Origin of the sequence: Bradyrhizobium icense, from assembly GCF_001693385.1 — a bacterium.
Classification (GTDB): Bacteria; Pseudomonadota; Alphaproteobacteria; order Rhizobiales; family Xanthobacteraceae; genus Bradyrhizobium; species Bradyrhizobium icense.
Window position 1 is genome coordinate 7,597,775 of the sequence record NZ_CP016428.1, and the last position, 115,343, is coordinate 7,713,117.

102 protein-coding genes (2 of these 102 running past the window's edge) are annotated in these 115,343 nt (G+C 62.9%); 47 read left to right on the top strand and 55 right to left on the bottom strand.

Annotated elements, in window-relative coordinates; genetic code table 11:
• The 4 genes in view from LMTR13_RS35285 to LMTR13_RS35300 are tightly spaced (at most 22 nt apart) and all read left to right on the top strand, a layout consistent with a single transcriptional unit that may run on beyond the window.
• On the top strand, window positions 1-1,227 hold the 3' portion of the coding sequence (locus LMTR13_RS35285) for a CpaE/TadZ family protein (RefSeq protein ID WP_065731756.1). Its footprint begins 45 nt before the window's first position; only the last 1,227 of its 1,272 coding nucleotides appear in the window; its start codon lies off the left edge, out of view; the stop codon is at window positions 1,225-1,227.
• A gap of 22 nt (window positions 1,228-1,249) precedes the next feature.
• Complete coding sequence (locus LMTR13_RS35290) at window positions 1,250-2,716, top strand: CpaF family protein (RefSeq protein WP_083219361.1); 1,467 nt, start codon at window positions 1,250-1,252, stop codon at window positions 2,714-2,716.
• A gap of 7 nt (window positions 2,717-2,723) precedes the next feature.
• Window positions 2,724-3,701 carry a type II secretion system F family protein gene (locus LMTR13_RS35295; protein ID WP_065731758.1) on the top strand — a complete coding sequence of 326 codons (978 nt, stop codon included), beginning with the start codon at window positions 2,724-2,726 and terminating at the stop codon, window positions 3,699-3,701.
• Window positions 3,702-3,711: 10 nt separating this feature from the next.
• Complete coding sequence (locus LMTR13_RS35300; RefSeq protein ID WP_065731759.1) at window positions 3,712-4,686, top strand: type II secretion system F family protein; 975 nt, start codon at window positions 3,712-3,714, stop codon at window positions 4,684-4,686.
• 129 nt (window positions 4,687-4,815) lie between these two features.
• Here LMTR13_RS35300 and LMTR13_RS35305 read toward each other — a convergent pair whose 3' ends face one another.
• Complete coding sequence (locus tag LMTR13_RS35305; RefSeq protein WP_065731760.1) at window positions 4,816-5,631, bottom strand: tetratricopeptide repeat protein; 816 nt, start codon at window positions 5,629-5,631, stop codon at window positions 4,816-4,818.
• 131 nt (window positions 5,632-5,762) lie between these two features.
• Here LMTR13_RS35305 and LMTR13_RS35310 point away from each other — a divergent pair, with 131 nt between their 5' ends.
• Both LMTR13_RS35310 and LMTR13_RS35315 read left to right on the top strand, forming a co-directional pair.
• The gene (locus tag LMTR13_RS35310; RefSeq protein WP_065731761.1) at window positions 5,763-7,145 is read left to right on the top strand and encodes a leucyl aminopeptidase family protein; all 1,383 of its coding nucleotides are present in this window, start codon (window positions 5,763-5,765) and stop codon (window positions 7,143-7,145) included.
• Window positions 7,138-7,980, top strand: coding sequence for a C40 family peptidase (locus LMTR13_RS35315; RefSeq protein ID WP_065731762.1), 843 nt, complete (start codon window positions 7,138-7,140; stop codon window positions 7,978-7,980). The genes LMTR13_RS35310 and LMTR13_RS35315 overlap by 8 nt, the downstream gene beginning before the upstream one ends.
• 120 nt (window positions 7,981-8,100) lie before the next feature.
• On the opposite strand, the gene LMTR13_RS35320 is transcribed toward LMTR13_RS35315, so the two are convergent.
• The 6 genes from LMTR13_RS35320 to LMTR13_RS35345 all read right to left on the bottom strand — a co-directional run bounded on the left by LMTR13_RS35320 (window position 8,101) and on the right by LMTR13_RS35345 (window position 16,687).
• Entirely contained in the window at window positions 8,101-9,726 is a 1,626-nt protein-coding gene (locus tag LMTR13_RS35320; protein ID WP_065731763.1) for an ABC transporter ATP-binding protein, read from the bottom strand.
• A gap of 10 nt (window positions 9,727-9,736) precedes the next feature.
• Entirely contained in the window at window positions 9,737-10,915 is a 1,179-nt protein-coding gene (locus LMTR13_RS35325; RefSeq protein ID WP_065731764.1) for an ABC transporter permease, read from the bottom strand.
• Window positions 10,915-12,027, bottom strand: coding sequence for a microcin C ABC transporter permease YejB (locus LMTR13_RS35330; RefSeq protein WP_065731765.1), 1,113 nt, complete (start codon window positions 12,025-12,027; stop codon window positions 10,915-10,917). The genes LMTR13_RS35325 and LMTR13_RS35330 overlap by 1 nt, the downstream gene beginning before the upstream one ends.
• Window positions 12,024-13,910, bottom strand: coding sequence for an extracellular solute-binding protein (locus LMTR13_RS35335; protein WP_065731766.1), 1,887 nt, complete (start codon window positions 13,908-13,910; stop codon window positions 12,024-12,026). The genes LMTR13_RS35330 and LMTR13_RS35335 overlap by 4 nt, the downstream gene beginning before the upstream one ends.
• A 14-nt stretch (window positions 13,911-13,924) precedes the next feature.
• Window positions 13,925-15,838: an extracellular solute-binding protein gene (locus LMTR13_RS35340; protein ID WP_065731767.1), complete on the bottom strand. Its 1,914-nt coding sequence runs from the start codon at window positions 15,836-15,838 to the stop codon at window positions 13,925-13,927.
• A 297-nt stretch (window positions 15,839-16,135) separates the two neighbouring features.
• On the bottom strand, window positions 16,136-16,687 hold the full coding sequence (locus LMTR13_RS35345; protein ID WP_065731768.1) for a c-type cytochrome: 552 nt from the start codon (window positions 16,685-16,687) through the stop codon (window positions 16,136-16,138).
• A 199-nt stretch (window positions 16,688-16,886) separates the two neighbouring features.
• Between LMTR13_RS35345 and LMTR13_RS35350 the strand changes: the two genes are divergently transcribed.
• Together LMTR13_RS35350 and LMTR13_RS35355 are read left to right on the top strand one after the other, a co-directional pair.
• Window positions 16,887-17,627, top strand: a complete 741-nt coding sequence (locus LMTR13_RS35350; RefSeq protein WP_065731769.1) for a 3-deoxy-manno-octulosonate cytidylyltransferase — start codon at window positions 16,887-16,889, stop codon at window positions 17,625-17,627.
• 34 nt (window positions 17,628-17,661) lie between these two features.
• Complete coding sequence (locus LMTR13_RS35355; protein ID WP_065731770.1) at window positions 17,662-18,522, top strand: prephenate dehydratase; 861 nt, start codon at window positions 17,662-17,664, stop codon at window positions 18,520-18,522.
• 134 nt (window positions 18,523-18,656) lie between these two features.
• On the opposite strand, the gene LMTR13_RS35360 is transcribed toward LMTR13_RS35355, so the two are convergent.
• On the bottom strand, window positions 18,657-19,676 hold the full coding sequence (locus LMTR13_RS35360; protein ID WP_065731771.1) for an LLM class flavin-dependent oxidoreductase: 1,020 nt from the start codon (window positions 19,674-19,676) through the stop codon (window positions 18,657-18,659).
• A 383-nt stretch (window positions 19,677-20,059) separates the two neighbouring features.
• Between LMTR13_RS35360 and metF the strand changes: the two genes are divergently transcribed.
• The 3 genes from metF to maiA all read left to right on the top strand — a co-directional run bounded on the left by metF (window position 20,060) and on the right by maiA (window position 25,594).
• Window positions 20,060-20,974, top strand: a complete 915-nt coding sequence (gene metF, locus LMTR13_RS35365) for a methylenetetrahydrofolate reductase [NAD(P)H] (RefSeq protein WP_065731772.1) — start codon at window positions 20,060-20,062, stop codon at window positions 20,972-20,974.
• A gap of 4 nt (window positions 20,975-20,978) precedes the next feature.
• The gene (gene metH / locus LMTR13_RS35370; RefSeq protein ID WP_065733240.1) at window positions 20,979-24,830 is read left to right on the top strand and encodes a methionine synthase; all 3,852 of its coding nucleotides are present in this window, start codon (window positions 20,979-20,981) and stop codon (window positions 24,828-24,830) included.
• Window positions 24,831-24,931: 101 nt separating this feature from the next.
• Window positions 24,932-25,594, top strand: coding sequence for a maleylacetoacetate isomerase (gene maiA, locus LMTR13_RS35375; RefSeq protein WP_065731773.1), 663 nt, complete (start codon window positions 24,932-24,934; stop codon window positions 25,592-25,594).
• A 287-nt stretch (window positions 25,595-25,881) separates the two neighbouring features.
• Here the strand turns inward: maiA and LMTR13_RS35380 are convergent, their stop codons facing one another.
• From LMTR13_RS35380 to LMTR13_RS35420, 9 genes are all read right to left on the bottom strand, one after another.
• A complete protein-coding gene (locus tag LMTR13_RS35380) occupies window positions 25,882-26,511 on the bottom strand; it encodes a glutathione S-transferase family protein (protein ID WP_065731774.1) in 630 nt (209 codons plus the stop codon).
• Between the two features lie 174 nt (window positions 26,512-26,685).
• Entirely contained in the window at window positions 26,686-27,279 is a 594-nt protein-coding gene (locus LMTR13_RS35385; RefSeq protein WP_065731775.1) for a GNAT family N-acetyltransferase, read from the bottom strand.
• Between the two features lie 36 nt (window positions 27,280-27,315).
• Entirely contained in the window at window positions 27,316-29,505 is a 2,190-nt protein-coding gene (locus tag LMTR13_RS35390) for a DnaB-like helicase C-terminal domain-containing protein (RefSeq protein WP_156795914.1), read from the bottom strand.
• 322 nt (window positions 29,506-29,827) lie between these two features.
• A complete protein-coding gene (gene glpK, locus LMTR13_RS35395) occupies window positions 29,828-31,333 on the bottom strand; it encodes a glycerol kinase GlpK (protein ID WP_065731777.1) in 1,506 nt (501 codons plus the stop codon).
• A 253-nt stretch (window positions 31,334-31,586) separates the two neighbouring features.
• Entirely contained in the window at window positions 31,587-32,360 is a 774-nt protein-coding gene (locus LMTR13_RS35400) for an SDR family NAD(P)-dependent oxidoreductase (RefSeq protein ID WP_065733241.1), read from the bottom strand.
• Window positions 32,361-32,510: 150 nt separating this feature from the next.
• Window positions 32,511-33,653, bottom strand: a complete 1,143-nt coding sequence (pimD, locus tag LMTR13_RS35405) for a pimeloyl-CoA dehydrogenase small subunit (protein ID WP_065731778.1) — start codon at window positions 33,651-33,653, stop codon at window positions 32,511-32,513.
• A 183-nt stretch (window positions 33,654-33,836) separates the two neighbouring features.
• A complete protein-coding gene (gene pimC, locus LMTR13_RS35410; RefSeq protein WP_065731779.1) occupies window positions 33,837-35,027 on the bottom strand; it encodes a pimeloyl-CoA dehydrogenase large subunit in 1,191 nt (396 codons plus the stop codon).
• Between the two features lie 177 nt (window positions 35,028-35,204).
• Complete coding sequence (gene pimA, locus LMTR13_RS35415; RefSeq protein WP_065731780.1) at window positions 35,205-36,896, bottom strand: dicarboxylate--CoA ligase PimA; 1,692 nt, start codon at window positions 36,894-36,896, stop codon at window positions 35,205-35,207.
• 128 nt (window positions 36,897-37,024) lie between these two features.
• Window positions 37,025-39,121, bottom strand: coding sequence for a 3-hydroxyacyl-CoA dehydrogenase NAD-binding domain-containing protein (locus LMTR13_RS35420; RefSeq protein ID WP_065731781.1), 2,097 nt, complete (start codon window positions 39,119-39,121; stop codon window positions 37,025-37,027).
• A gap of 161 nt (window positions 39,122-39,282) precedes the next feature.
• Between LMTR13_RS35420 and LMTR13_RS35425 the strand changes: the two genes are divergently transcribed.
• The 9 genes from LMTR13_RS35425 (at window position 39,283) to LMTR13_RS35465 (ending at window position 50,223) form a co-directional block, all read left to right on the top strand.
• Window positions 39,283-40,146, top strand: coding sequence for an IclR family transcriptional regulator (locus LMTR13_RS35425; RefSeq protein WP_065731782.1), 864 nt, complete (start codon window positions 39,283-39,285; stop codon window positions 40,144-40,146).
• 69 nt (window positions 40,147-40,215) lie between these two features.
• Window positions 40,216-41,013: an ABC transporter ATP-binding protein gene (locus LMTR13_RS35430; RefSeq protein ID WP_065731783.1), complete on the top strand. Its 798-nt coding sequence runs from the start codon at window positions 40,216-40,218 to the stop codon at window positions 41,011-41,013.
• Window positions 41,010-41,723 carry an ABC transporter ATP-binding protein gene (locus LMTR13_RS35435; RefSeq protein ID WP_065731784.1) on the top strand — a complete coding sequence of 238 codons (714 nt, stop codon included), beginning with the start codon at window positions 41,010-41,012 and terminating at the stop codon, window positions 41,721-41,723. The genes LMTR13_RS35430 and LMTR13_RS35435 overlap by 4 nt, the downstream gene beginning before the upstream one ends.
• Window positions 41,724-41,734: 11 nt before the next feature.
• Window positions 41,735-42,613, top strand: coding sequence for a branched-chain amino acid ABC transporter permease (locus LMTR13_RS35440; protein WP_065731785.1), 879 nt, complete (start codon window positions 41,735-41,737; stop codon window positions 42,611-42,613).
• A gap of 2 nt (window positions 42,614-42,615) precedes the next feature.
• Window positions 42,616-43,629 carry a branched-chain amino acid ABC transporter permease gene (locus tag LMTR13_RS35445; RefSeq protein ID WP_065731786.1) on the top strand — a complete coding sequence of 338 codons (1,014 nt, stop codon included), beginning with the start codon at window positions 42,616-42,618 and terminating at the stop codon, window positions 43,627-43,629.
• A gap of 236 nt (window positions 43,630-43,865) precedes the next feature.
• Window positions 43,866-45,095, top strand: a complete 1,230-nt coding sequence (locus LMTR13_RS35450) for an ABC transporter substrate-binding protein (protein ID WP_065731787.1) — start codon at window positions 43,866-43,868, stop codon at window positions 45,093-45,095.
• 161 nt (window positions 45,096-45,256) lie between these two features.
• Window positions 45,257-46,483 (top strand): ABC transporter substrate-binding protein, encoded by a 1,227-nt coding sequence (locus LMTR13_RS35455; protein WP_065731788.1) that lies wholly within the window; start codon window positions 45,257-45,259, stop codon window positions 46,481-46,483.
• A gap of 127 nt (window positions 46,484-46,610) precedes the next feature.
• Window positions 46,611-47,900, top strand: a complete 1,290-nt coding sequence (locus LMTR13_RS35460; protein ID WP_065731789.1) for a glycerate kinase type-2 family protein — start codon at window positions 46,611-46,613, stop codon at window positions 47,898-47,900.
• Window positions 47,901-48,075: 175 nt separating this feature from the next.
• The gene (locus tag LMTR13_RS35465) at window positions 48,076-50,223 is read left to right on the top strand and encodes a sensor domain-containing protein (RefSeq protein WP_065731790.1); all 2,148 of its coding nucleotides are present in this window, start codon (window positions 48,076-48,078) and stop codon (window positions 50,221-50,223) included.
• A 57-nt stretch (window positions 50,224-50,280) separates the two neighbouring features.
• On the opposite strand, the gene LMTR13_RS35470 is transcribed toward LMTR13_RS35465, so the two are convergent.
• Window positions 50,281-50,799: a MarR family winged helix-turn-helix transcriptional regulator gene (locus tag LMTR13_RS35470; RefSeq protein ID WP_065731791.1), complete on the bottom strand. Its 519-nt coding sequence runs from the start codon at window positions 50,797-50,799 to the stop codon at window positions 50,281-50,283.
• A gap of 175 nt (window positions 50,800-50,974) precedes the next feature.
• Between LMTR13_RS35470 and LMTR13_RS35475 the strand changes: the two genes are divergently transcribed.
• From LMTR13_RS35475 to LMTR13_RS35485, 3 genes are read left to right on the top strand one after another with little or no spacing between them, the layout of a single operon-like run.
• A complete protein-coding gene (locus LMTR13_RS35475; RefSeq protein ID WP_065731792.1) occupies window positions 50,975-52,015 on the top strand; it encodes a branched-chain amino acid ABC transporter permease in 1,041 nt (346 codons plus the stop codon).
• Between the two features lie 4 nt (window positions 52,016-52,019).
• A complete protein-coding gene (locus tag LMTR13_RS35480; protein WP_065731793.1) occupies window positions 52,020-53,789 on the top strand; it encodes a branched-chain amino acid ABC transporter ATP-binding protein/permease in 1,770 nt (589 codons plus the stop codon).
• Window positions 53,786-54,517, top strand: a complete 732-nt coding sequence (locus LMTR13_RS35485; protein ID WP_065731794.1) for an ABC transporter ATP-binding protein — start codon at window positions 53,786-53,788, stop codon at window positions 54,515-54,517. The genes LMTR13_RS35480 and LMTR13_RS35485 overlap by 4 nt, the downstream gene beginning before the upstream one ends.
• Window positions 54,518-54,644: 127 nt before the next feature.
• Here LMTR13_RS35485 and LMTR13_RS35490 read toward each other — a convergent pair whose 3' ends face one another.
• From LMTR13_RS35490 to LMTR13_RS35530, 9 genes are all read right to left on the bottom strand, one after another.
• The gene (locus LMTR13_RS35490; RefSeq protein WP_065731795.1) at window positions 54,645-55,796 is read right to left on the bottom strand and encodes an ABC transporter substrate-binding protein; all 1,152 of its coding nucleotides are present in this window, start codon (window positions 55,794-55,796) and stop codon (window positions 54,645-54,647) included.
• An 88-nt stretch (window positions 55,797-55,884) separates the two neighbouring features.
• On the bottom strand, window positions 55,885-56,304 hold the full coding sequence (locus LMTR13_RS35495; protein WP_065731796.1) for an acyl-CoA thioesterase: 420 nt from the start codon (window positions 56,302-56,304) through the stop codon (window positions 55,885-55,887).
• Window positions 56,305-56,313: 9 nt separating this feature from the next.
• Entirely contained in the window at window positions 56,314-57,075 is a 762-nt protein-coding gene (locus tag LMTR13_RS35500) for an SDR family NAD(P)-dependent oxidoreductase (RefSeq protein ID WP_065731797.1), read from the bottom strand.
• A gap of 35 nt (window positions 57,076-57,110) precedes the next feature.
• Entirely contained in the window at window positions 57,111-59,000 is a 1,890-nt protein-coding gene (locus LMTR13_RS35505) for a feruloyl-CoA synthase (RefSeq protein ID WP_065731798.1), read from the bottom strand.
• Between the two features lies 1 nt (window position 59,001).
• Window positions 59,002-59,802 (bottom strand): crotonase/enoyl-CoA hydratase family protein, encoded by an 801-nt coding sequence (locus LMTR13_RS35510; protein ID WP_065731799.1) that lies wholly within the window; start codon window positions 59,800-59,802, stop codon window positions 59,002-59,004.
• 253 nt (window positions 59,803-60,055) lie between these two features.
• The gene (locus LMTR13_RS35515) at window positions 60,056-60,517 is read right to left on the bottom strand and encodes a DUF3237 domain-containing protein (protein WP_065731800.1); all 462 of its coding nucleotides are present in this window, start codon (window positions 60,515-60,517) and stop codon (window positions 60,056-60,058) included.
• Window positions 60,518-60,526: 9 nt separating this feature from the next.
• On the bottom strand, window positions 60,527-61,843 hold the full coding sequence (locus LMTR13_RS35520; protein WP_065731801.1) for a TRAP transporter large permease: 1,317 nt from the start codon (window positions 61,841-61,843) through the stop codon (window positions 60,527-60,529).
• Window positions 61,844-61,849: 6 nt separating this feature from the next.
• Window positions 61,850-62,359: a TRAP transporter small permease gene (locus tag LMTR13_RS35525; RefSeq protein ID WP_065731802.1), complete on the bottom strand. Its 510-nt coding sequence runs from the start codon at window positions 62,357-62,359 to the stop codon at window positions 61,850-61,852.
• Window positions 62,360-62,438: 79 nt separating this feature from the next.
• Window positions 62,439-63,455, bottom strand: coding sequence for a TRAP transporter substrate-binding protein (locus LMTR13_RS35530; protein ID WP_065731803.1), 1,017 nt, complete (start codon window positions 63,453-63,455; stop codon window positions 62,439-62,441).
• A gap of 262 nt (window positions 63,456-63,717) precedes the next feature.
• Between LMTR13_RS35530 and pobA the strand changes: the two genes are divergently transcribed.
• Both pobA and LMTR13_RS35540 read left to right on the top strand, forming a co-directional pair.
• Window positions 63,718-64,887, top strand: a complete 1,170-nt coding sequence (pobA, locus tag LMTR13_RS35535) for a 4-hydroxybenzoate 3-monooxygenase (RefSeq protein WP_065731804.1) — start codon at window positions 63,718-63,720, stop codon at window positions 64,885-64,887.
• A gap of 272 nt (window positions 64,888-65,159) precedes the next feature.
• A complete protein-coding gene (locus tag LMTR13_RS35540; RefSeq protein WP_065731805.1) occupies window positions 65,160-65,588 on the top strand; it encodes a PaaI family thioesterase in 429 nt (142 codons plus the stop codon).
• Between the two features lie 69 nt (window positions 65,589-65,657).
• Here the strand turns inward: LMTR13_RS35540 and LMTR13_RS35545 are convergent, their stop codons facing one another.
• Window positions 65,658-66,551, bottom strand: a complete 894-nt coding sequence (locus LMTR13_RS35545; RefSeq protein WP_065731806.1) for a LysR family transcriptional regulator — start codon at window positions 66,549-66,551, stop codon at window positions 65,658-65,660.
• Window positions 66,552-66,670: 119 nt separating this feature from the next.
• Here LMTR13_RS35545 and LMTR13_RS35550 point away from each other — a divergent pair, with 119 nt between their 5' ends.
• Window positions 66,671-67,300, top strand: coding sequence for a pyridoxamine 5'-phosphate oxidase family protein (locus LMTR13_RS35550; RefSeq protein WP_065731807.1), 630 nt, complete (start codon window positions 66,671-66,673; stop codon window positions 67,298-67,300).
• 64 nt (window positions 67,301-67,364) lie between these two features.
• Here the strand turns inward: LMTR13_RS35550 and LMTR13_RS35555 are convergent, their stop codons facing one another.
• Window positions 67,365-68,096, bottom strand: a complete 732-nt coding sequence (locus LMTR13_RS35555) for a glutathione S-transferase family protein (protein WP_065731808.1) — start codon at window positions 68,094-68,096, stop codon at window positions 67,365-67,367.
• 59 nt (window positions 68,097-68,155) lie between these two features.
• Window positions 68,156-68,404, bottom strand: a complete 249-nt coding sequence (locus LMTR13_RS35560; RefSeq protein ID WP_065731809.1) for a hypothetical protein — start codon at window positions 68,402-68,404, stop codon at window positions 68,156-68,158.
• Between the two features lie 103 nt (window positions 68,405-68,507).
• Here LMTR13_RS35560 and LMTR13_RS35565 point away from each other — a divergent pair, with 103 nt between their 5' ends.
• From LMTR13_RS35565 to LMTR13_RS35575, 3 genes are read left to right on the top strand one after another with little or no spacing between them, the layout of a single operon-like run.
• On the top strand, window positions 68,508-69,206 hold the full coding sequence (locus LMTR13_RS35565; RefSeq protein ID WP_065731810.1) for a helix-turn-helix transcriptional regulator: 699 nt from the start codon (window positions 68,508-68,510) through the stop codon (window positions 69,204-69,206).
• Between the two features lie 46 nt (window positions 69,207-69,252).
• A complete protein-coding gene (locus LMTR13_RS35570) occupies window positions 69,253-69,597 on the top strand; it encodes a YkgJ family cysteine cluster protein (RefSeq protein ID WP_065731811.1) in 345 nt (114 codons plus the stop codon).
• Between the two features lie 52 nt (window positions 69,598-69,649).
• Entirely contained in the window at window positions 69,650-70,951 is a 1,302-nt protein-coding gene (locus LMTR13_RS35575; protein WP_065729675.1) for an IS1182 family transposase, read from the top strand.
• 236 nt (window positions 70,952-71,187) lie between these two features.
• On the opposite strand, the gene LMTR13_RS35580 is transcribed toward LMTR13_RS35575, so the two are convergent.
• From LMTR13_RS35580 to LMTR13_RS35595, 4 genes are all read right to left on the bottom strand, one after another.
• Window positions 71,188-71,592 carry a hypothetical protein gene (locus tag LMTR13_RS35580; RefSeq protein WP_065731812.1) on the bottom strand — a complete coding sequence of 135 codons (405 nt, stop codon included), beginning with the start codon at window positions 71,590-71,592 and terminating at the stop codon, window positions 71,188-71,190.
• Between the two features lie 184 nt (window positions 71,593-71,776).
• Entirely contained in the window at window positions 71,777-72,130 is a 354-nt protein-coding gene (locus LMTR13_RS35585) for a DUF3307 domain-containing protein (protein WP_197521190.1), read from the bottom strand.
• A gap of 684 nt (window positions 72,131-72,814) precedes the next feature.
• Complete coding sequence (locus LMTR13_RS35590) at window positions 72,815-73,681, bottom strand: DUF6537 domain-containing protein (RefSeq protein WP_065731814.1); 867 nt, start codon at window positions 73,679-73,681, stop codon at window positions 72,815-72,817.
• An 18-nt stretch (window positions 73,682-73,699) separates the two neighbouring features.
• The gene (locus LMTR13_RS35595; protein WP_065731815.1) at window positions 73,700-74,365 is read right to left on the bottom strand and encodes a Crp/Fnr family transcriptional regulator; all 666 of its coding nucleotides are present in this window, start codon (window positions 74,363-74,365) and stop codon (window positions 73,700-73,702) included.
• 271 nt (window positions 74,366-74,636) lie between these two features.
• On the opposite strand from LMTR13_RS35595, the gene LMTR13_RS35600 reads away from it, so the two are divergent.
• The 3 genes from LMTR13_RS35600 to LMTR13_RS35610 all read left to right on the top strand — a co-directional run bounded on the left by LMTR13_RS35600 (window position 74,637) and on the right by LMTR13_RS35610 (window position 77,708).
• The gene (locus LMTR13_RS35600; protein WP_065731816.1) at window positions 74,637-75,422 is read left to right on the top strand and encodes an enoyl-CoA hydratase/isomerase family protein; all 786 of its coding nucleotides are present in this window, start codon (window positions 74,637-74,639) and stop codon (window positions 75,420-75,422) included.
• A gap of 165 nt (window positions 75,423-75,587) precedes the next feature.
• Window positions 75,588-75,842, top strand: a complete 255-nt coding sequence (locus LMTR13_RS35605; protein ID WP_065731817.1) for a hypothetical protein — start codon at window positions 75,588-75,590, stop codon at window positions 75,840-75,842.
• A gap of 231 nt (window positions 75,843-76,073) precedes the next feature.
• On the top strand, window positions 76,074-77,708 hold the full coding sequence (locus tag LMTR13_RS35610; protein WP_065731818.1) for an ankyrin repeat domain-containing protein: 1,635 nt from the start codon (window positions 76,074-76,076) through the stop codon (window positions 77,706-77,708).
• 34 nt (window positions 77,709-77,742) lie between these two features.
• Here the strand turns inward: LMTR13_RS35610 and LMTR13_RS35615 are convergent, their stop codons facing one another.
• From LMTR13_RS35615 to LMTR13_RS35650, 8 genes are all read right to left on the bottom strand, one after another.
• Entirely contained in the window at window positions 77,743-78,441 is a 699-nt protein-coding gene (locus LMTR13_RS35615; RefSeq protein ID WP_065731819.1) for a nitroreductase, read from the bottom strand.
• A 132-nt stretch (window positions 78,442-78,573) separates the two neighbouring features.
• Complete coding sequence (locus LMTR13_RS35620) at window positions 78,574-79,818, bottom strand: acyl-CoA dehydrogenase (protein WP_065733242.1); 1,245 nt, start codon at window positions 79,816-79,818, stop codon at window positions 78,574-78,576.
• Between the two features lie 135 nt (window positions 79,819-79,953).
• Entirely contained in the window at window positions 79,954-81,201 is a 1,248-nt protein-coding gene (locus tag LMTR13_RS35625; RefSeq protein WP_065731820.1) for an acyl-CoA dehydrogenase, read from the bottom strand.
• A 146-nt stretch (window positions 81,202-81,347) separates the two neighbouring features.
• Window positions 81,348-82,475: an acyl-CoA dehydrogenase family protein gene (locus tag LMTR13_RS35630; RefSeq protein ID WP_065731821.1), complete on the bottom strand. Its 1,128-nt coding sequence runs from the start codon at window positions 82,473-82,475 to the stop codon at window positions 81,348-81,350.
• 173 nt (window positions 82,476-82,648) lie between these two features.
• Window positions 82,649-84,520, bottom strand: a complete 1,872-nt coding sequence (locus LMTR13_RS35635) for an AMP-binding protein (RefSeq protein ID WP_065731822.1) — start codon at window positions 84,518-84,520, stop codon at window positions 82,649-82,651.
• Window positions 84,521-84,571: 51 nt separating this feature from the next.
• Window positions 84,572-85,378, bottom strand: a complete 807-nt coding sequence (locus LMTR13_RS35640) for an enoyl-CoA hydratase/isomerase family protein (protein WP_065731823.1) — start codon at window positions 85,376-85,378, stop codon at window positions 84,572-84,574.
• A gap of 157 nt (window positions 85,379-85,535) precedes the next feature.
• A complete protein-coding gene (locus LMTR13_RS35645; protein WP_065731824.1) occupies window positions 85,536-86,294 on the bottom strand; it encodes an SDR family NAD(P)-dependent oxidoreductase in 759 nt (252 codons plus the stop codon).
• Window positions 86,295-86,363: 69 nt separating this feature from the next.
• Window positions 86,364-87,029 carry a TetR family transcriptional regulator gene (locus tag LMTR13_RS35650; protein WP_156795915.1) on the bottom strand — a complete coding sequence of 222 codons (666 nt, stop codon included), beginning with the start codon at window positions 87,027-87,029 and terminating at the stop codon, window positions 86,364-86,366.
• A gap of 146 nt (window positions 87,030-87,175) precedes the next feature.
• On the opposite strand from LMTR13_RS35650, the gene LMTR13_RS35655 reads away from it, so the two are divergent.
• The 7 genes from LMTR13_RS35655 to LMTR13_RS35685 all read left to right on the top strand — a co-directional run bounded on the left by LMTR13_RS35655 (window position 87,176) and on the right by LMTR13_RS35685 (window position 95,090).
• Complete coding sequence (locus tag LMTR13_RS35655; RefSeq protein WP_065731826.1) at window positions 87,176-88,348, top strand: acetyl-CoA C-acetyltransferase; 1,173 nt, start codon at window positions 87,176-87,178, stop codon at window positions 88,346-88,348.
• A gap of 178 nt (window positions 88,349-88,526) precedes the next feature.
• A complete protein-coding gene (locus tag LMTR13_RS35660) occupies window positions 88,527-90,071 on the top strand; it encodes an acyl-CoA synthetase (RefSeq protein WP_065731827.1) in 1,545 nt (514 codons plus the stop codon).
• Window positions 90,072-90,222: 151 nt separating this feature from the next.
• Complete coding sequence (locus tag LMTR13_RS35665) at window positions 90,223-91,371, top strand: alpha/beta fold hydrolase (protein ID WP_065731828.1); 1,149 nt, start codon at window positions 90,223-90,225, stop codon at window positions 91,369-91,371.
• 88 nt (window positions 91,372-91,459) lie between these two features.
• Window positions 91,460-92,431 carry an iron exporter MbfA gene (mbfA, locus tag LMTR13_RS35670; RefSeq protein ID WP_065731829.1) on the top strand — a complete coding sequence of 324 codons (972 nt, stop codon included), beginning with the start codon at window positions 91,460-91,462 and terminating at the stop codon, window positions 92,429-92,431.
• A 166-nt stretch (window positions 92,432-92,597) separates the two neighbouring features.
• Entirely contained in the window at window positions 92,598-94,070 is a 1,473-nt protein-coding gene (locus LMTR13_RS35675) for an amidase (RefSeq protein WP_065731830.1), read from the top strand.
• Window positions 94,071-94,196: 126 nt separating this feature from the next.
• A complete protein-coding gene (locus LMTR13_RS35680; RefSeq protein ID WP_156795916.1) occupies window positions 94,197-94,715 on the top strand; it encodes a hypothetical protein in 519 nt (172 codons plus the stop codon).
• Window positions 94,716-94,736: 21 nt separating this feature from the next.
• The gene (locus LMTR13_RS35685) at window positions 94,737-95,090 is read left to right on the top strand and encodes a nuclear transport factor 2 family protein (protein ID WP_065731832.1); all 354 of its coding nucleotides are present in this window, start codon (window positions 94,737-94,739) and stop codon (window positions 95,088-95,090) included.
• Between the two features lie 157 nt (window positions 95,091-95,247).
• Here the strand turns inward: LMTR13_RS35685 and LMTR13_RS35690 are convergent, their stop codons facing one another.
• Complete coding sequence (locus LMTR13_RS35690) at window positions 95,248-96,336, bottom strand: Zn-dependent alcohol dehydrogenase (RefSeq protein WP_065731833.1); 1,089 nt, start codon at window positions 96,334-96,336, stop codon at window positions 95,248-95,250.
• Window positions 96,337-96,383: 47 nt separating this feature from the next.
• Window positions 96,384-98,165 carry an acyl-CoA dehydrogenase family protein gene (locus tag LMTR13_RS35695; RefSeq protein WP_065731834.1) on the bottom strand — a complete coding sequence of 594 codons (1,782 nt, stop codon included), beginning with the start codon at window positions 98,163-98,165 and terminating at the stop codon, window positions 96,384-96,386.
• 157 nt (window positions 98,166-98,322) lie between these two features.
• Between LMTR13_RS35695 and LMTR13_RS35700 the strand changes: the two genes are divergently transcribed.
• Both LMTR13_RS35700 and LMTR13_RS35705 read left to right on the top strand, forming a co-directional pair.
• Entirely contained in the window at window positions 98,323-99,024 is a 702-nt protein-coding gene (locus LMTR13_RS35700) for an SDR family NAD(P)-dependent oxidoreductase (RefSeq protein ID WP_065731835.1), read from the top strand.
• A 69-nt stretch (window positions 99,025-99,093) separates the two neighbouring features.
• On the top strand, window positions 99,094-99,924 hold the full coding sequence (locus tag LMTR13_RS35705; protein WP_065733243.1) for an enoyl-CoA hydratase: 831 nt from the start codon (window positions 99,094-99,096) through the stop codon (window positions 99,922-99,924).
• A 64-nt stretch (window positions 99,925-99,988) separates the two neighbouring features.
• Here LMTR13_RS35705 and LMTR13_RS35710 read toward each other — a convergent pair whose 3' ends face one another.
• Both LMTR13_RS35710 and LMTR13_RS35715 read right to left on the bottom strand, forming a co-directional pair.
• Window positions 99,989-100,609, bottom strand: coding sequence for a GNAT family N-acetyltransferase (locus tag LMTR13_RS35710; RefSeq protein ID WP_065731836.1), 621 nt, complete (start codon window positions 100,607-100,609; stop codon window positions 99,989-99,991).
• Between the two features lie 71 nt (window positions 100,610-100,680).
• On the bottom strand, window positions 100,681-100,884 hold the full coding sequence (locus LMTR13_RS35715) for a DUF1127 domain-containing protein (protein WP_065731837.1): 204 nt from the start codon (window positions 100,882-100,884) through the stop codon (window positions 100,681-100,683).
• A gap of 114 nt (window positions 100,885-100,998) precedes the next feature.
• On the opposite strand from LMTR13_RS35715, the gene LMTR13_RS35720 reads away from it, so the two are divergent.
• The 4 genes from LMTR13_RS35720 to LMTR13_RS35735 all read left to right on the top strand — a co-directional run bounded on the left by LMTR13_RS35720 (window position 100,999) and on the right by LMTR13_RS35735 (window position 105,106).
• Complete coding sequence (locus tag LMTR13_RS35720; RefSeq protein ID WP_065731838.1) at window positions 100,999-101,898, top strand: transcriptional regulator GcvA; 900 nt, start codon at window positions 100,999-101,001, stop codon at window positions 101,896-101,898.
• 196 nt (window positions 101,899-102,094) lie between these two features.
• A complete protein-coding gene (gene tcuA, locus LMTR13_RS35725; protein ID WP_065733244.1) occupies window positions 102,095-103,486 on the top strand; it encodes an FAD-dependent tricarballylate dehydrogenase TcuA in 1,392 nt (463 codons plus the stop codon).
• A 27-nt stretch (window positions 103,487-103,513) separates the two neighbouring features.
• The gene (gene tcuB / locus LMTR13_RS35730; protein WP_065731839.1) at window positions 103,514-104,629 is read left to right on the top strand and encodes a tricarballylate utilization 4Fe-4S protein TcuB; all 1,116 of its coding nucleotides are present in this window, start codon (window positions 103,514-103,516) and stop codon (window positions 104,627-104,629) included.
• Between the two features lie 204 nt (window positions 104,630-104,833).
• A complete protein-coding gene (locus LMTR13_RS35735) occupies window positions 104,834-105,106 on the top strand; it encodes a hypothetical protein (RefSeq protein WP_236843233.1) in 273 nt (90 codons plus the stop codon).
• 607 nt (window positions 105,107-105,713) lie between these two features.
• On the opposite strand, the gene LMTR13_RS35740 is transcribed toward LMTR13_RS35735, so the two are convergent.
• The 4 genes from LMTR13_RS35740 to LMTR13_RS35755 all read right to left on the bottom strand — a co-directional run bounded on the left by LMTR13_RS35740 (window position 105,714) and on the right by LMTR13_RS35755 (window position 109,148).
• Window positions 105,714-106,304: a DedA family protein gene (locus tag LMTR13_RS35740; protein ID WP_065731840.1), complete on the bottom strand. Its 591-nt coding sequence runs from the start codon at window positions 106,302-106,304 to the stop codon at window positions 105,714-105,716.
• A gap of 113 nt (window positions 106,305-106,417) precedes the next feature.
• Entirely contained in the window at window positions 106,418-106,831 is a 414-nt protein-coding gene (locus LMTR13_RS35745) for a Rieske (2Fe-2S) protein (RefSeq protein ID WP_065731841.1), read from the bottom strand.
• Window positions 106,832-106,912: 81 nt separating this feature from the next.
• Window positions 106,913-108,016 carry an amidohydrolase family protein gene (locus tag LMTR13_RS35750; protein WP_065731842.1) on the bottom strand — a complete coding sequence of 368 codons (1,104 nt, stop codon included), beginning with the start codon at window positions 108,014-108,016 and terminating at the stop codon, window positions 106,913-106,915.
• 61 nt (window positions 108,017-108,077) lie between these two features.
• Entirely contained in the window at window positions 108,078-109,148 is a 1,071-nt protein-coding gene (locus LMTR13_RS35755; protein ID WP_065731843.1) for an amidohydrolase family protein, read from the bottom strand.
• Between the two features lie 141 nt (window positions 109,149-109,289).
• Between LMTR13_RS35755 and LMTR13_RS35760 the strand changes: the two genes are divergently transcribed.
• Window positions 109,290-109,772: a CinA family protein gene (locus tag LMTR13_RS35760; RefSeq protein ID WP_065731844.1), complete on the top strand. Its 483-nt coding sequence runs from the start codon at window positions 109,290-109,292 to the stop codon at window positions 109,770-109,772.
• 138 nt (window positions 109,773-109,910) lie between these two features.
• Here LMTR13_RS35760 and LMTR13_RS35765 read toward each other — a convergent pair whose 3' ends face one another.
• The 4 genes from LMTR13_RS35765 to LMTR13_RS35780 form a co-directional block, all read right to left on the bottom strand.
• Window positions 109,911-111,218 (bottom strand): HlyD family type I secretion periplasmic adaptor subunit, encoded by a 1,308-nt coding sequence (locus LMTR13_RS35765; protein WP_065731845.1) that lies wholly within the window; start codon window positions 111,216-111,218, stop codon window positions 109,911-109,913.
• Window positions 111,215-112,963, bottom strand: coding sequence for a type I secretion system permease/ATPase (locus LMTR13_RS35770; RefSeq protein ID WP_065731846.1), 1,749 nt, complete (start codon window positions 112,961-112,963; stop codon window positions 111,215-111,217). Before LMTR13_RS35770 ends, LMTR13_RS35765 begins: the two co-directional genes overlap by 4 nt.
• A gap of 174 nt (window positions 112,964-113,137) precedes the next feature.
• Window positions 113,138-113,338 carry a hypothetical protein gene (locus LMTR13_RS35775; protein WP_236843234.1) on the bottom strand — a complete coding sequence of 67 codons (201 nt, stop codon included), beginning with the start codon at window positions 113,336-113,338 and terminating at the stop codon, window positions 113,138-113,140.
• Window positions 113,339-113,719: 381 nt separating this feature from the next.
• Entirely contained in the window at window positions 113,720-113,989 is a 270-nt protein-coding gene (locus tag LMTR13_RS35780) for a GlsB/YeaQ/YmgE family stress response membrane protein (RefSeq protein ID WP_065731848.1), read from the bottom strand.
• Between the two features lie 136 nt (window positions 113,990-114,125).
• Here LMTR13_RS35780 and LMTR13_RS35785 point away from each other — a divergent pair, with 136 nt between their 5' ends.
• The gene (locus LMTR13_RS35785) at window positions 114,126-114,365 is read left to right on the top strand and encodes a Sec-independent protein translocase family protein (protein WP_065731849.1); all 240 of its coding nucleotides are present in this window, start codon (window positions 114,126-114,128) and stop codon (window positions 114,363-114,365) included.
• Window positions 114,366-114,436: 71 nt separating this feature from the next.
• On the opposite strand, the gene LMTR13_RS35790 is transcribed toward LMTR13_RS35785, so the two are convergent.
• Window positions 114,437-115,343: the 3' portion of an ABC transporter ATP-binding protein gene (locus tag LMTR13_RS35790; protein ID WP_065731850.1), read on the bottom strand. 77 nt of this gene lie beyond the right edge of the window; only the last 907 of its 984 coding nucleotides appear in the window; its start codon lies beyond the right edge, outside the window; it ends in the stop codon at window positions 114,437-114,439.

Here is a 115,343-nt window from a genome sequence, read left to right on the forward strand (position 1 = left end):
ACGGCGCCGTCGACCGAGGACCACATCGCGCCGGCGCCGCGGGTGTCGGTGCAAGCGTTCTGCGAGACGGTGGAAACCGCCGCCGCCGTGCAGTCGGCGGGCGAAGACCGCCGCCTCGGCAAGGCTCATCTCAAGATCCAGATGGGCGGCATGGCCGCTGCGATCGAGGCCTATCGCTCGGCCCCGACCCCGAACGTCATCATCCTGGAGACCGAGGGCCGCAACGACATTCTCGCCGGCCTCGACCAGCTCGCCACCGTCTGCGACGCCGGAACCCGCGTGATCGTGATCGGGCGCATCAACGACGTTATGCTCTATCGCGAATTGGTTCGCCGCGGCGTCAGCGACTACGTCATCGCCCCGGTCGGCGCCATCGACGTCGTGCGCTCGGTCTGTAACCTGTTCTCGTCGCCGGAAGCCAAGGCCGTCGGCCGCATCATCGCCATCGTCGGCGCCAAGGGCGGCGTCGGTGCGTCCACCGTCGCCCACAACGTCGCCTGGGCGATCGCGCGCGATCTGGCGCTTGATTCCGTGGTCGCCGACCTCGACCTCGCTTTCGGCACTGCAGGTCTCGACTACAACCAGGACCCGCCACAGGGCATCGCGGATGCGGTGTTCTCGCCTGACCGGGTCGATACCGCGTTTCTCGATCGCCTGCTGTCGAAATGCACCGACCATCTCAGCCTGCTGGCGGCGCCGGCCACACTCGACCGGGTCTACGATTTCGGCGCGGAGGCCTTCGATTCGATCTTCGATACGCTTCGCACCACGATGCCCTGCATCGTGCTCGACGTTCCCCATCAATGGTCGGGATGGACCAAGCGCGCCTTGATCGCGGCCGACGACATCCTGATCGTCGCAGCGCCCGATCTCGCCAACCTGCGCAACACCAAGAATATCTTCGACCTCCTGAAGGCATCGCGGCCGAACGACCGCGCGCCGCTCTATTGCCTGAACCAGGTCGGCATCCCGAAGCGGCCGGAGATCCCCGCCGCCGAGTTTGCCAAGGCGATCGAAAGCCACCCGATCGCCACCATCCCGTTCGAGCCGCAGATTTTCGGCTCGGCCGCCAATAACGGCCAGATGATTGCGGAAATCTCCGCGACCCATCGCACCACCGAGATGTTCCTGCAGATCGCGCAACGGCTCACCGGCCGCGGCGAGACCAAGAAGCCGAAGAGTTCGTTGCTGTCGCCTTTGATCGAGAAGTTGCGGGCCAAGAAGTAGACAGCCCGCGTGGAGTGCCATCGTGTTCGGTAAGCGTAGCGGAAATGATAGCGAGATGCGGGTACTCAAGCCCGCCATTCAGGCGCCGGAGCCGGTCTCCAGCGCCGCAACCGCGCCGCGCGAGATCGCGGCGCCGACGGTGGCTTCGCCGCCGATCGCCCCCGCAAAGCAGCAGCCCGCGCCCACCATGGAGGCGCGGCGATCCGACAATTACTACCAGGTCAAGGCGACCATCTTCGGCGCCCTGATCGAGGCGATCGACCTTGCCCAACTCGCCAAGCTCGACGGCGAGTCCGCACGCGAGGAAATCCGCGACATCGTCAACGAGATCATCGCGATCAAGAACATCGTGATGTCGATCGCCGAGCAGGAAGAGCTGCTCGACGATATCTGCAACGACGTGCTCGGCTATGGTCCGCTCGAGCCGCTGTTGTCGCGCGACGACATCGCCGACATCATGGTCAACGGCGCCGGTACGGTGTTCATCGAAGTCGCCGGCAAGATTCAGAAAACCGGCATCCGCTTCCGCGACAACCAGCAGCTCCTCAACATCTGCCAGCGCATCGTCAGCCAGGTCGGCCGGCGCGTCGACGAGTCCTCGCCGATCTGCGACGCCCGCCTCGCCGACGGCTCCCGCGTCAACGCCATCGTTCCGCCGCTGGCGATCGACGGGCCTGCCCTCACCATTCGTAAGTTCAAGAAGGACAAGCTGACGCTCGACCAGTTGGTCAAGTTCGGCGCGATCTCACCGGAAGGCGCGACGATCCTGCAGATCATCGGCCGCGTCCGCTGCAACGTGCTGATTTCCGGCGGTACCGGCTCCGGCAAGACCACGCTGCTGAACTGCCTGACCCAGTTCATCGAGCATGACGAACGCGTCATCACCTGCGAGGACGCCGCCGAACTTCAGTTGCAACAGCCTCACGTGGTGCGGCTGGAAACCCGCCCGCCCAACATCGAGGGCGAAGGCCAGGTCACCATGCGCGAACTGGTCCGCAACTGCCTGCGTATGCGTCCCGAACGCATCATCGTCGGCGAAGTCCGCGGACCCGAGGCGTTCGACCTTCTGCAGGCGATGAACACCGGCCACGACGGCTCGATGGGAACGCTGCACGCCAACAACCCCCGCGAAGCCATGTCGCGCTGCGAATCTATGATCACGATGGGCGGCTTCTCGCTGCCCTCGCGCACCATCCGCGAGATGATCTGCGCCTCGATCGACGTCATCGTGCAGGCCGCGCGTCTTCGCGACGGCTCGCGCCGCATCACCCACATCACCGAGGTGATGGGCATGGAAGGCGACACCATCATCACCCAGGATCTGTTCGTCTACGAATTGCTCGGTGAAGACGCGAACGGCAAGATCATCGGGCGCCACCGCTCGACCGGCATCGGCCGTCCGAAGTTCTGGGAACGCGCGCGATACTACAACGAAGAGAAGCGGCTTGCGGCGGCGCTCGATGCTGCCGAAGTCACCGACAAGACGTGAGGGAGCGATGAGCATGCAAGCGCTCGCACTGGCATTTCTGGCCGCCACCGCCATCGGCGGCCTGGCATGGGTGTTCATCTATCCGGCGCTGTCGGGCGAGAAGAAGGCCGAATCCCGCCGCGCCTCGATCGCACGTAATGACGCGCCGGCGCGGCAGGCCGAGAAAAACCAGCGCTCGCGCCGCGAGCAGGTCGAGGGATCGCTGAAAGAACTCGACGCCCGGCGCAAGAAGGAGAAGTCCGTTCCGCTCTCTATGCGCCTGGCCCAGGCCGGTCTGGGATCCTGGACCACCCAGAAATTCTGGATCGTTTCCGGCGTCCTCGCGGCGGCGGGCTTCGTTGTCGCATTCCTCGTCGGCGGCTCGCCGTTGGGCGCCGTGGTGATGGCGTTCGGCACGGGCCTTGGCCTGCCGCGCTGGCTCCTGAGCTATCTGAAGAAACGCCGCGAGAAGGCGTTTCTGAGGGCGCTGCCCGACGCCGTCGACGTCATCGTGCGCGGCATCAAGGCTGGTCTGCCGCTGTTCGAATCGATCAAGGTGGTCGCGGCCGACTCACCGGAACCGCTCAAGAGCGAGTTCAACGCCATCATCGAAACCCAGACCATCGGCATGCCGCTCGGCGACGCCTGCGCGCGGCTGTATGAACGGATGCCGCTGCCGGAGGCGAACTTCTTCGGCATCGTGGTCGCGATCCAGCAGAAGTCCGGCGGCAATCTGTCCGAAGCGCTCGGCAACCTTTCCAAGGTGCTGCGCGATCGCAAGAAGATGGCGGAGAAGATTCAGGCGATGTCGACGGAAGCCAAGGCCTCCGCAGCCATCATCGGCTCGTTGCCGCCGGCCGTGATGATCATGGTGTGGATCTCGACGCCCGACTACATCTCGCTGCTTTGGACCACCCACCTCGGCCAGTTCATGCTGCTGTGCTGCGTCGGCTGGATGACGATCGGCGTGCTGGTGATGAGGAAAATGATCAACTTCGACTTCTGACGGTGCGCCTATGATTGAGTTTCTGATCGCCAAGATGCACGACGCGCGGTTCATGACCATGCTGCTTGCCGCCGTCGCGGCGAGTGCGACCGCCTATACGCTGATCATGCCGCTGTTCGCCGGCGAGGGCCTTGCCAAGCGCATGAAGGCGGTGGCCAGCGAGCGCGAACGGCTCCGCCAGCGCGAGCGCGAGCGCCTCAACAAATCGGAGAAGGTATCGCTGCGCCAGACCCCGAAGCAGCTCGTTTCCAAGGTCGTGGAAGACCTGAACCTGACCAAGTGGCTGGCGCAGGAAGCCGCGCGCGACAAGCTGATCATGGCCGGCTACCGCGGCCACGCGCCCTACGTCACGTTCCTGTTTGCCCGCGCGGTGACGCCAGTCGTGCTGTTTCTCGGCGCAGTCTTCTACGTGTTCGTGATCACGCAGATGGACAAGTCGCTGACGGTCAAGCTCGGCATCTGCATCGGCGCCGCCTATCTCGGGCTGCAGGCGCCGATGCTGTTCCTGAAGAACGCCATCAGCAAGCGCCAGCTCTCCATCAAGCGCGCCTTTCCCGACGCGCTCGACCTCCTGCTGATCTGCATCGAGTCCGGTATGTCGGTCGAAGTCGCCTTCCGCAAGGTCTCCACCGAGATCGCGTCGCAATCGATCGCGCTGTCGGAGGAATTCGCGCTGACCACGGCGGAATTGTCCTATCTGCAGGACCGCAAGGTGGCCTACGAGAACCTCGCCAAGCGTACGGGCCTGGAGGGCGTGAAATCGGTCTGTCTCGCGCTGATGCAGTCGGAACGCTACGGCACCCCGCTCGGCCAGAGCCTGCGCGTCATGGCGCAGGAAAACCGTGACATGCGCATGACCGAGGCCGAGAAGAAGGCGGCGGCGCTGCCGCCGAAACTGACCGTGCCGATGATCCTGTTCTTCCTGCCATGCCTGTTCATCGTCATTCTCGGACCGACCTACATCAAGATCCAGATGTTGCCGTAAGGACTCGGCGTGGCAGACGCCAACTATCGTCGCTGGGCCTGCCCTTTGCTCAAGCTTTGAGGTCGATCGCGGGAAGGCGATCCGGAACGCTAGCGACGATTGGCGAGGAAGCGGCGCCGGAATGCCGGATCACCCGCGCGCAGCGACGGGCACAGCCTTACCGCCGTTGCGCGGGCTGTCCTTGCGGTTCAGCATTTCCCGAAGGTAGGCCACGTTGGCAGTCGCCTCGTCGGCGGGCAGATCGCCCTTGGCGATGGTTTCGGCCTCCGCAAATCGGCCCTGAAGGCCGACGACGAGCGCGAGGTTCTGCCGCACCCTTCCGTCGGCGCGCGGATTGGAATAGGCGCGCCGCAGCGTTTCCTCGGCTTGCGGCAGTTCCCGCGTCAGCATGTAGGAGAGGCCGAGATTGGACAGCACCGACGGCTCTTCCGGCATGATCTTCAGCGCGCTCGCGTAGTAGCGGCGGGCCTCTTCGTGCTTGCCCATCTTGTCGAGCGTGGTGCCCTGCACCGACAAAATGCGCCAGTCGGGATTGGCGGGCGTATGGGCGCGGCTGAGCACGTCGAAGGCAGCCTGCGAATTGCCGTTGTCGGCGAGCGCGCGGCCGTAGGCGGCGAGCAGCGTCTTGTTGCCGGGATGAGCGATGGTGGCCTGTTCGAGCACGGCAGCGGCCTGCGCCCGCTGGCCGGTGGCGCGGAGCGCTTGGCCATATCCCAGCGCCGCCTCGGCATCCTTGGGATTGGCGCGATAGCGCTCGCCATAGATCTCGGCCGCGCGGCGTGGATCTTCGGGGGCGGCTTCGACCTTGGATGAGGACGAACCCAGCGATCCCGTGACGTCGGACATGGTCTTGCAGCCGCCGAGACCCGCGGCCAAAACCGCGGTTACCGCGGCTGAGGTCAGGAACCGGGCAAGAGACCCGGCGTGGCTGGAGGATCGACGCATGGCACTTCAACTCACGGGAATGGCGGAACAAATGGAGCCGTACGAGTCAGCAATAGACTGTTAACCCTAACGGCCGGTTAATTGGCCGTGCTATGCCAGCCAGACAGCCCCATCCCCCTCGCGAGACAAGCATGCCATCGCCGTTCGAGACCGCGCCCACCGCCTCCGCCATTCCGATTACGTTCGCCACCAAAACGACCTGGAGCGCGATCGCCGAAGACCTTCCCGAGCCGGCCCGGCGGTTTGCGCTCGCCAATGATTTCACCGCCAAGCCCGGCAAGTGCCTGACGCTGCCCGCACCCGACGGGCAGATTGCGCAGGTCGTGTTCGGGCTGGAGGACGAGAGCGCCAAATCCCGCGACCTGTTCCGGCCCGGCGCGCTGCCTGGCCTGCTGCCACCGGGCGTCTATCGCTTCGCCAATGCGCCGCACGACCTGCGGCTGGCAACGCTCGCCTTTGCGCTGGGAAGCTACCGCTTCGACCGCTACCGCAAGGCGGAGAAGCCCGAGGTCCGGTTGGTGCCGCCCGACGGCGTCGATATCGCCGACATCGCGCGGATGGCGGAAGCGGCGTCGCTGGCGCGCGACCTGATCAACACGCCGTCGAACGACATGGGACCGGAGCAACTGGCGGACGGCGCACAAGCGCTCGCGGCGCGCTTCGGCGCCAGCTTCGAGTGCATCGTCGGCGACGATCTCGTGAAACAGAATTTTCCCCTGATCCACGCTGTCGGCATGGCCTCAGCGCGGGCGCCGCGCCTGATCGACCTGAGCTGGGGCGATCCTGCCCACCCCAAAGTGACGCTGGTCGGCAAGGGTGTCTGTTTCGACACCGGCGGACTCGACATAAAGCCATCCAGCGGCATGCTGATCATGAAAAAGGACATGGGTGGCGCCGCCAACGTGCTGGCGCTGGCACAGATGGTGATGGATGCTAAGCTGAAGGTCCGCCTGCGCGTCCTGATCCCCGCGGTCGAGAACGCAGTCGCCGGCAACGCCTTCCGTCCGCTCGACATCTTCAAGTCGCGCAAGGGACTTAACGTGGAGATCGGCAACACCGACGCCGAGGGACGGCTGGTGCTGGCGGATGCGCTGGCGCTGGCGGACGAAGAGAAGCCGGATCTGCTGGTTGACCTCGGCACGTTGACGGGAGCGGCGCGGGTGGCACTGGGGCCGGATTTACCGCCCTTTTACACCCATGATGAGACGCTGGCCGAAAGCGTCGCAGAACATGCAAAGCGGGAGAACGATCCGTTGTGGCGAATGCCGCTGTGGCCGCCTTACGATTCGTGGCTGGATTCGAAGGTCGCCGACATCAACAACGCGCCGTCGGGCGGTTTTGCCGGCTCGATTACTTGCGCGCTATTCCTGCAGCGCTTCGTTACCGACGCCAGGAGCTGGCTGCATGTCGATATCTACGGCTGGACGCCTTCCGCAAAACCCGCACGTCCCGAAGGCGGCGAATGTCAGGCCGCGCGCGCGATCTACAAACTGTTGAGCGAACGCTATGCATGATCCGCGCCTGACGCCGGCACGGCCCGAAATCGCCGCGAAATATCTTGAAGGCAAGGTGAAGGCCGCGCGTTTTGTCGACGGCGAGGAATTTTGCGTGAGCGAGGCCATCGCGCCGCTGTGGGAGCATCCTGCTGCGGGCGCGATGATGCTGACGCAGGCGCTGAAGGGCGAACGCGTCACGATCTACGACCGCAACGGCGAAGGGTTTGCGTGGGGGCAACTCGCAAGCGACGGCTATGTCGGCTGGTTTCCGGAGGGCGCGCTGGCAAAGCCCGCGGCCGCCCCGACGCACAAGATCACGGTGTTGCGGACCTTCGCGTTTCCGGGCCCCTCGATCAAGCTGCCGCCGGTCGAGACGCTGACGACGGGAGCAAGGATGACGGTGATACGCGAAGACGGCGCGTTCGCCATCACAGGCGAAGGCTGGTATCTGCCGCGCCACCATGTCGGCAGCCTCGACGCGGTGGAAAAGGATTTCGTCGCGGTCGCCGAGCGCTTCGTCGGCACGCCCTACCTCTGGGGCGGCAAGAGCTCGCTGGGCATCGATTGCTCCGGCCTGGTGCAGGTGTCACTGATGGCGGCCGGCACCGGCTGCCCGCGCGACAGCGACATGCAGGAGGCGGGCCTCGGGCGGACGTTGGGTCCTGACGAGATGAAGAAACTGCAGCGCGGCGATTTGATCTTCTGGAAGGGACACGTCGCGATCGTGCGGGACGCCGACAGCATCGTGCACGCCAACGCGCATCACATGGCGACGGTGGTGGAGGACACGCAGGAAGCGATCGCGCGGATCAAGGCTGTCGGCAGCGAGGTTACGGCGATCAAGCGGCTATAGCGCCGCCCGGTCATTCCGAACGCGCGTGAACCCGGAAGCCAGGTGTTATATGCGGATCGAGATTCTCCGATGTGCAATTGCGCATCGTAGTTCGCGCTAACGCGCGCCCCGGAATGACAGTCACGTCGGCGACGGATCTGCGGGCACCGCCTCGATCCGGAACGCCGCAGCAAACAGCGCGCGGGTGTAGTCGCTCTTCGGGTTCTTGAAGAGCTCTGCGGCGGGCCCCTCCTCCACCACCTTGCCGTGACGCATCACGATCAGATGGCTGGCCAGCGAGGCCACGACGCGCAGGTCGTGCGAGATGAACATGTAGGTCAGGTCGCGCTTGCGCTGCAGCTCGCGCAACAGGTCGACCATCTGTGCCTGGAACAGCATGTCGAGCGCACTGGTCGGCTCGTCCAGCACGACAAAATTCGGCTCCAGCACCACCGCGCGCGCGATCGAGATACGCTGGCGCTGACCGCCGGAGAACTCATGCGGGTAGCGGAATCGCGTCGCCGGATCGAGACCGACGTCCGTGAGCGCCTTGACGACGCGCGCCTCGCGCTCTTCATATGACAGCGATTTCTGATGCACGCTGAGGCCTTCGGCGACGATATCGCCGACCGACATGCGCGGGCTCAGCGCGCCGAACGGATCCTGAAATACGATCTGCATGTCGCGACGATGCGGCAGCATGGCCTTGAAGCGCAGGCCCTGGATGTTGTTGCCGAGGAATACGATCGGACCGTCGGAGGAAATCAACCGGAGCAGTGCCAGGCCCAGCGTGGTCTTGCCCGAGCCGGATTCGCCGACGACGCCGAGCGTCTCGCCCTTGCGCACCGCGATGCTGACGCCGTCCACCGCCTTGATATGGCCGACGGTCGAGCGCAACAGCCCGCGCTTGATCGGAAACCAGACCTTGAGATTGTCGGCCGACATCACCACCGGCTCGTTGGGCCGCGGCGGCGCCGGATCCGGCTTGGGCTCGGCCGCGAGCAGCGCACGCGTATAGGCATGCTTCGGTGCCGTAAATACCTGTTCGACGGGGCCCTGCTCGACGATCTTGCCCGAATTCATCACGCAGACGACGTCGGCGATGCGGCGGACGATGCCGAGGTCATGGGTGATGAACAACATGCTCATGCCGAGCCGGGACCTGATCTCCGCGAGCAGCGCCAGGATCTGGGCCTGCACCGTGACGTCGAGCGCAGTGGTGGGCTCGTCCGCGATCAAAAGGTCCGGCTCGTTGGCGAGCGCCATCGCGATCATGACGCGCTGGCGCTGGCCGCCGGACAGTTGGTGCGGATAGCTCTTCAGCCTTGTTTCGGGATCGGGAATGCCGACCTGCGTCAAGAGCTCCAGCGTGCGCGCCCGCGCCATCTGCCCGCTGATGCCGCTATGCAGGGAAAGAATCTCGCCGATCTGCGCCTCGACCGTGTGCAGCGGATTGAGCGAGGTCATCGGCTCCTGGAAGATGATGGAGATGTCGTTGCCGCGGATCTCGCGCATCTCGCTTTCCGATGCAGTCAGCAATTCGCGGCCGCGGAAGTGGATTTGGCCTGAGGGATGCGAGGCGCTCGGATACGGCAGCAGTCTGAGGACCGACAATGCGCTGACGGATTTGCCCGAGCCGGATTCTCCAACCAGCGCCACGCATTTGCCGCGCTTGATGGAAAACGAGACACGATCGACCGCGAGCGTATCGCCGAACGCCACCGAGAGGTCGCGAACATCGAGCAGAGGCTGGTTGACAGCGTCCATGCGCGCCCCCTTACCGGAACGTCTTGCGCGGGTCGAAGGCGTCGCGCACGCCCTCGCCGATGAAGATCAGGAGCGACAGCATGATCGCGACCGAGAAGAAGCCGGTGAAGCCGAGCCACGGCGCCTGCACATTTGCCTTGCCTTGCGCCAGCAGTTCGCCGAGCGAGGGCGAGCCGGGCGGCAGGCCGAATCCTAAGAAATCCAGCGCCGTCAGCGTCATGACCGAGGACGACACGATGAACGGCAGGAACGTCATGGTCGCCACCATCGCGTTCGGCAGCAGATGGCGGAACATGATTACGCCATTGGAGACACCGAGCGCGCGCGCCGCCTGGATGTATTCGAAATTGCGTCCGCGCAAGAATTCTGCGCGCACGAGGCCGACGAGGGACGTCCAGGAGAACAGCAGCAGAATGCCAAGCAGCACGAAGAAGCCGGGCACCAGCACCGATGACAGGATCAGCAGCAGATAGAGCGAGGGAATCGCGCTCCAGATTTCGATGATGCGCTGGAAGATCAGATCGGTCCAGCCGCCGAAATAGCCCTGCACGCCGCCGGCGATGACGCCGATGATCGAGGACAGGATGGTCAGCGTCAAGCCGAACAGCACCGAGATGCGGAAACCATAGATCAGCCGCGCCACCACGTCCCGACCCTGATCGTCGGTGCCGAGCCAGTTGTACTCGAGGTCGCTGCAGCTCTTGAGGCCCTTCTTCTCGAGCACAGGCTTGCACTGCTCTTCCGTCAGCATCCAGGTCGGCTTCGACGGCGCCGGCGTCGGCAGGTCGAGGTTATGGGTGGCGTAGGAATAGCGGATCGGCGGCCAGATGATCCAGCCGCCCTTGTCCGCAATCAGCTTCTGCAGATAGGGATCGCGGTAATCGGCCGCGGTCTCGAAATCGCCTCCGTACGTCGTCTCCGAATAGCTGACGAAAGCCGGCCAGTAGAGCTTGCCGTCATATTTGATCATGAAGGGGCGGTCGTTGGCGATCAGCTCGGCGAACAGCGAGATCACGAACAGCGCGAGGAACAACCAGAGCGACCAGTAGCCGCGGCGATTGGCTTTAAAACTCTGCCAGCGTCGGCGGTTGAGCGGAGACATCGCAAGGGGATGAGGAGAGACCGGCACGGCGGCGCCGAGCGGCGACTTCGTCGAGGTTTCGATCGGCTGCGGGGCGAGTACCGTCATCAGACCTCCCGCGCCTCAAAATCGATCCTTGGATCGATCCACATATAGGCTAGATCGGAGATCAGACCCACCACAAGGCCCACAAGGGAGAAGATGAACAGCGTGCCGAACACCACCGGATAGTCGCGGTTGAGCACGCTCTCGAAGCCAAGCAGCCCGAGCCCGTCGAGCGAGAAAATGGTCTCGATCAGCAGCGAGCCGGAGAAGAATGCACCGATGAACGCGCCGGGAAAGCCTGCGATCACGATCAGCATCGCATTGCGGAAGATATGACCGTAGAGCACCTGCCCCTCGCTGCAGCCTTTTGCGCGCGCGGTCATCACATACTGCTTCCTGATCTCATCAAGGAACGAGTTCTTGGTCAGCAGCGTCATGGTGGCGAAGGCACCCAGGCCCATTGCGATCAGGGGCAGCGTGAGGTGCCAGAAGTAATCGATGATCTTCCAGTACCAGGGGAATTGCGACCAGCCGTCCGAGGTCAATCCGCGCAGCGGGAACCAATTGAAGAACGAGCCGCCGGCAAACAGAATGATCAGCAGGATCGCGAACAGGAAGCCGGGGATCGCAAAGCCGATGATGATCGCCGCGGAAGTCCAGGTATCGAATCGCGTTCCATCCGCGACCGCCTTGCGGATGCCGAGCGGGATCGAGATCAGATAGGTCAGCAGCGTCAACCAGAGCCCGAGCGATATCGAGACCGGCAGCTTCTCCTTGATCAGTTGCAACACGGTGGTGTCACGAAAGTAGCTTTTGCCGAAATCGAAGCGGGCGAAATTCCACACCATCAGCGCAAACCGCTCATGCGCGGGCTTGTCGAAGCCGAACTGCTTTTCGAGGTTCTTGATGAATTCCGGGTCAAGCCCCTGCGCACCGCGATATCTCGAATTGACGGCATCGGCCGAAGCGCCCGCCTGCGGCGTGCGGCCGGCGAAATCGCCGGTGGAAGAACCTGAGATGCGCGAGGAGCCGCCGGTATCGGCGCCGGACAGCTGCGCGATCACGCGCTCGACCGGGCCGCCCGGCGCGAACTGCACCACCACGAAGGAGATGAAGAGGATACCGAGCAAGGTCGGAAACATCAGGAGGATGCGGCGGGCGATATAGGCGGTCATTGTTGCTTCGCCTGCTCGAGTTTGCCCGCCTTGGCGGCGTCATACCACCAGATAACGCGCTCGCCAGACCCCGATGCATCGATCTGATAACGCGGCAAGCTCTTCGGGCGATCGAACATGTCCCAATAGGCCAGCCGGTGGGTCTTGTTGTACCACTGTGGCACCCAGTAGCGCCCGGCGCGGAAAACGCGATCGAAGGCGTGGCAGGCGACAGTTAGCTCGGCGCGGGTCTCGGCCGCAATGATCTTTTCGATCAGCGCGTCGATGGCGGGGCTCTCGATCCCCGCGAGATTGTACGAACCCTTGGTCTTGGCAGCATGCGAGGAGAAGAAGGCGCGCATCGCATCGCCCGGCGTCGTCGACATCGAGAAGCGCGTGATAGTCATGTCGAAATCGAAATCTTCCACCCTGGCGCGATACTGCACGGCATCGACCAAGCGCGGGCTTGCCTCGATTCCGAGCGTGCCCAGGTTCTTGATGTAAGGCGCGTGATGCGGATTCAGCGAAGGCTCGTCGTACAGGAATTCGATGCGGAATACTTCGCCGCTCGGCGTCATCCGCTTGCCGTCCTTGATGACGAAGCCGGCTTCGTTAAGCAATTGCTGCGCCTTGCGCAGCATGCTGCGGTCTTGCCCAGAGCCGTCCGAAACCGGGGGCACATAGGGCTGGCCGAACACTTCATCGGGCACCTGGCCGCGGAATGGCTCGAGCAGCTTCAGCTCGTCCGGCGAGGGCGGTCCCTTCGCCATCATATCTGAATTCTGGAACGGCGAATGCGTACGTGCATAGGCGTCGTACATGATGGTCTTGTTGGTCCACTCGAAATCGAAGGCATTGATCAGCGCCTCGCGCACGCGGGGATCCTTGAACTTGTCGCGGCGGATATTGATGAACCAGCCCTGCGCGCCCGACGGCCTTTCGTCCGGTACCTGCTCGCGCTTGACCCGGCCGTCCTTGATCGCGGGGAAATCGTAGCGCGTCGCCCAGATGCGCGCAGTGAACTCCTCGCGGAACAGATAGCTCTTGCCGGTAAAGCCCTCGAAGGCGACATCACGATCGCGATAGAATTCGTAGCGGATCACATCGTAGTTGTAGTAGCCGCGGCAGGCCGGGAGGTTCGCGCCCCACCAGTCCTTGACACGTTCGTACTCGATGAAGCGGTTGACCTCGAACCGGCCGACCTTGTATGGCCCGGATCCCAGAGGCGTATCGAGCATCGATTCATCGAAGGCCCGCGTCTCGTAATATTTCTTCGAGAAGATCGGCAGCCCGGCGACATAAAGTGGCACGTCGCGGGCGCGCCTTTCGGCGAAGGTGACGACAACAGTCGCATCGTCCACTGCTTCGGCGCCTTTCACATCGCGCATCTGTACCTGGATCAGCGGATGGCCTTTGGCCTTTAGCGTATTGATCGACCAGGCGACGTCATGCGCTGATATCTTCGAGCCATCGTGAAACCTGGCCTCCGGGCGCAGCGTGAAGTGGTAGATCAGCTTGTCCGACGAAATCCGCACCGATTTTGCGACGAGTCCGTACATCGCATCCGGCTCGTCGCCGGCGCGCACCATCAGCGCTGAGAAGGTCAGGTCCATGCCCTGCGCGCCCTCGCCCTTGAGGATGTAGGCGTTGAGCGAATTGAATGTCTGGTAGGACTGATTGTAAGAGCGTGTCGAGGGGATGGTCGAGAACATGCCGCCCTTGGGGGCAGAGACATTCACATAGTCGAAATTCTTGAAGTCGGCCGGATATTTCAGATCGCCGAACGCCGAGATGCCGTGCATCTCAGCGCCGTTTTCCTCTGTAGCGCGTACGGGGCCAAGCCGCAGAACGCTCAGCGCACCTGCGCCAAGGCCGAGGACGTGCCGGCGGGAAAATTGCGCCATGCGCGAAATATCCTTCAAGAGCGCTTGCTGATCCGGGTCGCCTTCTCCGCATCGTACCACCAGATATCGGGGAACGCCGACAAGCCATATTTTGGCATTTCCGCAGGACGGCTGAAGCGATCCCAACGCACCGTGCGCTGTTTCGGATAGGTCCACTGCGGCACGACGTAGTGGTTCCACAGCAGCACCCGGTCGAGCGCTTTGGTGGCCGCAATGAGGTCTTGACGATCCGTAGCGAAGATGACGCGGTCGATCAGCTTGTCGATTGCCGGATTCTTGATTCCAACGTAGTTATCCGATCCGGGCTGGTCAGCAGACTTCGAACTCCAGTGCTCACGCTGCTCGTTGCCCGGCGACAGCGACTGGCCCCACGACGAAATCGTCAACATGTCGTAATCCCAGTTGCGAAGCCTGTTCTGATATTGGATCGCATCGACACTACGAACAGAGACCGAAATGCCGATCCGCTCCAGAGAAGGTTTGTAAAACAACGCGACGCGTTCGAAAGCCGGATCATCGGCACGCGACAACAGCTCGATTGAGAACGGCTCACCGCTTGCAACGTTGACGAGCTTTCGCTCTCGAACCTCGAAGCCCGCCTCCTTCATCAGCCTTAGCGCTTGCTGCAGATTGCTGCGGACCGCTTCCGGACTTCCTCCAACCGGATTGGAGTAGGCGGTCGTGAAGACTTCCTTCGGAACCTCCGCCCGCACTGACTCGAGAATCTCCAGCTCCTTTCCGGTCGGAAGCCCGATTGCCATCAATTCGTCGATGCCGTGGAAATAGCTGCTGATCCGCGTGTATTGCCCGAAGAAGATCTGCTTGTTCATCTCTTCGAAGTCGAACGCGAAATTCAATGCCAGTCGCACCCGAGGATCGGCAAACTTGCTGCGGCGAGTGTTCGGTACAAACGCCTGCATCACCCCCGATCGACGGTTGGGGAATTCCTCCTTCAACACTCGCTTGTCGGTCACCGCAGGAAAATCATAGGCTGTCGCCCAGTTCTTCGCGCTGTTTTCGACACGAAAATCGACCTGATCGCCTTTGAAGGCCTCAAGCGCGACCGTTGCATCTCGAAAATAGTCGTACCGGAGCTCGTCGAAATTGGCACGGCCGACATTAACCGCAAGATGGCGGCCCCAATAGTCCTTCACACGCTCAAACGTGATTGACCTGCCAGCAACAAACTCCTTCACCCGGTATGGGCCAGACCCGAGCGGCACTTCCAGGGTAGTTGTGGAGATATCGCGCTTGCGTCCCTCGCCGTCAGTTCCTTCCCACCAATGCTTGGGTAGGACATACAGCTGGCCGACGATCAGCGGAAGCTCGCGGTTGCCCGGACCGTCGAAGAAAAATTTTACCTCTCGGTTGTTCAACTTCTCGGTCTGTACAACGTGTCGATAGTATTGCGAAAACTGCGGATGATGCTTCTTGAACGCTTCCAGCGAGAAGATGACGTCATCGGCGCTGACCGGCTTGCCGTCGTGCCATTTCGTCTCCGGCCGCAGGCGATAGATCACCCAAGAAAAATCGTCGGGATGGCAGACGGCCTCGGCGAGTTCGCCATACTCGGTCGAGGCCTCATCAAGCGACGCTGTCGTCAGAGTTTCATAGATGAGCGGGATCGCGCCGGCGAGCGCGCCCTTCACGCCTGCGACCACCATATTAAAATTGTCGAAGGTCCCGAAGGCTGCGTTGCGGACGGTGCCACCCTTGGGCGCGTCCGGATTAACATAGTCAAAGCGCTTGAAGTCGGCGGGGTACTTGATGTCGCCAAACAGCGAAAGGGCATGGCGAAAGACTGGCTCGCGCGCGCTCGATTGTGCGTGGGCCGGCGAAATTGCCGGGACGCCCGGGGCCAGTCCTAGCGCGGGCACCATCGCGGCTGCGGCGCTGCTTTGAAGGAGGTATCGTCTGGTAATTGCCAAATGCGGAATTCCTGTTGCTGACCCAGTATCCGTACCTTCGAAGTCGGTGATCTGCTCGCGGCCCCGGACACGAACTGAGCCAACTACGAGGCGGAGCTAGTGAGGACCTATTATAAGGCAAGGGTTCGACGAATTACGTTGCTTTTTCCTCATGATAGCAGCTTGGGAACACCGCCGCTGCGGCGAATAGTCCCGGTAACAACTCCGCTAGCAACGATGCGATCCCCCATAGCGAAACGGCCAGGCAAATGCCTGGCCGTCATGAAGTGGCGAAGTCCATGCGGGACTGTCGAAATCTTATTTCGCCGCCGTCGGCAGCGGGGCCGGGTTATCCGACAGGCTGCGCAGATAGGCGATCACGTCGGCGCGCTCGCTGTCCTTCGAAATGCCGGCAAAGCCCATCGCCGTGCCCGGAACGAAGGCCTTGGGATTGGCGAGAAACTTGTCGAGATCCTCATAGGTCCAGGTGCCGCCCTTGCCCTTCAAGGCGGCCGAGAAGTTGAACCCGCCGCGCCCCTGGCCCTTCGGCTCGTTCAAGACACCGTACAAATTGGGTCCGACGCGGTTGGGGCCGCCCTTTTCGAACGTATGGCAGGCGGCACACTTCTTGGCGGCGGCGGTGCCCTTCTCGACGGACGCGGTCTGCAACAGCTTCTCGATCGGCTCGGCCGGCGCGGCGGCTTCCTTGGCTGCACCGGGAGAGGTGTCTTCCTTTACGGCAATTTCGAAGCCCGGCTTTTCCGGCTTCACGGGCGCGAAAATCGCCTGGGCGGCAAAGCTCGTCACCAGAAGTACGAGGCAGGTACCGAGAACGGCACCGAGAATTTTGTTGAGTTCGAAGGAGTCCATAGTTGGATCAGGCTCCAGGCCGGGAAGGTCGACTGAAGGCCGGCAGACGGCCGCGGATGCGCGTCAGGAATCAGCCTTTCGCGCCGCACCCTCAGCAGGGTTGAGATATCGGTTTGCCCGGGCTCTGGCAACCCGTATAAACGCGCCGAATTTCGTCCCATCCCCATCAAATCCAGCAGTCCGGCCGGGCCTTCAGACGATGACCGATTCCCGTATTTTGGTGCTGATTCCCGCCCGGATGGCGGCGACCCGACTACCGGGCAAGCCGCTCCTTGATATCGCCGGCCTGCCCATGATCGTGCACGTGCTGCGGCGAGCGGAAGAAGCCGAAATCGGCCGGGTTGCGGTTGCGACCGACACCCCCGAGATCGCCGACGCGGTGAGGGCTGCCGGCGGCGAGGCGGTGATGACCCGCGCCTCCCACGCTTCCGGCTCAGACCGCATCCACGAGGCCATGCTGGCGCTCGATCCGTCCGGCCGGGCCGAGATCGTGGTCAATTTGCAGGGCGATTTCCCGACGATCATGCCGGACACCATCCGTGCTGCGCTGCCGCCGCTCGACGACCTCGCGGTCGACATCGCGACGCTGGCCTCGCAAATCCACACCGAGGAGGAGGACCAGGCGCCGAGCGTGGTGAAGGCGGTCGGCTCCCCGATCGGCCCAAACCGGCTGCGCGCGCTGTATTTCACCCGCGCCACCGCGCCTCACGGTGACGGACCGCGCTACCATCATATCGGCCTCTATGCCTACCGCCGCGCCGCGCTGGAGCGGTTCGTGACCTTGCCCCCCTCCCCGCTGGAGCGGCAGGAAAAGCTCGAACAGCTCCGCGCGCTGGAAGCCGGGATGCGAATCGATATCACCATCGTCGATAGCGTGCCGCGCGGCGTCGATACCCCGGCCGACCTCGAAACCGCCCGCTGCGTACTGGCAAATAGCTGAGCGGCTGGTAAAAGGCCCGCCAGAGAAACGAGACATGACCAAAAAGCTCAAAATCGCATTCCAGGGCGAGCCTGGCGCCAATTCCCATATCGCCATCGTCGAGGCCTATCCGGACGCCGAACCGTTGCCGTGCGCCACCTTCGAGGACGCGCTGTCGGCGATCGCCTCGGGCGAGGCCGATCTCGGCATGATCCCGATCGAGAATTCGGTGGCGGGGCGCGTCGCCGACATCCATCATTTGCTGCCGGCGTCCGGCCTGTTCATCGTCGGGGAATGGTTCTTGCCGATCCGCCATCAATTGATGGCGCCTAAAGGGACAAAACTCTCCGACATCAGGACGGTGGAGAGCCATGTCCATGCGCTCGGCCAGTGCCGGCGCATCATCCGCAAGCTCGGCATCAAGCCGATCGTCGCCGCCGACACCGCCGGCAGCGCGCGCGACGTTTCCGAGCGCAAGGACAAGAGCGTGGCCGCGATCGCGTCCCGCCTGGCGGCGCAAATCTACGGTCTCGATATCCTTGCCGAGGACGTCGAGGACGAGACCCACAACACCACGCGCTTCGTGGTGCTGGCGCGCGAGGCGGATTGGGCCAAGCAAGGCTCGGGGCCGCTGGTCACCACTTTTGTTTTCCGGGTGCGCAATTTGCCCGCCGCTCTCTACAAGGCGCTCGGCGGCTTCGCCACCAACGGCGTCAACATGACCAAGCTGGAAAGCTACATGGTCGACGGCAATTTCTTTGCCACGCAATTCTATGCCGATGTCGACGGCCATCCCGACGACAAGGGCCTCGCCTTTGCGCTGGAGGAATTGAAGTTCTTCTCGCGCGAGTTTCGTATCGTCGGCGTCTATCCGGCGCATCCGTTCCGCGCGACGTTCAGCGAGAAGCTGGATTGAGCATGGCTCTGTCGCCCCTGCGAACGCAGGGACCCATACCGCGTGATCTATCGATGAAGCGCGGTGGCTGACGTTCGCTAAAGCAACTGCATTCGGTGGTTATGGATCCCTGCGGTTCGCAGGGACGACAGTCTTTACGCGGCGACTTTCTTCTCCAGCCCGAACGCATCCGCGAGCAGACTATACGACTTCTTGCGCGCGTCGTGGTCGTAGACCGCCGTGATGATCATCAGTTCGTCCGGCTGGCTTGCCGTAATCATCGGCTGCAGCTTCGCCATGATGGTCGCGGGACTGCCGACAAACAGGCGCGAACGGTTGCGCATGACCGAGGCGCGCTCGGCATCGGTGTAGTCATAGGCCAGCGCTTCCTCGACGCTCGGCAACGGCAAGTATTGTCCGCGGTCGCGGCGGAGGCGGTTGAGATCCATCGAGGAAGCGAGCGTTTCGGCTTCCGCATCGGTCTCGGCGGCGACCGCTGCGACGGCGAGAATACCGTGGGGGGTTTCCCGCCAGCCGGACGGCTTGAAGTGGCTGCGGTAGTTCGCCATCGCCGCAATCGCGTCGTAGGAAGCAAAATGGTGCGCGAATGCGAAGCCCATGCCGACTTGCGCCGCCAATTCCGAACTGTAGTCGGAGGAGCCGAGCAGCCAGATCGGCGGCAGCGGCGTATCGTCAGGCATCGCCACCACGTTGTTGTAGGGATGGCCGGCCGGAAAGCCGCGGGTCTCCCACAACACCAGTTCGCTCAGCCGTTCGAGAAAATCGTCGCCCTCGCGGCGATCGAGCCGGCTACGCAGCGCATGCGCTGTGGCGCCATCGGTACCGGGCGCGCGGCCGAGGCCGAGATCGATGCGGCCGGGAAACAGCGCCTCCAGCATCTTGAAACGTTCGGCCACGACCAGCGGCGCGTGGTTGGGCAGCATCACGCCGCCGGAGCCGACGCGGATGTTTTTGGTCACTGCGGCGATCTGGCCGATCATCAAATCAGGCGCGGGGCTCGCCACCGACGCCAGATTGTGGTGCTCGGCGAGCCAGTAGCGGACATAGCCGAGCCCATCGACATGGCGCGCCAGATCGATGCTGTTCTGCAGCGCGGCGGCGGGTCTTGTGCCTGTGGTGACGACGGAGAGGTCGAGGACGGAAAGCGGGATCATGGCGATAAACTAGTGCGGCAATGGGAGGCGACAAAGAGCTGGCCGGCGCAGAGCAGGCCCGCGCTTGTGGGAAAAGGGGCGGCGTATCGTAACCCAAGAGTGGGACAAAATGTGACAAATTCGCCAATACGTACTTCTGCCCACCATGAAAGACACCCAAAACAGAAACGATCATTTTATCATCTCATTGTATTTACTCAATAAATTTGCAATGCGCAACAGCCCAACTACGTTTTAACTCAAGACAATATTTTGCGTATTTTTCCGATATTGGGCTATTTCCCATCTCCAATGGGCTGTTTGATCGACCGTGTTTCGCTTATTTTAGCCCATCGTCGCTACGGCTGACGTCCGTCCATCGTTTCGGAGCTTTGTGAAGTGCCATGACCGAGGTTACGCACCCCGCTTTCGACGGCCATCGCGCTCTGCATTCGCCAAAGATCTCCTTCGAATTCTTTCCGCCCAAGACCGAAGAGATGGAGCGGAGCCTGTGGGAAACCATCAACCGGCTGGCGCCGCTCGCGCCCAATTTCGTCTCGGTGACCTATGGCGCCGGGGGATCGACCCGCGAGCGGACCCATTCGACCATCGCCCGCATCCTGAAAGAGACCAGCCTGGTCCCGGCAGCGCATCTGACCTGCGTCGGCGCGCCCAAGGGCGAGATCGACGACGTCGTGGCGCGCTATCACGAGATCGGCGTCCGCCATATCGTGGCGCTGCGCGGCGATCCCACCACCGGCATCGGCACCGCCTATCATGCGCATCCGGACGGCTATCAAAGCTCGCCCGACCTGATCGCCGGCATCAAGAAGCGCTATCCCGATATCGAAATCTCGGTTTCGGCCTATCCGGAGAAGCATCCGGAGAGCCCGACCATCGATGCCGATATCGATACGCTCAAGGCCAAGGTCGATGCCGGCGCGGCGCGCGCCATTACCCAAGTATTCTTCGATAACGACCTCTACTTCCGCTATCTCGACCGCGTCCGCGCCCGCGGCATCGATATTCCGGTAGTCCCCGGCATCATGCCGATGCACAATTTCAAGCAGGCTCGCAGCTTCGTGACCCGCGCCGGCACCACGGTGCCGGACTGGCTCGCCGACAAGTTCGAAGGCCTCGACGACGACGCCGAGACCCGCAAGCTCGTCGCCGCCACCGTTGCGGCCGGCCAGGTGCACAAACTCGCCAAGCACGGCGTCGACACCTTCCACTTCTACACCATGAACCGCGCGGACCTCGTGTTCGCGATCAGCCATTTGCTGGGCATCCGTCCCAATGGCGCACAGAAAGCCGCCTGATCCGATGAGTGTTTCGATTTCACCGAAGCGAACTGCCCTGCTTGCCGCCGCCCGCGAGCGCATCCTGGTGCTCGACGGCGCCATGGGCACCATGATCCAAGGCCTGCAGTTCGACGAAACAGCGTTTCGCGGCGAGCGTTTCAAGGACTTCCATCGCGACGTCCGCGGCAATAACGACCTCCTGATCCTGACGCAGCCAAAGGCGATCGAGGACATTCACGCCGCATATCTTCGCGCCGGCGCCGACATCGTCGCCACCAACACGTTTTCGTCGACCTCGATCGCGCAGGCCGACTACGACATGTCGGACCTCGCCTATGAGCTGAACCGCGACGGCGCAAAACTCGCCCGCGCCGCCGCCGAGCGCGTCTCGGCAGAGGACGGCAAACCGCGCTTCGTTGCCGGCGCACTCGGCCCGACCAATCGCACCGCCTCGATCTCGCCCGACGTTTCCAATCCCGGCTACCGCGCCGTCACCTTCGACGATCTGCGCAAGACCTATGGCGAGCAGGTCAACGGCCTGCTCGACGGCGGTGCCGATCTATTGCTGGTCGAAACCATTTTTGACACGCTGAACGCCAAGGCGGCGCTCTACGCGATCTCGGAAATCACGGAAGAACGCGGCATCGACGTGCCCGTGATGATTTCCGGCACCATCACCGACAAATCCGGCCGCCTGCTGTCCGGGCAATTACCGGAAGCGTTCTGGAATTCGATCCGCCACGCCAAGCCGATCACGGTCGGCTTCAACTGCGCGCTCGGCGCGGAAGATCTCCGCGCCCATATCGCCGATATCGGCCGCGTCGCCGACACGCTGGTCTGCGCCTATCCGAACGCCGGCCTGCCCAACGAATTCGGCCAGTATGACGAGACGCCGGAATATATGGCGCGGCTGATCGGCGAGTTTGCCGAAGCCGGCCTCGTCAATATCGTCGGCGGCTGCTGCGGCACCACGCCGGACCATATCGCCGCAATTGCCGCGGCCGTCGCCCCGCACAAGCCGCGCATTGTGCCGACCATCGAGCCGCGGCTGCGGCTGTCGGGGCTGGAGCCATTCGAACTGACGCCGGCGATTCCGTTCGTCAACGTCGGCGAACGCACCAACGTCACGGGCTCGGCGAAATTCCGCAAGCTGATCACCGCAGGCGATTACACCGCAGCACTGCAGGTGGCGCGCGACCAGGTCGAGAACGGCGCGCAGATCATCGACGTCAACATGGACGAGGGCCTGCTCGATTCCGAAGCCGCGATGGTGACGTTCCTCAACCTCGTCGCCGCCGAGCCCGACATCGCGCGTGTGCCTGTCATGGTGGACTCGTCGAAGTTCAACGTGATCGAGGCCGGCCTGAAATGCGTTCAGGGCAAGCCGGTCGTCAACTCGATCTCGATGAAGGAAGGTGTGGAGAAATTCATCCACGAGGCCCGCATCGCGCGCCGCCATGGCGCGGCGGTCGTGGTGATGGCGTTCGACGAAATCGGCCAGGCTGACACGTTCGCGCGCAAGACCGAGATCTGCAAGCGCGCCTACGACATCCTGGTCGACGAGGTTGGCTTTCCGCCCGAGGATATCATCTTCGACCCGAATATCTTCGCGATCGCGACGGGCCTTGAAGAGCACAACAATTACGGCGTCGACTTCATCGAGGCGACGCGCTGGATCCGCCAGAACCTGCCGGGCGCGCATATTTCCGGCGGCGTCTCCAACTTGTCGTTCTCGTTCCGTGGCAACGAGCCGGTGCGCGAGGCGATGCACTCGGTGTTCCTCTATCACGCCATTCATGCCGGCATGGACATGGGCATCGTCAATGCCGGCCAGATGATCGTCTATGACGACATCGATCCCGAGCTGCGCCAAGTGTGCGAGGACGTCATCCTCAACCGCGATCCCGGCGCTTCCGAGCGGCTGCTGGCGCTCGCGGAAAAATTCCGCGGCAAGGAGAAGCAGACAAAGGAGCAGGACCTCGCCTGGCGCGAATGGCCGGTCGAGAAGCGGCTGAGCCACGCGCTGGTGCACGGCATCACCGAGTTCATTGAGGAGGACACCGAAGCCGCGCGGCTGACGGTGGAGCGGCCGCTCAACGTGATCGAAGGGCCGCTGATGGCAGGCATGAACATCGTCGGCGATCTTTTCGGCGACGGCAAAATGTTCCTGCCGCAGGTGGTGAAGTCGGCGCGCGTCATGAAGCAGGCGGTCGCCTATCTCATGCCGTTCATGGAAGAGGAGAAGGCGCGCAATCTCGCCAATGGCGTCACCGGCGACGGACGCAACGCCGCCGGCAAGATCGTGCTGGCGACCGTGAAGGGCGACGTCCACGACATCGGCAAGAACATCGTCGGCATCGTGCTGCAATGTAACAATTTCGAGGTGATCGACCTCGGCGTCATGGTGCCCGCGACCAAGATCATCGAGACCGCGAAGGCGGAAGGCGCCGATATCATCGGGCTCTCCGGCCTGATCACGCCCTCGCTCGACGAGATGAGTTTCCTGGCCGGCGAGATGGAGCGGCAGGGCATGAAGATGCCGCTGTTGATCGGCGGCGCCACGACAAGCCGCGTCCATACTGCCGTCAAGATCGACCCGAACTATAAGGGCGGTCCGGTGGTGCATGTCAACGACGCCAGTCGCGCCGTCGGCGTGGCATCGTCGCTGCTCTCGCCCGACAAGCGCGAGGCCTATGCCGCCGACATCCGCGCCGAATACGCCAAGATTTCCGCCGCGCATCTGCGCGCTCAGGCCGACAAGAAGCGGCTGAAGCTTGCGGATGCCCGCGCCAACGCAGTCAAGGCCGATTTTGCCAAATCGCCGCCGAAGAAGCCGTCGTTCCTCGGTCTGAAGAGTTTTGATGCCTATGATCTGGCGGAGCTTGCCGAGTACATCGACTGGACGCCGTTCTTCCAGACCTGGGAGCTGACCGGGCGCTTTCCTGCCATTCTCGACGATCCCAAGATCGGCGAGGTCGCGCGCTCGCTCTATGACGATGCTCGCAAGATGCTGGAGCGCATCATCAAGGAGAAATGGTTCACGGCTCGCGCCACGATCGGCTTCTGGCCGGCCAATGCGGAAGGAGACGATATTGCGGTTTATGCCGACGACAGCCGCAAGCAGAAGATCGCGACGTTCCATACGCTGCGCCAGCAACTGGAGAAGCGCGAAGGCCGCTTCAACGCCGCATTGTCGGATTTCATTGCGCCTGCGTCTTCGGGCGTCTCCGATTATATCGGCGGCTTTGTCGTCACGGCAGGAATTGGCGAGGACGCGGTGGCCGACCGCTTCAAGAACGCCAATGACGATTACTCCTCGATCCTGTGCAAGGCGCTGGCCGACCGGCTCGCGGAAGCTTTTGCCGAGCGGATGCATCAGCGCGTCCGCAAGGAGTTCTGGGGCTACGCGCCGGACGAGGCGCTGACCTCGGATCAGTTGATCCTGGAGCAATATGCCGGCATCCGTCCGGCGCCCGGCTATCCCGCCCAGCCCGACCACACCGAGAAGGCGACGCTGTTCCGCCTGCTGGATGCGGAAAACACCGCCGGCGTGAAGCTGACCGAGAGCTTTGCGATGTGGCCGGGCTCGTCGGTATCGGGGCTGTATTTCTCCCATCCCGAAAGCTTCTATTTCGGCGTCGGCAAGATCGAGCGCGACCAGGTCGAGGACTATGCCGCGCGCAAGGACATGAGCGTCGCCGAGACCGAGCGCTGGCTGGCACCGGTGCTGAATTATATTCCCTCGCAGGAGCAGCCGGCGGCGAAGGAGCCCGCGCCGATCGCGGTCGTTCCCGCCAACGACGTTACCTCGCATCCGCCGGGATGCACCTGCGCCGTGCATCTCGCCTGGCGGAAGAAGGCAGTGGGGGCCTGACTTGTCATCACCGGGCTTGACCCGGTGATCCATCTTCAAGAGAGTTTTCGTGAAGCGATGGATGCCCGGGTCAAACCCGGGCATGACGGAGTGCGCCTCCCATGAAATTCTTCTCCTTCTGGCGATCGCTGGCGAGCTTTCGCGTGCGCATCGCGCTCAATCTGAAAAACGTGCCGGCCGAAGTGATCTTCGTCGACATCGACGCCAACGCGCATCGCGATCCCGAATATCGCCGGGTCAATCCGCAGATGGCGCTGCCGGCCCTGGTCGAGGATGACGGCACCACGCTGTTCCAGTCGCTCGCCATCCTCGAATATCTCGATGAGAAATACCCCTCCCCGCCGCTGCTGCCCACTGACCTCGCCGGCCGCGCGCGCATCCGCGCGCTGGCGCTGATGGTTGCCTGCGAGGGACACCCGCTCTTGACGCCGCGGGTGCGCCGCTATCTCGACCACGAGCTGAATCTGCGCGACACGCAGCAAGCGGCATGGCGGCGGCACTGGATCGTGGAAACGCTGGCGGCACTCGAGGGGCACCTCGCTGATAACAAGGACACCGGAAAATTCTGTTATGGCGATGCGCCGACAATCGCCGATATCTGTATGGTCGGCCATGTCACCGCTGCGCTGAACCAGCAAGTCAATCTGGCGACCTATCCGACGGTGAAGCGCATTTTCGAGACCGCGATGGCGCTGCCGGAATTTGAGAAAGCACATCCGCTGGCGCAGCCGGATACGCCGGAGGCGATGCGGGCGAAGGGGTAACCGGCGAAGGTGTTTCACCCTCCCCTGGAGGGGGAGGGTCGGCTCACATGGAGCGCAGCGAAATGTGAGACGGGGCGGGGTGATCTCTCAACTCGGGCGGTGTTGGACGTGGAAAGACCGTCACCCCGCCCCGCCGCTGCGCGGCGACCCTCCCCCTCCAGGGGAGGGTGAAGAGCCCTCACCCCTTCGGCGCGGCCAGCGGCTCCTGAAAAAATCGCGAAAACAACCCCATGCAAAGTAGGATTGGGCTGGCTCCGCCGCCGTGGCCGGGCCCGGCTCCGCCGAGTTCAATCGCCGCTCGGCGGCGCCAGCGGCTGCACGATTTCCTGGAACGGCGGCAGCGCCTCGCAAGCGGCGGAATGCGCCTTCAGCGCCGGATAGCGCGCGTCGAACAGCGCCGGATGCGCCTCGCCGACGAAGCGCAGCACGCAGGCGACGGCGATATCGGCGTGGCCGACTTTCTCGCCGAACCAATAGGGCGTCTTCACCGCGGCGCGCTCCTTCTCCAGCACCTCCAGCACGCCCGCGATCTGGGCCTTGCAGCGCTCGACCCAGAGATCGAGCTGCTCCTTGCGCAACACGCGCTCGTACAGCAGGCTGACGCCCTTGTCGCCGAGCCCCATCGCCAGCGCGCAAATCCGCAAATGTCGCCAGCGCGCCTCGCCGCTCCGCGCGATCATCGCCTTCTCGGGTCCTATGCGATCGTCGAGATAATCCAGGATCATCGCGCTTTCGATCAGCGCCTCCCCGCCATCAAGCACCAGCGTCGGCACCCGGCGCAGCGGATTATAGGGCGCGATCTTGTCGGCATCGCCGAAGGTCGACCACGGCTTGTGCTCGAAGTCGATGCCATAGAGCCGCATCGCGATGGCGACGCGGCGGACGAACGGGGAGTCGTATTGGCCGATCAGGATCATTTTGCTTTTTACCACTCTTCGGGGCGGACGGAATCGCCAGTGTAATGGACTGTCATACCCCGCGAAAGCGGATATCCGGTACGCTACGGCGGTTCGGTTCTGTCGCAACGTCTCTGGAATACTGGACCCCGCCTTCGCGGGGATGACAGCCGAGGATGAGGATGCGCTACTGCTTCACTCAATCACCGGCACATGCCGCGCAACCTCGCGCGGTGCGGTGCCGTCGAGCCGGGGATCGTCGGTGATCTCGATCTGGCGCCGGAAGGCGCGAAAGCCCGAGCGCTGGTAGAAGGCGAGTGCGGCGGGGTGGTCGAAGGTGCAGGTGTGCAGCCAGACGCGGGCAACCGGCCGCGACCAGGCGATCTCCAGCGCGCGGTTCATCAGCCAGCGGCCGGCGCCGGTTCCGACCAGTTTTGCGGTGACGCCGAACATGCCGATTTCGCACTGGCCGGGCTCGCGAAAATCCAGCTCGAGCAGGCCCTCGTCGCGGCCGTTATCGACCAGCGCGTAGACTTCGAGCTGCGGCGAGTGAAGCCGTGCCGCGAGTTCGGCGTCCGCCATCTGCATCCGCGAGAACCACAGCCATTCCTCGCCGACGCGACGATAGAGATCGCGAAACCAATCGAGCGGCGGCGTCTCGACTCGGCGCAGTGACCACGCTCGGGGTTGATCGAAGCGCAGCGCGGGACGCGTGGTCATTTCCAGATGCGTGACGATGGCGGCAATTTTGCCGGCGGGAACGTCCGAACAGCCGTCGGGCAGCATCATCCAGCGCTACTCCCCCTCTTAGCACTCGCGCTCGTACTACGTAGCGAGATCACTAAATGAACCAATGTTCGCCTCAAACATTAGGTTTATCGTACCGGTGGCTCCGTTTCGCTGCTTAGCAACTATGAGCTCTGCTAGGCCAAAACTCAATTCCATCTCCGAAACCCATTTCGAATACTCGTAACTGTCCGGCGGCGGCTCTTCCTGGGCAAGATAGTAATCATCTCGGTGTAGAAACATAATCACATCGGCGTCCTGTTCGATCGCGCCCCTGTCGTTGAATTCCTCTAGACGAGGTCGCTTATCTCTCCGTCTTTCAACCTTCGACGGCAGTTGTGCTAGAACCAGGATCGGAATAGCCAAATCTTTAGCAAGTTTCTTAAGTTCGCGGGTTACTTGTAGAGAACGGCTCCTTGATTCTCCAAAATTCGTGCGGGCGGCTACCCGCAACAGTTCGAGATTATCGATAATCAACAAATCAAGTCCCTTCTGAGATTTGAGTCGATGAGCTCGAGCCGCAAGTTGCTCAATTGAAAGAGCCGTAGTTTCATCAATGAAAAAGGGAAGGGCTTGAAATTCGATGGCTTGATCGCGGATGATTTCGAATTCCTTCTCGGAAATTGCGCCGCCACGAATAACACCGATCGGAATTCTGCCTTGCTGTGAGATAACTCGCGTTGCGATTTGCTCCGAGGACATCTCTAGCGAAAAAAGTCCCACGACACCGCCATCGACGGTCGTTTTACTTCCATCCTCGCGGACCTCCGTTCTCCATGACCTTGCAACGTTGTAGGCGATATTGGTAGCCAAGGCTGATTTGCCGATGCCGGGGCGACTAGCTAAGACTATTAGCTCTGAGGGCTGCAACCCGACGATCTTGCGGTCAACGTCAACAAACCCCGTTTTGAGGCCTGGCCCCGTGCGTACAAAAGCGCGGGCTGCCGAATCGAGTGCACCTACCAACGCTCTGGAAAACTGATGAAGACCTTGTGTCAGCGGCGGCTGGAACGGCAACGCTGGCTCGCGAGCATCATTGCTTCTGGCCTCAGTGAGCCGATCGAGCTCTAACCTCGCCTGCTCGATCTGCGTCATGGGTGACGAATCGACCCGCTCATCGCAAGCGGCACTTACTATATTTTCGCCGAGACGGATTAGTTCACGACGTAGTGAAAGCTCGAAGACTATCCGTGCATTCTCACGCGCCTCGGCTAGCGTTACCGCCTCTGTCTCAAGAACATTGAGATACTGCCCAACGGTCAAGCCGCCTAGGTCGGCATCCACTGGAACAGACTTTCCGACTGCTTCCAACGTTATTCTCTCGCCGGCTTGCGCCAAACTAACCGCTGCTTGAAGTATCACTTGATGGATTGGTTCGAAGAAGTGTCGCGGCTCAAGAGACCCTAAGAGATCGGGTAGTGCTTCACTATTGGCGATGACAGCGCCCAAAACACGCTGCTCGGCCTCGATGCTATGAGGTATGGGACTATGATCGGCCTGCACCAGCGTAGCGATCGCCCCAGGCGTGCTTCTGTCAGCCTTTATCTCAAGCGGCAGAGTAACAACTGATCCAACGTCGGGTTTGCTACGAAAGTTTGCATAGCTATCGAAAGGATTCGTGCCGATCGGATCTAGCACAAACCGCTTCAGCCAAGCCGGCGGGACACCGATCTGCTCGCTCTGAGGCAGACGTCCACTTCTTGTTGCACTTCGATGATATACTAATCGCGGGACAGTATTAATCGTTCCAATTGTGCTGTTATCAAAGATATAGGAGCGATCGGATGACCTTATCGCCTGCTGCAGCAAATTCATTGTGCGGAGCCAGCGCTCGCGAACTTTATCTTCAGGAACCGCGTGGCCTCCTTGAGCAACGCGGAGAGCCACACGCTCGACATTGGTCTGGGGATCGTCGGTGCCTACAAAATACAACAGAACTGTATAGTCCGCCTCCTTCGCTCTCACCAATATGTCAACCTTGGACGGATGAGACATTACTGTCTCAAAGCTGAAGCTTCGCTTCGCCCGTATGCAAGCGTCTCTTCGACTGTCAGCGATTGCTTGAGCTTCTCTGGTGCGCTCAGCGAGCGTGCCGCTCAATTCAGCGGCTATTTCGTCGGGGTTGATATACTCGCCTAGATCAACGCCGTTTGCTAACAGATGTCGAGTAAGAGTCGTTTTTCCGGCTCCGTTAGGACCGGCAACCATAAGCAGAAACGGTTCGCTCAAAAATAAGCTCCAACCGATTTTAAGCTACGGAACGCCCCGCTTTTTGTTTGGCAGAAGCATTATCGTTTGGAAGGTCAGCGACAGGGCCTAAATCTTCGATACGACCGTCCGGATAGTATCGTATTCTGCGGCCATCCCGTGAGCCAGTGACAGAATGACCTGCTGCAAACGCCTTCCGGGTCGCAGTAGACCATGCCCCGCTTGCGAGAGCGGCCAAATCGGTTGCCGTTAGATCTGTTACCTTCTTGGTCATGTGCGCAGTATACATTGCTGCATCGGCAAAATATAGGAGGTAATCGTTAAGTTTGGGTCTTCGAGGTCCTTACCCCTCCCCCTCATCACTCGCCAGCACGCCCTTAACCGCCCTCGCCCAGCCCGCCAGCTTCCGTTCTCGTGTCGCCTTGCTCATCGCCGGCTTGAAGCGGTGTTCGAGCCGCCAGTTGTCGGCGAACCTTGCCGGCTCGGGATAGACGCCGGCGTTCAGCCCGGCGAGATAGGCGGCGCCTAATGCCGTGGTTTCCTGGATCATCGGGCGGTCGACCGGCGCGTCGAGCAGATCGGCGAGGCGCTGCATGGTCCAATCGGACGCGGTCATGCCGCCGTCGACGCGGAGCACGATGTTGGCGGCGGTTGCGTCCGGCCAGTCGGCGCGCATGGCGGCCCAGAGGTCGAAGGTCTGGTAGCAGACGCTTTCCAGCGCGGCATGGGCGAGTTCGGCGGGGCCAGTGTTGCGGGTGAGGCCGAACAACGCGCCGCGGACGCGCGGATTCCAGTAGGGCGCGCCTAAGCCCACGAAGGCCGGCACCAGATAGACGCTCTGCATGGAATCGGATTTGTCGGCGAGCGGGCCCGTCTCGGATGCCTGCTTGATGATGCCGAGGCCGTCGCGCAGCCATTGCACAGCGCTTCCTGCGACGAAGATCGAGCCTTCTAGCGCATAGGTGCGTTTGCCGTCGAGCTGATAGGCGATGGTGGTGAGCAGCTTGTTCTTCGAGGCGACCGGCATGGTGCCGGTGTTAAGCAGCGCGAAGCAGCCGGTGCCATAGGTCGACTTGATCATGCCAGGCGTGAAGCAGGCCTGGCCGATGGTTGCGGCCTGTTGGTCGCCGGCGATGCCGGATACTGCGATCGGGCCGCCGAACAAGTCGGGCACGGATTCACCGAACTTGGCGGAGGAATCTTTCACCTCCGGCAGCATTGAGCGCGGCACGCGCAACAGCTTCAGGAGTTCGTCGTCCCACTCGCCGGTGTGGATGTTGAACAGCAGCGTGCGCGAGGCGTTGGTGGCGTCGGTGGCGTGCACCTTGCCGCCGGTCAGCCGCCACAGCAGATAGCAATCGACGGTGCCGAACATCAGTTCGCCGCGGCCGGCGCGCTCGCGCGCGCCCGGCACGTGGTCGAGGATCCAGGCGACTTTGGTGCCGGAGAAATAGGGGTCGATGATCAGGCCCGTCCTGGCCGAGATCGTGGGCTCATGGCCTTCACTTTTTAATTTGGCGCAGATATCGGCGGTGCGGCGGTCCTGCCAGACGATGGCGCGGTGTACCGCCTGCCCCGTGGCGCGGTCCCAGACCACCGTGGTCTCGCGCTGGTTGGTAATGCCGATGGCGGCGATGTCTTTCGCTTTCAGGCCGGCCTTTTCCAGCGCCTGGCGGCAGACCTGTAACGTCGAGGTCCAGATGTCCTCCGGCTCATGCTCGACCCAGCCGGATGCCGGGAAATGCTGCGGGAATTCCTGCTGTGCCGTGGCGGCGATGGAAATGTCGCTGCGGAACACCATGGCGCGTGAAGACGTGGTGCCCTGATCGATGGCCAGCACAAAGGACATGACGTTGCTTCCCCGAAGGATTGTTGGTTGCGCCAGAGGCAATCCGATTGGGAGGCGAAGGTCAAGTTGGGGACGATGGCACCTCACCCTCCCCTGGAGGGGGAGGGTCGACGCTCATGAAATGAGCGGCGGGGTGGGGTGACGGTCTGTCCTCTCGATCAGTGCCCGAGTGGAGAGATCACCCCACCCCGACTCGCATTTCGCTACGCTCATGCGAGCCGACCCTCCCCCTCCAGGGGAGGGTAAGAAGTAACTACGTCGCCGCTGTCGTCACGCCGCCATCCACTACGATGGTCTGGCCGGTCATGAACGTCGAGGCGTCGGAGGCGAGGTACGCCACTGCACCCGCGATTTCGTCGGGTTCGCCGATCCGGCGCAGCGGCGTGGTGGCGGTGCGGCGCTTGAGGAGGTCGGCGTCTTCCCAGAGCGCACGGGCGAAATCGGTTTTCACAAGGCCCGGCGCCACGCAATTGACGCGGACGCCCTTCGGGCCCCATTCGCCGGCGAGGCTGCGGCACAGCGCGAAATCTGCCGCTTTCGAAATGCCGTAGGCGCCGATCACGGTCGAGCCGCGCAGGCCGCCGATGGAAGAGATAATCACCACCGAGCCGTTGCCGCGCTCCGCCATCCGCGGGATCGCCAGCGCGCAGAGCCAGATGTTGCTCTTGACGTTACTGCCCATGATCTTGTCGAAGGCCTCGTCCTTGATGTCGAGCAGCGGACCGTAATACGGATTCACCGCGGCATTGCAGACGAGGATGTCGACCTTGCCGTAGTGCTTGGTCGTGCCTGCGATCAGTGCCTCGACTTCCTCGCGGCGTGAGATGTTGCAGGGAATGACATGGGCATCGCCGCCCGCCTGCTTGATGCCTTCGGCGACCTCGTGACAGGCGTCCGCCTTGCGGCTCGAGATCACGACCTTCGCGCCGAGTTTGGCCAGCAGTTCGGCGGAAGACCGGCCGATGCCGCGGCTGGAGCCGGTGATGACGGCGACTTTGCCGGTGAGATCGAACGGGGTGTTTTTCATTGTTTTTGTCTCCGCGTGGTCCACACACTCCACCGTCATCGCCCGGCTTGACCGGGCGATCCAGTACACCGAGGCAGAAGTGATGATGGTGAACTCTCTGGAATACTGGGTCCCCCGCTTTCGCGGGGGATGACAGTCTGAATGCGGCAACTACACCAGCCCGCCCGCGTCGGTAACGCGGCGGAGGTGGTAGTCGGTGTCGCCAAACGTATTCTCGATCATGGTCAGCCGCTTGAAGTAGTGGCCGATCTTGGCTTCCTGGGTCATGCCGATGCCGCCGTGGAGCTGGATCGACTGCTGGCCGATGAACTTGCCTGACTTTCCGATCTGCACCTTGGCGGCGGCGACAGCGGTTGCTCGCTCCTTGGCGTCGTCGAAATCGGCCGCCATGGTCGCGAACATCGACATGCTGCGGGCCTGTTCGAGGGCGACGAACATATCGGCGGCGCGATGCTGCAGGGTCTGGAAGCTGCCGATCGGCACGCCGAATTGCTTTCGCGTCTTGAGGTATTCGACCGTCGTCTTCAGCGATTCGTCCATCGCGCCGACGGCTTCCGCGCACATCGCGGTGCGGGCTTCATCGACCACGCGCTCGATCAGCGGCAGGCCGTTCTCGGGATCGCCGATTACAGCATCTGCGCCGACCTCGACGCCGGTGAAGGTGATGTCGGCCGCATGCTGCCCGTCTTGGGTTGGATAGCCCTTGCGGGTGACGCCTTTGGCATTCGCCGGCACGAGGAACGCGCCGATGCCGGTCCTGTCGCGCCGGCTGCCCTTGGTGCGCGCAGTCACGATCAAGGTGTCGGCTTTCTCGCCGTTGAGCACGACGAACTTTTCGCCGTCGATGACGTAAGCCGCGCCCTTCTTCTTGGCCGTGGTCGAGACATCGGCGAGGTCATAGCGCGAGTTCTTCTCGAGCTGCGCGAAGGCAAAGGTCTTGCTGCCGTCGATGATGCCCGGGATATGCGCGGCCTTCTGCTCGGCCGAGCCGCCATGGCGCAGGAAACCGCCGCCGACCACGACGGTGGCCAGATACGGCTCCAGCACCAGCGCCTTGCCGAGCGCTTCCATCACGATCATGGTTTCGACGGCACCGGCGCCAAAGCCGCCATCGGCTTCCGCGAACGGCAGGCCCAGCAAGCCCTGCTCGGCGAGCTTGCCCCAGACGGCCTTGCTCCAGCCGCCCTTCTCCTTCTGGTACTTCTTGCGCGCATCGAAATCATAGGAGTCGGTCAACAGACCGTCGATGCTCTCCTTGAGAAGGCGCTGCTCCTCGGACAAATCAAAATCCATGTTCGTTACTTTCTCCGGCTAACCAAATTCGTCGTCATGCGCGGGCATCCGCGCCCCACCCTCAGTCGTCATCCCCGCGAATGCGGGGATCCAGTATCCACCGGCGCTCTTCGTGAATCACGACTGCCGCGGCGTACTGGGTCCCCGCGGGGACGACGTGCGTTGTTGTGACGCGATCTTGCCCTAAAGCCCCAGCACCGCCTTGGTGATGATGTTGCGCTGGATCTCGTTGGAGCCGCCGTAGATCGAGACCTTGCGGTTGTTGAAGTAGCTCGGAGCGATCTGTGCGGTCCAGTCCATGGTCTCGTTGGAGGCGTCGTCGCCATGCTCGTCGTAGGGAGCTGCGAACGGGCCGATCACTTCCATCAGAAGTTCGGTGGTGGTCTGCTGGATTTCCGAACCCTTGATCTTCAGCACCGAAGATGCCGGGTTGGGCTTGCCCTTGCCGTGCTTGCCCTCGTCAGCGACGACCCGGAGCTGCGTCAGTTCGAGCGCCTTCAGCTCGATCTCGCAAGCCGCGAGTTTTTCGCGGAAGCCCTGGTCCTCGATCACGGGCTTGCCGTTCGATTCGACCTTGGAGGCGAGCTCCTTGATGCGGCGCAGCCGCTCCTTGGAAACGCCGACGCGCGCGATGCCGGTGCGCTCATTGCCGAGCAGGAACTTGGCGTAATCCCAGCCCTTGTTCTCCTCACCGATCAGATTCTCGACCGGCACCTCGACGTCGTCGAAGAACACTTCGTTGACCTCATGGCCACCGTCGATGGTCTCGATCGGACGGACGGTGACGCCCTTCGACTTCATGTCGAACACGATGAAGGAGATGCCCATCTGCTTCTTTGCCGTGGTGTCGGTGCGGCACAGGCAGAAGATCATGTCGGCGTGCTGCGCCAGCGTGGTCCAGGTCTTCTGGCCGTTGATGATGTACTTGTCGCCCTTGCGCTCGGCTTTTGTTTTCAGCGAGGCGAGGTCCGATCCCGAGCCCGGCTCCGAAAAGCCCTGGCACCACCAGTCGTCGACGTTGGCGATGCGCGGCAGATACTGCTTCTTCTGCTTCTCGTTGCCGAAGGTATAGATGACCGGCCCGACCATGCTGACGCCGAAGGCGAGCGGCGCCGGCGCTGGATGCATCTGCAGCTCTTCGTTGAAGATGTAATGCTGCACCGAGCTCCAGCCGGTGCCGCCATATTCCTTCGGCCAGTGCGAGACACCCCAGCCCTTCTTGTTCAGGATGCGCCACCAGGCAATCATCTCGTCCTTGGAGAGGTGACGGCCCTCGACCATCTTGAGCCGCGTCTCCGGCGGCACGTTGTCCCGGAAGAAGGCTCTCACTTCTTCACGAAACGCGATTTCTTCCTTGCTGAAAGCGAGATCCATCGGACCCTCCTGTGAGCGAAGTTGTATTCTGTAACGCGAACTCTTTGTTTCCGTCGTCCCTGCGAACGCAGGGACCCATAACCACCGGCACCAGTTTTGCGAAAGCCGTCTCCCCAAGTGCCCCAAACCAGGGCCGCGGCGTATGGGTCCCTGCGTTCGCAGGGACGACGGCGGAGTTTAGGAACGGCCTCCTGTTGCGGCTTGTTGTTTGATCGCTGTGGCCTGCGGCGGCGATTGCTGCTGACGCAATTCGTGGCGCGACAGCTTGCCGACCGGCGTGCGCGGCAATTCCGCGACGAACTCGACGGCGGTCGGCAGCTCGTGCTTGCCGAGCTTGCCCGCGAGGAAGCTGCGCAGCTCATCGATGGTGAACGGCTGAGCGTCCGCGCGCAGCGTGATGAAGGCTTTCGCCGACTCGCCGCGGTAATCGTCGGGGATGCCGATCACGATGACTTCCTGCACCGACGGATGGGTGTAGATCGCCTGCTCGATCATCTGCGGATAGACGTTGAAGCCGCCGGAGATGATCATGTCCTTCTTGCGGTCGACCAGGTAGAAATAGCCGTCGGCATCCATGTAGCCGACGTCGCCGGTCAGGAAGCGGTCGCCGACAAAGGCTTCCGCGGTTTCCTTCGGCAGGTTCCAGTAACCCTTGATGACGTTCGGCCCCCTGATGCGGATTTCGCCGGTCTCGCCGACGGACAGCACCTTTGTCGGGTCGTCCAGCGACACAACGTCGATCTCGATGCCGGGCAGCATCACCCCGACCGAACCCGGCTTGTCCGGTCCATCCTCCGGATGCGCGGTGCCAGCAGGGGACGTCTCGGTCATGCCCCAGCCGCTCCTCAGCTTCATGCCGACCTTGCGCTCAAAAATCCTTGCGACTTCCATCGGCAGCGGCGCGCCGCCCGAGCCGGCGGTGCGTAGCGATGAGAAATCACGCCTGTCGAGATCGGGCAGCGCGGCGATGGCGATCCACATCGTCGGCACGCCGGGAAAAACGGTGGCGCGCTTGACCTCGATGTCGCGCATCACGGCCTCCACATCGAAGCGCTGGTGCAGCGAGACCAGATTGCCGCGGCGGAGCGAGGAGAGCATCACCACGGTCAGCGCAAAGATATGGAACAGCGGCAGCACGCAGATCACGCGTTCGATCGCGTTACGCGCGGCGCGTGCCGGCCTACCCCAGACGTCGTAGATCGAGACCGCCGAGGTCAGGTTGCCATGGCTGAGCATTGCGCCCTTCGGCAGGCCCGTTGTGCCGCCGGTATATTGCAGCAAGGCGACGTCATCGGCCGAGATGGCAGGCCATTGGCTCGGCTTGGCCGCGCCGTCCGTGAATTGTTTGTAAGTATTGATCTTGGGATTGTCCGGCAGCGCCGTCTGTGGCGTGCCGACCTTGCCCCAATGATCGTCCTCGCAGACGATCAGCCTGTCGATCAGTCCTTTGTCGAGAAACTTCAGCGCGGTCGGAAGCAGCGCGGAGAGATTGCTGGTGACGACGATGCGCGCGCCGGAATCGGTGAGCTTGTGCGACAGCGCGATTTCGCCGTCGAGCGGTGACAGGTGCACGACGCGGGCGCCTGCCTTCAGTGCGCCGAAGAAATTGATCGGATGATCCGGCGTGTTGCCGAGAAACAGGGCGACCGACGCGCCCTTGCCGTAGCCGGCGCGCAGGAAAGCGCTTGCGGCAACCTCGACCTTGTCCTCCAGCCCGGCATAGCTGATCGGCTTGTCGCGGAATTCGAGCGCCGGGCGTGAGCCGAACTCGGCGACGGCGGTCGACAACAGATCGGGCAGTGTGCCGCGCGCGATCGTCTCGTCCCAACGGACGCCTTGCGGATAGAACTGTTCGCCGGGATGGGTCATGGAATCCTTTTAGCTAGCTCAGCAATCGTCATTCCGGGGCGCGCGAAGCGCGAACCCGGAATCTCGAGATTCCGGGTCTGGTGCTGACGCACCATCCCGGAATGACGTCTCGCGAGAGCGCGCTCCCATCAAGCCGCCTTCGACTGCTGCGCCAGCGACGCGAACGTCTTGCCTTCGGCGGCCAGGCGCTTGAGCAGCGGCGCCGGTTCGAGCGAGGGATCGTTGGTCTCCTTGGCGTAATAGGAGAGACGATCGGCAATATGCTTCAGCCCGACCTGATCGGCATAGAACATCGGGCCGCCGCGATAGATCGGCCAGCCATAGCCATAAAGCCAGATGACGTCGATGTCGCTCGGACGCGCGGCGATGCCCTCTTCGAGGATGCGTGCACCCTCGTTGATCATCGGGTACATCATGCGCTCGAGGATCTCGTCGTCGCTGACGACGCGCTTCTTGCGGCCCATCCGCTGCAAGGTTTCGTCGATCAGCTTCTCGACTTCCGGATCGGGCAGCGGCGCGCGCGAGCCGCCTTCATACTTGTAGTAGCCCTTGCCGGTCTTCTGGCCGAAACGGCCGGCCTCGCACAGCGCGTCGGCGATTTCCGACTTGATGCCGCGGTCCTTGCGCGAACGCCAGCCGATATCGAGGCCGGCGAGATCGCTCATCGCGAACGGCCCCATCGGCATGCCGAACTTGGTCACCACGGCGTCGACCTGCTGCGGCAATGCGCCTTCGAACAGCAGCTTTTCCGACTGCTTGCCGCGCTGGGCCAGCATGCGGTTGCCGACAAAACCGTCGCAGACGCCGACCACCGCCGGCACTTTTGCGATCTTGCGCGCGATCGACACCGCGGTCGTCAAGGCATCCGGGGCGGTCTTGTCGGCGCGGACGATCTCGCACAGCTTCATCACGTTGGCCGGCGAGAAGAAGTGCATGCCGAGGATGTCCTGCGGACGTTTTGTGACCTTCGCGATCTCGTCGATGTTCAGGTACGACGTGTTGGAGGCCAGCACCGCGCCAGGCTTGGCGTGCTTGTCGAGCGCCTCGAATACCTCCTTCTTGACCGCCATGGTCTCGAATACGGCTTCGATCACAAGGTCAGCGTCCTTGACGTGCTCGAGGCCGACCTTGCCGTCGATCAGGCCCATGCGCTTGGCCGGCGCATCGGCGGGAATGCCGCCACGCGCCGCCGTCGCCTCGTAATTCTTCTGCATCACGCCCATGCCGCGCTTGAGCTGTTCCTCGCCGGTCTCGATCAGCGTCACCGGGATACCGGCATTGGCAAAGGACATCGCGATGCCGCCGCCCATGGTGCCGGCGCCGATGATGGCGACGCGCTCGACCGGGCGCGGCTTGGTACCATCAGGCACGCCGGCGATTTTTGCTGCTTCGCGTTCCGAGAAGAACGCGTAGCGCTGCGCCTTGGACTGGTCGCTGGCAACGAGCTTGAGAAAACCCTCGCGCTCCTTCTTCAGCCCTTCATCGAACGGCAACTCGATGGCGGCGCGCACGGCGTCCGCGGCAGCGAACGGCGCTTCCAGCCCCCTCGCCTTCTTGGTCAATGCGGCGACCGCGTTGGTAAAGATCGAGATGTCGGCCTTGGCGGCGGCGAGCTTGGAATCGTCGTCACGCAGCTTGCGCAGGGGACGCTTCTCCGCCAGCACCTTGAGCGCAAAGGCTTCGCCGCCCGACGCCGGCCCCTCGACGATTTCCTCGATCAGGCCGTTCTTGAGCGCCTCCGCCGCGCTGATCGGGTCACCGCTGACGATCATCTTGACCGCAAGCTCCGGCCCGACGGCGCGCGGCAGCCGCTGGGTGCCGCCGGCGCCCGGCAGCAGGCCGAGCTTCACCTCGGGCAGGCCGAGCCTGGCCTCCTTGACCGCGACGCGATAGTGGCATGCCAGCGCGACTTCGAGACCGCCGCCGAGCGCCGTGCCGTGGATGGCGGCGATGATCGGCTTCGGCGAGCTCTCCATGAGGTCCAAAACTTCGGCGAGACCCGGAGGCTTCGGCGGCTTGCCGAATTCGGTGATGTCGGCGCCCGCGATGAAGGTCCGGCCGGCGCAGGTCAGCACGATCGCCTTCACTTCCGAATCCGCAATCGCGCTCTTCATGCATTCGAAGATGCCGCCGCGCACCGCGGCGCTCAGCGCATTGACGGGAGGGCTGTTGACCGTGACGATGGCGATGACGTCATGACGCTCGAGTTTTACCACTTCGCTCACGGAACTCTCCCTGGATCGCTTGTTCTTGGATACCGCTCAACTTGCGTTGAGTGGCTACGGCTTCACCAATTTCGCACTGCGAAATTTAATTCCACATCTTGACAGGCAGGGTTATTTTGAAGCACGTCCCTTGTCAACGAGCTCATCAACAGCGGTAGGGAATGAAGCGTCCAGGGAAGAAAGTGGCGACTGATCGCAGCTTTGTCGTCGCGCTCTCCCGCGGACTCGATGTGTTGCGCGCATTCCAACCCAATGATGGGCTTCTCGGCAATCAAGAACTCGCCGCCCGTACCAAACTGCCGAAGCCAACCATTTCCCGGCTGACCTATACCCTGACCAAACTCGGGTATCTTACACCCGTTCCGCGCTTCGAGAAGTATCAGCTCGCGCCATCAGCCATGGCGCTGGGGTATGCCGCCCTCGCCAATCTCGGCGTTCGGCATTTGTCCGAGCCTTATCGCGAAGCGCTGATGCGCGAGACCGGCGGCGCCGTCGCGGTCGGCGGACGCGACCGTCACAGCATGATCTATTTCGGTCAGAGCCGCACCGGGCTGCTCGGCGTGCAGCTTGACGTCGGCTCACGCGTTCCGATCGCGACCACCGCGATGGGGCGGGCCTATATCTGGGCACTGCCCGACGACGAACGTGCCTCGTTGTTGCGCGAACTACGCGACCACTACGGCAATCGCTGGCCCAAAATGCGTGACGGCATCGAGCGCGCGGGCGAAATGCTCGCGCGTCACGGATTCACTATCTCTGCCGGCGAATGGCAGGACGATGTGCACGCCGTAGGTGTGCCGCTGAAGCTCAGCGACGGAACCGGACCGTATGCCTTCAATTGCGGCGCGCCCGCTTTCCGCTTCACGGAAGATCGTTTGATCAACGACATTGGACCTCGCCTTGTCACGATGGTAAGGAACATCGAAGCAGCGCTGGGCGGCGCAGCACCACAATCAAAAAAATCAGAGAACAAGAAGTTGAAAGCAGGAGGAAGAGTTGCACGTTTGGCCGAGGGGATCAGATAGCCTTCACCATGACCGGCAAAAATATTTGCGCGGTCATTCCCGCTCCGTGATCAGGGCGGGCGGGACGAGATGACGCAGGCACAGCTCGCGCGGGGCAATGCTCCCCTGCTCGCGGTCCGCGACGTCAGCGTCGTGTTCGGCGGCATCATCGCGCTCAACGGTGTGTCCTTTGACATGCACAAGGGAAACATCCTCGGGCTGATCGGGCCGAACGGCGCCGGCAAGACGACGCTGTTCAATTGCCTCTCCAGGCTCTACCAGCCGTCTTCCGGCGACATCCTGATGGAGGGCGTCAGCATCCTGACGCGCCCACCGCACCGGATCGCCGAGATCGGCATCGGGCGCACCTTCCAGAACGTCGCGCTGTTTCCCAATCTCTCGGTGCTCGACAACGTTCGCGTCGGCACCCATTCCCGTTCCAACAGCGACATCATCAGCGACTCCTTGCGACTGGGCTGGGTGCGCCGTGGCGAGGCCGAACTCAACAAGCACGTCCACGAAATCGTGACCTATCTCGGCCTCGATGACGTCGCCCACACCATCGTGTCAGGCCTGCCGTTCGGTACCCAAAAACGGGTCGAACTGGCGCGCGCTCTGGCCGCGGATCCCAAGATTCTGCTGCTCGACGAACCCGCCGGCGGTCTCAATCACGAAGAAGTCCACGTGCTCGGCGACCTGATCAAGCGCATTCGCGACGAGCGCCACATGACGGTACTGCTGGTCGAACACCACATGGGTCTGGTGATGTCGATCGCCGACCATGTCGTCGCACTCAACTTCGGCCGCAAGCTCGCCGAGGGAACGCCGGCCCAGGTCCAGGCCGACCCGGATGTCATCAAGGCCTATCTCGGGAGCAAGGACCAATGACCGCGATGCTCAACATCAAGGATCTCCGCGCCTATTATGGCCAGGTCCAGGCGCTTCATGGCCTCAGCTTTTCCCTCAACGAGGGCAGCCTGACCACGTTGCTCGGCGCCAACGGCGCCGGCAAGACCACCACCTTGCGGGCGATCTGCAACATGGTGCGTTCGACCGGCGCGATCGAGTTCGAGGGCAAGCCGCTCTCCGGCAAGTCGACCGAAAACGTCGTCCGTCTCGGCATAGCGCATGTGCCGCAGGGCCGCGGCACCTTCACGACCATGACGGTGGAGGAAAACCTGCAGTTGGGAGCCATCACCCGCAACGACAAGAAGGGCGTGGTGGCCGACATCGAGCGCATGTACGAGCACTTTCCCGTGCTCAAGGAACGGCACACCCAGCAGGCTGGCACGCTCTCGGGCGGCGAGCAGCAGATGCTCGCCGTTGCGCGTGCGCTGATGCTGCGTCCACGGCTGATGCTGCTGGACGAGCCGTCGTTCGGCCTCGCACCGCTGATCGTGCGCGAACTGTTCAAGATCCTCGGCAAGATCAACCGCGAGGACAAGGTCACCATTTTGGTGGTGGAGCAGAACGCGCAACTTGCGCTGGAGCTCGCGGACAAGGCCTACGTCATTGAAACCGGACGCATCGTGATGTCGGGAAGCGCTGCCGAAATCGCGAACAACGAAGACGTCCGCAAATCCTATCTCGGTTATTGAGGAGCGCAGCCGTGGAGCTTTTTATCAACCAAGTCCTGGCTGGCATTGCCACAGGTGCGATCTACGCCTGCATGGCGCTCGCCGTCGTCATGATCTACCAGGCGATCGACCATCTCAATTTCGCCCAGGGCGAAATGGCGATGTTCTCGACCTTCATCGCCTGGCAGCTAATGCAATGGGGGGTGCCCTATTGGTGGGCCTTCCTGATAGCTCTGGTCGTCTCCTTCGCAGGCGGCATTGCCATCGAGCGCGCGTTGTTCAAGCCGCTTGCCAAGGCGCCGGTCCTGACCAACGTCGCCGGCTTCATCGCATTGTTTGCGATCGTCAACAGCGTCGCCGGGCTGACCTGGGACTTCACCATCAAGCAGTTTCCGACACCGTTCGGATCGTCGCCTTTTCTCGGCAGTCAGCTGATCTCGACCCATCAGGCCGGCATGATCGGCGTCACGGTGGGGCTGTTGATCCTGCTCTATCTGTTCTTTCAGTTCACCCGGATTGGCCTTGCGATGCGCGCCGCCGCCTCGCTGCCTGAATCGGCTCGTCTCGTCGGTATCAACACCTCCTGGATGATCGCGCTGGGCTGGGGCATGGCGTCTGCGATCGGCGCGATCGCCGGCATCCTGATAGCGCCAGTGGTGTTCCTGGAGCCGAACATGATGGGCGGCGTGCTGATCTACGGGTTTGCCGCGGCCGTCCTCGGCGGACTGACCAGTCCGCTGGGCGCGGTTGTCGGCGGCTTCCTGGTCGGCGTATTCGAGAATCTCGCCGGGACCTACATTCCCGGCGTCGGTAACGAGTTGAAACTGCCGATCGCGCTTGCGCTGATCATCACCGTGTTGGTTCTCAAACCGGCGGGCCTGTTTGGCCGGCCCATCGTGAAGCGAGTTTGATCATGAGCGCAGTTGAGGAAGTCGCAAACGAAGCACCGGCGGTCGAGGCCGTCCCGAAGAGAGCCATGACGCTCGGCTACGGCACCTCGCTCGTGGTGCTGGGGTTGCTGATCATCGCACCGATGTTCTTGAAGAACTTCTTCGTCTTCCAGATGACGATGTTGCTGATCTACGCGCTGGCGGTTCTGGCGCTGAACATCCTGACCGGCGGCAGCGGCCAGTTTTCACTGGGCCAAAGTGCCTTCTACGCGGTCGGGGCTTACACCTCCGCCATCCTGATGGAGCATATGGGCGTAAACTACGCCCTGACGTTACCCATTGCCGGCATCATCTGCTTTGGCTTCGGGTTCTTGTTCGGTCAGCCGGCGTTGCGTCTGAGCGGCATCTATCTGGCGCTGGCGACATTTGCGCTGGCGGTGGCCATGCCGCAACTGCTGAAGCTGGGCTTCTTCGAGCACTGGACCGGCGGTGTGCAGGGACTGGTCGTGACCAAGCCCGATGCACCGTTCGGCCTGCCGATATCGCAGGACAGGTGGCTGTATTACTTCACGCTCGTGATCTCGATCGGGATCTATATTGCCTCGGTCAACCTGCTTCGGTCGCGCTCCGGCCGCGCCTTCATGGCGATCCGGGACAACGAGATCGCGGCCTCCGCCATGGGTGTCGACGTGGCGCTGTACAAGACGCTGGCGTTCGGCGTCTCGGCCGGCATCACCGGCGTCGCCGGCGGTCTCGGCGCCATCGCGGTGCAGTTCGTGGCGCCAGACGGCTACACCATCACACTCGCGATCTCGCTGTTCCTCGGCATGGTCGTCGGCGGCGTCGGCTGGCTGCCAGGATCGATCGTGGGAAGCGCCTTCATCATCTTCGTGCCGAATATCGCCGAACACATATCCAAGGGCCTCTCCGGCGCGGTGTTCGGCGTGCTCTTGTTTATTGTCATCTTCCTCGTGCCGCATGGCGCAAGGCAGGTCGCAATTGTTGCGCAGCAGATGCTCGGTAAACTGAAGAAGTAACTTCACGCCGCGGGATCTGCTCGGCGACATCATCAGCGGCGAACTCGGCCGTTAACCAATATTCCGCCGGGCGGTAGTTTCCCGGATCATCCGACTAAATACCGCCCTCCGCGACGCCGTCGCGGGGGGCTTTTTGTTGCTGGACGCAACCGAAAGGTATTCAATGAGGCCCAAGAGCCGCCAAGCGCTCCAATCAAAAACAATGACACAGTCACCGATCCTAGGGAGATCAAAAAATGTCCGTTATCAATTTGCGACTGGGAGCCTTTGCGGCCGCCCTCGCATTGCTTGCCGCAACCAGCAGCGGCGCATTTGCACAAAAGAAATACGACGTCGGCGCCAGCGACACCGAGATCAAGATCGGCAATATCATGCCCTATAGCGGACCGGCCTCCGCTTACGGCGTGATCGGAAAAACCGAAGAGGCCTATTTCAGGAAGATCAATGCCGAGGGCGGCATCAACGGCCGCAAGATCAACTTCGTCAGCTACGACGACGCCTACAGCCCGCCAAAGACGGTCGAGCAGGCGCGCAAGCTGGTGGAGAGCGATGAAGTCCTCCTGATTTTCCAGCCGCTGGGAACGCCACCGAACACCGCGATCCAGAAATACATGAACACGAAGAAGGTACCTCAGCTATTTGTCGCCACCGGCGCCACCAAGTGGAATGATCCGAAGGACTTCCCCTGGACGATGGGCTGGCAGCCCAACTACCAGAGCGAGTCGCAGATCTACGCCAAATACATCATGAAGGAGAAGCCGAACGCCAAGATCGCAATCCTTTACCAGAACGACGACTACGGCAAGGACTACGTCAAGGGACTGAGGGACGGCCTCGGCGCCAAGGCGGCCTCGATGATCGTGATCGAGGAGAGCTACGAGGTGTCGCAGCCGACCATCGATTCCAGCATCGTCAAGCTGAAGTCGACCGACGCCGACGTGTTCTTCAACGTCACCACGCCGAAATTCACCGCACAGGCGATCAAGAAGATGAACGAGATCGGCTGGAAGCCGATGCACATCCTCAACAACGTCTCGGTCTCGATCGGCAGCGTGATGAAGCCGGCCGGCTTCGAGAATTCGCAAGGCATCATCTCCTCGGCGTACCTGAAGGATCCGACCGATGCGCAGTGGAAGAATGACGCTGGCATGAAGGCCTGGAACGAGTTCCTGGACAAGTACTATCCCGAAGCCAACCGCGCCGACGCCTCGGTGATCTACGGCTATACGGTAGCCCAGACCCTCGTGCAGGTGCTCAAGCAGTGCGGCGACAACCTGACCCGCGAGAACGTGATGAAGCAGGCGGCCAGCATCAAGAACCTCGAGCTCGGCGGTCTCTTGCCGGGCGTCAAGATCAACACCAGCCCCACCGACTTTGCTCCGCTTTCACAGTTGCAACTCATGCGCTTCAAGGGCGAGACCTGGGAGCGCTTCGGCGATGTTCTTAGCGGCGACGTCGGCGGCTAGAGCTCCGGCCGTTGTCCACTAAAGCAGCAGCCCCTGCGGCTTTGCCGCAGGGGCTTTTTGTTGTGAGGCTTCCGGCAAGATGGTAATCACGAGGCGTCAAAAGAGCCTTGCTCAAGGGGCCGGACGATTAGCACTTTTAGATTGAAAAGGGAGAGACAGAAATGTCCACATTGAAAAAACTTGCGGTTGCTTCGGCCGCGCTCGGACTACTCGCCGCTTCGTCGAGCGGCGTTTTCGCGCAGAAGAGGTACGATCCCGGCGCCAGCGATACCGAAATCAAGATCGGCAACATCATGCCCTACAGCGGACCGGCTTCCGCCTACGGCGTGATCGGCAAGACCGAGGAAGCCTATTTCAAGAAGATCAACGCCGAAGGCGGCATCAATGGCCGCAAGATCAATTTCATCAGCTATGACGACGCGTACTCTCCGCCGAAGACGGTGGAACAGGCGCGCAAGCTGGTGGAGAGCGACGAAGTCCTGCTGGTCTTCAATCCGCTGGGCACGCCGCCGAACACGGCGATCCAGAAGTATCTGAACTCCAAGAAGGTGCCGCAACTGTTCGTCGCAACCGGCGCCACCAAGTGGAACGATCCCAAGGCCTTCCCCTGGACCATGGGTTGGCAGCCCAATTACCAGAGCGAGGCGCAGATCTATGCAAGGTACATTCTGAAGAACAAGCCGGACGCCAAGATCGCGGTGCTCTATCAGAACGACGACTACGGCAAGGACTATCTGAAGGGCTTCAAGGACGGCCTCGGCGCCAAGGCGGCGTCGATGATCGTCGTCGAGGAAAGCTACGAAGTCTCGCAGCCGACCATCGATTCCAACATCGTCAAGCTGAAGTCGCTGAACGCCGACGTGTTCTTCAACGTCACCACGCCGAAGTTCGCGGCGCAGGCGATCAAGAAGATGAACGAGATCGGCTGGAAGCCGATGCACTTCCTGAACAACGTCTCGGCCTCGATCGGCAGCGTGATGAAGCCAGCCGGCTTCGAGAATTCGCAGGACATCATCTCGTCGGCCTATTTCAAGGATCCGACGGATGCGCAGTGGAAGAACGATCCGGGCATGAAGGCCTGGAACGAGTTCCTCGACAAGTATTATCCGGAAGCCAATCGTGCCGACGGCTCGGTGATGTACGCCTATAACGTCGCGCAGGGCCTCGTGCATGTGTTGAAGGCCTGCGGCGACGACCTGACCCGGGCGAACGTCATGAAGCAGGCTGCCAGCATCAAGGACCTCCAGCTCGGCGGCCTGTTGCCGGGCGTCAAGGTCAACACATCGGCAACCGACTTCGCCCCGATCTCGCAGGTTCAACTGATGAGATTCAAGGGCGAGACCTGGGAGCTCTTCGGCGAAATTCTTTCCGGCGACGTCGGCGGCTAGTCATATCGATTGCTGATCGGCCCATTTGCGGGCCGGGAAACCTCCGCGGGCATCCCGCGGGGGTTTTCTTTTGCGGCGTTTGGATGGATAACCAGACCTCCTGTCCCATTGCAGTTTCCGTGAAGACATGACCGACCGACGTCCCCTCCTGCGTGCGATCTTTGATGCGGCCGTCGCGGCCGCGCATCCCAACGTCGTGCTCTCAGCGCATCTGCCTCCCGCACCCAAGGGCAAGGTGATCTGCCTTGCCGCGGGCAAGGGCGCGGCGGCGATGGCGGCTGCGGCCGAACGACACTACCTCGATACGCTCGGCCTCGATCCGTCGCGCCTGACCGGCCTTGCCACCACGCGCCACGGCCACGGCGTGCCGACGCGACGCATCAGAGTCGTCGAGGCCGGGCATCCGGTGCCCGATGAAGCCGGGCTGCGAGCCGCCGATGAGACGCTGCGTCTCGCCGCGGAGGCGACTGCGGACGATCTTTTGCTGGTGCTGTTGTCCGGCGGCGGCTCGGCAAACTGGATCGCACCCGCAGACGGCGTTTCGTTCGCACAGAAGCAGCAGGTAAACCGCGCGCTGTTGCGTTCGGGCGCACCGATCGGCGAGATGAACGTCGTGCGAAAGCATCTGTCGCGGATCAAGGGCGGCCGGCTGGCCCGCGCCGGGCAGCGCGCCGCCGAGATCGTGACGCTTGCGATCTCCGATGTACCGCACGACGATCCGTCCGCGATTGCATCGGGACCGACGGTACCTGATTCCTCCACGCTGACGGACGCCCGCGCCCTGGTCGCAAAGTATAATCTCACGGTAGACGATGCCGTCAGGCGCGCGCTCGACGACGTCAGGAACGAGAGCTGCAAGCCGGGCGATCCCGCCTTTGCCCGCGCGCGATTCGAGATGATTGCAAAGCCGAAGGCTTCTCTCGACGCGGCGATCAAGGTCGCCAAGGACGCAGGCTATGAGGTTGTTGGCCTCGGCGCGGATCTCGAAGGCGAAGCGCGCGAGGTGGCGGCCAATCATGCGCGATTGGCGCTGAAAGCACAAAGCGAAGGCAAACGAACCGCGATCCTGTCGGGCGGCGAACTCACAGTGACCGTGCGTGGCAACGGCCGCGGCGGTCCCAACCAGGAATATGCGCTGGCGCTGGCGGATACTCTGAAGGATACGTCCGGCATTGTGGCACTGGCCGCAGACACCGACGGCGCCGACGGCGGCGCCGGCAGCGCAACCGACCCGGCCGGCGCCTTGATCGATCAGACGACGTTCGCGAAGATGAAGTCGCTCGGCCTCGATCCTGCGGCCTATCTCGCCAACAACGATGCAACCGCGTTCTTTTCGGCCACCGGCGATCTCCTGCTGACCGGCCCGACGCTCACCAACGTCAACGACGTCAGGGTGATCCTGGTAGACCCGGCGTAGATTCAGCGGAACAATCCCGAACCTCGTGCGCCGAAACGGCGTTAACGCTTCATTGAGCAGTTTGCGAAGAACCCGCGCGCATCTTGTCCACCTCGAAGGCGCGATTCACCAGCTTGGCTTCTAATGGCCGCTCTCCCGGAGGAGGAGAGCCGCCAACGGCGGCTGGGGAAATACGATGACGGATCACGTCCAGGTAACCGCGCCGCGGTCTGCGCATTCGAGTGCGCGCCTCGAAGAAGCGATCGACCATTTGTCGCTCGGAATCGTCGTCTTCGACGAGAAGCGCGAAGTCGTTTTCTGCAATCGGCGGTACAGGGAAATGTACGGGCTATCGCCCGAACAGGTGAAGCCGGGGACACCGACCCTTGAGTTGATCCGGCATCGGCTCAATCTCGGCCTGAAAGTGCAGGTCGCGGTCGATGATTATATCCGTGAGCGCGTCGGTCGCGACATCGCACTGGACACCACGGTGCAGGAGTTCACCGACGGCCGGATCGTCGCCTACACCGTCTACCCGATGCCCGGCGGCGGCGGGATGGCGACCCACGAGGATATCACCGAGCGCGAAGGGCTCAACGGCCGGCTGAAGAAGCAATACGAGCTCGGCAAGGAGCAGGAAGAAGCCCTGCGCGTCAGGAACTTCCAGTTCGACACCGCGATCAACAACATGTCGCAGGGGCTTTGCTTCTTCGATTCCGATCACCGCCTGATCGTCTGCAACGATCGTTTCGTGGGGATGTACGACATTGCGCCCGAGCGCGTCAGCCCCGGCATGTCGCTGGTCGAGATCGTCGACCTGCGCTTCGAAGCCGGCAGCTTCCCCGCCATGACACGGGACGAATATCTGCAATGGCGTACCAACGTGGCAGTTTCCAATGAAGCGAAGGACAGCGTCGTCGAACTGAAGAACGGGCGCACCTTCAAGATCCGCCACCGCCCGATGCCGGGCGGCGGCTGGGTCGCAACGCACGAGGACATCACCGAGCAGCGCCAGTCCGAGGTCAAGATCGAGTACATGGCGCACCACGATGCGCTGACCGACCTTGCCAACCGGGTGCTGCTGAACGACCGGCTCGAATACGCGCTGGACAGGGTTTCGGGCGGGCAAATCGTGGCCGTCCATCATCTCGATCTCGATCAGTTCAAGGCTGTAAACGATACGTTCGGCCATCCCTGCGGCGACAAGTTGCTCAGGATCGTCGCCGAACGTTTGCGCTCCCTCGTTGGCGATTCCGACACGATCGCGCGCACGGGCGGCGATGAATTCGTCATCGTGCAGGCCAGGATTTCGGACCCCGCCGATGCCACTTCGCTGGCGCAGCGCGTTATCGATGCCCTGAGCGAGCCCTATGACCTCGACGGTCAACAGGCTGTGATCGGCGTCAGCGTCGGCATTTCAGTCGGTCCCGGCGACGGATCGAACCCCGACAAACTGCTGCGCAACGCCGACCTCGCGCTCTACCGCGCCAAGAGCGACGGCCGCGGCACGTTCCGCTTCTTCGAGCCCGCGATGGACCTGCAAATGCAGACCCGCCGCATTTTGGAACAGGATCTGCGAAAGGCGCTGCCAGCGGGCGAGTTCGAGCTGCATTACCAGCCGGTCGTCAACCTCGCGAGCAAGGAAATCAGCGGATTTGAAGCCTTGATACGCTGGAATCATCCGACCAAGGGAATGATCTCGCCGGCCGCCTTCATCCCGCTGGCTGAAGAGATCGGCTTCATCGTCCCGATGGGCGAGTGGGTCATCAGGCAGGCTTGTGCCACCGCCGCGCAATGGCCCGACAACCTTCACGTCGCCGTCAATATTTCAGCGATCCAGTTTCGCAGTCCCGGCCTGATGCAGGTGATCGTCGGCGCGCTCGCCGCTTCGGGCCTCGCGCCGACGCGGCTGGAGATCGAAATCACCGAGACTGTGCTGTTGCACAACAAGGAGGCGACGCTTGCCCTGCTTCACCAACTGCGCGAGCTCGGCATTCGGATCGCCATGGACGATTTCGGCACCGGATACTCGTCGCTGACCTACCTGCAGAGCTTTCCGTTCGACAAGATCAAGATCGACCGCTCGTTCGTCAAGAACATCACCGAGAATTCGAGCTCGCTCAACATCGTGCGCGCGGTTGCCGCGCTCGCCAATGGAATGGGCATGACGGCGACCGCCGAGGGCGTGGAAACCGCAGAGCAACTCCACAGCATCGCATCCGAGGGATGCACGGAAATGCAGGGCTTCCTGTTCAGCAAGCCGCTTCCTTCCGCCGAGATCGAGCGCCAGTTTCTGACGGGACGCGGGCCGCGCGGGGCTCAGGGCCGCATCGTCGCGGCGTGATACCGAGCACTGTCATTCCGAGTTCGTGCTTCGCACATCCCGGAATGACTGCATCGCTCAAAACTCCGCCGCGATCTTCGACAGCATTTCAAGCAGCGCGACGCGGTTGGCGGGACCGAGCAATTCATTGAGACGCGCCTCGTGCTTGCTGGCAACGAGCTTCTTGGCGCGCGCCAGCACCGCCCTTCCCTTGTCGGTCAGAACCAGGATGTGCGAGCGGCGGTCGTTGGTCGAGCGCATCCGGGTGCAGAGGCCGCGGCTCTCCAGCGCATCCAGCATCGAGACGAAATTCGGCCGGAGGATGCCGAGCGTGTTGGCGATTTCGGTCTGGTTGCGCCCGGGATTGCGGTCGAGCAGCAGCAGCACCGAGAACTGCGCCGGCGTCAGCTGCAGCGGCGCGACGCAGCGCAGGAAGTCCTCGAATACCTTGAGCTGCGCGCGCTTGAGCGAATAGCCGAGCAGGTCGGCCAGCTCGCCCAGTTGCAACCCGGCATTTTCCGCGGTGCCCTCGGCGATTTCCTTGCCGTTGCGACGCGACGGCTTGACGGCATCGGTCGCTGCCTTGGAAACTGTCATGGCGTGAGGCTCGCCCCCGAAAAAGGCTCGGCCGGTGACCGGGGCCTTGATGTTATATTTGATAATTGTTATTGGATATATCAAATATCGGCGCCTTTCAACTGCCGAGATATGGGACAGCCGGCAGACCGCGCGAGGTCAGGACCGGCGACGCTTTTAGGGGGAGCGCCAAGTCTTGAACACGACGATCATGCTGTTCCTGCTGCAGGACGGCATCACCAATGGCGCGATCTATGCGCTGCTCGGGCTTGCGCTGGTGCTGGTGTTTGCCGTCACCCGCGTCATCCTGATTCCGCAGGGCGAATTCGTGACCTTCGGCGCGCTGAGCTACGCTGTGCTGGCAACCGGCAAGGTGCCGGGCACGGCGTGGCTGGCGATAGCCATGGGCGTGGTCGCGTTCGCCCTCGACCTGTTTGAGGCGCGGCGGTCGCTGCGGCTCAAGCGGGTCGCGCGCGCCTTTGCTCTCAACATCGTCCTGCCGGCTGCGATCCTGGTCCTGACCTACGGCCTTGCCGGTCCCAAGACCCCGATTGCAGTCAATATCGCGCTGTCGCTCTTGATCGTCGCGGCAATCGGGCTGTTCCTTTACCGCATCGCGTTCCAACCGATTGCCCACACTTCGGTGCTGGTGCTGCTGATCGCATCCGTCGGCTGCCATCTCGCGCTGCAGGGGTTGGGCCTCGTGTTCTTTGGCGCCGAGGGCCTGCGCGGGCCGGCACTGTCGAACGCGGCACTGACGATCGGTCCGCTGCGCTTCACCGGCCAGAGCCTTGCGGTCTACGGGCTGACGATCGCCTTCATCGTGGCGCTGTGGCTGTTCTTCGGCTTCACGCTGATGGGCAAGGCGTTGCGCGCTACCGCCGTCAACCGCCTCGGCGCCCGCCTCGTCGGCATCCGTACCACGCTGTCGGGGCAGATCGCTTTCCTGCTGGCGTCCATCATCGGCGCGATTTCCGGGATCCTGATCGTGCCGATCACCACGCTCTATTACGACACCGGCTTCCTGATCGGCCTGAAAGGCTTTATCGCCGCGATCATCGGCGGGCTGGTGAGCTACCCGCTGACCGCCGTCGCAGCCTTGCTGGTCGGCAGCGTCGAGGCGTTCTCCTCGTTCTACGCCAGCAATTTCAAGGAGGTCATCGTCTTTACGCTGATCCTTCCGGTACTGGTGCTGCGTTCGCTGGCAGCACCCGCAGTCGAGGAAGAGAAGGACTGACGCGATGAAGCAGCGCACCCCTCTCGTCATCTTCGCAGCGGTCGTGGCGGCGATCCCGTTCATCCCGGGCATGCCGCCGTTCTGGATCGTGCTGCTCAACAATATCGGCCTCGCCGCGCTGGTGGCGATGGGCCTCGTACTCCTGACCGGCGTCGGCGGTCTCACCTCCTTCGGCCAGGCCGCGTTCTGCGGCTTCGGCGCCTACACCACGGCAGTTTTGACCACGGCCTATGGCTTCTCGCCATGGCTGACGCTGCCGCTCTCGCTCGTGGTCAGCGGCATCGCAGCCGTCCTGCTCGGCATCGTCACGGTGCGGCTGTCCGGCCACTATTTGCCGCTCGGCACCATCGCCTGGGGCATCGGCCTGTTTTACCTGTTCAGCAAGCTGGAATTTCTCGGCCGCAATGACGGCATCTCCGGCATCCCGCCGCTGTCGATCGGCAGTTTCCGGATGCTCGATCCCGGCACGATCTATTTCGCGATCTGGATCGCGGTGCTGGTCTCGGCGCTCTTGACCATGAACCTGCTGGACTCCCGCACCGGTCGCGCCATCCGCGCATTGCGACGCGGTCATATCGCGGGTGAAGCGTTCGGCGTGCAGACACCGCGGGCCAAGCTGCTGGTATTCGTTTATGCGGCTGTGCTCGCCGGCCTCTCCGGCTGGCTCTACGCGCATTTCCAGCGCGCCGCCAATCCGACTCCGTTCGGTGCACATGCCGGCATCGAATATTTGTTCATCGCCGTGGTCGGCGGCGCGGGCTATGTCTGGGGCGCGGTGCTCGGCGCGGGTATCGTCGTGATCCTGAAGGAGATCCTGCAGAGCTATCTGCCCTATATCTTCGGCGGCCAGAGCCAGCTCGAGACCATCGTGTTCGGCATCCTGCTGGTCGTCCTGCTGCAACTGGCGCCGACCGGCGTCTGGCCCTGGCTGATGTCGCGACTGCCGATCCAGCCGGGCCGCAGGAAGCCCGATGCGTCGCTTCCGCTTGCCAAGCCGGTGCGCGAACAGCCTTCGTCTGCCGTGCTCCTGCAGATCGAGAAGGCGCGCAAGCAGTTCGGCGGCGTAATCGCCGTCAACGACGTCTCCTTCGACGTTCAGGCCCGCGAGATCGTCGCCCTGATCGGCCCCAACGGCGCCGGCAAGAGCACGACCTTCAACCTGATCACGGGCGTGCTGACGACAACCGGCGGAACGATCTCCGTGCTCGGCCACAAGGTCGACAACGCTCCGCCGCAGGAGGTGGTAAAGCTCGGCGTCGCGCGCACCTTCCAGCACGTCAAGCTGGTGCCTGACATGACCGTGCTGGAGAACGTCGCGATCGGCGCGCATCTGCGAGGGTCTGCGGGCGCGATCTCCAGCATGGTCCGGCTCGACCGGGCCGACGAGGCGAAACTGCTGGCAGAAGCCGCCCGCCAGATCGAGCGCGTCGGCCTCGGCGACCAGATCGATCAATTGGCGGGAAGCCTCTCGCTCGGCCAGCAGCGCATCGTCGAGATTGCACGCGCGCTGTGCGTCGATCCGCTGCTGCTGCTGCTCGACGAGCCGGCCGCAGGACTGCGCCACATGGAAAAACAGCGGCTCGCCGCCCTGCTCCGTCAATTGCGGGACGGCGGCATGTCGGTGCTGCTGGTCGAGCACGACATGGGTTTTGTGATGGATCTCGCCGATCGCGTCGTCGTGCTCGATTTCGGCACCAAGATCGCCGAGGGCACACCGGACGCGATCAAAACCAATCCCGATGTGATCAAAGCCTATCTCGGAGCAACCGCATGAGCGCGCTATTATCGGTCTCCGACGCCCACGTTTCATACGGCAAGGTCGAAGCCGTGCGCTCGGTTTCGCTCGATGTCGCCGACGACGAGATCGTCACCATCATCGGCGCCAACGGCGCCGGCAAGACCACGCTGCTGAACGCCATCATGGGCGTCCTGCCACTCAAGGGCGCCACCGCCTTCGCCGGCGCCGATATGACTCCGCTCGACATCGAGGATCGCGTCGCGGCGGGGCTCTGTCTGGTGCCGGAGCACCGCGAACTGTTCGGCACGATGAACGTCGAGGACAATCTGCAGCTCGGCGCCTTCCGGATTCCGAAGGCAACCGCGGCAAGGTCGTTCGAGCGGGTCTACACGCTGTTTCCGCGGCTCAAGGAGCGGCGCAAGCAATTGGCCGGCACGCTGTCGGGCGGCGAGCAGCAGATGCTGGCGATGGGCCGCGCCCTGATGGGGGCGCCAAAACTGTTGATGCTGGACGAACCGAGCCTTGGGCTGGCACCGATCATCGTTGCCGATATCTTCCGCACCATCGGCGAGTTGCGCGCCGCCGGCGTGTCGGTGCTGCTGGTCGAACAGAATGCGCAAGCGGCGCTTAAAATCGCCGACCGCGCCTATGTCATGGAACTCGGCGAATTTATCCTCTCCGGGCCAGCCAAGGATATCGCCAGCAACGAGCGCGTCGCGGCGAGCTATCTCGGCTTCCAGCACGAGGGCGCAAGCGGGATTTAGCGGGTGACGCCGTAAGGGCAGCTCCCGTAGGGTGGGCAAAGGCGCACTTGCGCCGTGCCCACCATCTCTCCTGTTCGCAAGTCTACGGTGGGCACGCTTCGCTTTGCCCACCCTACAGGCCGCACCCTCACTTCGCCGGGACGTACTTGCCATCCTTCACGGTCAGGATGATGCGCGAGCGGTCGTCGAGACCGTAGCGATCCTTTTCGGTGAAGTTGTAAACGCCCTGGCTCGCCGCGATTTCCTTCTCCGAGATCAGCGCCAGACGGATCGCCTCGCGGAATTCCGGCGTGCCCGGCTTGGCCTTCTTCAGCGCCACCGGTATCACGCGCTTGAGCACTTCAAAGGCATCGTAGGAATGGCCGGCGAACTGGCTGCGGCTGTTGGCGCCATACTTGGCTTCGTAGGCGGTGTTGAGCGCCAGGCCGGGCTTCTTGGTCAGCGCGCTGTCGGGCTGGGACTCCGGCGACATCACCGGACCGGAAGCCATGATCACGCCTTCCGCCGCGGGACCTGCGATGCGGATGAAGTCCATGCTGGCGGCGCCGTGGGTCTGGTAGATCAGGCCCTTGTAGCCGCGCTCGCGCAGCGTGGTCTGCGGCAGCGCCGCGGCGGTACCGGAGGCGACGACCAAGATCGCGTCGGGATTGGCGGCGACGAGTTTCAGCGCCTGGCCTGCGACCGAGGTATCCGGACGAGCAAACCGTTCTTCGGTGCTCATGGTCAACCCCATCGGGACGGCCTGAGCCTTGAAGTCGTTGGCCCAGAGATCGCCGTAGGAATCGCCGAAACCGATAAAGCCGACGGTCTTGATGCCGTGAGCCTTCATGTGCTCGTACAGCACCTTGCCCATGATCGGAATCGGCTGCGGCATCGCGACCGACCACTTCATGCGCGCCTCGTTGATGGGGAGCGGCGCGAGGCCGAAATGCGGAATCCCCGCTTCGTTCGCAACCGTGGAGACTGCAACCGTCGGAGGCGTTGTCGAGGAGCCCATGATGATGTCGGCCTTGGATTCGGTCACGAACCGCCGTGCATTGGTGGTTGCCGCAGTCGGGTCGCCACCGTCGTCGAGCACGATGATCTTGATCGGCACGCCGCCGATTTCCTTCGGCACGAAATCGAGCGAGTTGCGCTCGGGAATACCGAGAGCGGCTGCGGGACCGGTCGTGGTGACGGTGATACCGATCGTGATTTCGTTGGTCTGCGCCACCGCCGGCGAGCCCGGCAAGGCGAGAGCCACTACAATGGCTGCAGCGGACAAAAAGGCCTTCTTCATTCATTCCTCCCTTGATTATCTATTTATTCTATTAAGCAAAACTCAGTGGGCTATTCAGCCCCTTCTTTAGGTCATGCGGGAGCCTCCGTCAGCCCCGCATGAAACGCTCGATGATCTCCGGCGGCATCGGCGCCGATTTCAGCTTCGCGGGATCCTCCGGATGCTTGCCGACCAGCACGCGGGTCTCGAACGCCTCGATCGCCAATGCGTCGGCCTTGAACACGTTGTGGACCACCTCGAAGCTCGATCGCTTGAGGCTCTCGATCCGGCTTTCGATCCTGATCCAGTCGCCATGGGTAGACGGGATATGGAATTTTGCCCGGGTGTCCACCATGGGAATGCCGACCAGGCCGTATTTGTGGATGAGGTCCTGTTTCGAAAAACCGGCCGCTTCGAACATGATCGAGGTGGAATCGTCGAACATCGCGAAGTAGCGCGGGTAGTAAACGATGTTGGCAGGGTCGCAATCGCCCCACTGGATCTGCACGTCGCGCCGGTTGACGAACATGTAGGATTCCTACCGCGGCGCCATGCGAAGCGCGGCATCGAGCCGCACCACTTCGCCGTTGAGATACGGGTTGTCGATCATGTGCAGCGCCAACGAGGCAAACTCGTCGGCCTGGCCGAGGCGGCGCGGGAACGGGATCGAGGCGGCAAGCGAATCCTGCGCTTCCTGCGGCAAATTGGCCAGCAGCGGCGTGAGGAACAGGCCGGGCGCGATCGTCAGCACGCGAATGCCGAACTGCGCCAGTTCGCGCGCGATCGGCAGCGTCATGGCGACGATGCCGCCCTTGGAAGCCGAATAGGCCGACTGACCGATCTGGCCGTCATAAGCCGCGACCGAGGCGGTCGAGATCACCACGCCGCGCTCGCCGGTCGGAAGGGGCTCCAGCTTCGACATCGGAGCGGTCGCCAGCCGCAGCATGTTGAACGAGCCGATCAGGTTGACCTTGATCACCTTGTCGAAATCGCCGAGCGCCATCGGGCCGTCCTTGCCGATCACGCGCTTGGCGACGCCGATGCCGGCGCAGTTCACCAGTACGCGCGCCGGACCATGCGCCGCCGCGGCCTTGGCGATCGCAGCTTCCGCTGAAGATGCGTCGGAGACATCGCAGATCACGGCGATGCCGCCGATCTCGGCCGCAACGTCCTCAGCAAGCTTGGCGTTGAGATCGCAGACCGCGACCTTGGCGCCCTGCGCCGCGAGGCGGCGCGCGGTCGCCGCGCCCAATCCCGATGCGCCGCCGGTGACGATGGCGGCCTGGTCCTTCAACTGCATGGTGCTCTCCCTGACAAGCTCAGTTACGAATTCGGTTACAGCGTAATGACCTGCGCCGGTGGCGCTGGCGAATAGATTTCCTCGATCAGCGCGCTGCGGTTCTCCAGAACCGCGCGCTGGTTGATCGAGCCCTTGTCGGTGACCTCGCCGCGGTCGATCGACAGCGGCGCATCGAGCAGCACCGCGCGCGTGATCCTGGTCGATGATCCGGTTGCGCCCGCGACGAACTTCTGGAAGCGCTCGCGGAAGGCCGCAACGATCAGCGGGTCCGACGCTGCGGTGGCCGGATCATCGTGCGGAAGCGTCGGATTGATCAGGCGGCAACCGTCGAGGTCCAGCACCACCAGTGCCGATATTTCGTCGCGGTTGATGCCGGCTATCACGACGTCGCGCACCAGCGGTGCGCAGGCCGCGACAAAGCGCGCGCGTAACGGGCCGACGCTGACCCAGGTACCGCTGGCAAGCTTGAAGTCCTCGCCGATGCGGCCGTCGAAATCGAAGCCGGCGTCGAAATTGTCTGCAACGGCCGGCTTGAGCGCATCGCCCATCTTGTAGAAGCCTTCCTCATCGAAAGACTTCGCCGTCATATCAGGCTGACGCCAGTAGCCGGGCATCACGTTCGGCCCCTTGGCGCGAACCTCCAGCTTGCCGTTGTTGGGCACGAGTTTCGCATCATTGCCCAAAACCGGCAGCCCGACATGGCCGGAGCGGCTGGTCATCGGATTGACCGACATGAAGAACGGCGCAGTCTCGGTGGCGCCGAGACCCGTCAGCATCGGCACGCGATAGCCGGTTTCCTGGACCGACAATTCGTCGAGGCTGTTCCAGACGAAGGCCGACAGCGCGGCGCCCGAGAAGAACATCGCATGGAGGCGGGCAAAGAATTTTTTGCGCAAGGCCGCATCGTCGCGCAGATAGGGCAATAGCGATTCATAGCCCTTGGGCACGTTGAAATAGACCGTCGGCGAAATCTCCTGGAGATTGCGCACGGTCTCCTCGATGCCGCCGGGCATCGGCTTGCCCTCGTCGAGGTACATCGAGCCGCCATTATACAGCGTCAGCCCGATATTGTGATTGCCGCCGAAGGTGTGATTCCACGGCAGCCAATCGACGATGACCGGCGGCTCGTCCTTCAGGAACGCCAGCGTCTCGCGCAGCATGACCTGGTTGGCGCAGATCATGCGTTGCGTGTTGATGACGGCCTTCGGGTTGCCGGTCGAGCCCGACGTCAGCAAGAACTTGGCGATCGTATCAGGGCCGATCGCCTGGTGCACCGCGTCGAGACGCGGATGCAATGGCGCCGCCATCAGGTCAGCCAGACTCGTGACCTGGCGTCCCGCTACCACGCCGCGCGACGCCGCGATCTCGGTACCAAGCGACACATTGGCAGCGAGCGCATCGGCGAATTTCGTGGCGTCGTCCGCGAACACGAGGCCGGGAGTCAACAGCTTCATCAGATAGCCGAGCTTGCCATAGTCACGCGACACCAGCGAATAGGCCGGCGATACCGGACAGAAGGGAATGCCAGCATAGAGCGCGCCGAACGCGACGAGTGCGTGATCGACCGAATTGCCGGACAGGATGACGACCGGCTTTTCAGCCGAAAGGCCGCGCGCCAGCAGCGCGGAGGCGATATGCCGCGACGACGCCAACAGCTCGGCATAAGTGATCTGACGCCAGCCGCGAGCGGCATTGCGCTCCGCCATGAAGACACGGTCGGGCGCCGCCGCGGCCCAATGATGCAGGCGATCGGTGATGCGCACCGGATAGTCGCGAAGTTGCGCTTTCGGCCGCAGATAGATGGTGCCGTCGTCGCGGCGCTCGACATGCACCGCGGGCGTACCGAACGAGATCGGGCGTAACGGATGATCACCGGCACGCGCGGCTGATACGGTCGAGGCGGACATGTCGGGCTTGGCGCTCATGTCAGGTCGGCTTTACCTTTGCGGTCTTGTGATCGAGAAACGCACGAATGCGGCGCTTGGCCTCTTTGTCGCTCTGCGCCACGGTTGCCATCAGCGATTCCATCAGAAGGCCGGTTTGCGGATTGGCCTCCGCAATCATCGGCAGCGCCTGCAGCACGGCAAAATTGGTCAGCGGCGCGTTCGCAGCTACCCGCTCCGCCAGTTCCAGCGCCTTCGGCAGCGCGCCGCCGGCGTCCGTGAGGTATTGCGAGAAACCATAGGCCGAGCCTTCGGTCGCCGAATAGACCCGCCCAGTCAGCATCATGTCGATCATCCGCGCCACGCCGATCAGGCGCGGCAGCCGCACCGATCCGCCGCCGCCGACGAAAATGCCGCGCTGGCCCTCGGGCAGCGCGAAATAGGCGCTCGGTTCGGCAACGCGGATGTGCGCGGCACAGGCCAGCTCCAGCCCGCCGCCGATCACCGCGCCCTTCAACGCCGCGATCACGGGGACCCGGCTATACTGGATGCGGTCGAACACCCGGTGCCACATCTGCGAGTGCCGCAGGCCCTCGGTTGCGTCATGCTCGGTCAGTTCGGACAGGTCGAGGCCGGAGGAGAAATGGTCGCCGACGCCATGGATGACGACGGCGCCTGTGCCTTCGGGCAGATGGGAGAAGCAATCCTGGATCGCGAGGATGATGCCGTCGTTCAGCGCATTTCGCTTGGCCGGACGGTTGAGGCCCACGGTCAGCACCGCGCCCTTCTGCTCGATCTTGAGCAGGTCGGATGAACCCGCTGAGGCGGTGGAGGCGTTTCCCATGGGTTATTTTAGGTCCTGTGCAGAATAGTTATGTTTTATAACGATTTTGGGAGGAGTCAATACGGCCGCTGCTTACCCTCCCCTGGAGGGGGAGGGTCGACGAGTATGGAGCGAAGCGGAATGCTCGGCGGGGTGGGGTGACGGTCTTTCCGCATCGAACGCTGCCCGAGTGGAGAAATCACCCCGCCCCGCCTCATGTTTCGCGGCGCTCAACATGAGCCGACCCTCCCCCTCCAGGGGAGGGTGACCAAGCCTACAGCACCTGATGCACGTCGATCACCACGCGGTCGGCGTGGCGGGCGGCCGAGCCGATGAAGAGGTTTTGCATCAGCCAGCGGTATTTTTCGGACCCAGTCTCGAACCGCGGCACGGTGCGGAAATAGATCAGCTTCGGATCGACCGGCTCGCCGCGCTTGAGCTTTTGCAGCAGTTCGACCGGACCGAAACGCAGGCCCCTGTTCTCGACATAGATGACGGCGCCGTCGTCGGTCTCGAAAGCGTATTTCGCTTCCAGTTCGATCAATTCGTTGGGCCGGATGATCTGGAAGTCGGCACCAAAAGGGCAGACCTTGCCGTTGATCCCCTCTCCCTTTACCTCGCCGCCGATGATCGGAATGATCCGGCGCACGCCGGTACCGATCTCGCCGGCCGAAGTCACCTCGCCGATACGGACCGTGATGGTAAAGACGTACTTCGTCGAAAGCTGCGGAGCCATCGGACCACCCTATCCGGCCATGCGTTGCGGCAACCACAGCGCCAGTATCGGAAACGCGATCAGGATTACCAGCCGGATCAGGTCCGTCACCACGAAGGGCATCACGCCACGGAAGATCGTGGAGAACGTCACGTCCTTGACGACGCTCTTGATGACAAAGACATTCATGCCGATCGGCGGAGAGATGAGGCCAAGTTCCACCGTCATCACGATGATGATGCCGAACCAGATCGGGTCGAAGCCGAGGTGCACGATCACCGGAAAGATGATCGGCACCGTCAGGATGATCATGGCCATGGCGTCCATCAGGCAGCCCAGCACCAGATACATCGCCATGATGAGGGCCAGGATGCCGTAGGGACCGAGGCCGAGGCCGGTGAGCAGCTCGGTGACCTTCTGCGGGGTCTGAGTCACCGTCAGGAAATAACCGAAGATCAGCGCGCCGATCAGCACGGTAAAAACCGCGGCCGCGGTGCGGGTCGCCTGCAGCAAAGAAGCCAGGATTTTTTCCTTGTTCAGCCGCCCGGTGAAAAGGCCGATCAACAGTGCGCCGGTGGCTCCGACGCCACCGGCTTCGGTCGGCGTAAAGCGCGGCAAAAACGGCAGGCCGTAGAGACCGCCGATCACGAAGATGAACAGCAACACCGGCGCCCAGATGCTCTTCAGGCCGGCAAAGCGTTCGCGCCATTTGGTATGCGGCCCCGCCGGCAGGAAATCCGGGCGCAACCAACCAATCAGCGCGATCGTAACCATGTACATGGCAATGGCGAGCAGGCCGGGAACGATGCCGGCGATGAACAGCTTGCCGATGTCCTGTTCGGTGATGATGCCGTAGACGGCGAGCACCGTCGACGGCGGCAACATGGCGCCTAGCGTGCCGCCGGCCGCGATGACGCCGGTGGCAAAGGATTGCGGATAGCCATAGCGGCGCATTTCCGGATAGGCCACGGCTGAAAAGGTTGCAGCAGTCGCCACCGAAGAGCCGCAGATCGCGGCAAAGCCGCCGCAGGCCCCGACAGTAGCAATGCCAAGCCCGCCGCTCAGATGGCCGACAAAGCCGTTGGCGGCGCGGAACAGTTCGCGGCTCATGCCGGAATTGCTGACGAACGCCCCCATCAACAGGAACATCGGAATCACGCCGAAGGTGTAGTCGGTCACCGTGCGCATCGAGGTCTGGCCGACCATCTTGAGCGCCGGGGTGAAGCCAACCAGATAACCGAAGCCGCAGACGCCGACGAGCCCCATCGCCATGCCCACCGGCACGCGCAGCAGCATCAGCACAAACAGCGTGACGAATCCCAGGACCGCGACGGCATCGGTACTCATCGCGGCCTACTCCGTCGTCTTGATGTCGGTGTCGTGGATATCCTCCGGATGGAAGACCAGCCGCCAGGTACGGATCGCGATCAGCAGCACCGCGGCGGCGTCGCCGGCCCAGGCGACCGCGAAGAACGGCCAGGTCGGCATGTGCATCTCGAACGTCAGGACGTTGTCGTTGTAGGTGCCGCGCACCTTGTCGAACAGGGTATAGGTCTGCACCGTGACGACGAACAGCAGCACCAGCGTCGCGAACACGTCGATCATGCGCTGGTATTTTGGACCGACATTGGCCCAGATCAGGTCGACGGTGATGTGGCCGCCGCGGTAGCTGGTGGCGGCAATGCCCCAGAAGATCAGGATGCCGAGCAGCATGCGCCCGATGTCGAACGAGTCGGGGATCGCATAGTTCAACGTGTTGCGCAGGATCACCGCGATGAAAATGTTGATGGCGACGATGCCGACAAAGGCGGCAGCGATCCATTCGATCGTGTCGATGAAGCGATCCATATGCGCGCGATTCATGTGCGCTCCGAACGGCTGACGATGGCTGCAGGATCGCGGCGGCAGGAAAACCCCGCCGCCGCCTCAGACGCGGTAGGTGTTACTGCGCGAGCGCGTTGTACTTGGTGAGCGAGGCCTTGAGCTCTGCCAACGCCGCGTCCGGGTCGCCGCCGTTCTTCTTGACGCCCTCGCCCCAGGTCTTGACCAGCGGCTCGGCCGCCTTCTTCCATTGCGCCGTCTGCTCAGCCGTCAGCTTGTAGACTTCGTGACCCTGCAACGCCTTGATCTTCTCGACGCCAGCGTCCTCGTACTTGCCCCAGGGTTCGCCGACGCGGCCGGCGGCTTCCGTGGTGCAGTTGTTGTCGATCGCCTTTTTTTGCCTGTCAGACATCTGGTTGTACTTGTCCTTGTTCATCACGAAGGCAAACGTCGTGACGTAGATCGGCGCTTCGATGTGGTACTTCGTCACCTTGTCGATGCCGAACAGCACGACCGACCCCCACGGGAAGGTGACGGCGTCGGCGACGCCGCGTTCGATGATGTCGCGGACCTCAGGCGCGGAGGACTGTACGTTGGTGCCGCCGAGCTGGGTGACGAAATTCGCCATCGTGGCGTGGGCGGGACGGATCTTCATGCCCTTGATGTCCTCGGGCGTGACGATTTTCTTCAGGCGGGAGTGGAATGTCGACGGCGAATGGATGAAGGCCAGGCAGAACTTGACGTCCTTCATCTCCTTCTCAGCATATTTGCGATACCAGGCGTCGAGCGCCATGGAGCCGCCCTTGGCGTCCGACATCAGGAAGGGCAGTTCGCCCGCACCGATGATCGGGAAACGGCCGGGCTGGTAGCCCGGATTGATGTAAGTGACGTCGGCGATGCCGTCGCGCGCCATGTCGTAATGGTCGAACGCCTTGCCGAGCTGCTGGGCGGGAAAGACCTTGTACTTGACGGTGCCGCCGGTCTCCTTCTCGACCGCCGTGCCCCAGTCTTCCAGAGCCTTCTGCAGCGGGTGCGATGCAGGCACCCAGTGCGACAATTTCAGCTCGAAGGTCTTTTCCTGCGCCAGCGCAGGCGTCACGCCGGCTGCAAGCAGCAGCGCCAGAAATGTTTTCCTCATCGGCATCCTCTCCCTTGGCACGCGGGCTGTTCGACCGCCCGACCTGATTAATTAACATGTTATCTAACTCGCCCGCGTTTTCAAGGCGGGACATTCGGGCCGCGTCGTCTCCTCTCCCTGGTCGCTATGTGCACCGCCGCGAAGTACGCCCGTATTGTTTCGCGCCAATGTCCTTTGCCAAAACCGTTATATGATATAACTACTATTGCAGGTCCGGGGGCAACCGCCGGCTTGAAACCTATAATACCGGGAGGAGCGGGTATTGAGGACAAAAGTAGCAATCATAGGTGCAGGTCCGTCGGGATTGTTGCTTGGGCAACTACTTCACCTCTACGGCATCGACAACGTCATTCTCGAGCGCCAGACGGGCGAATACGTGCTCGGCCGCATCCGCGCCGGCCTGCTCGAGGAAGGCACGGTGGCGCTGCTCGACGAGGTCGGCGCCGGTAAGCGCGCCCACCGCGAGGGGCTGGTCCACCACGGTCTGGAACTGGCGTTTGGCGGCGCGCGGCACCGCATCGACTTGCATGGCGCGACCGGCAAGACGGTCATGATCTACGGCCAGACCGAGGTGACGCTCGACCTGATGAACGCGCGCAAGACGGCCGGCCTGACCACCATCTACCAGGCCGCCGACGTCAAACCGCTCGATTTCGACACCGACCGCCCGCGCGTCAGCTATGTGAAGGACGGCGTCACCCACGAGATCGAATGCGACTTCATCGCCGGGTGCGACGGCTTTCATGGCATCAGCCGCGCCAGCGTAAAGCCGTCCGCGATCCAGACGTTTGAGCGGATCTATCCGTTCGGCTGGCTCGGCATCCTGTCGGAAACTCCGCCGGTCAGCCCTGAGCTGATCTATAACAACCATGCGCGGGGCTTTGCACTGTGCACGATGCGCTCGATGCGCCGCAGCCGCTACTATGTGCAATGCTCGCTCGACGACCACGTCGATCAGTGGCCGGACGAGCGGTTCTGGGACGAGCTGAAGCGCCGGATCGACCAGAAGGCAGCCGACGAACTCGTCACCGGCCCCTCGATCGAAAAGAGCATCGCGCCGCTGCGCAGCTTCGTCGCCGAGCCGATGCGCTTCGGGCGGATGTTTTTGGCCGGCGATGCCTCCCACATCGTGCCGCCGACCGGCGCCAAGGGGCTGAACCTCGCCGCCAGCGACGTGCATTACCTCTCGCAGGCGCTGCGCGAATATTACGACGAAAAGTCCTCCGCCGGCATCGATAATTATTCCGCCAAGGCATTGTCGCGCGTCTGGAAGGCGGTGCGCTTCTCCTGGTGGATGACCTCGATGCTGCACAAATTCCCCGACGAGGGCGAATTCGGCGCACGCATTCAGCTTGCCGAGCTGGACTATGTCGTCAACTCGAAGGCGGCGTCCGTGTCGCTGTCGGAGAATTACGTGGGGCTGCCGTTTTGAACTTGCAGCGGCGGCCGTACAATTGCGACTGTGATCGAGGCACCATCCCCATCCTCGCTTGTCATACCCCGCGCAGGCGGGGTATCCAGTACGCTGCGGCTTCTCGGTTTTATCACTGATGTCTCTGGAATACTGGGTCACCCGCCTGCGCGGGTGACGACAGCCGGGCATTTCAAACACCCGTCGAAATCCCGTTTAAAACTTTGTAGGCGGTGCGCCGCACACGCGGATAGCGTTAATGACGAACGACATTGTCACACCGCGAGCCGCCAATGACCGCACCTGACATTCCCGCGGGCTTCGAGCCGCACACCCGCAAGAGCCCGCTCACCGATCCGTGGGAGCCACTGTATTCGAAGAAGACCGACAAGGCCGTCATCATCGGGCTGCGGCTGGCAAAGCCGCACACCAATGGCCGTGGCCTGATCCACGGCGGGCTGATTGCGGCGCTGGCCGACAATGCCATGGGCCATAGCTGCGCCCATGTGATGGGCGGGGTGTCGTCGCTGGTGACGATCGGGCTGGCGGTCGATTTCGTCGGCACCGCGGAGGTCGGGCAGTGGCTCGCGGTCGAGAGCGAGGTGGTCAAGACCGGCAAGACGATCTGCTTCGCGCAGAGCCTGATCAAGGCCGACGACGCCGTGATCGCGCGGGCCAATGCGACGTTTCGAGTGGTGCCGAAGAAGGCGCCGGTGCCGTAACGGCGATATCGTGTCCCGGACGCGGCGCGGCGCACCACCGCGTGCTGCGCCGCGTCCGGGGCACGATGCTTACCCAAAATGCCAGTCGGCCATTTCAGTGACGAGATCGACGAAGGTGCGCACCTTGGCCGAGAGCAGCCGCGAGGTCGGATAGACGATGTGGATCGGCATCGCCGGCTGTTCGAATTTTGCCAATACGATTCTGAGCCGCCGCGCTTTCAGCGATTCGGCCGCCTGATAGGCCATCACCCGCGTCAGTCCGCCGTCCTGCTCGGCATATTGAATGGCGGCGTCCGAGCTGTTGGTGGCGAAGCGCGGCGTGCTGCCGACGCGGATCTCGCGGCCATCCTCGACGAAACGCCAGTCGAGCGCCGCGGTCATGGCGCCGAACTGGATCGTGTCATGCGCGGCAATGTCCCCTGGCCGCTGCGGCTCGCCGCGCGCCCGGAGATAGCCTGATGAAGCCACAACGATCCGCCGCATCTCGCCGACATGCCGCGCCACCAGCGTCGAATCGGGCAGATGGCCGATTCTAACAGCGAGATCGACACCGTCCTCGACGAGGTTGATCATGCGGTCGGACAAACGGAGGTCGATGCCGACGTCGGGATAGCGCTTCAGGTAGGCGGTCACGATTGCGCTGACATGCAGCCGGCCGAACCCTACCGGCGCCGAGATGACGAGCTGCCCCTCGGGGCGCGTGCGCTCGCCGGCGACGGCGCCCTCGGCCTCCTCGACGTCGGCCAGAATTCGCCGTGCCCGCTCCAGATAGCGTGAGCCGGCATCGGTCAGCGTCACCTGCCGCGTGGTCCGCTGCAACAGGCGTGCGCCCAGACGATCCTCCAGCGCCGCAATCAGCCGCGTGACGCCGGACGGGGATAGCCCGAGCTTGCGCGCCGCGGGAGCAAAGCCCCGCAGATCGGCCACCGCGACAAAGGCCTGCATGGCATCGAGCCGGTCCATCCGACTATTGCATATCCAGCAATAGTGAAGTGTCAACTCCTCGGATTGTTTAAATTACAGAAACGGCCATCTTGGAGCCGAAGGACGACCGTGTAGGCGCTCCATGACGGGAGGCTCAGATGTCTGACGTTCACACCTATTCCAGCGATGTCGCCTTTACGGCGGCGGTGAAGGCGATCCAGACCCGCAAGGGCTCGCGCGAGGCCTATGCCAGCATCGAGGCGCGCGGCGGCTGGCGCGTCGATATCGACGAAAACCTCGCCGGCTTCCTGGCGGAGACCACGAGCTTCTATCTCGCGACCGCCTCAGCCGACGGCCAGCCCTACATCCAGCACCGTGGCGGGCCGAAGGGTTTTGTCAAAATTCTCGACAAGAACACGATCGCGTTCGCCGATTACAGCGGCAACCGGCAGTACATCAGCCAAGGCAATCTGTCGGAGAATCCGAAGGCGCATATTTTCGTGATGGACTATGCGCATCGCCGGCGCGTGAAGATCTGGGGCGAGGCGCGCGTGGTGGAAGACGATCCGGCGCTGACGAAATCGCTGATGCCGCATGGCTACAAAGCGCGGCCTGAGCAGGTTATTCTGTTCAAGATTGCGGCGTGGGACACCAATTGCCCACAGCACATCCCGCAGAAGTTCGACGCAGCCGACGTCGCGCAGGCATTGGCTGTACGCGACGCCCGCATTGCCGAACTTGAGAGCGAACTGGCCGCTCTGAAGCGCCAGCCCGCTCCGGCAGGCTAGAGCGTTTTCAAGCGAAGTGGGTACCGGTCCGCGTGAAGAAAACGCGTCAAACAAACAGCCATGGTCAGGCGGCTTGCTGTTGCACCGGCGCCCAGGCGAATTCCGGATAATACAGCAGCATCATCCGGTCGACATAGGTGGTGAGATTGGCGAATTGCTCGGTCCGCTGCCGCAGCGCCGACTCGAAGAACGGCGTCAGGATTCCGGCGAGCGTAGCGAACGCGGTCGCGTCCATGCCGCAGGGCGCCTCCCCCATCATAAACGGCTTGTCGCCAAGCTGGACGGACAGCGCAAACAGCGAGCGAACGGCGAGATCGATATCCTCGTCCGGAGCGTGGCGGCCGAGGCCGCTGAGCAGGTAGTTCTCGGCGACGCGGAACTGGGCGTCCTCGCGCATCTTCTCGCGCAAGTGCGCCGGCGCGCCGTCGAAGAAATGCGCAGGACCCTTGGCGAAATTATCGCCCTCGACCCAGCGCGCACCGACCAGCGCCCAATAGATATGATGCTCGATCATCCGCTCGAACGCCCAGGCCTGCGCACGCGCCTGCAGGCTGAGCGGCGCATCGAAATCGAAACCATACTTGGCCTCCAGATGCGCGCGAATGAACGTGGAATCGGCGATCGTCTCGGCCTCATCGACGATGTAGGGCAACTGCCCCTTGGGGGAAGCCGGCGGCTTGGCCTTTTCCTTGCGATAGACAAGACCGGCCATCTTCAACTGGACCTCGGTCTTGGTCACAAAGGGGCTGATCTCCGGCAGGCCGAAACCGGTGCCGAAGCCGTAGAGCGTAATCATGCTGGTCTCCCGATCTCAATAACGTCCGAGGCTAGCGCCCCCCTGCTGCCACCATGGTGTCAGCAGCAGCAATGCCGGCTGCCGCCTTCCTGCTCCCGCGGCGAACGGGCCTTGCGCGCCCATGAAGCAACCTGCGCCCGCACATAGACGCACATCGCTGTGAGCGAACGCCACGCCAGTTCAACCATCGCCCAGCGCAGATCTGACGTGACGCAGTGGATGGAAACGAGCTGTTCCAATGCAAATCCGTGGGCATTCGCAAGAGGTCCGCGGCTTCGCCGGAAGCCGAATTCGCTGAAAATCGTCATGGACAAGTTCCCTTTAATTGAGGTGTTGTCCCGATATACAAAACCCCTGCTGCCAACATGCTGTCAGCATCGCGGGCCATCGATCAGGAAAAAGAGACGAGCCATGAGACGGGCCGACCGGCTGTTTCAAATCATTCAGGTGCTCCGGCGCACCCGCAAGCCTTTGACGGCGGACGCGATCGCCGCCGAGCTGGAGACTTCGAAGCGAACCATCTACCGCGATATAACGACCCTGATCGAACAGCGCGTGCCGATCCGCGGCGAAGCCGGCGTCGGCTACATCCTGGAAAAAGGCTTCGACCTGCCGCCTTTGATGCTCACGCCCGATGAGATCGAGGCCTGCGTGCTCGGCGCGCAATGGGTGGTCGGCCACGCCGATCCCGCATTGGCGCGCGCAGCCCAGGACCTGATGGCGAAAGTCGCCGAAACCGTGCCGGAGCGGCTGCGGCCATTCGTGCTGGAGCCGGCCAGCCGCGCCCGATGGGCAAGGAACCGGGAGCCCGACCGGATCGACATGGTGCGGACACGGGCGCAGATCCACGACGGCAAGAAGATCACGCTGAACTATCGCGACGAGCACGGCCGCGACAGCCAGCGCACGATTTGGCCGATCGCGGTCGGCTATCACGAGGCGGTGCGGATACTTGCGGCGTGGTGCGAACTGCGGAAGGATTTTCGCAGTTTTCGCACCGACCGCGTCGTCGACGCGGTCTACCACGACGAAAAATATCCGGAACGGCGCGACATCCTGCGGGCGAAATGGCGGCGCAGCCTGGTCTGGGAAGCGCCCAAAGATACTTGAGGGCCGTCGCTGGCCGCGGCCGTCATTCCGGGCTAAACGCTGAAACATGCAAGGAATCGCCGCCGACAACCAAAGCCCCTGCCAGGCCTGCGGCGCCTGCTGCAGCTACTCGCAGAACTGGCCGCGTTTCACCACCGAGGACGATGCGGCGCTCGACCTGATCCCGGAAGGATTCGTCAACGAAAGGCTTTCGGGAATGCGGTGCGACGGCGACCGCTGTAGGGCGCTGTCAGGCAAGGTCGGTGAGGCGACATCGTGCCTGGTCTACGCGGTTCGGCCCGAGGTTTGCCGCACCTGCATGCCCGGTGACGTCGAATGCGCGATGGCGCGAAAGCGGCATGGGTTGCCAATACTTCCCGTCGTCCCTGCGAACGAGCCTGTGAGGGAATAGGATTGAGCAGCCGGTTGCGCTGTGATTCACTGGCATCGAACGGGGTTATTCGATGACCAGTGACGCACGGTTTATTCGGGCTGATCGGACGCAGACGCAGTGGGACTTTGTGGATTTGGAAGCTCTGGTTCCGAGCGACCATCGCGCCCGTATTGTGGTGAGTTTTGTGGAGAGCTTGGACCTTTCGCGGCTTTACGAGGCGATCAAGGCCCGTGAAGGGGAACCTGGACGCCCGCCGCCGGATCCGGCGGTTCTGTTGGCGCTTTGGCTCTATGCGACGATCGAAGGAGTAGGTTCGGCTCGGCAACTTGAACGGCTTGCACGGCATGATCCGGCGTACCGCTGGATCGCCGGTGGGGTACCGCTCAACTACCACGGGCTTGCGGACTTCCGGGTTGCGCATGTGGAGGTTCTCGATCGGCTCCTGACGGAGAGCGTGACGGCGTTGATTGCCGAAGGGGTGGTGTCGCTGGCCGAGATTGCGGTGGACGGCACCAAGGTTCGAGCGAATGCCAGCCGTGAATCGTTCAAGAGCGGCAGCAGGCTTGATCGTATTGAGGCTGCCGTGGAGCGGCGGCTTGCGGCGCTCAAGGCGGAAACCGAAAGCGATCCGGAGGCGTCTTCGCGCCGCAAGCGGGCGGCGCAGGAGCGAGGGTCTCGGGAAGTGAAGGAAAGCGCTGCACGCGCGCGGGCAGCGCTTGAGCGGATGCGAGCGGAGAAGGCGAAACGAGAAAAGACCCATGCCAAGGACGAGGCGAAGAAGTCTGAGCCGAAAGTCTCGCTGAGTGATCCGCAGGCGCGCTCGATGCGCTTTCCGGACGGGGCCATTCGTCCGGCCTATAATGCACAGATCGCGGTGGTGCCCCGGCCAGGCATCATTGTCGCAGTAGAGATGACGGATCGGCGCAACGATGCCGGCTTGGCGATGCCGATGGTGGATCAGTTGGTGAAGCGCTACGGCAAAGCACCACAGACGCTTCTCATCGACACCCGTTACGCGACTGCCGAGGACATCGCCACTCTGTCGGAGCACGCCGCCGGACCGGTGAAGGTCTATACGCCGCCACCTTCAGACCGTCAGGATGTCAAACCCGAGACGCTTGTCAGGCGGACCAGAGAGCGGGCCCGCGAGCCTGACAGTGTCAAAGAGTGGCGCAGTCGGATGGCGACGCAGGCTGGCACCGACGTGTACGCACGGCGCAAGCTCATCGAGCGGATCAACGCCAACCTCAAAAACCACGGCTTCGGCTTCATTCCGGTGCGTGGCCTGATCAAGGCCGCGGCAGTGGCGCTCTGGCATGCGCTCGCCAATAACCTGCTGGCAGCGCACCGCCTGCGAGGCAGACCCACGTGACCAGAGTTCACCGGAGAGAGCCAGTGAGGTAACCGCATCAACCGATCGGCCCACCAAACGCCGCCGCGATATCGGTGGCGGCAACCATCCCCCATTAAGCTCAATTCCTTCACAGGCTCGAACGCAGGGACCCATACCGCGTGATCTATCGATCGGGCGATATGGCAGACGCCTTCTAAACCAACAGCGATTTGTGGTTATGGGTCCCCTGCGTTCAGGGACGACGGCTGAGCAAGTTACGCCGTCACCGCTTCGGCAAAATCGTCGTCGTCGATTTCATCGTCGATCGGCTTGAAGGTCGAGAGCGGCTTGGTTGAAAGGGTGATCGGCTTGCGGCCGCCGTTGGACGATGACGAGGCGGAACGCGCGGCGGGTTCGCGCGACAGTGCATAGAGCGTGGAACCAACCCGGCCGCCGAAATGGACCAGCTCGCGTTCGGTGCAGCTTGCCGCGATGGCTACGGCCAGCGCGTGGAGGTGGCTGCGGCGGTAACAGAACAGCGCCAGCATGGCGCGGACGTCGGACGAAACGCTTTCCACCAGGAGCGACAGCCCATGCGGATTGGCACGATACATCTCGCCCAGAAGCTCGTCCCGGACCGGACAGAAATCGTTCTCGAAGGCGTCACGGCTTGAAAACATTGCGGTTCTCCCTGTCCGGAAGATGCCGCGCAATTCTCTAACGAAGGGTTAACCACCTGCACCAGTAGTGTTCCGGAGAGCTTGCCAGTCACGCCCGAGCCGGAATCGTAACGTGATTCGCGCCGGGCGGATGCGCGTTCGAATTTTCGGAAGTGGATTGGCCTGATGCCGCCGGTCGCAGGGATCAGTTCGCCGCCATGAAGATCGCCAGGCCGAAACCGGTGAGGTGGTGCAGCGCCTGGTCGACGCCGATCAGCGTCCAGAACCAGGGATGCTCGTTCTCCAGCGTCACGCCGAACCGGGAGGCGATGATCCCCTTGAGGCGGTCGACGATGATGTGAATGAAAAAATCGATAAAAGCGACGAACCAGAATCGCGGTGCGACGATGAGGATCAGCGCCAGCGATACCGCGAGATGCACGAGGCAATGCGCGAGTAGCGGCAGCGCCCAGCCGGTCTTTTGATCCTTGCCGATCGCCATCCAGGAAGTTTGCAGCATGAAGTCGGCAATGACGTGCTTCACGGTGAGAAGCAGCATCCATCCGACCAGCGCACCTACCGGGATCGAGGACGACATCGAAGGAAACAACAAAGCTGACGCCCTTTGCTAGGACTGACGAGATGGCGAAAAACCGGGGCCTAGGCTGTCAGCGCAATGTTCTTGTCAAACCCGGACTATTCGAACGCTGCCTTTATTTATGACATCTCCCGCGCCGGAATGCACCTGTGGGTAGTCTGAAAATCGCACGGTGTGGCGGAACTGCGATACTGCGGCAAGGGCGCGCAGCTTGGCCCGGGGGGTTACCGGCGGGCGCGCTTTGCAGTCCCATAGGAGCGCGCTATCATCGCGCCCGAAATTATCATTCTTTTCTAGGTATTTACAAATTCATTCGGACGGCCCGGCGGCCGCGGGTCCCTGCCCCGGACACGAGCCACGCGCGCCGAAGCCCCAACGCCGCATCCGAAAATGCCGCGCCGCCGCCTGCGGGCGGTCAGGAGCAACCGGACCCAGTCTGAAGCGGCATGCCGGGCAGGATCATGCGCAGGATGACAAGGTCGTGGTCATGAAGATCGCGCAGAGCGCCTGACCCCTCATGGTGGGGCTCAAGGGTGGGCAAAGCGACTTGTCCTCCGTAGCTCGAAGAGCGAAGGCGGAAGCGTGCCCATCACCACTCCCGCATGGACAGATGGTGAGCACGTCGCTAGCGCTCCTTTTCCCACCCTACACGTTAACGGATACCCGTGCCCTTATCTCGGCGATCTTGCGCTTGAGCGCGGCCTGCCGCGGGTCGGGCAAGGCGGCGGCGCGTGCTTCGGCTATCGCTCCGGCGAGATCTGACAAGGCCAGCACGCCATCGAAGGTCGGCTTGGCAAGCCCGTCGATGATCGCGTTCCAGTCCGCCATGCCCTGTCGATAGACGTCGCCATAGCCCTCGATCATGGTCGCGGTCTGGATGATCGTGGGCGCGGCCTGGGGCTGTTTGGTCAGGCTGCGGTCGATCATGTGCAGCCAGCGTTCGACCCAGACCCGCTCCCTGGCATAACGCACCGAAAGCAGCCGCCATCGCCGCAGTCCCGCTTCCATCTTGAGGCGGCGAATGCCGAAGCGGCTTTTCGTACTGAAACGGATCGAGACGCGCATGCGGCGCGTCCATCCGGCCCAATCGAGCGCGTCGAGAATGTACTCGGCGATCGCGGCCGGCAGTGCGCCGATCAGCTCTTCAAGCCGGAATTTTTTGACCTCGACGGAGCCGGCCGACGCGCCGGGCGGGCCGTGGAGTTCGGCGAGCTTGAGCTGCGCGATCCGGATCGGGTCCTGATAGCTCATGCGCACCGCCATCAGCCGCGCGATTTCGCCGAGCATCGCCTCATCGACGCCTCGTTTGCCGATGAACCGCCGCAGCCGGTCGACGTAGAGCCGGGCGTAGCTCGGGCCCTGATAGTCGATGAGAAGATGGATGGCCTCGCTCGCGACCGCCATCACCGGCTCCGGCAACCCCTCGGGCAGGAACGGCGGCTCGTCGTCATCGTCGCCGATGAAATCGGCCAACAGATAACGCACCGACGAAAGGAACCCGCGGTCTGCCACTCCCTTCGCTCCCGGCTCCTAGGCGGGCTTCGGTTCAGCGACGGGCGCCGTCTGCTGGGCCAGCCGCCGCTCGAGCGTTTCGATGTTTTGGAACAGGCGGGCGCTCGCCAGGCGAAGGAAGTAAAAACCGAAAGCCGGGTTCTGCACGTAGAGCTCCTCGACCTTGCTGTAGCTGACGCTCAGGATGAGGCCGGCTTCGATGCATTCCAGCGTCTGGGTTCGCATGTTCGACGGCGACAGCATACCGAGCTCGCCGACGATGGCGCCGACCGGCAGCACGATGCCGGATTCGACCAGCTTGAACTTGCCGCTGACGATATAGAGCATGTCCTCGGCCTTCTCGTCCTTGTAGAACAGGATCTCGCCGGCCGCGCAATTGCGCTCGGTCATGAACGGCTTCAGCCATTCCATCGACAGGTCGCTGTTGACCGATTTCTTCACGTCGCGCACCAACTGCAGCATCTGGTGCAGGCGGTAGGAATTGACCAGCAGCATGATCACCTGCACCACCATCATCAGGTAGTTTCGGGCCGGGATCGCGGTAAGAATCAGGATGACGTTGGCGAGAATACCGAAGACCCGCAACGGGATCATGGTCTTCATGGTGGTGGTGGCGACCACGAAAATTGTTGCGAACAGCGCGCCCGCCGTTCCCGCGTGTTGTGCCAGATGAGACGTATCCATTGGAGGCCAACCAATTTTCTTCAGGGACTGATTTTTTCGCGATTCTGCTGCGGTGCCCGCTATCGTAATGCCCGCAGGGCCTTTTTGGTATACGAGGAAAAGGCGACGTTTTGTCAGGATTCTCACTATTCCGGGTAAAATTCACGTCCAGATAGCCGCCCGCGGCCCGAACCCGACCGCCTGGCGCAGCGGGCGCGCGGGCATCGTTGACGGCCTCCCCGGCGGCAGGCACGCTTCGTTCGCAATGACGGCTGAACAAATGGAGAGAATAGTGTCCGATACAGCCGAGACGGCGAGCGCGCCAGTCCTCGAAATCAAAGGCCCGCGCGCCACCATCCGTCTCAACCGGCCGAAACACCTGAACCGGCTGCAGAGCGAGGATCTCGGCGACCTCATCAAGCTGTTCGACCGGATCGAAGCCGACCCCGCGATCCGCGTGCTGGTGCTGACCGGCACCGGCCGCGCCTTCAGCGCCGGCTACGATCTCAATTCGGTGGCGGATCGAGCGACCAGCGAGAAGGAACAGCAGAGCGCGGGATCGGCGTTCGAGGTCGTCGTCAACCGGCTGGAGGACCTCGGCGTACCGACGATCTGCCGGCTGAATGGCGGCGTCTATGGCGGCTCGACCGATCTGGCGCTGGCCTGCGACTTCCGTATCGGCGTCGATACGGCGGAAATGTTCATGCCGGCGGCGCGACTTGGTCTGCACTATTACCCAAGCGGAATTAAGCGCTACGTCTCGCGGCTCGGCGTCGATAATGCAAAGATGCTGTTTCTCACCGCGCAGAAAATCACCGCCCCGGAAATGCTGCGGATCGGCTATCTCACCGCCATGGTGCCAATGGAAATGCTGGACGAGGAAGTGGACAAGCTTGCTGATATCCTGGCCGGCAACGCGCCGCTGGCGATGCGCGGGATGAAGCGGGCCATCAACGAATTCGCCCGCGGCAAACTTGACGAGGAAGCTGCCGATCGCCGCCATCGCGAGAGCATGCGCGGCGCCGAGATCAAGGAAGGCATCGAGGCGTTCGCGGAAAAGCGGCCGCCGCGGTTTTAGGCGCTGCGCCGTGTGTGGGACACGATATTTCGCTTGGTGTCACCGCCACGAAACATTCCTGAAACACGATTCTCCCCTTCACGCATGAACGCAAGCCGCTCCAGGTCCGACTGATGGGCAGGGACGCAACAACGGCCTCGCGCCGAACAATTGGAGATAATGAGTATGTTTCGCAAGATTACCCTCGGACTGATTGCCGCCGCCTCGCTGACCATTGCCGCTGCAGCACCCGCTTCCGCCGGCGGCTTTTACCACGGCCATCATTGGGGCCATGGCTGGGGTCATGGATGGGGTCCCGCGATCGGCGTCGGCTTCGGCGGCGTCTATGTCGACACCGGTTTGAACGGCTGCCTGCAGCAGCGCTGGGTCGAAACCCGCCGCGGCATGCGCCTGCGCACCGTGAACGTCTGCGCCTACTGATCGAACAGCGCTGTAAGAAAGATCCCGGCCGCTTGCCACGCGACCGGGATTTTTCCGCCTGCCTGATACGTTGACCCCTCCCCGCTGCAGCCATATTGTGGCGCCTGCGGTGCAAGCCGCACCCGGGCCCGCGGGAAGGGTTGAACCCACTTGCAGCTTTCGAGCGACATCTAGCGCCTTTGTGCAGCCGGTATTGCGGGCCGTCGGCGATGTCATGCACGGAGGTGTCTGATGAACCGGTCTCCCGATCGATTGAATCTCGATCATCTGAAGAAACAAGCCAAGGAATTGATCCGCCTCTATCGAAGCCGCGATGCGGCGGCGATGGCGCGGTTCCGCCAAGCGTTGCCGGCGGCGGCCGGCCGCAGCGACGGCGATATTGCGTCCCTCGACCTTCGCCTGCACGACGCGCAATCATGCATCGCGCGCGAGCACGGCTTTTCTTCCTGGCCCGACCTGAAACAGTACGTCGAAGTGCAGATGGCGGCGCGCAACGAGCGCACCGCCCGCGTCCTGCACTGGGCTCAGCTCATCTATTCCGGCGACGTCAGCGGCACAATCAACCGCGCCAACCCGCGTGTCGCGTTGCGCATCCTGGCCGATGATCCCGAACTCGTCGCCGGCGACCCTTATCTCGCTTGCGCGATCGGCGACGAAGGCATGCTGCGGCGGGCAACGCAGGCCGATCCGGCATGGGTGAACCGTCCCGGCGGCCCGCTGCAATTGCCGCCGCTGTTCGCGGTCGCGCATTCGAGCCTGCTGCGCGTGGAAGAACTTCGCGAGCGGCTGCATCGCTGCGCGCAATGGCTCATCGCGGCAGGCACCGACGTCAACCAGTATGTCCACAGCCGCTGGCCGCCCGCGTCCTTGAGCGAACCCGACCAACGCTATCCGCTCTCGACGCTCTATGGCGCGGCCGGCAGCAACCATGATCCGGCGCTGACCAGATTGCTGCTCGAAGCGGGCGCAAACCCCAATGACGGCGAATCGCTTTATCACTCGTTGGAGAATCCGGCGTGCACGCGGCTGTTGCTCGAGCATGGCGCGCGGATTGCAGAGAGCAACGCGATCTATCGCTCGATCGATCTCGAGGACGACACCGCGCTGAAGCTACTGCTGCAGCATGGCGGCGATCCGAACGAGCCGGCGCGGAACGAGCCGCCGAGCCATTGGGGTTCGCCTCTGGCATGGGCGATCTACCGCCGACGGCCGCGCCATGTGAGGGCATTGCTGGAAGCGGGGGCCGACCGGTTGCGACCAACCGCTGACGACATCAGTCCCTACAGGCTGGCGCTGCAGTTCGGACTCTCCGATGTCGCAGCCCTGCTGCGCGAGGGCGAACCTGATATCTCCGACGAAGAACGGTTTGTCGCCGCATGTGCGCGCGGTGACGAAATCGAGGCGTGGGCGATCCGTTCACGACGGCCCGACCTGCCGGCCTCGCTGTCGCCAGCACAGTTGCGTCTGCTGCCTGACATGGCCGCAGCCGGCGCCGACGACGTCGTCAAGCTGATGGTCGGGCTCGGCTGGCCGATCGCCATCCGCGGCGGCGACTGGGATGCATCCGCGCTCAACCTCGCGGTGTTCCGCGGCGATGCCGCATTGACGCGCTTCCTGCTCGAACATGGAGCCAATTGGACGGAACGACACGGCCATGGCGACAATGCCTGCGGCACGCTGGGATGGGCCTCCTGCAACGAGCCGGTCGAAGGCGGCGACTGGGCGGGCTGCGCCCGCGCCCTGCTCGATCATGGCATGCCCGGCGCGACTGAAATCCCGGATGATCCCGACTGGGTGATGGTCGCGGGAATCAGGAAGCGGTTTTCGGACGAAGTAACCGAGGTACTGCTGCGGCACGAAGCTTGAAGACTCGTCCCCTCTCCCACAAGAGGAGAAGGACCTACGCGTCCACGAACGTGACCGTATCGGCCACGCTCGCCCGCGAGGTGCGGTAGCTGTTGACCTTGTGGGCGTGGTCGGCATAGCCGAACGAGATGCCGCAGACCACGCGGCGGTCATCGGCGAGGTTGAAGTGGCGGCGGATCAGCCCGGAATACCGCGCGAGCGCGGCCTGCGGAATCGTGCCGAGGCCGAGCGCCTGCGCCGCCAGCATGAAGTTTGAGACATAGGCGCCGCAATCGACCGCGCCGTAGGTGCCGAGCGGCTCGTCGGTGTGAATGATCGCAACATGCGGGGCGCCGAAGAAATTGTAGTTCTCCAGCGCCTGTTTGGCGTAAGCCATCTTGTCGCCTCTGGTGATGCCGAGCGTGTTGTAGAGCTGGAAGCCGCTTTCGCGGCGGCGTTCGAGATAGACGCCGAGATATTCGCGCGGCGGCGTGAAGTCATGATCGTCCTTGGCGCCGGAGGCGGCTTCGGCATAGATCGCCTCGCGGAAGCGCTCCTTGGCCTCGCCGCTTGCGATCAGCACCTGCCATGGCTGGCTGTTGCACCACGACGCCGTACGCTGCGCCACTTTGAGAATGTGGTCGATGGTCTCGCGCGGCACTTCTCGCGGCAGGAACGCGCGCACGGAGTAACGCTCGTTCAGGAGTTCTTCGAGCACGTCGATGCGGTCGTGTTGGTTCACAGCAGTATCCATAGCCTAGCTCGCTTTCGTGCCCCAGACGCAACGCAGCACGAAGTGGTGCGTTGCAGAGCCGGGGCCTATCACAGTAGGTCCCCGGCTCTGCGGAGCAACGCTGCGCGTTGCACCGCGTCCGGGACACGAGAACTACCGTCCCTTGGTCGGGATCTTGTTGAACGGCACGTCCTTGTCGACGCGGATATCGCCGGGCAGGCCGAGCACGCGTTCGGCGATGATGTTGCGCAGGATCTCGTCGGTGCCGCCGGCAATGCGCATCGAGGGCGAGGAAAGCAGCATCTGCTGGAACTGGCCGCGTGCCATTTCCTCATCCGTGCCTGTGAGCGCGCCGGCCGCGCCCTGCAGATCCATCGCATAGGTCGCGATATCCTGCAGCATAGAACCCGACACCAGCTTGCCGATGGAATTTTCCGGGCCCGGCCGCTCACCCTTCGAGAGCGAGGAGATGGCGCGGTAGCTGGTGTATTTCAGCCCGCTCGCCTTCACCGCCCAGCTCGCGAGCTTTGAGCGCGTCGCGGGATCGTCGATCGCGAGCCCGTCGTCGGTCATCAGGTTCGAGCAGAACTCGAACATTTCCGGGAAGCCGGTGGCGAGCCGCGCGCCGATCGACATGCGCTCGTTCATCAGCGTAGTCAGCGACACGTTCCAGCCGTCGCCAACCGCGCCAAGGCGCTGGCTGTCCGGGATCACGACGTCGGTGAAATAGACCTCGTTGAACTCCTGCATGCCGTTGGCCTGCTTGATCGGCCGCACCTCGACGCCCTTGCTCTTCATGTCCAGGAAGAACATCGTCAGCCCCTTGTGCTTGGGCACATTGGGATCGGTGCGCGTGATCAGCAGGCCGTAATCCGAATAATGCGCGCCCGAGGTCCAGATCTTCTGGCCGTTGACGATCCAGTTGTCGTCCTTCTTCTCGGCGCGTGTGCGAAGCCCCGCAACGTCAGAGCCGCCGGCAGGTTCGGAGAAGAGCTGACACCAGATGTGTTCGCCGGAAGCAAGTTTTGGCAGATAGTGACGCTTGTGCTCCTCGCTGCCGAACGCCATCACGGTCGGGCCGCACATGCCCTCGCCGATCTGGAACGGCTGCGTCAGCTTGCCGTAGACGCCCTCTTCCTGTTGCCAGATCACCTTCTCGATCGGCGTGGCGCCGCGGCCGCCATATTCCTTCGGCCAGTGCAGGCAGGCCCAGCCGCCTTCGGCTTTCTTCTTCTGCCAGGCCTTGCCGACATCGACGATATCTTCCTTCTCCAGCCGGATGCGGCCGAGCGAGGATTTTGACAGCTCCGTCTCATACTGCTTCGGCGCGTTGGCGTCGATCCATTTGCGGGCAGTGGCGCGAAACTCGGCTTCCTGCGGGGTATCGTCGAAGTTCATGGCGACTTCCTTCTTTCTTGTCATTCCGGGGCGCGCATAGCGCGAACCCGGAATCTAGAGGTTATGTTGCTCGAGGTTCTCAGATGCGCAATTGCGCATCATAGCTCGCCGCTGCGCGCCGCCCCGGAACGACACTTATGTCCTTCCCTTGGTCGGGATCTTGTTGAACGGCACGTCCTTGTCGACCCGGATATCGCCGGGCAAACCAAGCACGCGCTCGGCGATGATGTTGCGCATGATCTCGTCGGTGCCGCCTTCGACGCGGGTGCCTGGCGCGCGCAGCAGCATCGCCTGGAATTTACCGGCGACTTCGGCGTCCTCCGGACCGCTCAGCACGCCGGCCGCTCCTTGCAGGTCCAGCGCGTACATCGCCACTTCCTGGACCATCGATCCCGCCACCAGCTTGCCGATCGAATTTTCCGGCCCCGGACGCTCGCCCTTCGACAGCGCCGAGATCGCGCGCATGCTGGTGTATCTCAGCCCGCTCGCCTTCACCGCGTAGTTCGCCAGTCTTGAACGAACGTTGCGATCCTCGATCGCGGGTCCATCCTCCAGCATCAGGCTGTTGCAGAACTCGAACAGCTCCGGGAAACCGGTCGCGACACCGGCGCCGATCGACATGCGCTCGTTCATCAGCGTCGTCAGCGAAACGTTCCAGCCGTCATTGACGGCCCCCAGCCGCTGCGAATCCGGAATCTTCACGTCGGTAAAATAGACCTCGTTGAAATCGGACTGTCCGCTGGCCTGCTTGATCGGCCGCACCTCGACGCCCGGGCTCTTCATGTCCAGGAAGAACATGGTGAGCCCCTTGTGCTTCGGCACGGTCGGATCGGTTCGGGTGAGCAGGATGCCGTAATCCGAATAATGCGCGCCCGAGGTCCAGATCTTCTGGCCGTTGATGATCCAGTCGTCGCCCTTCTTCTCGGCGCGGGTGCGAAGCCCTGCGACGTCGGAGCCGCCGGCCGGCTCGGAAAACAACTGGCACCAGATCTTTTCGCCCGAAGCCAGCGGCGGCAAGTATTTGCGTTTCTGCTCCTCGCCGGCATAGGCCATCATCGTCGGCCCGCACATGCCGTGGCCGATGATGAACATGCCACTGAGCTTGCCGAACGGGCCCTCCTCCTGCTGCCAGATCACCCGCTCGATCGGCGAAGCGCCGCGGCCGCCATATTCCTTCGGCCAGTGCAGGCAGGCCCAGCCGGCATCGGCCTTCTTCTTCTGCCAGGCCTTTGCGACCTCGAGAATGTTGGCACCCTTCAGCACGGTGCGGCCGAGCGAGGATTTTCGGAGTTCTTCCTCATATTGCTTCGGCGCGTTAGCGGAGATCCATGAACGGGCCTCGGCGCGGAACGCGGATTCCTGCGGGGTGTCGTCGAAGTTCATGACGCTTCTCCTTCTCTCGGTGCGTTCCCCGGATGCTGCGCAGCGCGAAGCGGTGCGCTGCTGATCCGGGGTCCATCCTGGTTATTGTGGGTCCCGGTTCTGCGAAGCAGCGCTACGCGCTTCATCGCGCCCGGGACACGAGAATCCTACGCCGCGTTCTTTTTTCGCATGCGGTCGATCAACTGATCTTCCCAATACGACAGGCTGCCGAGCGTCAGCGCGGTGGCGTTGGCGCGGCGGTAGTACATGTGGCAGTCGAACTCCCACGTAAAACCCATCCCGCCGTGAACCTGGATGTTGTTCTTGGAACAGTGCTGGAACGCCTGCGTCGCGCTGATGCGCGCAGCCGCCGCCGCTTCCGGCAATTCCGCCGCATTGGTCGAGAGCGCCCAGGCGCCGTAATAGCAATTCGAGCGCGCCAGCGTCGCCGAGACGTACATGTCGGCGAGGATGTGCTTGACCGCCTGGAACGAGCCGATCGGCCGGCCGAAGGCAATACGGTCGAGCGCGTAGTCGCGGCCCATTTCCAGCGCGCGATCGGAGCCGCCGACCTGCTCGAACGCCAGCAGCACCGCGGCGCGGTCGAGCACTTGCGTGAGGATACTCCAGCCCTCGCCCGGCGCTCCGAGCGGTTCGGCCTTGGCATTCTTGAAGATGAGTTCGGCTTGCCCACGGGTCGGATCGACATTGGTCAGCGCCTTGGCCTCGACGCCGCCGACCTTGAGGTCGACCAGGAACAGCGAGATATCGGAGTCACGGCCGGTCGAACCGGTACGCGCGGCGACGACAGCGAAATCGGCGATCGCACCATCCGGCACCGGCTTCTTCACGCCTGACAGCGTGCTGCCGGAAGCCTGCAGCTTGATCGCCTTCGGCGACGGATTGCCCTTGCCTTCGAACAGCGCCAGCGTGCCGATCGCCTCACCCGACGCGATCTTCGGCAGCCATTTCTGCTTCTGCGCGTCGGAGCCGGCCAGCAGCAGCGCTTCGGCAGCGAGATAGACGGTGGAGGAGAACGGCACCGGCGCATTGGCGCGGCCCATTTCTTCCGCGATCACGCAGAGCTCGAGATGGCCCGCGCCTGCGCCGCCGAATTCCTCCGGGATCGCGACGCCGAGGAAGCCCATTTCGGCGAGCCCCTTCCACAATTCCTTGTCGTACGGCGCCTTGCCGTCGAGCACCTCGCGCACGGCCTTCGGCGGGCACTTTTCGGCGAGAAACTTTCTCGCCTCGTCGCGCATCTGTTTTTGTTCGTCGGAGAAATCGAAGTTCATGGCGTGTTACTCGCGTTATGTGTGGTGTATTTCTTTATCTCGTCGTCCCCGCGAACGCGGGGACCCATAACCTCCGGCGGTTATGTTTTGTCGGAACTCGCACCAACCTAACATCGATAGGCCTCGGCGTATGGGTCCCCGCGTTCGCGGGGGACGACGATGAAGGGTGGTTCTCATTGCTGCACAATCACGTCGTCTCCCGGCTTCTCGGCATAAAGCTTCTCTACCAGCGCGGCGCGGCGTTCGAGGCCGGCGCGCTGGTTGATGTAGCCCTTGTCGGTGAGTTCGTTGCCGTCGATCGAGGGCGGCTCGGCCATCAACATGGCGCGGGCAATCCGCATGCTGCTGCCGGTGGCGGAGGCGTTATGCGCTTCCAGGCCGCGCTTCAGGCAGACGATCACTTCGGGATGCCGGACGACATCGTCAAACGTCGCATCGGGGTTGCCGACGATTTGCCGGCATGCATGCAGATTGGGCCAGGCGAGCAGCCCGATGAACGGACGGTCCTGCCCCGTGACCAGAGCGTCGTGCACGACAGGCGACGCGGCCGCGATTGCATCGGTGCGTAATGAGCCGACATGGACGAAGGTGCCGGTCGTGAGCTTGAAATCCTCGACCACGCGGCCGGCGAAGACGATGCCCTGCAGCGGATCGTTCTCATCGACGAACACGCCGGCATCGCCGATGCAATAAAAGCCCTCCTGGTCGAACATCTTTTTGGTCAGATCGGGCTGGCCGAAATAGCCCGGCGTGACGTTGATGCCGCGCAGGCGCAGCTCGTATTTCGAGCCGCACGGCACCATTTTCAGCTCGACGCCGGGAAACGGCAGGCCGATCAGGCCGACACGCTCGGTGTCCCAATAGGTGCCTGTGGACGTCGGCGCGGTCTCGGTCGAGCCCCAGCCGGTGTAGAACACGATGCGCTCGCCGGTGGTCTTCACCGCCAGCGCCTGCATGCGGTCGTAGAGATCGTCCGGCAGCCGCGCGCCGCCATAGGCCATCACGGTCAAATTCCTGAAGAAGCTGCGGCACAGCGCGTCGTCCTTCTCCATGGCGGCAGCGAGCGCCGCGTAGCCAGCGGGCACGTTGGCATAATAGGTCGGCGATACCTCGCGGAGGTTGCGGATTGTCTCTTCGAGTTGGCCGGGCATCGGCCGGCCGTCGTCGATATAGAGCGTGCCGCCATCGATCAGGATCGGATTGAACGCGGCATTGCCACCCATGGTGTGGTTCCACGGCATCCAGTCCAGCACGGTCGCGATCGGCCCGTTCGGGTCGCGCGGACGCACCTGCATCATCATCGCCGCATTGGCGCACATCATCTCCTGCGTGTTGATGACGGCCTTCGGCATGCCGGTCGAGCCTGAGGTGAACAAGAGCTTTCCGACGGTGTTCGGCGTGATCTTCGCAATCGACTCCTCGACCGCGCTCGTGACCGGCGTTGCCGCGAGATCGGCAAAGGACACGCTCTTGATGCCAGCGCATGGCCGCAGGACGTGGACGACGGTGAGGCCGGTGAGATCGAGCGCCTTCAATGCCTTCTCGAAGGTCGGCCCGTCCTGCACCATCACGACCGCGGGCTTGATCAGGCCAAAGAGGTATTTGAGCTTGAGATGATCCTGGCTCATCAACGAATAGGCCGGCGATACCGGCGCCGCCGGAAGCCGCGCCTGCATCGCGGCCTGCGTCATCAGCGCGTGCTCGATCGAATTGCCGGACAGGATCGCGACGGGACGGTCCTCTGCGACGCCGAGATTGAGCAGACCCTGCGTCAAGCCGTCGACGATGCGCTTGGCTTCGCCATAAGAGACTTTGCGCCATTGCCGCTCCGGGCCGCCGCGCTGCGCCAGCCAGATGCGCTCGGGCGCCTCTCTCGCCCATTTCGAAAGCGATGCCGGGATATGCTTCTCGTAAGGCTGCAGCGGAATGCGCGACTTCAGAACGATGACGCCATCGGCACGACGCTCGACCGCGATGTCGCGCGGCAGCCATTCGATCTTGCGGAAGGCCGGCTTTGTCAGCACCTTCGCTGCACTCCCACTCATATTGCGTCTCCCGGAATTCGTCCTTTGCGGATCTCTTACGTCTTGTTCGTTCTACCGCCTGATATAGACAGGCTTTCGTTTCTCAAGGAAGGCCCTGATGCCTTCGTTGAAATCCTCCGAGCGGCTGCACAGCACCTGATTGCGATCTTCCATCGCGATCACGGCTTCGATCGAGCCGGCATCGACGCTCATGTTGAGGCATTCCTTCGACAGCCGTAAGCCCACCGGCGAGGCCGTCATCATCGCTTCCACATAAGGCGCGGCCGCTGCCTCAAGCTCGCCTTCCTCGACGACTTCGGAAACGAGACCGACGGCCAGCGCACGCTCGGCGCCGATGAAGCGGCCGGTGAGGATCAATTCGGAGGCGACGGAGACGCCAACCAGGCGCGGCAGGAAATACGAGGTGCCGATATCGCAGCCGCCAAGACCGAGCTTGATGAAGGCGCAGTTCATCCGCGCGGAATTCGTCGCGATCCGGATATCGGCCGCGAGCGCCAGCGCAAAACCGCCGCCGGCGGCTGCGCCCTGAATCAGCGCAATGATCGGCTGCGGGCAGCGCCGCATCAGCATCACGACGTCGGCAATGCGGCGCTGCGAATCGAGCGACTCGGTTACGCCGGGCGGCTCCTGCTGCCCGGCACGGCGCTTCATCGCATGTTTCAGATCGAGTCCGGCGCAGAACGAGGCGCCCGCGCCCTTGAGAACCACGACGCGCGTCGAACGGTTGCGCTGCAGGCCCTCGAAATAAGTGTTGAGGGCGTCGATCAGCGAGGGATCGAGCGCGTTGAGGCTATCCGGCCGATTGAGCGTGACCCAGTCGACCCCGTCACGATGTTCGATCAGCAGCGGGCTTGTCACAACGCGCTCCTCCTCACCGTCGTCCCGGCCAAGCGAAGCGCGAGCCGGAACACATAACCACAGCCATTCGTTGTTGCGCTACGCTGGGGACCCATCGCGCTTCGACGAAAGCGCTGTGGTTATGGGTCCCCGCGTTCGCGGGGGCGACCGAGTTTGCCTACCGGGGCGCCATGCGGATGGCGCCGTCGAGGCGGATGGTCTCGCCGTTGAGCATTGCGTTCTCGACGATGTGCACCGCGAGCGCGCCATATTCGTCGGGCTCGCCGAGACGGGCCGGATGCGGCACCTGGGCACCCAGGCTCTTGCGGGCTTCCTCGTTCAGGCCCATCAGCAGCGGCGTGAAGAAGATGCCGGGGGCAATCGTGTTGACGCGGATCTTCAGGCTCGCGAGATCGCGCGCCGCCGGCAGCGTGAGACCGACGATGCCGCCCTTGGAGGCCGAGTAGGCGATCTGGCCGATCTGGCCTTCATAGGCTGCGACGGAAGCGGTGTTGATGATGACGCCGCGCTCCTCACCGACCGGGGCTGCGGTGGCGAGCCGTTCGGAAAACAGGCGCAGCGCGTTGAAGGTGCCGATCAGGTTGACGTTGATGATTCGGACGAACTTTTCCAGCGGATAGACGCCATCCTTGCCGACCACGCGCTGCGAGCCGCCAATGCCGGCGCAGTTCATCAGCACGCGCGCGACACCATGAGCGGCTTCCGCCTTGGCGATCGCCGCCTTCATCTGCTCCTCGCTGGTGACGTCGGCATGCAGCGCGACACCCTTCACTTCGGCCGCGACCTTTTCGGCATTCTCCTTGTTCTGGTCGAGCACGCCGATCTTGGCGCCCTTGGCGGCCATGGCGCGGGCGGTCGCGGCGCCGAGGCCCGAGCCACCGCCGGTGATGAGAACGGCAACGTCTTTCAACTGCATTTTGAGGACCTTTCCTTGGGTGGTTTCTTCTCTAGATGGCGAATGGCGAGTGGCGAATGAATCCAATCGCTATTCGCTGCTCGCTATTCGCCCGTTCAACATGCCGCCGCAGATCAGCGCTTCCATATGCTTGATGTAGTCGCGGCAGACTTCGTCGGTGACCGGGCCGACCCCGGTCGCGCGCGACATCGCGTGGCGGCCGAAGAACAGATGATCGCAGGCGCCGATCAGGCTGGTGTAAAACATGACCGGATCGACCTTGCGGAACTCGCCAGCCTTGATGCCTTCATCGAGCAGGCGGCGGTGAAAGTCCAATAGCGGCGCGACAAAGAATTGCGAGACTTCGTCGGCGGCTTCCGGGCTGCTCTCGTGCAGGAGATAGTGGATCAGCCGGTTCATATAGGGAAACTGGTGATAGGCGCGGATGATGCCGCCGATATGCAGGCGCAATTTCGCGGTCGGCGAGATCGGCTGGCTGATCAGGTATTCGAGCCCCGACATCTCGGTCGCGGCGTCGCGCGCCAAGAGCGCCAGCAACAGCCCGTCCTTGTTGCCGAAATGGTATTTCACCAGCGCGGCGTTGACGCCCGATTTCTGCGCGATGTCGGCCAGCGACACCTCGATCGAGGCGCGCTCGATCATCAGTTCGCTGGCCGCGACGAGCAGCTTCTCCGCCGTGGCATTTCTGCCGCTCGGAAGCCTTGTCGGTACGCTGGTATTCAAAGGTGATCCCATTCCCCGCCCGATCGGAAATCTGGCCGCACATAAGCGCATGCCGCGGCTGCACTCAAGAGTTAATTGATTGATTGACTAAATCCCCAAGCGCCCCTTAAATCCGGCCCATCTTTCCAATCCACAAACAAGATTCAGGGAGAACAGACATGGCCGAGGCCTATATCGTCGCCGCCGCGCGCACCGCGGGCGGCCGCAAGGGGGGACGTCTCGCGGGCTGGCATCCGGCCGATCTCGCCGCTTCCGTATTGAATTCGCTGGTCGACCGCTCCGGCGTCGATCCCGCCCAGATCGAAGACGTCATCATGGGCTGCGTGATGCAGGCTGGCGAACAGTCCAACAACATCGCCCGCAACGCGGTGATGGCCTCGAAGCTGCCCGAGAGCGTGCCCGCCACTTCGGTCGACCGGCAGTGCGGCTCCTCGCAGCAGGCGCTGCACTTCGCAGCGCAGGCGGTGATGGCCGGCTCGATGGACATCGTGATCGCGGCCGGCGTGGAATCGATGACGCGGGTGCCGATGGGGCTTGCCTCGTCGCTGCCGGCCAAGAACGGTTTTGGCCATTACAAGAGCCCCGGCATCGAGGCGAAATATCCGAACATCGTGTTCAGCCAGTTCACCGGCGCGGAAATGATGGCGGAAAAGTACGGCCTCTCCAAGGACCAGCTCGACGAGTACTCCTACAACAGCCATCAGCGCGCGATTGCCGCGACGCAAGCCGGCAAGTTCAGGGGTGAAATCGTTCCGCTGCAGATCACGCGCGCCGACAATTCGACCGATACCCACCATATCGACGAGGGCATCCGCTTCGATGCCAGCCTCGACGGCATCAGGGGCGTCAAGCTGATCGCCGAGAACGGCAAGCACACCGCCGCCAGCGCCAGCCAGATCTGCGACGGCGCTTCCGGCGTGCTGGTGGTCAACGAGAAGGGCCTGAAGTCGCTCGGCGTGAAGCCGCTGGCGCGTATCCATCACATGACCATGATGGGCGGCGATCCTGTGATCATGCTGGACGCCCCGCTGCACGCCACCAAGCGGGCGCTGGAAAAGGCCGGCATGTCGATCAACGACATCGACCTGTTCGAGGTGAATGAAGCCTTCGCGGCCGTGCCGGTGGCGTGGCTGCAGACGACAGGCGCCGATCCGGAACGGCTCAACGTCAACGGCGGCGCGATCGCGCTCGGCCATCCGCTCGGCGGCTCCGGCACCAAGCTGATGACCACGCTGGTTAACGCGCTGAAGCAGAACAACAAGCGCTACGGCTTGCAGACCATGTGCGAAGGCGGCGGCATGGCGAACGTGACGATCGTAGAAAGACTGTAAGTCGCGCTCGTATAAAGCGCCACATCAATGGTGTCGTCCCCGCGAAGAGCGGGGACCCATAACCCAGGTGGCTGTGGCTTATACTGGGCTGGGGCTCCAGCCCATTTCAACAATCCAGTTCAGTGGTTATGGGTCCCTGCGTTCGCAGGGGCGACCACATTGTTCTTCGGGATTAGCAATGACCCATCCCTCCATCCACGCCCGCAACACACCGAACAAGATCGCCTATCAGATGGCGGGCACCGGCAAGGCGATCACCTATCGCGGGCTTGACGAGCTGTCGAACCAGGGCGCGCATCTGTTCCGTTCGCTCGGCCTGAAGGCCGGCGACCATATCGCTTTCCTGATGGAAAACCGCCTGGCGTTCATGGAGATCTGCTGGGCGGCGCAGCGCTCGGGGCTCTATTACACCGCGATCAGCCGCTATCTCACCGAGGAAGAGATCGCCTATATCGTGAGGGATTGCGGCGCCAAGGTCTTCATCACCACGCCGCAATGCGCCGACAAGGTGAAGGGCCTGATCAAGGGTGAACCCGGCGAGCCGCTGTTCTTCATGGTCGACGAGCCCGCGCCCGGCTTCCGCTCCTTCGACAAGGAAGCGATCGCGATGCCGGTGACGCCGATTGCGGACGAGGTCGCCGGCTACGACATGCTCTATTCTTCCGGCACCACCGGGCGGCCCAAGGGCATCAAGAAGGAATTCGAGGGCAAGGCGATCGACGTGCCGAACCCGCTTTTGAAGATTCTCTGCGCCGACATGTGCGGCATGTCGTTCGACAGCATCTATCTGTCGCCGGCGCCGCTCTATCATGCGGCTCCCTTGCGCTTCAACATGATGGCGATCACGCTCGGCGGCACCTCCATCATCATGGAGCATTTCGACGCAGAGGAATTTTTGAAGCTGGTCGAGAAATACAAGGCCACGCAGTCGCAGCTAGTGCCAACCATGTTCGTGCGCATGCTGAAGCTGCCGGACGAGGTGCGCAATCGCTACGACGTCTCGACGCTCAAGGGCGCAATCCACGCTGCCGCGCCCTGCCCGGTCGATGTGAAAGCAAAAATGATCGAATGGTGGGGACCGATCCTGATCGAATATTATGCGGGCTCTGAAGGCAACGGCGTCACGGTCTCGACCTCACAGCAATGGCTGACCCATCGCGGGACCGTCGGCCGCGCCGTCGTCGGCAAGGTGAAGATTTTGGATGAGAACGACGAGGAGCGGCCGACCGGCGAGATCGGCACGGTCTATTTCGCCGATGCGCCCGCCTTCACCTATCACAATGATCCGGAGAAGACGAAGAAGGCCTACAACGCCAAGGGCTGGTCGACGCTCGGCGACGTCGGCTATCTCGACGCGGAAGGCTATCTCTATCTCACCGACCGCAAGAGCTACATGATCATCTCGGGCGGGGTGAACATCTACCCGCAGGAGACCGAGGATGTCCTGATCACCCATCCTGCCGTCTCCGACGTCGCGGTGTTCGGCGTGCCGAACGAGGAAATGGGCGAAGAGGTCAAGGCCGTGGTGCAGCCGCACGACATGGCCAAGGCCGGCAAGAAGCTCGAGGCCGAACTGATCCTGTTCTGCCGTAAGCATTTGTCGCCGATCAAATGTCCCAGGAGTATCGACTTCGAGGCCGAATTGCCGCGCACGCCGACCGGCAAGCTAGTGAAGCGGCATTTGCGCGATCGGTATTGGCCGAAGCCGGCAGCGAAGGCGTAGCGCTTACCCTCCCCTCCAGGGGAGGGTACGCACATCGCGAGCAATGATCCGTCATGCCCGGGGCTTGTCCCGGGCATCTACGTCTTTACAGTCGCGCAGCACAAGAGGACGTTGATGGCCGGGATAAACCCGGCCGTGACGAGGATACACAATGCCCACCCTCCCCGAGATCCCGCTGCCCTCCTCCATCCGCTCGCGCTACGTCGACGGCATCAACGGCCTGCGCATGCACGTGCTCGAAGCCGGCTTCGAAACCCGCGGCCGTCCGTGCGTTTTGCTGCTGCACGGTTTTCCGGAGCTCGCCTTTTCCTGGCGCAAGGTGATGCCGGTTCTCGCGGAAGCCGGCTATCACGTGATCGCGCCGGACCAGCGCGGCTATGGCCGCACCACCGGGTGGGACCCGAATTACGACGGCGATCTTGCCTCGTTCCGGCTCCCCAATCTGGTGCGCGACGCGCTGGGGCTGGTGTCGGCGTTTGGCTACAAGAGCGTCGATGCCGTCATCGGCCATGATTTTGGTTCATCGGTCGCCGCATGGTGCGCCCTGATCCGGCCCGACGTGTTTCGCTCGGTCGTCATGATGAGCGCGCCGTTCGGCGGTCCGCCGTCACTGCCGTTCAACACCGTGGATGGCCCGGTCATATCAGCGGCAGAAGATCCTATCCATCGCGATCTCGCGGCGCTGCCGCGCCCGCGCAAGCATTACCAGTGGTATTATTCGACGCGCGAGGCCAACGACGACATGCACCATCCGCCGCAGGGCGTGCATGATTTCCTGCGGGCCTATTACCACCACAAGAGCGCGGACTGGAAAGCGAACCAGCCCCACCCGCTCAAATCCTGGACAGCGGACGAAATTGCGAAACTGCCGACCTACTACGTGATGGACCTCGCCAAGGACATGGCTGCTACCGTCGCGGAGGAGATGCCGTCGGCGGCAGAGATCGCCGCCAACAAATGGTTGCCGGACAGCGAGCTCGCCTTCTACAGCGCCGAGTACGAGCGCAACGGATTCCAGGGAGGCCTGCAGTGGTATCGCTGCGGCACCTCGGGCGTGTTCGTACCGGAATTGCAGACGTGGTCGGGCCGCGCCATCGACGTGCGCTCTGCCTTCATCTCGGGCAAGCAGGACTGGGGCACCTATCAGCGCCCCGGCGTCTATGAAGCGATGCAGTCCAAGGCCTGCACCAACATGATCGGCTGCCATCTCGTCGATGGCGCGGGCCACTGGGTGCAGCAGGAACAGCCCAACAAAGTGAGTTGGTTGCTGGTGCAATTCCTGCGAGGGGCGAAGGCGTAGACGAAAGCAGACCTTAGCCACGTGCGCCAATTGACCGCGGCAGACGCCAATATTAGAATAGTTCTAAACTAAGAAAAGGCGGCGTCCCGTGAAGAACTTCGCCGATCTGACCGAGCGCGAGGTGCTGGCCGTTGCGATCTCTTCCGAGGAAGAAGACAGCCGCATCTACATGACCTTCGCGGAGGACCTCGCCGAACGTTATCCGGATTCGGCAAAAGTGTTCGAGGAAATGGCCGAGGAGGAACGCGGCCATCGGCATCGCTTGCTGGAACTCTATGAGAAGCGTTTTGGTCCGCACCTGCCGCCGATCCGCCGCGAGGACGTCAAAGGATTTTTGCGACGTCGGCCGATCTGGCTGACCAAGAACCTGACGCTCGACGCCATCCGCAAGGAGGTCGAGACGATGGAGCTCGAGGCCGAGCGCTTCTATGCCAAGGCCAGCGAGCAGGCCGAGGACGTCGGCGTGCGCCGGCTGCTCGGCGATCTCGCTGACGAAGAAAAGAGCCACGAGCGCCTCGCGATAAAGCTGACTGACGACATCCTGAAGCCCGACGTGCGCGCCGAAGAGGACAAGACGCGCCGGCGCATGTTCGTGCTGCAATATGTGCAGCCGGGGCTCGCAGGACTGATGGACGGCTCGGTCTCGACACTGGCGCCGCTGTTCGCGGCAGCCTTTGCCACGCACCAGAACTGGCAGACGTTCCTGGTAGGACTGGCCGCCTCGATCGGCGCCGGCATCAGCATGGGCTTTGCCGAAGCCTTGTCCGATGACGGCTCGTTGACCGGGCGCGGCTCGCCCTGGCTGCGTGGCATCACCTGCGGATTGATGACGACGCTCGGCGGCATCGGCCATACCCTGCCCTATCTCGTTCCCGACTCCTGGCCGAATGCGTTCTGGATCGCGACCGCGATTGCCTGCATCATCGTGTTCTTCGAACTGTGGGCGATCGCCTTCATCCGCGCGCGCTACATGGACACGCCGTTCCTCCAGGCCGTCTTCCAGATCGTGCTCGGCGGCGCCATCGTGCTCGCAGTCGGAATATTGATCGGTGCGGCTTAACGCGCGATGGCCTTGAGTCAAACGCTGGCAGTATCATTCCTGAGATGACGTTTTCTCAGGAGCGTACCCGAAAGGGCGGACCGCGCTGTGCAGCCATTGCTCTTGCCGCGCGTGCCCAAACTGAGCATCATCCCGGCCGCATTGAAAGACAGACCGGGAGTACGCCTTGGCCAAATCGCAATGGAGTTTCAAGACCGCCGTCGAATTGTCATCTGCGCTTGCTGACAGGAAAGTCTCGGCGGTCGAACTGGCCGAGGACGCGATCAGCCGGATCGAGCGGCATGACGTCAAGATCAACGCGATCTGCGTTCGCGATTTCGAGCGCGGCCTTGCCGCCGCACGCGCCGCCGATGCCGAACTCACACGCGGCGTGAAGAAGCCACTGCTCGGTATTCCGATGACGGTGAAGGAATCCTTCAACATCGCGGGATTGCCGACGACCTGGGGTATTCCGGCGCAGAAGGATTTCACGCCGACGGAAGATGCGCTGCCGATCATCCGCGTCAAGGACGCCGGCGGGGTGATTCTCGGTAAGACCAACGTGCCGCTCGGGCTCGGCGACTGGCAGAGCTACAATGAGATCTACGGCACCACCAACAACCCGTTCGACCTCAGCCGCACGCCGGGCGGTTCTTCCGGCGGCTCTTCGGCGGCGCTCGCCGCGGGCTATGGCGCGCTCTCGCTCGGCTCCGATATCGGCGGCTCCTTGCGCGTGCCCGCGTTTCACTGCGGCATTTATGCGCATAAGCCGACCTTCGATCTCGTCGCCATGCGCGGCCATACGCCGCCGCCCCTGCCGCCACTGCCATCCACACGCGATCTCAGCGTGATCGGCCCGATGGCGCGTTGCGCGGCCGATCTCTCGCTGCTGCTGGACGTGATGGCGGGTCCCGATCCGCTGGAAGCAGGCAAGGCCTATCACCTCGCGCTACCCCCGCCACGCCACACGGAGATGAAGAATTTCCGTGTGCTCCTGATCGATACCGATCCGGTGATGCCGACCGGTAGCGTGGTGCGGGGCACGTTGGAGACGTTGGCAGGCAATCTAGGCAAGGCTGGCGTCAAGATCGATCGCAGCAGCCCGTTGTTGCCGGATTTCGCCGCATCGAGCCGACTATACATGCGAATGCTGATGTCGTTCCTCGCCGCGTCCTTCACGGCGGAATCTTACATCGGCGCCAAGGCTGCCGCCGCCGCGCTATCCGTCGAGGACAACAGCCTTGGCGCCGAGCGCCTGCGCGGCATTGCGCTCAGCCACCGCGACTGGCTGATGGCCGACGGCGGCCGCTCGCGCCTGCGCGCGCAATGGCGTGAGCTGTTCAAGACCTACGATGCCGTGATCTGTCCGATCATGCCGACGCCGGCCTATCCGCACGACCATTTGGAGGATCAGGAAAAGCGACGCATCAGGATCGACGGTAAGGATTACGTCTATCCTGACCAGCTCTCCTGGCCCGGCATCGCCACCCTGCCCGGTCTGCCCTCGACCGCACTACCGACCGGCTTTTCACCGGATGGACTGCCTGTCGGTGTACAGATCGTCGGCCCATGGCTGGAGGACCGCACACCGCTGAAGCTGGCCGAGCTGATCGAGCGCGAATTCGGAGGCTTCAAGCCGCCGCCGATGTTTGATGATTGAGACCCCTCGTGCCGGGGAGCTGCGCGCAAGCGCATCTCCTCGCCGGGAGGGTGAAGCGGTATCGTTGAAAGCGCCATGCGGACTTTCATTCGAAGCGTGATCGCCGTCGTAGCCGGCTTCCTGCTGATGTGGCCGCTTGGCTATGCCTATGCCGCGCTGGGCTGGCCAACATTCCATGTGTGGGGACTGATGCATGGCACCTTTGTTGCGGCCTGGCCTACCCTGTCGATCCTGGCATTCCTGGCACTGGGGTATCTGCCGCTTTTCCGGCGCACCGACGACACGGCGCTTCTGATCGCCGGCCTTGTTTGGGGTCTGTTGCTGGCCACCGGTTTCAACATCCGCCACGCTCTCGGCTTTGCGATCGCTTATGGCCTGCTCAGCGCCACGACCGTTGTCGTTGCAGTACTATGCATCTTTGCCAAACACCGGCTCCGTCTGGCATTCCTGGTGATATCGCCGCTTGTTTTCCTAAATCTGGATATTCTGCTGGCGCCACCCGCGCTTGAACAGTTCCTGTCTCGAGCCATCTTTGATCTCAAGGCGCTCTTGCCGCCCGTCGCCTTCTCGCTTGCGGGTTACGTGCTTGGTTCGCTCGCCCGCATCGCGATCAAACGCTGGCCGAGAACAGCGGCTCTGCACTGAGAACAAGAACCGGAGGAAATCATGAACAACGACCTCGCCGAGCTGACAAAGCTCAACCTCGACTATGTCGCGTCCGTGCAGAATTCCGACGTCAAGCGCTTTGACGAAATCCTCGCAGCCGATTTCTACTGCTCCAATCCCGACAAGTCGCTGGTCGATCGCGCCGCATTCCTGCAACAGACCGCAAAGCCGGTCGCGATCAAAAACCTGCGCGCGGAAGACGTGAAAATCCGTGTGCTCGGCGACTTCGCCATTATCCATGCCGCGACGAGCTATACAACCGCGGACGGCCAAGAGGCTCATGGGCGTTATACCGATTGCTGGGCGAAGCAAAATGGCAAGTGGCTTGCCGTATCGGCGCATGTGTCGCGGTAACCAATATCCAACCCCGCGTCGTCCCTGCGAAAGCAGGGACCCATAACCACCGAGAGCAGTTGGGAGTGAAGCCGTCTCACCTTGTGCCCATTCCGCAGGCCGCGGCATATGGGTCCCTGCTTTCGCAGGGACGACGGATGCAACCGCGAACTACGCCTCACGCATCAAACACAATCACACTGCGTAGTGTCTTGCCGGCTTTCATGTTGGCAAAGCCCTCGTTGATCTCGGCGAGCTTCAGCTTGGCCGAAATCCAGTCTTCCAGATGCAGTTTGCCCCGCATGTAGAATTCGACCAGGCGGGGCATGTCGACGCGGAAATGGTTGGAGCCCATCGACGAGCCCTGGATGCGGCGCTCGCGCAGGAAGTCGAAGCCGTGCAGTTCGATCTTCTGGCCGAACGGGATCATGCCGACGATTGTCGCGGTGCCGCCGGCCGCCAGCATCGCAAAGGACTGTTCGGCGGTCTCCTTGCGGCCCAGCACCTCGAAGGAGTGATGCACGCCACCACCCGTCAGTTCGCGCACCTGCTGCACCACGTCGCCGCGAGCGGGATCGACGATGTCGGTGGCGCCGAGCTTGGTCGCGAGCTGCAGCTTGGCCGGATTGGTATCGATTGCGATGATGCGGCCGGCGCCGGCGATCGCGGCGCCATTGATCGCGGCCATGCCGACGCCGCCGCAGCCGATCACGGCCACCGTTTCGCCGGCCTGAACTCTTGCGGTGTTCACCACCGCGCCGTAGCCGGTGATGACGCCGCAACCGATCAGGGCCGCGAGCTCCAGCGGCATGTCCTTGCGGATTTTGACGATGGCGTTTTCGTGCACCAGCATCTGCTCGGCGAACGATGATAGATTGAGGAACTGATGCAGCTTCTCCTCGCGCGCCCACGACAGCCGGTTGGACTGGCCGGGGAGCATCTTCACCGTCGTGTCGGTGCAGAGCACGGTGCGACCGGTGGTGCAATTGTCGCAGGTGCCGCAGAAAACCGAAAGACACGTCACGACATGATCGCCGGGCTTTACGTAGGTGACGTCGGAGCCGACTTTTTCGACGACACCCGCGGATTCGTGGCCGAGCACCGCGGGCAACGGATGGGGATAGAGCCCCTCCATGAAGTGCAGGTCCGAATGACAGAGGCCTGCGACGCGCGTGCGGATCAGGACTTCGCGCGGGCCGGGATTCGGCACGCTGACATCCTCGATCACCAGCGGCTTGTTGACTTCATGCAAAACGGCGGCCTTCATCGGTGCTCCCTCTGTTTCTGCTTTTTTTGAACCATACTGACGGCAGCCTACGCTGCGACAAGCAATTCGCCAACCTCGGCCAGGCCGACGCTGCGTTCGCCGAGCAGATGGCCTGATATCGCGCGCTGGGTGACATTTTCCGCAAGCCGGAACGGGTCGCCCGGCGCGATGCGGTGGTCGACCACCATGCGCGACAACAATAACCGCCTGGCGTCGCCGCGCATGTCGTGAATGCGCCCGCCCTCCCAGGCCAGCGCAACGGCGCTCGCGACATGATAGAGTAGGCTGGTGGCACGCCGGGCGTCGCCCTCATTGTCGCTTCGGCTCGCCACTTCGCGGGCAAAGCCGACGGCGCGGTCGGTCAGTTCACGCAGGCGATTGCGCCAGGCCTGCGGCACATTGGTGCTGTCATCGAGCCGGGCGTGCAGATCGGCGGCGAGGGCTGCATCGGCGCCGTGGCGGCCGACCGCGCGCGTCAACGCGTCGATCGCGACGATGTTGCCGGTGCCTTCCCAGATCGAGCCGAGATGCGCGTCACGCAGCAGGCGGGCGGTGGCAAATTCCTCGATGTAGCCGATGCCGCCGCGCATCTCCAACGCGTCCCCGCAAACCTTGCGCGCATCGCGCGTGGCGCGGAATTTCAATGTCGGCGTCAGGATACGCAACAACGCCGCCGCGTCCTGGCTGCCCGCTTCCGCACGATCGAGCGCGTCGGCCGTGAGAAAACTCATCGACAGCGCCTGCTCGGTCGGCAACATGATCTTCATCAACTGCCGCCGCGCCAGCGGCAGGTCGATGATCCTTTGACCGAACACCACGCGGTTTCGCGCGACCGTCATCGCGTCATGGTGCGCACGCCGCATCAGCGCGGTGGATTTGACGCCATTGGAGAGCCTGGACGAGTTGACCATCTCGGCCATCTGCACGAAGCCGCGGTCGAGCTTGCCGACCGCATAGGCCATGGCGCCCTCGAATTTGATCTCGCCTGACGCCATCGACCGGGTGCCGAGCTTGTCCTTCAAACGCACGATCCGGTAGTGATTTTGCGAGCCGTCGTCGAGAAAGCGCGGCATCAGGAAAAGACCTACGCCACGCGTGCCGGGGCCTGCGCCCTCGGGGCGCGCCAGCAGCATCACCACCTTGGCGTCGGCGTTGGAGCAGAACCATTTCTCGCCATAGAGCCGCCAGTGGCCGCCTTCCTGCACGGCCCTCGTCGTCAGCGTGCCGACATCGGAGCCGCCTTCCTTCTCGGTCATGAACTGGCCGCCCTGCGTCAGCTTGCTCATGTCGGTCTGGGTCAGGCCGTCGAGATATTTTGCTTTCAACGCCTCGCTGCCGAAATTGTTGAGCAGTTTTGCGCAACCGTCCGTGACGTTGATCGGGCATCCAAGCCCGAACTCGGTCTGATTGAACAGGAACGTGAAGGCGTGCTTGGCGACGACAGGGTATTTATCCGGCCAGCCCATGATGCCCTTGCGGATCGACATCGCGTGAATGCCGAACTCGCCGAACGCGACCTTTTCCAGCTCGCGATAGGCCGGGTGATATTCGATATACTGGATATCACGGCCGAACTTGTCGCGCTGATGCAGCACCGGCGTATGCCGGTCGGCAAGCCGCGCGCATTCGTCCAGATAGCCGCCGGCCAGTTCGCCCAGCCGGTCGAGATGCGGCTCGATATGGCGAAACAGCGCGTCGGGCAGATGCAGGCGAAGCAGATCGGTCAATGCCGGATCGGCGCGGTAGAAATTCATCCCCGTCGTGTCAGGCGCGAGCAATCCCGGTTGACTGGCTGACGTGGCTGCACGGTCCTGCATGAGTGGATGCATTTTTAGCCCTTGTTCGTTCCGCCCGATATTGATCAACTATCGATAACGCGGGCGGACGGGCCGTCAACAAGCATAATTGGAGGGCCGCCATGGCGGACGATTGCCAGGCGGAATCCGGTTCCTAGATACCGAGTCCCACCACCCGAGGACTGCGCCCATGGAATTACCAAAATACAAGATTGCCCTGATCGTTGGCGTCGGCGAAGGACTGAGCGCATCGCTGGCGCGATTGTTCGCACGCGAAGGCATCAAGGTTGCACTCGCCGCGCGCAAGATCGAGAAGCTCGGCGCGCTCTGCACCGAGACCGGCGCCCGCGCTTTTGCCTGCAACGCCACCGAGGCAGAGGAAGTCGAACGTCTCTTTGGCATGGTCGAGCGCGAGATCGGCACACCCGACCTCGTCGTCTATAACGCCAGCGGCCGCGCCCGCGGCGCCTTCACCGATCTGGTTCCGGCCGAAGTTGCGAGCGCGATTGCAGTCTCGGCCTTCGGCGGATTTCTGGTGGCGCAGCAGGCGGCAACACGCATGCTGCCCAACAGGCATGGTGCGATCCTGTTCACCGGCGCGTCCGCCAGCGTGAAAGGCTATCCGCAGTCGGCGCCGTTCGCGATGGGCAAGTTTGCGCTGCGCGGGCTGGCCCAGAGCATGGCGCGCGAATTGTCGCCGCAGGGCATCCATGTCGCGCATTTCGTCATCGACGGCGGCATCCGCAGCGCTGCGCGCGCGGAACCTGCCGATCGCCCGGACTCGATGCTCGACCCCGACGCGATTGCGCTGAGCTACTGGAACGTGCTGCAGCAGCCGCGCAGCGCCTGGACCTGGGAAGTGGAATTGCGGCCCTGGGTGGAGAGGTTTTGAGACAAGGCCGTCATTCCGGGGCGCATCGAAGATACGAACCCGGAATGACAGATCAACATGGGAAACGACATGACCACCGAAACCAGGATCGACACCGGCACCGACGAACTGCTCTGCGTGATCCGCGACCATGTCGCAACCATCACGCTGAACCGCCCCGAAGCGCGCAACGCGTTCTCTGATACGCTGACGCCGGCGCTTCGCAGCATGATCAAGAGCTTCGGCGAGAACCCCGAGGTCGGTGCGCTCCTGCTGACGGGCGCGGGCACCGCGTTCTGCGCCGGCGGCAACGTCAAGGGCATGGGCGCGCATCGCGACAAGAAGAAGTTAGAGATGTCCTATGACGAGAAGGTCGCCGACCTGCAGGAGCGGCAGCGCCTGCTGACCGGCGCGCTGGCCTCGGTGCGCAAGCCGACGATTGCGGCGCTGCCCGGCCCTGCGGTCGGCGCTGGCCTCGCGCTCGCGCTGGCCTGCGATATCAGACTAGCGGCGCAATCCGCCTTCGTCTCCACCGGCTATGTCCGCGTCGCGCTCTCCGGCGATTACGGCATCGCCTGGCTGCTGACGCGGCTGGTCGGCACCTCGCGGGCGCGGGAGCTGATGTTTACCGGCGATAAGGTCGATGCCGCCCGATGCGAGGCGATCGGCCTCGTCAACCGCGTGGTGCCCGACGACAAGCTGCAGGCCGAGGCTTTTGCGCTCGCCAGATCCATGGCCGAAGGCCCGACGCTCGCGCTGCGCTACATCAAAGACAATCTCGACGAAGCGCTGCAATTCGACTTCGCCACTGCGCGCGACCACGAAGCCGAGCGCCTCGTCCGCCTGACCACCACCGCCGATCACAAGGAAGCGGTGCAAGCCTTCATCGACAAGCGCAAGCCGGTGTTCAGGGGAAGCTGAGTTCCTTTTCCGCGGGTAGCGGAAAATCGCCCGGTTCTGGTGCGGCCAGAACCGGGCTCAGTGATCAAACCGCAAGCGAGGACATGGCGCTGGGAGAGACGGCGGCGAGCCGCCAACTGGCGCATGGGATTTCCTGCGGTTCGACGTGGATGTCTTTCTGAAAACGCGTCAGCCTCCAGTCGCCGGGCGTATTGCTGAAGGCGTAGCCGGCCTTGCGGGCGAGCGCGATCATGGCGTCATTGGAACGCAGCGTGTCGCCGAAGATGCGCTCGGCGCCGAATGAAGCCGCTCGGCATTCGAGATTTTTCAACAGCGCCTTGCCGATGCCGTGGCCCTGCCAACGATCATCGATCGAAAGGCCGAATTCGATCGAGACAGTCTCGCTGTCGAAAGCATAGCGCGCTTCGCCGACGATGGTCTCGCGACCATCGACCGGCACGGTCGCGACCACACTGAACCGATCCGCTTCGCCGACGTGGATGAAGCGCTCGAGTTCGGACGCCGGCAGTTCGCTGGCCGCGCCGAGGAAACGGTTGTAGCGGGACCGCGTCGAGAGCCCGCGGAAATAGTTCTGCAGCGTCTCGGCATCGCGCGGCTCGACGAAGCGCACGGCCACGGCCTGGCCATGTCGCGAGCGCAGCTCGTCCGAATACTGCCTGAGATCGTCGAAACGGAGCCTGGTCATCGCGCGCTCCCGCCGTTCCTCATGAAAATGGCCGGCGCCCCTCCTATGAGGCGGCGCCGGCCGGCTGCCACTCAAGCCCGCCAGAACGGCTTTTCGGCCTCGTAGGCGACGTCGCTCCAGGAGATGCCGATGTCATGCAGCTCCCGCTCCGACCACCTGGCCAGTTCGCGGCGCGACTGGTAGCGCTGCCGCCAGACATGGATGGTCTCGGCCAATTGGCTCAAAATCCCCGGCCCATGATGATTTATCATCGATTCATGCGTGTAAGTGGACATTTTCGGCTCCTGTAGTAATCTGTTGGCGCTAATATCTGCGCTAACGCGGCCTTCCACAAACGACACTTTGTACCGTTTCGGATGATATAAACTCATGTATCTGGGGATCAGGGAATGACCGCCAGACTGCCGTCGCTGAATGGTCTGCGCGCCTTCGAGGCCGCCGCCCGGCATCTGAGCTTCACCCAGGCCGCCTCCGAGCTGAACGTCACGCAGACCGCAATCAGTCACCAGATCAAGCGGCTGGAGGAAGAGCTCGGCGTTCGCCTGTTCGTCCGCCAGAACCGCTCGCTGACGCTGACCGCGGAAGCGCAGGACTACCTTCCGGGCATCCGCGCCGCCTTCAACGATCTGCGGCTCGCGACCGACCGCCTGTTGCGGAAAGACGATGACCATGTGCTGACGGTGTCGACGCTGGCCTCGCTCGCCGCCAAATGGCTGCTGCCGCGCCTCACGGCCTTTCAGGAGGCACAGCCGGGGATCGACGTCCGCATCACGACCTCGACCAATCTCGTCGACTTCCAGCGCGACAAGGTCGATGCCGCAATCCGCTACGGCCGCGGCCAGTGGGCGGGCGTTCGCGCCGATTGGCTGATGGCGGACGAACTCTTCCCGGTATGCAGCCCCGCGCTGCTCAAGGGCAGCAAGCCGCTGAAATGCCCGGAGGACCTCAGGGACCACGTGCTGCTGCACACCAGCAACGCCAACAGCGACGATTGGCGGCTGTGGCTGACGGCCGCAGGCCTGCCTGCCGATTTTTCCAGACAGCCGGGCGTGACCTTCGACATGATCTTCATGACCGTGCAGGCCGCGATCGACGGCCTCGGCGTTGCCATGGGCCGCACCGCCTATGTGCAGGAGGACATCGCCAAGGGACGTCTCGTCGTTCCCTTCAAGATCGCCTTTCCGGTCGATGCCGGATTCTATCTGGTCTCGCCCGCGGGCAGGGCCGATCCGCCAAAACTCGCGGCGTTCCGGCAATGGCTGCTCACGTCCGTGCAAAACAAGTCCTGACGTCCCGACATTTCCGCGCGACGATGCGTATGCGACATCGTCGCATGCTGCCACGCTCATCGCGGAAGTTCTCGCACGAGAGACGTGACGCGGCCGTTGCATCAGGCTAGAAAATCGCCGGGGCGGATCGATTTGCCTGGCCGGGCGCCGGTTTGATTTTTGAGGCCGACAACGACAACAAGAGCGCATGGCCGATTTGAGTCAGAAGTTCGATGTGCTGGTGATCGGGGGCGGCAACGCCGCGCTCTGCGCCGCCATCAGCGCACGGCGCGCGGGTGCTTCCGTGCTGGTGCTGGAAGGCGCGCCGAAATTCTATCGCGGCGGCAACACCCGCCACACCCGCAACATGCGCTGCGCGCACGATGCGGCAACCGATATTCTCACCGGCCCCTACACCGAAGAAGAGTTCTGGGACGATCTGTTGCGCCTGACCGGCGGGCAGACCGACGAGGAACTTGCCAGGTTCATGATCAGGGAGTCCAAGGACATCCTGAACTGGATCGTCGAACAGGGCGTGCGCTGGCAGCCCTCGCTCGGCGGCACGCTGAGTCTGGGCCGCACCAACTCATTCTTCCTCGGCGGCGGCAGGGCGATGCTCAATGCACTCTATCTCACCGCGGAAAAACTCGGCGTCGAGATCGTCTACGATGCGGAGGTTATCGATCTCGAGATCGAACACGGCATGTTCCTGTCTGCCAGGCTGAAGCAGCCGGTCGACGGCACGAGCGAGATCCGCGCTTCGGCGCTGGTCGCGGCTGCCGGCGGCTTTGAAGCGAACATCGAATGGCTGAAGGAATATTGGGGCGAGGCGGCGGATAATTTCCTGATCCGCGGCACGCCCTATAACCGCGGATCGATCCTGAAAATGCTGCTCGACAATGGCGTGCAGGATATCGGCGATCCCACCCAATGCCATGCGGTTGCGATCGACGCTCGCGCACCGAAATTTGACGGCGGCATCATCACGCGCCACGATTCAGTGGTGTTCGGCATCGTCGTCAACAAGCGCGCGCAGCGATTCTACGACGAGGGCGAGGACATCTGGCCGAAGCGCTATGCGATCTGGGGGCGGCTGGTGGCCGCGCAACCGGACCAGATCGCCTACATCATTTTCGATGCCTCCGTTCGCAACAGCTTTATGCCGACGCTGTTTCCGCCGATCGAGGGCGGCAGCATCGCCGAACTCGCTGGCAAGCTCGAGCTCGATCCGGCGGCGCTGGAGAAGACCATCACCGAATTCAACGCCGCGGTTAAGCCCGGCACGTTCGATCACACCATCCTGGACGATTGCCGCACTGAGGGCATCACGCCGCCGAAGACGCATTGGGCGCGCCGGATCGAGACGCCGCCTTACCTCGCCTATCCGGTGCGGCCCGGCATCACCTTCACCTATCTCGGCACCCGCGTGAACAGGCAGGCGCGGATGGTGATGAAGGACGGCAGGCCTTCGGCCAACATGTTCGCGGCCGGCGAGATCATGGCCGGCAATGTGCTCGGCAAGGGTTATGCGGCCGGCATCGGCATGACCATCGGCAGCGTGTTCGGTCGAGTGGCGGGACGGGAAGCGGCGAAGAATGCGAGGAACTAGAAGGTCGGGACGGGAAGCGGCATAAAAATGCACGGAACCAAAATCCTTGAGGAAGCCGACCGCCTGATGACGGTCTGCAATTCCTGCCGCTATTGCGAGGGCCTCTGCGCGGTGTTTCCGGCGATGGAAATGCGCCGCGCGTTTTCCGACGGTGACCTCAACTACCTCGCCAACCTCTGCCATGCCTGCGGCGCCTGCTACACCGATTGCCAGTTCTCGCCGCCGCATGAGTTCAACGTCAATGTGCCTAGAACGCTCGCGGTGGCGCGTGCGGAATCTTATTCGGCCTATGCATGGCCGCGCGCCTTCGCGGGCGCGTTCGCGCGCAACGGAATCGTCATCAGCCTCGTTGCCGCGCTCAGTGTTGCCGCGTTCATCTTTGGCTTCGCTGCTTGGCACGACAGGCAGGTGCTGTTCGGTACGCATACCGGCCCGGGCGCGTTCTACAAACTGATGCCGCACAACGCGATGGCAGCCCTGTTCGGCGTGGCGTTTCTCTACGCGATCGTTGCTTTGACGATGGGCGTGCGCGCGTTCTGGCGCGACATCGGCGAGCCCGTCGGCATGAAGACCGATGCTGCTGCGCTGCTGCAGGCGCTCCGCGATGCCGGCGAATTGCGCCATCTCGACGGCGGCGGGGTCGGCTGCTTCAACGAGGATGACCGCCCGACCGATCGCCGCAGGCTCTATCACCATTTCACTTTCTACGGCTTTGCGCTGTGTTTTGCCTCGACCTGCATCGCGACGCTCTACCACTATCTGCTGGCGCGACAGGCGCCCTATGCATGGTGGGATCTTCCGGTGGTGCTCGGCACGCTCGGCGGCATCGGTTTGTTGATCGGGCCGATCGGCCTCCTCACTGAACGATGGAAGCGCGACTCCGTGCTGGTCGACGAAGCCCGCCATGGCATGGACGTCGCCTTCATCGTAATGCTGTTCCTGACGAGTCTCACGGGCATGGCGCTCCTGGTATGGCGCGAGACGGCGGCGATGGGACCGCTGCTGGCGCTGCATCTCGGTGTGGTGTTCTCGCTGTTCATAACCATGCCCTACGGCAAGTTCGTGCACGGCATCTATCGCTTCGCGGCGCTGGTGCGCTATGCGATGGAGCGAAGAGCGATGGCCCATGGGGCGGGGGAGTAAGGGTCCTCGCCTTTTCACGTCATTGCGAGCGCCGGCTTCGGCGGACAGGTCGCGGGTGACGACGGCCCGGAACACCGGAGATCGTTCACGATCAGGTTATCCGAGTGACCTACATCACGTACTCTTCCGAACCGGTTTTCATCTGGCGTCGTCGAACTCCTGTGCGAGCCATTCCGGCCTCGCCAACAGGAATGGAGAGTACAGATGTCGATGAAGTTGATATTGTCTGCGGCGGCTTTGGTCGCGGTCGGCGCGACCAGCGCCATGGCCGTTCCCGCGTTCGTGGCGTCGCCGTACTGCGATCAGGCAGTATCACGGCAGGCTTGCGGAGATCACATGAACTATGTGGCGCAGCTTCGCAACCGCCCAGACACTTCGGTGAACTACATGAAAAATCTCGATCCGCGCGAAAACGCGTCGATGCGTGACGCCGGCGGTGGTGGTGGCGGTGGCGGCGGTGGCGGCGGCGGCCGATAACCAACACCGAAGTCGGAGAGCCGTAGGCGAACGACTACGTCCACCGAAGCTCCAGGAGCGAAGGCGGAAGCGTGCCCACCATCTCTCCACGCAGCGATCTTGGAATGGTGGGCACGGCGCTTCGCGCCTTTGCCCACCATACTGCTGCGCATTCCACGACGGGTGTTGGGCTATGCTTCGCAAATTGAGTAAGACTAACGCACCCTACGAAACCGTCATTCCCCAACGTGCAATTGCACATCGTATCTCGTGCCGAGAAGCGCTGGAGACTGCGCGGCGTTGATGATGATGATGTCACAGACGTGTCGCTGTAAACGCGAGTACATTGAGCATTTACGCGCCGGAAAGTTTCTGCGCCTTTTTCCCGAATTAACTTGAACCAATCGCGCCGTGCATTGTTTGCAGTGCATTCAAAGGCGCTGGAGGAACCGGAGCCGTCCATGAGGAAGCGCTCTTTTCGGGCGAGAGTTGATGATCAGTATATTCAACGTCGGTGCGACTGAAAGCCACGAAAGCGGAGATAAGCGTTCCCCTCGGCGTGCCAAGCCATCGTGCCGCGCCGGCCACCATCCATTCGCCACTCAGGGATAAGCACGCGCGGCCTGTTTCAATACCGCTCCACGATCCGATCGAGCTTCCTGCTGAGCAACCAGGACAAACCGAGGAACGCGACCAACATCACGATGCCCAGCCCCGAAGAGGCATTGCTGATGGACTTCTCCGAGAACTGGCCGAACGCATAGCCGGCCGAGACAACGGTGCAGGACCAAAGGCCCGCCGCGCCGAAGTTGAGCGCCAGGAAGGTGGACCAGGGCAGCCGCGATATGCCGTAGGCGAAACCGGCAACCCCGCGAATACCGTGCGGGAACCGATGAAGCAGGATCATCCAGCCGTAGTGACGGTCCGTCAGCCGGGCTGCGGTCTGCAGCGTGCGTTCGATGCGCGGAAAACGTTCGAACCAGCGGACGCCATAACGTCGCCCAATCCAGAAGCGAATCACGTCGCCAGCGAAGCTGCCAAACCAGCAGACCACGATAAGCCTACCAAGATCCAACACGCCCGAATGTGCGGCGTAACCCGCGAATAGTGCAAGCAGCAGACTATGCGAGGCCGCATAGGCAAACATGAGGCTGTAGGCCGCATCGCCGTGCTGCCGTATGAGGTCGAGAAACGACGTGAGGTCCGACGGAAACAGCAATGTAAGCCCACCCAAACCCGTTCATGTGAATGTTCCCCCAGACGAGCGGGTTCGGTTTGAACGCTAGCACTCCGCGGAAGGACACGGAAGCCCAATAGGCAAGCCCACGGCAGCTACAAATCGACCACCACGTAGTCGCTCTCCACCGAGACCGCGATAGTCTCGGCGACATACGGCCCCTTCACCACGGCCGATCCCGGCTCGACATTGACGGGATAGGCGCGAGCGCGAAAGCGTTTGGGGTCGCAGTAGGACTGCCCGGTGCGGATGTCGAATTCCCAGCCGTGCCAGGGACAGCGGATTATTTCACCGAGTTTTGTGTATTCGATCTCGCCGGGGTTGGAGGATTGCGCGAGCCCTATCAACGGGCCCTCGCACAGGGCCGCGCCCTGATGGGGACAGCGGTTCAACAGGCCGAAGAACTCGCCCTTGATGTTGAAGATCGCGATCGGCCGGCCGTCGATGTCGAGGAATTTTCGCGTCCCCGGCGGCAATTCGTCCACCGGAGCAATGACGTGCCGCGTCATATCAGGTCCGCATGATCTATTTCGAAAAACCGGGCTCCACCCATCGGGTCGTGGCCCGAGGGCATGCTTTTTCGGATCATGCTAAGCGATCCCGTACAGCTTCTTCGCGTTGCCGAGATAGAACGCTTCGCGGTTGGCATCACTGACGCCGGCCGGCAACACGCGCGACGGCTCGTCGAAATCCCAATGCGGGTAATCGGTAGCGAACAACAGCTTGTCCCAACCGATCCATTCGATCGTCTGGAACAGGTGATCGCGGCGCTCCGGATCTTCCATCGGCTGCGTAGTCCACCAGATGTGGTCGCGGATATATTCCGACGGTTTTCGCTTGAGATGCGGCACCTCGCTGTGCAGCTTCTCAAAGGTCTTGTCGAGCCGCCACGCCAGCGACGGTGCCCAGCCGAAGCCGGCCTCGATCATGACCATCTTCAGTTTCGGATAACGTTCGAACACGCCTTCGAGCACGAGGCTCGCCAGCGCGGTCTGCTGACACTGCGCGTGGCCGACCATCTCCTCGATGTAGAAGCTGGGCCAGCCGGACGGGGTGAGCGGATTGCCGCCGAAGCCGAAGGCATGGACGCCGACCGGCAGTCCGATCTCCTGCGCCGCCTCGTAGATCGGCCAGTAGCGGCGCTGGCCGAGCGGTTCGACATTGCGGCTGAGCAGCAGCACCTGAACGAAATTTGGATCGCCCGCGCGCTTGCGGATTTCGGCGGCGCCAGCAATGCCGTCTTCATTCGCGACGACGATCGACGCCTTCAGGCGCTTGTCCTTGCTGGTCCATTTCTCGATCTGCCAATCGTTGATCGCGGCGCAGAGCGCGCCGGCAAAATCCTGGTTGCGCAGGCCCTGCCCGGTGGCGAGCGGATTGAGCACCCCGAGCGCGACGTTGTAGGGATCGAGAAGCTGCTTCTGCATGAAGGACAGCGAGGAGCCCTGTGGCCCACCTTCCGGCGGCCAGGCATCGCGGCGCGAGGCGTTCGGCTGCGCCTTCGGATAGGGCGGGCCCTCCATCATGCCGTGATAGGCCTGGATGCCGTAGGTCTCGAGATGCGAGTGCCAGCGCTTTGCCAAGAACGGATACAGTTCATCCTTCGTGGCGCGCGCCGGGTGAATGTCGCAATCGGCGATCGCCGTCTTGAGGCTGACGGATGCAGACGGCTCAGCCCGGAACTGCACGTTCATGGCGTCGTCTCCTTATTCCTTGGCATGATCTTTTCCGAAAACCGGCCTCCACTTTTCGGAATCATGCCAGTACGACCTCCAACCGGCCGTAGGTCGCGAGCGGGTTATCGATCATGATCTTGCGGACCAGATCGCCCGACAAACCCGGCGGCAGCACCTGGTCGCCGTCGAACTGCCAGTGCGGATAGTCGGTCGAAAATAGAAGCAATTCGTCCGACTGCATATGGTCAAACAGGCGGTTCAGGGTTGCGGGATCGGGCGGCGCATCGACCGGCTGCAACGAGAAGCGGATGTTGCTGCGCACAATCTCCAGCGGCGCGCGGTCGACCCACGGCGTTTCCATGCGGATGCCGCGCCAGAACTTGTGCAGCCGCCACAGATAGGCCGGCAGCCAGGTGAAGCCCGATTCCAGCATCACCATTTTCAAATTCGGATGGCGGGCGAACACGCCTTCGACGATTAGGCTGGTGAGCTGGGTCTGGAACGCGGTGGCCTGCGCGACATAATCCTCGATGTGATAGGAACCCCAGCCGATCGAGGTGGGCGGGTTGTGATAGGCGCTGCCGGCATGGATGCCAACGGCCAAGCCCAGCCGCTCGGCGGCGGCGTAGATCGGCCAGTAGACGCGCTTGCCCAAGGGCATATCGCCCATCACCAGCATCAGCACCTGGACGAAGCGGTTGTCCTTGGCGCAACGCTCGATCTCGGCGACCGATTTTTCGACGCTTTGGGTCGGGATCACGATCGAGCCGCGCAGCCGATCGTCTTTGTCGAGCCATTCCTTGGCCAGCCAGTCGTTCAGCGCGCGGCAGAACGCGTCCTGCATGTCTTCGGAGAACACCATCTGCACGCCGTAGAGCGGATTGCAGATGCCGTAGGCGACACCGAACCGGTCGAGCGCCTGTTTCTGCATGTCGGTGAGGTCTGAACCCGGTTTACCCTGCGCCGGCCGCCAGTCCGACCGCGAGGAGATCGGCGAATTGGTCGGATAGGACTGCGAGACCAGATCCGTCATGCCGCGCGTCGTCACCTGGTCGCGCCAATAGTCGTTCATGTAGGGCAACAGGCTGGTCAAATGCGGAACGGCGGGATGCAGATCGCAATCCACGCCGCCGGGAAGCGGCGACGTCATGGTGTTTCCTCGTATGCCCGCATGGGCCGCGGTTGCTTGAGGTATTCAATCAGGGCGGCCTCCGCGCCGCAACTCGGCAAGCGTAACCCTCCTGTGCTAGGAGAACATGACTGAACAGATGACGCACGCGCAGGAGTTGAAATGAAAGAACTTGTTACGATCGCCGAAAAGATCGCGACCCAACTGATCGCGCGGAAGCAGACGATTGCGGTTGCGGAATCCTCCACCGGCGGGCTGATCTCGGCAGCGCTGTTATCGGTGCCGGGCGCATCGGCCTATTTCCTCGGTGGCGCCGTGGTCTATACCCGCGACGCGCGACGGCTGCTGATGGATATCCCGGACGAGTCGATGACGGGTCTCCGCTCGGCGTCCGAGCCATACGCGGGACTGCTCGCCAGCCAGGTCCGCCAGCGCTTTGCAACCGACTGGGGATTGTCGGAAACCGGCGCGACGGGGCCGACTGGCAACCGCTATGGCGATGCGGCCGGCCATTGCTGCATGGCGGTGGCGGGGCCGCAAAACGAAGTATTCACGCTGGAAACGGGCAGCGCCGACCGGCAAGCGAACATGCAGGCGTTTGCGAAGACGGCACTGAATTTGCTGCTGGAGAATTTGTCGAAGTAAGACGTCGTCCCTGCGAACCGCAGGGAGCCATACGCCGTGCCGTGTGTTTTGAGAGACGCTGTTCGACAGTTTCGGCTCAACAATCAAGATCGGTGGTTATGGGTCCTGCGTTCGCAGGGGCGACAGCGGAGAGCGCCCTCACCGCTCCCTGAACGAGCGCATCAACTGGTCGCTGAACGGCTTCATCAGATAGGAGAGCATGGTGCGGTCGCCGGTTTGCACGAAGGCTTCGACCGGCATGCCCGGAATGATCTTGACCTCGCCGAGGCGCTTGACCTCGTCGGGCGGCATCGAGACGCGGATGGTATAGTAGCTCTGACCGGTGCGCTGATCGGCGGTGACGTCGGCAGAGACGCGTGTCACCACGCCATTCAGCTCCGGCGTGGTGCTCTGGTTGAAAGCGGATAGCCGCAGCAGCGTCTTCTGGCCAATCTGCAGCTTGTCGATGTCCTGCGGATTGACCTTGGCTTCGACCGAGAGATCGTCGGCCTTCGGCACGATCATCATGATGGCGTCGCCCGCGGTGATGACGCCACCGACAGTGTGGACCGTCGACTGCAGCACGACGCCGTCCTGCGGCGCGCGGATGTCGATGCGACGCAGTTGATCCTCCGCGGTGACCTTGCGCTCGACAAACTCGCCGATCTTGTCGTTGGTCTCGCGCAGATCCTTGGAAACCTCGCTGACCACGTCCTTGTCGATCTGGATGATCTGGAGCTCGGTTTCGGTGATCTTGCCCCTCGCTTGCGCGCGCGCGGCAATGTATTGCGCACGCTCGCCCGACAGGCGAGCGAGATCGCGCTCCAAAATCGTCAGGCGCGAGATCTGGATCAGGCGCTGCTCATAGAGATGGCGGACGCCGACCAGCTCTTTCTCGACCAGCGCGACTTCCTTTTCCTTGGCCTGCTCCTGCGCGGTGAGGCCGGCGATCTCCTCGTTGAGCTGCGCCACCCGCTCGCGCAATTGCGATTTCTGCCCCGCGCGTCCGAACACGCGAACCTCGAACAGCTTGGTTTCGCTCGCGATGACGTCGCGGACATCGGGATCGTCGGCGCGGTCAGTGAGCTGCGGCGGAAACTTGATTTTGTCGAGGCCGCGCTGCTCGGCCTCCAGCCGCGCCGCCCTAGCCCACAAACCGTTCAGCGTCTTGACCACGATCGCCAGGCTCGCCTTCACCACGGTCTCGTCGAGCCGGACCACGACGTCGCCCGCCTTGACGACATCGCCATCGCGCACCCGGACCTCGCCGACCACGCCGCCGGTCGGGTGCTGCACCTTCTTGACGTTGGAATCGACCACCACCGAGCCCGGCGCGATCAGCGCGCCCGAAATCTGCACCGTCGAAGCCCAGCCGCCGAACCCGCCGGCCAGCACCAGCATCAGCGCAAGGCCGACGATGAGATGCGAGCGTATCGAGCGGCGCGCGCCTTTCAGCTCCGCGGTCATGATTTTTTCACAGCTCCCGCTTCGGACACGATCTTGATCGGCGGCGGCGACGGAACGCGCTGCAGCACCTGGCCGAGCACGGTTTCCTTCGAACCGAACGCCTGCATGCGACCGTCCCTCAAGACCAGCAATTGATCGACCGCCTCGATGCCGATCGGCCGGTGCGCCACCACGACCACGATCGCGCCGCGCTCGCGCGCCGCGCGCACCGCGCGGGTCAGCGCTTCGTCGCCCTCGCTGTCGAGATTGGAATTCGGCTCGTCGAGCACGATCAGGAACGGATTGCCATACAGCGCCCGTGCCAGCGCCACCCGTTGCGCCTGCCCAGCGGAGAGCGCAGTCCCCTGCTCGCCGATCTGGGTATCGTAGCCCTCGCGCATCTTGATGATCATCTCATGCACGCCAGCTTCCTTGGCGGCTGCGATGATCGCCTCCGATTTCGCGTCGGGATCGAAGCGGCAGATGTTCTGCGCCACGGTGCCGGCGAACAACTCGACGTCCTGCGGCAGATAGCCGATATGGCGGCCGAGCACGTCCGACGACCATTGGTCGAGCGCCGCGCCGTCGAGCCGCACCTTGCCGCGGACCGGGGTCCAGACGCCGACCAGCGCGCGCACCAGCGACGACTTGCCCGAACCGCTTGGCCCGATGACGCCCAGGCCGGTGCCGGCATCAACGGCGAAGTTGACGTCCTGCACGATGACGCGCTGGTCGCCGGGCGGCACGATGCTGACGGCCTCGACCGACAGCCGCTTCGTGGGCGCCTGCAAAAGCGTTTGCTCATTCGCCGCCGGCATCTGCTGCAGGAGTTTTGACAGGCGATGCCAGCTCTGGCGCGCGGCGACGAAACCTTTCCAGTGGGCGATGGCGAGATCGACCGGGGCCAGCGCCCGCGCGCTCAAGATCGAGCCAGCGATGATGATGCCGGCGGTGGCTTCCTGGTGGATCACGAGGTAGGCGCCGACCGCAAGCACCGCGGATTGCAGCATCATGCGCAGGACCTTGGCGACGGCGCCGAGGCCGCCGGCGATGTCGCTGGCGCGCTGATTGCCTGCCAGATAGGTCTCGTTGGCCTCGCTCCAGCGCTTCATCAGCCGTCCGGACATGCCCATCGCCACCAGCACTTCGGCGTTGCGCCGGCTGGTGGCGGCGAGATCGCTGCGCCGCGCGGCCAGCGTCATCGCCTCCTTCGCCGGCGTCCGCGACAGGAACTCGGTGATCAGCGTCAGCGTCACCAGAATGATGGCGCCGACCAAGGCGGTGACGCCGAGCAGCCAGTGGAACGCAAAGCAGATCGCCAGATAGAACGGCAGCCACGGCAGATCGAAGAACGCGCCCGGCCCCATGCTGCCGAGAAACGACCTGACGTTGTCGAGATCGCGCAAGGGCTGCAGGCCTTCGTTGCGGGAGCCGACCATCAGCGGCAGACGGACGACGGTTTCGAACACGCGCACATTGATGGCTTCGTCCAGCGCGGTTCCGATGCGGCCGAGAATGCGTCCCCGGATCAGGTCGAGCCCGCCTTGCGCGATGTAGAGTCCGGCGGCGAGGATCACGAGACCGACCAGGGTCGGCACGCTGCGGCTCGGCAGCACGCGGTCGTAGACCTCCAGCATGAAGATCGAGCCGGTCAGGTACAGCAAATTGATCATGCAGCTCATGACGCCGACGCCGATAAAGGCGTTGCGGCACGCGCGCAACGCTTCACCGAGCTCGGAACGCCGGACGCCGGGAGCGGCTGCCATAAATGCGTGTCTCTTCAAATGGGTCAGGTGACGTGCCGGTTTTACCGATGTTTTCGGACACCGTCTATTTAAGTCACGTTAACCCCAATCCAGTTCAGCCGTATGAAGTGCGTGGAGACGACATTCGCATGGTTCGGCGGCAAATTTGATGCCGGCACGCGTCCTTGGACGGGTTCAGCCTTGGCTGGGCGCGGAAACGGCACCAGAAATCACCGGCGTCGAGACCCGGCCGATCTCGCCATGGACGTCGAGCAAGACGCCGCTTCCGGCGCCCAGCCCACCCGCCGGCCGCCAGCGGGCCTGGGCGCGAACGCCGACCCCGTCGCCGGCGGGCCGGCGGAACAACTGAACCGTCAGATTGGGGTTCGGATCCACGACCACATCCTGGAGCGGACGGGCAATGCCATGGGTCCAGTCCGCCGGACCGAGCACCGCAGACTCTCAGGTTCGGCACCGAGGTCCGTTATACGTTCGCGCCCAACACATGGGTATGGGGCACGGCAACCCGGGCGCATCGCCCCGACACGGCAGAAACCCCGACATTGCGGGCACCATTCTCGGCAGCATGACCTTCACCGGCAGGCATAAGCTCGGCGAAGGATTTCGCCGAGCTTACCGGCGGCGTGCGCGCACCGGCGTGGAAGAACGGCGCGATCACGGCGTCGGTGACGACGTCGCTGGGCGCCGAACCAGGCGGCGACCTTTGTCACTCGCGTCGGGGTCAGTTAGCCGTTCTGGATCAAATCGGCGGTCGCGTTAGAACCGCCTGCGCTGCCGGACCAGCCGTACGATCAGCAGCAGCAGGATCGCGCCGATGGTTGAATAGACGATCTCGGACACCAGCCCGGTGCCGATGCGAATGCCGAGCTTGGGAAACAACAGGCTTGCGAGCAACGCGCCGGCGATACCGACCAGGATATCGCCGATGATGCCAAAGCCGGTGCCGCGCACGATCTTGCCGGCGAGCCAGCCGGCTACCAGGCCGACAAAGAGAATGACGAGAATGCCTTCGTTGGAAATCTGCATTTGATGTCCCCCAGATTCGCGGCGCAAGCCCGATGGCGGCCTATCCGCCCATTGCCCAATGTGACGAGCCGTCATCCGCGCCTGGCGAGTGCGCCCGCAAAATGAAACTTTTTTACGTCACGCGCGTTGTGTGGGCATGAAACACGGCGACATTTGGTATGTGACTTTTGGTCCGGACAGAACGGACGAGACAGCGGAGAGCATGGCGCGCTCGACCCGCACCTTCAAATCTGAAATCGACGCCAAGCTTTTTGCGATGCAAATCCTGGCCAAGGGTTGGTCGGCCAGCGCAGGTACGCTCAATCCGCATCAACCGAAGCAGGTCGTTGGACCGGCGCAGATCGAGCGTTGGGCCGATCCGGGGCTGGGTGGGTAACTTCTTTCGTGTCCCGGACGCGGCGCGGAGCGGTGCGCCGCAACGCGTCACTTCAGCTTGCGGCGGAAATTTCAACTTGCGGCGGAAATTTCAACCGGCCCCGCCAGCACACATCGCGCCGTTCGATCTGCCGAGACCTGCACATTCGGCGGCAATTGTTCGCTGCAGCGCGGCTGCGCGACCGTGCAACGCGGCGCGAATGAGCAACTGACGGGCGCCTTGTCGAGCGAGGGCGGCGTGCCCGGGATGGTCTCCAGCCGCTGGCCGCGCTTGGCGCCGTGGACGGTCGAGGCCAATAGCCCCTTGGCATAGGGATGCACGGGGGTGCGGACGATGTCGCGCAAGCGGCCCTGCTCCACGATCTGGCCGGCATACATGACCGCGACGCGGTCGCAGATTTCGATCGCGACGCCGATATCGTGGGTCACGAAAATCACGGACATGCCGAACTCGCGCTGCAGTTCGCGGAGCAGCAGCAGGATCTGGATTTGCACGGTGGCATCCAGCGCCGTGGTCGGCTCGTCCGCCAAAAGGATTTTCGGCTTGCAGGCCAGCGCCAGCGCGATCATCGCGCGCTGCCGCATGCCGCCGCTCATTTCGTGCGGATAGGCTTCGAGGCGGCGCTTGGCGGAGGGAATTCGCACCACCTCCAGCATGTCGAGCGCGCGCGCCATCGCCTCCTTCTGGCTCTTGCCTTCGTGGCGCATCACGCTTTCGGCGATCTGATGGCCGATCGTATAGACCGGATCGAGCGCCAGCGCCGGCTCTTGAAAGATCATGGAGACGGTCTGGCCACGAAACGCCGAAAGCTCCTCGTCGTTCATCGCCAGCACGTCGCGTCCCAACACCTTCACGGTGCCCGAAATCTGCGTCCGCTTCTTCGGCAACAACCGCATCAGGGCGCGCAGGGTCACGCTTTTTCCCGAACCGGATTCGCCGAGCAGGCCGAGCACCTCGCCCTCGCCAAGCGAGAGCGAG

Bases quoted from the DNA above. Each gene is read 5' to 3' on its own strand.
- LMTR13_RS35575 (WP_065729675.1), top strand. From the start codon at position 69,650: ATGACCAGTGACGCACGGTTTATTCGGGCTGATCGGACGCAGACGCAG.
- LMTR13_RS35650 (WP_156795915.1), bottom strand. From the start codon at position 87,029: ATGGGATCACCTTTGAATACCAGCGTACCGACAAGGCTTCCGAGCGGC.
- metF (WP_065731772.1), top strand. From the start codon at position 20,060: ATGACCGAGGTTACGCACCCCGCTTTCGACGGCCATCGCGCTCTGCAT.
- LMTR13_RS35310 (WP_065731761.1), top strand. From the start codon at position 5,763: ATGCCATCGCCGTTCGAGACCGCGCCCACCGCCTCCGCCATTCCGATT.
- LMTR13_RS35350 (WP_065731769.1), top strand. From the start codon at position 16,887: ATGACCGATTCCCGTATTTTGGTGCTGATTCCCGCCCGGATGGCGGCG.
- LMTR13_RS35435 (WP_065731784.1), top strand. From the start codon at position 41,010: ATGACCGCGATGCTCAACATCAAGGATCTCCGCGCCTATTATGGCCAG.
- LMTR13_RS35645 (WP_065731824.1), bottom strand. From the start codon at position 86,294: ATGCAGTTGAAAGACGTTGCCGTTCTCATCACCGGCGGTGGCTCGGGC.
- LMTR13_RS35500 (WP_065731797.1), bottom strand. From the start codon at position 57,075: ATGCAGTTGAAGGACCAGGCCGCCATCGTCACCGGCGGCGCATCGGGA.
- LMTR13_RS35660 (WP_065731827.1), top strand. From the start codon at position 88,527: ATGACCCATCCCTCCATCCACGCCCGCAACACACCGAACAAGATCGCC.
- LMTR13_RS35710 (WP_065731836.1), bottom strand. From the start codon at position 100,609: ATGACCAGGCTCCGTTTCGACGATCTCAGGCAGTATTCGGACGAGCTG.
- LMTR13_RS35635 (WP_065731822.1), bottom strand. From the start codon at position 84,520: ATGAGTGGGAGTGCAGCGAAGGTGCTGACAAAGCCGGCCTTCCGCAAG.
- LMTR13_RS35380 (WP_065731774.1), bottom strand. From the start codon at position 26,511: ATGATCCTGATCGGCCAATACGACTCCCCGTTCGTCCGCCGCGTCGCC.
- LMTR13_RS35450 (WP_065731787.1), top strand. From the start codon at position 43,866: ATGTCCGTTATCAATTTGCGACTGGGAGCCTTTGCGGCCGCCCTCGCA.
- LMTR13_RS35550 (WP_065731807.1), top strand. From the start codon at position 66,671: ATGTCTGACGTTCACACCTATTCCAGCGATGTCGCCTTTACGGCGGCG.
- LMTR13_RS35555 (WP_065731808.1), bottom strand. From the start codon at position 68,096: ATGATTACGCTCTACGGCTTCGGCACCGGTTTCGGCCTGCCGGAGATC.
- LMTR13_RS35480 (WP_065731793.1), top strand. From the start codon at position 52,020: ATGAAGCAGCGCACCCCTCTCGTCATCTTCGCAGCGGTCGTGGCGGCG.
- LMTR13_RS35460 (WP_065731789.1), top strand. From the start codon at position 46,611: ATGACCGACCGACGTCCCCTCCTGCGTGCGATCTTTGATGCGGCCGTC.
- pimD (WP_065731778.1), bottom strand. From the start codon at position 33,653: ATGGATTTTGATTTGTCCGAGGAGCAGCGCCTTCTCAAGGAGAGCATC.
- LMTR13_RS35320 (WP_065731763.1), bottom strand. From the start codon at position 9,726: ATGGACGCTGTCAACCAGCCTCTGCTCGATGTTCGCGACCTCTCGGTG.
- LMTR13_RS35630 (WP_065731821.1), bottom strand. From the start codon at position 82,475: ATGAACTTCGATTTCTCCGACGAACAAAAACAGATGCGCGACGAGGCG.
- LMTR13_RS35560 (WP_065731809.1), bottom strand. From the start codon at position 68,404: ATGACGATTTTCAGCGAATTCGGCTTCCGGCGAAGCCGCGGACCTCTT.
- LMTR13_RS35455 (WP_065731788.1), top strand. From the start codon at position 45,257: ATGTCCACATTGAAAAAACTTGCGGTTGCTTCGGCCGCGCTCGGACTA.
- tcuB (WP_065731839.1), top strand. From the start codon at position 103,514: ATGCACGGAACCAAAATCCTTGAGGAAGCCGACCGCCTGATGACGGTC.
- LMTR13_RS35465 (WP_065731790.1), top strand. From the start codon at position 48,076: ATGACGGATCACGTCCAGGTAACCGCGCCGCGGTCTGCGCATTCGAGT.
- LMTR13_RS35705 (WP_065733243.1), top strand. From the start codon at position 99,094: ATGACCACCGAAACCAGGATCGACACCGGCACCGACGAACTGCTCTGC.
- LMTR13_RS35305 (WP_065731760.1), bottom strand. From the start codon at position 5,631: ATGCGTCGATCCTCCAGCCACGCCGGGTCTCTTGCCCGGTTCCTGACC.
- LMTR13_RS35760 (WP_065731844.1), top strand. From the start codon at position 109,290: ATGAAAGAACTTGTTACGATCGCCGAAAAGATCGCGACCCAACTGATC.
- LMTR13_RS35625 (WP_065731820.1), bottom strand. From the start codon at position 81,201: ATGAACTTCGACGACACCCCGCAGGAATCCGCGTTCCGCGCCGAGGCC.
- LMTR13_RS35445 (WP_065731786.1), top strand. From the start codon at position 42,616: ATGAGCGCAGTTGAGGAAGTCGCAAACGAAGCACCGGCGGTCGAGGCC.
- LMTR13_RS35605 (WP_065731817.1), top strand. From the start codon at position 75,588: ATGTTTCGCAAGATTACCCTCGGACTGATTGCCGCCGCCTCGCTGACC.
- LMTR13_RS35300 (WP_065731759.1), top strand. From the start codon at position 3,712: ATGATTGAGTTTCTGATCGCCAAGATGCACGACGCGCGGTTCATGACC.
- LMTR13_RS35355 (WP_065731770.1), top strand. From the start codon at position 17,662: ATGACCAAAAAGCTCAAAATCGCATTCCAGGGCGAGCCTGGCGCCAAT.
- LMTR13_RS35540 (WP_065731805.1), top strand. From the start codon at position 65,160: ATGACCGCACCTGACATTCCCGCGGGCTTCGAGCCGCACACCCGCAAG.
- LMTR13_RS35620 (WP_065733242.1), bottom strand. From the start codon at position 79,818: ATGAACTTCGACGATACCCCGCAGGAAGCCGAGTTTCGCGCCACTGCC.
- LMTR13_RS35565 (WP_065731810.1), top strand. From the start codon at position 68,508: ATGAGACGGGCCGACCGGCTGTTTCAAATCATTCAGGTGCTCCGGCGC.
- LMTR13_RS35785 (WP_065731849.1), top strand. From the start codon at position 114,126: ATGAAACACGGCGACATTTGGTATGTGACTTTTGGTCCGGACAGAACG.
- LMTR13_RS35400 (WP_065733241.1), bottom strand. From the start codon at position 32,360: ATGAAAAACACCCCGTTCGATCTCACCGGCAAAGTCGCCGTCATCACC.
- maiA (WP_065731773.1), top strand. From the start codon at position 24,932: ATGAAATTCTTCTCCTTCTGGCGATCGCTGGCGAGCTTTCGCGTGCGC.
- LMTR13_RS35515 (WP_065731800.1), bottom strand. From the start codon at position 60,517: ATGGCTCCGCAGCTTTCGACGAAGTACGTCTTTACCATCACGGTCCGT.
- LMTR13_RS35655 (WP_065731826.1), top strand. From the start codon at position 87,176: ATGGCCGAGGCCTATATCGTCGCCGCCGCGCGCACCGCGGGCGGCCGC.
- LMTR13_RS35505 (WP_065731798.1), bottom strand. From the start codon at position 59,000: ATGAGCGCCAAGCCCGACATGTCCGCCTCGACCGTATCAGCCGCGCGT.
- pimC (WP_065731779.1), bottom strand. From the start codon at position 35,027: ATGGATCTCGCTTTCAGCAAGGAAGAAATCGCGTTTCGTGAAGAAGTG.
- pimA (WP_065731780.1), bottom strand. From the start codon at position 36,896: ATGACCCATCCCGGCGAACAGTTCTATCCGCAAGGCGTCCGTTGGGAC.
- LMTR13_RS35765 (WP_065731845.1), bottom strand. From the start codon at position 111,218: ATGACCGCGGAGCTGAAAGGCGCGCGCCGCTCGATACGCTCGCATCTC.
- LMTR13_RS35745 (WP_065731841.1), bottom strand. From the start codon at position 106,831: ATGACGCGGCACGTCATTGCTCCGGTGGACGAATTGCCGCCGGGGACG.
- LMTR13_RS35330 (WP_065731765.1), bottom strand. From the start codon at position 12,027: ATGACCGCCTATATCGCCCGCCGCATCCTCCTGATGTTTCCGACCTTG.
- LMTR13_RS35585 (WP_197521190.1), bottom strand. From the start codon at position 72,130: ATGCTGCTTCTCACCGTGAAGCACGTCATTGCCGACTTCATGCTGCAA.
- LMTR13_RS35680 (WP_156795916.1), top strand. From the start codon at position 94,197: ATGTGGCCGCTTGGCTATGCCTATGCCGCGCTGGGCTGGCCAACATTC.
- LMTR13_RS35580 (WP_065731812.1), bottom strand. From the start codon at position 71,592: ATGTTTTCAAGCCGTGACGCCTTCGAGAACGATTTCTGTCCGGTCCGG.
- LMTR13_RS35700 (WP_065731835.1), top strand. From the start codon at position 98,323: ATGGAATTACCAAAATACAAGATTGCCCTGATCGTTGGCGTCGGCGAA.
- LMTR13_RS35520 (WP_065731801.1), bottom strand. From the start codon at position 61,843: ATGAGTACCGATGCCGTCGCGGTCCTGGGATTCGTCACGCTGTTTGTG.
- LMTR13_RS35470 (WP_065731791.1), bottom strand. From the start codon at position 50,799: ATGACAGTTTCCAAGGCAGCGACCGATGCCGTCAAGCCGTCGCGTCGC.
- LMTR13_RS35720 (WP_065731838.1), top strand. From the start codon at position 100,999: ATGACCGCCAGACTGCCGTCGCTGAATGGTCTGCGCGCCTTCGAGGCC.
- LMTR13_RS35325 (WP_065731764.1), bottom strand. From the start codon at position 10,915: ATGACGGTACTCGCCCCGCAGCCGATCGAAACCTCGACGAAGTCGCCG.
- LMTR13_RS35525 (WP_065731802.1), bottom strand. From the start codon at position 62,359: ATGAATCGCGCGCATATGGATCGCTTCATCGACACGATCGAATGGATC.
- LMTR13_RS35385 (WP_065731775.1), bottom strand. From the start codon at position 27,279: ATGATGCTGCCCGACGGCTGTTCGGACGTTCCCGCCGGCAAAATTGCC.
- LMTR13_RS35695 (WP_065731834.1), bottom strand. From the start codon at position 98,165: ATGCATCCACTCATGCAGGACCGTGCAGCCACGTCAGCCAGTCAACCG.
- LMTR13_RS35345 (WP_065731768.1), bottom strand. From the start codon at position 16,687: ATGGACTCCTTCGAACTCAACAAAATTCTCGGTGCCGTTCTCGGTACC.
- LMTR13_RS35770 (WP_065731846.1), bottom strand. From the start codon at position 112,963: ATGGCAGCCGCTCCCGGCGTCCGGCGTTCCGAGCTCGGTGAAGCGTTG.
- LMTR13_RS35595 (WP_065731815.1), bottom strand. From the start codon at position 74,365: ATGGATACGTCTCATCTGGCACAACACGCGGGAACGGCGGGCGCGCTG.
- LMTR13_RS35485 (WP_065731794.1), top strand. From the start codon at position 53,786: ATGAGCGCGCTATTATCGGTCTCCGACGCCCACGTTTCATACGGCAAG.
- LMTR13_RS35755 (WP_065731843.1), bottom strand. From the start codon at position 109,148: ATGACGTCGCCGCTTCCCGGCGGCGTGGATTGCGATCTGCATCCCGCC.
- LMTR13_RS35735 (WP_236843233.1), top strand. From the start codon at position 104,834: ATGTCGATGAAGTTGATATTGTCTGCGGCGGCTTTGGTCGCGGTCGGC.
- LMTR13_RS35495 (WP_065731796.1), bottom strand. From the start codon at position 56,304: ATGTTCGTCAACCGGCGCGACGTGCAGATCCAGTGGGGCGATTGCGAC.
- LMTR13_RS35685 (WP_065731832.1), top strand. From the start codon at position 94,737: ATGAACAACGACCTCGCCGAGCTGACAAAGCTCAACCTCGACTATGTC.
- metH (WP_065733240.1), top strand. From the start codon at position 20,979: ATGAGTGTTTCGATTTCACCGAAGCGAACTGCCCTGCTTGCCGCCGCC.
- LMTR13_RS35490 (WP_065731795.1), bottom strand. From the start codon at position 55,796: ATGAAGAAGGCCTTTTTGTCCGCTGCAGCCATTGTAGTGGCTCTCGCC.
- LMTR13_RS35335 (WP_065731766.1), bottom strand. From the start codon at position 13,910: ATGGCGCAATTTTCCCGCCGGCACGTCCTCGGCCTTGGCGCAGGTGCG.
- LMTR13_RS35715 (WP_065731837.1), bottom strand. From the start codon at position 100,884: ATGTCCACTTACACGCATGAATCGATGATAAATCATCATGGGCCGGGG.
- LMTR13_RS35430 (WP_065731783.1), top strand. From the start codon at position 40,216: ATGACGCAGGCACAGCTCGCGCGGGGCAATGCTCCCCTGCTCGCGGTC.
- LMTR13_RS35665 (WP_065731828.1), top strand. From the start codon at position 90,223: ATGCCCACCCTCCCCGAGATCCCGCTGCCCTCCTCCATCCGCTCGCGC.
- LMTR13_RS35545 (WP_065731806.1), bottom strand. From the start codon at position 66,551: ATGGACCGGCTCGATGCCATGCAGGCCTTTGTCGCGGTGGCCGATCTG.
- LMTR13_RS35615 (WP_065731819.1), bottom strand. From the start codon at position 78,441: ATGGATACTGCTGTGAACCAACACGACCGCATCGACGTGCTCGAAGAA.
- LMTR13_RS35315 (WP_065731762.1), top strand. From the start codon at position 7,138: ATGCATGATCCGCGCCTGACGCCGGCACGGCCCGAAATCGCCGCGAAA.
- LMTR13_RS35425 (WP_065731782.1), top strand. From the start codon at position 39,283: ATGAAGCGTCCAGGGAAGAAAGTGGCGACTGATCGCAGCTTTGTCGTC.
- LMTR13_RS35690 (WP_065731833.1), bottom strand. From the start codon at position 96,336: ATGAAGGCCGCCGTTTTGCATGAAGTCAACAAGCCGCTGGTGATCGAG.
- LMTR13_RS35530 (WP_065731803.1), bottom strand. From the start codon at position 63,455: ATGAGGAAAACATTTCTGGCGCTGCTGCTTGCAGCCGGCGTGACGCCT.
- LMTR13_RS35295 (WP_065731758.1), top strand. From the start codon at position 2,724: ATGAGCATGCAAGCGCTCGCACTGGCATTTCTGGCCGCCACCGCCATC.
- LMTR13_RS35610 (WP_065731818.1), top strand. From the start codon at position 76,074: ATGAACCGGTCTCCCGATCGATTGAATCTCGATCATCTGAAGAAACAA.
- LMTR13_RS35510 (WP_065731799.1), bottom strand. From the start codon at position 59,802: ATGGGAAACGCCTCCACCGCCTCAGCGGGTTCATCCGACCTGCTCAAG.
- LMTR13_RS35780 (WP_065731848.1), bottom strand. From the start codon at position 113,989: ATGCAGATTTCCAACGAAGGCATTCTCGTCATTCTCTTTGTCGGCCTG.
- glpK (WP_065731777.1), bottom strand. From the start codon at position 31,333: ATGTCCTTTGTGCTGGCCATCGATCAGGGCACCACGTCTTCACGCGCC.
- LMTR13_RS35750 (WP_065731842.1), bottom strand. From the start codon at position 108,016: ATGAACGTGCAGTTCCGGGCTGAGCCGTCTGCATCCGTCAGCCTCAAG.
- LMTR13_RS35360 (WP_065731771.1), bottom strand. From the start codon at position 19,676: ATGATCCCGCTTTCCGTCCTCGACCTCTCCGTCGTCACCACAGGCACA.
- LMTR13_RS35570 (WP_065731811.1), top strand. From the start codon at position 69,253: ATGCAAGGAATCGCCGCCGACAACCAAAGCCCCTGCCAGGCCTGCGGC.